At 49.8% G+C, this 82,055-nt stretch carries 80 protein-coding genes; 27 read left to right on the top strand and 53 right to left on the bottom strand.

Annotation, left to right across the window (positions count from 1 at the left end; translation table 11 throughout):
• Positions 1 to 114: 114 nt before the first annotated feature.
• The 30 genes from BLV87_RS11415 to BLV87_RS11265 form a co-directional block, all read right to left on the bottom strand.
• On the bottom strand, positions 115 to 324 hold the full coding sequence (locus BLV87_RS11415) for a BrnA antitoxin family protein (RefSeq protein ID WP_093068813.1): 210 nt from the start codon (positions 322 to 324) through the stop codon (positions 115 to 117).
• A 129-nt stretch (positions 325 to 453) separates the two neighbouring features.
• Positions 454 to 2,052 carry an AAA family ATPase gene (locus tag BLV87_RS11410; RefSeq protein ID WP_093068811.1) on the bottom strand — a complete coding sequence of 533 codons (1,599 nt, stop codon included), beginning with the start codon at positions 2,050 to 2,052 and terminating at the stop codon, positions 454 to 456.
• A 260-nt stretch (positions 2,053 to 2,312) separates the two neighbouring features.
• Entirely contained in the window at positions 2,313 to 3,455 is a 1,143-nt protein-coding gene (locus BLV87_RS11405; RefSeq protein ID WP_093068809.1) for a DUF1501 domain-containing protein, read from the bottom strand.
• 1 nt (position 3,456) lies between these two features.
• Positions 3,457 to 4,752 carry a DUF1800 domain-containing protein gene (locus BLV87_RS11400; RefSeq protein ID WP_093068808.1) on the bottom strand — a complete coding sequence of 432 codons (1,296 nt, stop codon included), beginning with the start codon at positions 4,750 to 4,752 and terminating at the stop codon, positions 3,457 to 3,459.
• Positions 4,753 to 4,860: 108 nt separating this feature from the next.
• Positions 4,861 to 5,439, bottom strand: coding sequence for a sugar transferase (locus BLV87_RS11395; protein ID WP_093068806.1), 579 nt, complete (start codon positions 5,437 to 5,439; stop codon positions 4,861 to 4,863).
• Between the two features lie 77 nt (positions 5,440 to 5,516).
• Positions 5,517 to 6,107 carry an acetyltransferase gene (locus tag BLV87_RS11390; protein ID WP_093068805.1) on the bottom strand — a complete coding sequence of 197 codons (591 nt, stop codon included), beginning with the start codon at positions 6,105 to 6,107 and terminating at the stop codon, positions 5,517 to 5,519.
• Between the two features lie 35 nt (positions 6,108 to 6,142).
• On the bottom strand, positions 6,143 to 6,379 hold the full coding sequence (locus BLV87_RS19085; RefSeq protein WP_139282170.1) for a hypothetical protein: 237 nt from the start codon (positions 6,377 to 6,379) through the stop codon (positions 6,143 to 6,145).
• Positions 6,380 to 6,402: 23 nt separating this feature from the next.
• A complete protein-coding gene (locus tag BLV87_RS11380; RefSeq protein ID WP_093068801.1) occupies positions 6,403 to 6,606 on the bottom strand; it encodes a hypothetical protein in 204 nt (67 codons plus the stop codon).
• Positions 6,590 to 7,045: a PIN domain-containing protein gene (locus BLV87_RS11375; RefSeq protein ID WP_093068800.1), complete on the bottom strand. Its 456-nt coding sequence runs from the start codon at positions 7,043 to 7,045 to the stop codon at positions 6,590 to 6,592. The genes BLV87_RS11380 and BLV87_RS11375 overlap by 17 nt, the downstream gene beginning before the upstream one ends.
• A 76-nt stretch (positions 7,046 to 7,121) precedes the next feature.
• Complete coding sequence (locus BLV87_RS11370) at positions 7,122 to 8,165, bottom strand: UDP-glucose 4-epimerase family protein (protein ID WP_093068798.1); 1,044 nt, start codon at positions 8,163 to 8,165, stop codon at positions 7,122 to 7,124.
• On the bottom strand, positions 8,162 to 9,394 hold the full coding sequence (locus BLV87_RS11365) for a glycosyltransferase family 4 protein (RefSeq protein ID WP_093068797.1): 1,233 nt from the start codon (positions 9,392 to 9,394) through the stop codon (positions 8,162 to 8,164). Before BLV87_RS11365 ends, BLV87_RS11370 begins: the two co-directional genes overlap by 4 nt.
• 1 nt (position 9,395) lies before the next feature.
• Positions 9,396 to 10,529, bottom strand: coding sequence for a non-hydrolyzing UDP-N-acetylglucosamine 2-epimerase (wecB, locus tag BLV87_RS11360; RefSeq protein WP_093068795.1), 1,134 nt, complete (start codon positions 10,527 to 10,529; stop codon positions 9,396 to 9,398).
• 1 nt (position 10,530) lies between these two features.
• Complete coding sequence (gene wbjC, locus BLV87_RS11355; RefSeq protein WP_093068794.1) at positions 10,531 to 11,643, bottom strand: UDP-2-acetamido-2,6-beta-L-arabino-hexul-4-ose reductase; 1,113 nt, start codon at positions 11,641 to 11,643, stop codon at positions 10,531 to 10,533.
• A 5-nt stretch (positions 11,644 to 11,648) separates the two neighbouring features.
• Positions 11,649 to 12,680 (bottom strand): polysaccharide biosynthesis protein, encoded by a 1,032-nt coding sequence (locus tag BLV87_RS11350; protein WP_093068792.1) that lies wholly within the window; start codon positions 12,678 to 12,680, stop codon positions 11,649 to 11,651.
• A gap of 16 nt (positions 12,681 to 12,696) precedes the next feature.
• Positions 12,697 to 13,590: a glycosyltransferase family 2 protein gene (locus BLV87_RS11345; protein ID WP_093068791.1), complete on the bottom strand. Its 894-nt coding sequence runs from the start codon at positions 13,588 to 13,590 to the stop codon at positions 12,697 to 12,699.
• A gap of 1,305 nt (positions 13,591 to 14,895) precedes the next feature.
• Entirely contained in the window at positions 14,896 to 15,975 is a 1,080-nt protein-coding gene (locus BLV87_RS11335) for a glycosyltransferase (protein ID WP_093068788.1), read from the bottom strand.
• Positions 15,976 to 15,982: 7 nt separating this feature from the next.
• The gene (locus BLV87_RS11330) at positions 15,983 to 16,792 is read right to left on the bottom strand and encodes an FkbM family methyltransferase (RefSeq protein ID WP_093068786.1); all 810 of its coding nucleotides are present in this window, start codon (positions 16,790 to 16,792) and stop codon (positions 15,983 to 15,985) included.
• A gap of 186 nt (positions 16,793 to 16,978) precedes the next feature.
• Complete coding sequence (locus BLV87_RS11325) at positions 16,979 to 17,161, bottom strand: hypothetical protein (RefSeq protein WP_093068785.1); 183 nt, start codon at positions 17,159 to 17,161, stop codon at positions 16,979 to 16,981.
• A gap of 29 nt (positions 17,162 to 17,190) precedes the next feature.
• Positions 17,191 to 17,883, bottom strand: coding sequence for a class I SAM-dependent methyltransferase (locus BLV87_RS11320; RefSeq protein WP_139282169.1), 693 nt, complete (start codon positions 17,881 to 17,883; stop codon positions 17,191 to 17,193).
• Positions 17,880 to 19,151, bottom strand: coding sequence for a lipopolysaccharide biosynthesis protein (locus tag BLV87_RS11315; RefSeq protein WP_139282168.1), 1,272 nt, complete (start codon positions 19,149 to 19,151; stop codon positions 17,880 to 17,882). Before BLV87_RS11315 ends, BLV87_RS11320 begins: the two co-directional genes overlap by 4 nt.
• Entirely contained in the window at positions 19,127 to 20,683 is a 1,557-nt protein-coding gene (locus tag BLV87_RS11310; protein WP_093068780.1) for an aminotransferase class I/II-fold pyridoxal phosphate-dependent enzyme, read from the bottom strand. The genes BLV87_RS11315 and BLV87_RS11310 overlap by 25 nt, the downstream gene beginning before the upstream one ends.
• On the bottom strand, positions 20,680 to 20,997 hold the full coding sequence (locus BLV87_RS11305) for a hypothetical protein (RefSeq protein WP_093068779.1): 318 nt from the start codon (positions 20,995 to 20,997) through the stop codon (positions 20,680 to 20,682). Before BLV87_RS11305 ends, BLV87_RS11310 begins: the two co-directional genes overlap by 4 nt.
• A 4-nt stretch (positions 20,998 to 21,001) precedes the next feature.
• The gene (locus tag BLV87_RS11300) at positions 21,002 to 21,583 is read right to left on the bottom strand and encodes an acyltransferase (RefSeq protein WP_093068777.1); all 582 of its coding nucleotides are present in this window, start codon (positions 21,581 to 21,583) and stop codon (positions 21,002 to 21,004) included.
• A gap of 20 nt (positions 21,584 to 21,603) precedes the next feature.
• Complete coding sequence (locus BLV87_RS11295; RefSeq protein WP_093068776.1) at positions 21,604 to 22,668, bottom strand: glycerol-3-phosphate dehydrogenase/oxidase; 1,065 nt, start codon at positions 22,666 to 22,668, stop codon at positions 21,604 to 21,606.
• A 7-nt stretch (positions 22,669 to 22,675) separates the two neighbouring features.
• Entirely contained in the window at positions 22,676 to 23,728 is a 1,053-nt protein-coding gene (locus BLV87_RS11290) for a Gfo/Idh/MocA family protein (RefSeq protein ID WP_093068774.1), read from the bottom strand.
• Between the two features lie 2 nt (positions 23,729 to 23,730).
• On the bottom strand, positions 23,731 to 25,032 hold the full coding sequence (locus BLV87_RS11285; RefSeq protein ID WP_093068773.1) for a nucleotide sugar dehydrogenase: 1,302 nt from the start codon (positions 25,030 to 25,032) through the stop codon (positions 23,731 to 23,733).
• Between the two features lie 496 nt (positions 25,033 to 25,528).
• The gene (locus tag BLV87_RS11280; RefSeq protein ID WP_093068771.1) at positions 25,529 to 25,798 is read right to left on the bottom strand and encodes a hypothetical protein; all 270 of its coding nucleotides are present in this window, start codon (positions 25,796 to 25,798) and stop codon (positions 25,529 to 25,531) included.
• Between the two features lie 19 nt (positions 25,799 to 25,817).
• Positions 25,818 to 26,063 carry a hypothetical protein gene (locus tag BLV87_RS11275; protein WP_139282167.1) on the bottom strand — a complete coding sequence of 82 codons (246 nt, stop codon included), beginning with the start codon at positions 26,061 to 26,063 and terminating at the stop codon, positions 25,818 to 25,820.
• A 134-nt stretch (positions 26,064 to 26,197) separates the two neighbouring features.
• Complete coding sequence (locus BLV87_RS11270) at positions 26,198 to 26,737, bottom strand: hypothetical protein (protein ID WP_139282166.1); 540 nt, start codon at positions 26,735 to 26,737, stop codon at positions 26,198 to 26,200.
• Between the two features lie 121 nt (positions 26,738 to 26,858).
• Complete coding sequence (locus tag BLV87_RS11265; RefSeq protein ID WP_093068766.1) at positions 26,859 to 28,025, bottom strand: nucleotide sugar dehydrogenase; 1,167 nt, start codon at positions 28,023 to 28,025, stop codon at positions 26,859 to 26,861.
• Between the two features lie 502 nt (positions 28,026 to 28,527).
• Between BLV87_RS11265 and pta the strand changes: the two genes are divergently transcribed.
• From pta to BLV87_RS11250, 3 genes are read left to right on the top strand one after another with little or no spacing between them, the layout of a single operon-like run.
• Positions 28,528 to 30,618, top strand: a complete 2,091-nt coding sequence (pta, locus tag BLV87_RS11260) for a phosphate acetyltransferase (RefSeq protein ID WP_093068764.1) — start codon at positions 28,528 to 28,530, stop codon at positions 30,616 to 30,618.
• Positions 30,615 to 31,754, top strand: coding sequence for an acetate/propionate family kinase (locus BLV87_RS11255; protein WP_093068762.1), 1,140 nt, complete (start codon positions 30,615 to 30,617; stop codon positions 31,752 to 31,754). Before pta ends, BLV87_RS11255 begins: the two co-directional genes overlap by 4 nt.
• Positions 31,711 to 33,054 (top strand): FGGY-family carbohydrate kinase, encoded by a 1,344-nt coding sequence (locus BLV87_RS11250; protein ID WP_245707007.1) that lies wholly within the window; start codon positions 31,711 to 31,713, stop codon positions 33,052 to 33,054. Before BLV87_RS11255 ends, BLV87_RS11250 begins: the two co-directional genes overlap by 44 nt.
• Here BLV87_RS11250 and BLV87_RS11245 read toward each other — a convergent pair.
• From BLV87_RS11245 to BLV87_RS11225, 5 genes are all read right to left on the bottom strand, one after another.
• Positions 33,049 to 33,696 carry an RloB family protein gene (locus BLV87_RS11245; protein ID WP_093068759.1) on the bottom strand — a complete coding sequence of 216 codons (648 nt, stop codon included), beginning with the start codon at positions 33,694 to 33,696 and terminating at the stop codon, positions 33,049 to 33,051. The two genes, BLV87_RS11250 and BLV87_RS11245, sit on opposite strands and share 6 nt — an antisense overlap.
• Before the next feature lie 14 nt (positions 33,697 to 33,710).
• Complete coding sequence (locus BLV87_RS11240) at positions 33,711 to 34,907, bottom strand: AAA family ATPase (RefSeq protein WP_093068758.1); 1,197 nt, start codon at positions 34,905 to 34,907, stop codon at positions 33,711 to 33,713.
• A gap of 131 nt (positions 34,908 to 35,038) precedes the next feature.
• Entirely contained in the window at positions 35,039 to 36,421 is a 1,383-nt protein-coding gene (locus BLV87_RS11235; RefSeq protein WP_175517914.1) for a DUF2201 family putative metallopeptidase, read from the bottom strand.
• Between the two features lie 117 nt (positions 36,422 to 36,538).
• Positions 36,539 to 39,325, bottom strand: a complete 2,787-nt coding sequence (ppdK, locus tag BLV87_RS11230; RefSeq protein WP_093068756.1) for a pyruvate, phosphate dikinase — start codon at positions 39,323 to 39,325, stop codon at positions 36,539 to 36,541.
• Positions 39,326 to 39,500: 175 nt separating this feature from the next.
• Positions 39,501 to 40,709: a S8 family peptidase gene (locus BLV87_RS11225; RefSeq protein WP_093068755.1), complete on the bottom strand. Its 1,209-nt coding sequence runs from the start codon at positions 40,707 to 40,709 to the stop codon at positions 39,501 to 39,503.
• Positions 40,710 to 40,849: 140 nt separating this feature from the next.
• Here BLV87_RS11225 and uvrC point away from each other — a divergent pair, with 140 nt between their 5' ends.
• A complete protein-coding gene (gene uvrC / locus BLV87_RS11220; RefSeq protein WP_093068753.1) occupies positions 40,850 to 42,682 on the top strand; it encodes an excinuclease ABC subunit UvrC in 1,833 nt (610 codons plus the stop codon).
• 1 nt (position 42,683) lies between these two features.
• Positions 42,684 to 43,232, top strand: coding sequence for a CDP-diacylglycerol--glycerol-3-phosphate 3-phosphatidyltransferase (pgsA, locus tag BLV87_RS11215; RefSeq protein ID WP_093068752.1), 549 nt, complete (start codon positions 42,684 to 42,686; stop codon positions 43,230 to 43,232).
• Here the strand turns inward: pgsA and BLV87_RS11210 are convergent.
• From BLV87_RS11210 to BLV87_RS11160, 12 genes are all read right to left on the bottom strand, one after another.
• Positions 43,227 to 44,678, bottom strand: coding sequence for a hypothetical protein (locus BLV87_RS11210; protein ID WP_093068750.1), 1,452 nt, complete (start codon positions 44,676 to 44,678; stop codon positions 43,227 to 43,229). The genes pgsA and BLV87_RS11210 overlap by 6 nt on opposite strands.
• Positions 44,679 to 44,778: 100 nt before the next feature.
• Positions 44,779 to 45,426, bottom strand: a complete 648-nt coding sequence (locus BLV87_RS19675) for a hypothetical protein (RefSeq protein ID WP_093068749.1) — start codon at positions 45,424 to 45,426, stop codon at positions 44,779 to 44,781.
• A gap of 3 nt (positions 45,427 to 45,429) precedes the next feature.
• A complete protein-coding gene (locus BLV87_RS19980) occupies positions 45,430 to 45,561 on the bottom strand; it encodes a hypothetical protein (protein WP_255697746.1) in 132 nt (43 codons plus the stop codon).
• A gap of 19 nt (positions 45,562 to 45,580) precedes the next feature.
• On the bottom strand, positions 45,581 to 46,675 hold the full coding sequence (locus tag BLV87_RS11200) for an OmpA family protein (protein ID WP_175517913.1): 1,095 nt from the start codon (positions 46,673 to 46,675) through the stop codon (positions 45,581 to 45,583).
• Positions 46,676 to 46,819: 144 nt separating this feature from the next.
• Positions 46,820 to 47,239, bottom strand: a complete 420-nt coding sequence (locus BLV87_RS11195) for a rhodanese-like domain-containing protein (RefSeq protein ID WP_093068746.1) — start codon at positions 47,237 to 47,239, stop codon at positions 46,820 to 46,822.
• Between the two features lie 3 nt (positions 47,240 to 47,242).
• Positions 47,243 to 47,515: an FAD assembly factor SdhE gene (locus tag BLV87_RS11190; RefSeq protein WP_093068744.1), complete on the bottom strand. Its 273-nt coding sequence runs from the start codon at positions 47,513 to 47,515 to the stop codon at positions 47,243 to 47,245.
• Positions 47,508 to 47,744: an FAD assembly factor SdhE gene (locus BLV87_RS11185; protein WP_093068743.1), complete on the bottom strand. Its 237-nt coding sequence runs from the start codon at positions 47,742 to 47,744 to the stop codon at positions 47,508 to 47,510. The genes BLV87_RS11190 and BLV87_RS11185 overlap by 8 nt, the downstream gene beginning before the upstream one ends.
• Positions 47,745 to 47,810: 66 nt before the next feature.
• Positions 47,811 to 48,590, bottom strand: coding sequence for a succinate dehydrogenase iron-sulfur subunit (locus BLV87_RS11180; protein ID WP_093068741.1), 780 nt, complete (start codon positions 48,588 to 48,590; stop codon positions 47,811 to 47,813).
• Between the two features lie 14 nt (positions 48,591 to 48,604).
• On the bottom strand, positions 48,605 to 50,392 hold the full coding sequence (gene sdhA / locus BLV87_RS11175) for a succinate dehydrogenase flavoprotein subunit (RefSeq protein ID WP_093068740.1): 1,788 nt from the start codon (positions 50,390 to 50,392) through the stop codon (positions 48,605 to 48,607).
• A 22-nt stretch (positions 50,393 to 50,414) separates the two neighbouring features.
• Positions 50,415 to 50,795 (bottom strand): succinate dehydrogenase, hydrophobic membrane anchor protein, encoded by a 381-nt coding sequence (gene sdhD / locus BLV87_RS11170; RefSeq protein ID WP_093068738.1) that lies wholly within the window; start codon positions 50,793 to 50,795, stop codon positions 50,415 to 50,417.
• A 23-nt stretch (positions 50,796 to 50,818) separates the two neighbouring features.
• Positions 50,819 to 51,196 carry a succinate dehydrogenase, cytochrome b556 subunit gene (gene sdhC, locus BLV87_RS11165; protein WP_093068737.1) on the bottom strand — a complete coding sequence of 126 codons (378 nt, stop codon included), beginning with the start codon at positions 51,194 to 51,196 and terminating at the stop codon, positions 50,819 to 50,821.
• A gap of 42 nt (positions 51,197 to 51,238) precedes the next feature.
• A complete protein-coding gene (locus BLV87_RS11160) occupies positions 51,239 to 51,928 on the bottom strand; it encodes a GntR family transcriptional regulator (RefSeq protein WP_093068735.1) in 690 nt (229 codons plus the stop codon).
• A 262-nt stretch (positions 51,929 to 52,190) separates the two neighbouring features.
• Here BLV87_RS11160 and BLV87_RS11155 point away from each other — a divergent pair, with 262 nt between their 5' ends.
• From BLV87_RS11155 to BLV87_RS11110, 10 genes are all read left to right on the top strand, one after another.
• Entirely contained in the window at positions 52,191 to 55,037 is a 2,847-nt protein-coding gene (locus BLV87_RS11155) for a 2-oxoglutarate dehydrogenase E1 component (RefSeq protein WP_093068733.1), read from the top strand.
• Entirely contained in the window at positions 55,034 to 56,176 is a 1,143-nt protein-coding gene (gene zapE / locus BLV87_RS11150; RefSeq protein WP_245707005.1) for a cell division protein ZapE, read from the top strand. The genes BLV87_RS11155 and zapE overlap by 4 nt, the downstream gene beginning before the upstream one ends.
• A gap of 74 nt (positions 56,177 to 56,250) precedes the next feature.
• Positions 56,251 to 56,613, top strand: a complete 363-nt coding sequence (locus tag BLV87_RS11145) for a hypothetical protein (protein ID WP_139282165.1) — start codon at positions 56,251 to 56,253, stop codon at positions 56,611 to 56,613.
• 129 nt (positions 56,614 to 56,742) lie between these two features.
• The gene (locus tag BLV87_RS11140) at positions 56,743 to 59,565 is read left to right on the top strand and encodes a monovalent cation/H+ antiporter subunit A (RefSeq protein WP_093068728.1); all 2,823 of its coding nucleotides are present in this window, start codon (positions 56,743 to 56,745) and stop codon (positions 59,563 to 59,565) included.
• Positions 59,565 to 59,993: a Na+/H+ antiporter subunit C gene (locus BLV87_RS11135; protein WP_245707004.1), complete on the top strand. Its 429-nt coding sequence runs from the start codon at positions 59,565 to 59,567 to the stop codon at positions 59,991 to 59,993. Before BLV87_RS11140 ends, BLV87_RS11135 begins: the two co-directional genes overlap by 1 nt.
• Positions 59,990 to 61,525: a monovalent cation/H+ antiporter subunit D gene (locus tag BLV87_RS11130; RefSeq protein ID WP_093068727.1), complete on the top strand. Its 1,536-nt coding sequence runs from the start codon at positions 59,990 to 59,992 to the stop codon at positions 61,523 to 61,525. Before BLV87_RS11135 ends, BLV87_RS11130 begins: the two co-directional genes overlap by 4 nt.
• 2 nt (positions 61,526 to 61,527) lie before the next feature.
• Positions 61,528 to 62,022, top strand: coding sequence for a Na+/H+ antiporter subunit E (locus tag BLV87_RS11125; RefSeq protein WP_093068725.1), 495 nt, complete (start codon positions 61,528 to 61,530; stop codon positions 62,020 to 62,022).
• Positions 62,016 to 62,285, top strand: coding sequence for a K+/H+ antiporter subunit F (locus BLV87_RS11120; protein ID WP_093068724.1), 270 nt, complete (start codon positions 62,016 to 62,018; stop codon positions 62,283 to 62,285). The genes BLV87_RS11125 and BLV87_RS11120 overlap by 7 nt, the downstream gene beginning before the upstream one ends.
• A 4-nt stretch (positions 62,286 to 62,289) precedes the next feature.
• Positions 62,290 to 62,658, top strand: coding sequence for a Na+/H+ antiporter subunit G (locus BLV87_RS11115; RefSeq protein ID WP_093068722.1), 369 nt, complete (start codon positions 62,290 to 62,292; stop codon positions 62,656 to 62,658).
• Between the two features lie 2 nt (positions 62,659 to 62,660).
• The gene (locus BLV87_RS11110) at positions 62,661 to 63,446 is read left to right on the top strand and encodes a DUF2189 domain-containing protein (RefSeq protein ID WP_093068721.1); all 786 of its coding nucleotides are present in this window, start codon (positions 62,661 to 62,663) and stop codon (positions 63,444 to 63,446) included.
• Positions 63,447 to 63,501: 55 nt separating this feature from the next.
• Here the strand turns inward: BLV87_RS11110 and BLV87_RS19375 are convergent, their stop codons facing one another.
• Complete coding sequence (locus BLV87_RS19375; protein WP_175517912.1) at positions 63,502 to 64,356, bottom strand: hypothetical protein; 855 nt, start codon at positions 64,354 to 64,356, stop codon at positions 63,502 to 63,504.
• 131 nt (positions 64,357 to 64,487) lie between these two features.
• Here BLV87_RS19375 and BLV87_RS11100 point away from each other — a divergent pair, with 131 nt between their 5' ends.
• The 3 genes from BLV87_RS11100 (at position 64,488) to BLV87_RS11090 (ending at position 69,235) form a co-directional block, all read left to right on the top strand.
• A complete protein-coding gene (locus tag BLV87_RS11100) occupies positions 64,488 to 67,172 on the top strand; it encodes a cation-transporting P-type ATPase (RefSeq protein ID WP_093068717.1) in 2,685 nt (894 codons plus the stop codon).
• Between the two features lie 259 nt (positions 67,173 to 67,431).
• On the top strand, positions 67,432 to 67,809 hold the full coding sequence (locus BLV87_RS11095; protein ID WP_139282164.1) for a hypothetical protein: 378 nt from the start codon (positions 67,432 to 67,434) through the stop codon (positions 67,807 to 67,809).
• A gap of 28 nt (positions 67,810 to 67,837) precedes the next feature.
• Positions 67,838 to 69,235 (top strand): MBL fold metallo-hydrolase RNA specificity domain-containing protein, encoded by a 1,398-nt coding sequence (locus tag BLV87_RS11090; protein WP_093068714.1) that lies wholly within the window; start codon positions 67,838 to 67,840, stop codon positions 69,233 to 69,235.
• 150 nt (positions 69,236 to 69,385) lie between these two features.
• On the opposite strand, the gene BLV87_RS11085 is transcribed toward BLV87_RS11090, so the two are convergent.
• On the bottom strand, positions 69,386 to 70,456 hold the full coding sequence (locus BLV87_RS11085; protein ID WP_093068712.1) for an AI-2E family transporter: 1,071 nt from the start codon (positions 70,454 to 70,456) through the stop codon (positions 69,386 to 69,388).
• 107 nt (positions 70,457 to 70,563) lie between these two features.
• Here BLV87_RS11085 and BLV87_RS11080 point away from each other — a divergent pair, with 107 nt between their 5' ends.
• The 5 genes from BLV87_RS11080 (at position 70,564) to BLV87_RS11060 (ending at position 74,865) form a co-directional block, all read left to right on the top strand.
• On the top strand, positions 70,564 to 71,535 hold the full coding sequence (locus BLV87_RS11080) for a calcium/sodium antiporter (RefSeq protein WP_093068710.1): 972 nt from the start codon (positions 70,564 to 70,566) through the stop codon (positions 71,533 to 71,535).
• 82 nt (positions 71,536 to 71,617) lie between these two features.
• Positions 71,618 to 72,409 (top strand): SDR family NAD(P)-dependent oxidoreductase, encoded by a 792-nt coding sequence (locus tag BLV87_RS11075; protein ID WP_093068708.1) that lies wholly within the window; start codon positions 71,618 to 71,620, stop codon positions 72,407 to 72,409.
• Positions 72,409 to 73,137, top strand: a complete 729-nt coding sequence (gene cmoA / locus BLV87_RS11070) for a carboxy-S-adenosyl-L-methionine synthase CmoA (protein WP_093068707.1) — start codon at positions 72,409 to 72,411, stop codon at positions 73,135 to 73,137. Before BLV87_RS11075 ends, cmoA begins: the two co-directional genes overlap by 1 nt.
• The gene (cmoB, locus tag BLV87_RS11065; protein WP_093068705.1) at positions 73,134 to 74,111 is read left to right on the top strand and encodes a tRNA 5-methoxyuridine(34)/uridine 5-oxyacetic acid(34) synthase CmoB; all 978 of its coding nucleotides are present in this window, start codon (positions 73,134 to 73,136) and stop codon (positions 74,109 to 74,111) included. Before cmoA ends, cmoB begins: the two co-directional genes overlap by 4 nt.
• 52 nt (positions 74,112 to 74,163) lie before the next feature.
• Positions 74,164 to 74,865, top strand: coding sequence for a 2OG-Fe dioxygenase family protein (locus tag BLV87_RS11060; RefSeq protein WP_245707002.1), 702 nt, complete (start codon positions 74,164 to 74,166; stop codon positions 74,863 to 74,865).
• On the opposite strand, the gene BLV87_RS11055 is transcribed toward BLV87_RS11060, so the two are convergent.
• The 3 genes from BLV87_RS11055 to BLV87_RS11045 are packed head-to-tail and all read right to left on the bottom strand — an operon-like array spanning position 74,862 to position 77,464.
• Entirely contained in the window at positions 74,862 to 75,437 is a 576-nt protein-coding gene (locus tag BLV87_RS11055; RefSeq protein WP_093068704.1) for a hypothetical protein, read from the bottom strand. The genes BLV87_RS11060 and BLV87_RS11055 overlap by 4 nt on opposite strands.
• Before the next feature lie 3 nt (positions 75,438 to 75,440).
• On the bottom strand, positions 75,441 to 76,151 hold the full coding sequence (ubiG, locus tag BLV87_RS11050; protein WP_093068702.1) for a bifunctional 2-polyprenyl-6-hydroxyphenol methylase/3-demethylubiquinol 3-O-methyltransferase UbiG: 711 nt from the start codon (positions 76,149 to 76,151) through the stop codon (positions 75,441 to 75,443).
• Positions 76,148 to 77,464, bottom strand: coding sequence for a TRZ/ATZ family hydrolase (locus BLV87_RS11045; RefSeq protein ID WP_093068701.1), 1,317 nt, complete (start codon positions 77,462 to 77,464; stop codon positions 76,148 to 76,150). Before BLV87_RS11045 ends, ubiG begins: the two co-directional genes overlap by 4 nt.
• Before the next feature lie 44 nt (positions 77,465 to 77,508).
• Between BLV87_RS11045 and mtnA the strand changes: the two genes are divergently transcribed.
• Positions 77,509 to 78,564: an S-methyl-5-thioribose-1-phosphate isomerase gene (mtnA, locus tag BLV87_RS11040; RefSeq protein ID WP_093068699.1), complete on the top strand. Its 1,056-nt coding sequence runs from the start codon at positions 77,509 to 77,511 to the stop codon at positions 78,562 to 78,564.
• A 16-nt stretch (positions 78,565 to 78,580) separates the two neighbouring features.
• Here mtnA and BLV87_RS11035 read toward each other — a convergent pair whose 3' ends face one another.
• The gene (locus BLV87_RS11035; protein WP_139282163.1) at positions 78,581 to 79,837 is read right to left on the bottom strand and encodes a hypothetical protein; all 1,257 of its coding nucleotides are present in this window, start codon (positions 79,835 to 79,837) and stop codon (positions 78,581 to 78,583) included.
• A gap of 61 nt (positions 79,838 to 79,898) precedes the next feature.
• Here BLV87_RS11035 and xerD point away from each other — a divergent pair, with 61 nt between their 5' ends.
• From xerD to BLV87_RS19370, 3 genes are all read left to right on the top strand, one after another.
• A complete protein-coding gene (xerD, locus tag BLV87_RS11030) occupies positions 79,899 to 80,837 on the top strand; it encodes a site-specific tyrosine recombinase XerD (RefSeq protein ID WP_093068696.1) in 939 nt (312 codons plus the stop codon).
• 120 nt (positions 80,838 to 80,957) lie between these two features.
• Positions 80,958 to 81,698 carry a DsbC family protein gene (locus tag BLV87_RS11025; protein ID WP_093068695.1) on the top strand — a complete coding sequence of 247 codons (741 nt, stop codon included), beginning with the start codon at positions 80,958 to 80,960 and terminating at the stop codon, positions 81,696 to 81,698.
• Between the two features lie 129 nt (positions 81,699 to 81,827).
• Positions 81,828 to 82,001, top strand: a complete 174-nt coding sequence (locus BLV87_RS19370; protein ID WP_175517799.1) for a hypothetical protein — start codon at positions 81,828 to 81,830, stop codon at positions 81,999 to 82,001.
• The last annotated feature ends 54 nt before the right edge of the window (positions 82,002 to 82,055 follow it).

Below are 82,055 nucleotides of genomic sequence, written 5' to 3'. Positions count from 1 at the left end.
TGGGTCACTCCTTCGCTGCGGATGACTTTGAGCGCGGTCAGCCAGATGATTTTCAGGTCAAACCAGAAGGATTGGCGTTGCAGGTATTCGGCATCTAAGGCGACAGGCGGTTTTCTATGATAAATCCAGTTTACGGTGTTGGGTGACACAATCCCGCAAGTAGAGGTTAATGAGTGTTTGGTAGGGAATGCCGGTTTCTTCAGTCATGGCTTTGAAGTATTCCACGGTATCGTTATCCAAGCGGATGGTGACAGGTTGCTTTAAGTGTTTGATGTAGGGGTTGCGTTTCCCCTGCATAGTGGCGAAGTCGTAATGTTCTCTCATGGTCGGTTGCTCCAATAAGCTGCTTGTTCAGAAGCGTCGGCATGTCGGGCTGAGATAATGCGGATGACTGTCAAGTTTAGGTTTGCTTAGATTTCAGGTTGCCGCAGAGGCGTTGGGCGATGGCACACATCACATTCCCCAGATACCCAAGGTACGGCCTTGCCAGTGTTGTTCCCGTTGCCAGATTTTATCATCCCATGTTATTTCGGGGCGGCGGTCGAAAATGATCAGGTGGGCTTCGGTTGCGCCACATTGATCAGCGTAGCCTACGGTTTGTTCCAGCCCTTCGGCAACGGTGGCTTCCAGTGATTTGTAGAGGATTTTGAGTTCCAGCACGATGCGTTGAATTTCGCCGTAATAGCCTTTTTCTTCATCGACAGGCCATTCGATAAACAGGTCGGTGCGTTTTCTGCCCAAACCGTATTCGCGGTGGATGCGCCCACCGCCGTTGATAATCCGTTGCAGGAAGGCTTGCAGCAGCAGTTGTGGCCCGGCTTCTTTGTAGTCGAAGCGTTCGATCCAGCTTTGTGAGTTTTCGCGGAAAAATTGTTGGAATGCAGCGAGCAGCTTGGGCGTGTCGATGCGCCGCTGGGAGGTGAGGTACCAGGCTTGCTGTTGCATAATGCTGGTTTGTTCGACCCAAACCAGTTCGCGGGGGATGATCTCTTGATAGATGCGGTTACTGATGCGCATTTGGGGGCGGGCTTCGATTAGCCCTAGGTCGACAACGTATTCTTGATCATCGGCAGGAATACCGCTCAGGTTTTCATCGCCTGCTAATATTGCTGCGATCAGGCGGTGTACCCGTGGCTCGCGCAATTTGTCGGTTAATTGGTGCAGGTGAGTCGCACGTGATCGGATCAGACTGTCACGGGCGGCGCGGTAGCGTTCCAACGTAATGGGGGTGGTGCGGTCACGGGCTGTTTTGTCTTCCCACGTTAGCTCATTCCCCAGTGCATTGACTAGCCAAGGTTGCCCACGGGTGTCTTCCCAGAGTTCGGGGAAGATGTCGGGATCGAAAATTTGTCCGGTTTCGGTGGTATGTTGTTGGTAAAGTGTTTGTATTTCGGTTGGGTTGAAACTGCCCATTACCAAGGATTTGGCTTTGATGTTGAAAGCACTGCCGCCGGTAATGATTTCGTGGTGTGCGGTGTGGATGCGGTAGTCGCGCACATCACGCACGCCGCAGAGAATAGCCGTTTGGATGAAAGGAATGCCGGGGCGACCAATGTAGCCTTCGCGTAATTGGCGCAGGAGGGAAATGAGGGTGTCGCCGACGAGGGCATCCACTTCGTCGATCATTAGCACGATGGGTTTGGCATTTTCTCTTGCCCAACGGCTTAGCAGTTCTTTGAAGGTGGCATGTTCGCCTAGCACTGGCCACAGTTCTTGTTGCCAATGGCGCAGGCGGGTTTCTTGCAAGCGGGCTTCAGCACCATACACCAGACTGCCAAGGATGGCTTTCATGCCTGCCGCTACGTCATGACGGGCAGATTGTGCGGATTCCACGCCCATGTAAAGGGCAGTGTATTCGCCGGATTGGTTCAGTACGTCCGCCATTGCCAGCAGGGTGGTGGTTTTGCCGGTTTGGCGTGGGGCGTGGAGGACAAAGAATTTTTTTGCCTCGATGAGTGCGTGGATTTCTTCCCAATCAAGTCGGCTCATCGGGTCGATGCAGTAGTGATCTTCCGGGTGGACGGGGCCGGTGGTGTTGAAGTGTTTGGGCATGGTGGACTTCCCTGTGGATGGCAGGGGTTAGTATAGCAAATTAACGTTGGGCTTGCAGGTTGCCGCAGAGGCGTTAGGCTACCGTATCCATTGTTGTCAGCAGTAAGCTCAACTTCCTTTGAACGTAGTCGGCGATGAATTTCTTCCGTTGCCTTAGTGCGTCGATTTCTGATTTTGTCAGCCGTCTTGAAACCAATGAGGTACAGGGCTTCGTTGGTGGAGAGGGCAGGGATGCGGAACAGTAAATGTGAGCACTTTGCCTAAATAAATTTTAGCGTTTTGCTGGTATCTGATGGTTGTTGCCACCATTGAGTTTCTATCGTATTGTAAATATCCCGAAAGTCGGTGGTAAAAATAGGATCACCGCGTTGATCTAACTGATCAAGAGCTGGGTATGTGCCGTAAATGCCTCCTTTGACCACACCACCTAATACTAATTGTGGAGCTGCTGTGCCATGATCAGTGCCACCACTGGCATTTTCCTGCAAGCGTCGCCCAAATTCGGAGTAAGTCATGATCAGGGTGTTATCCCACTGATTGCTGGCTTTCAGGTTATCAACCAAAATCGTGAGACTCTCAGCCAATGTTTTGAGCAGATTGGCATGACGGGGCAGTTGGTTGGCATGGGTGTCAAACCCAGTCAACGATACTTTATAGGTGGGTATATTGAGTCCGGCACTCATCAAGCCATAAACCGATTCCAGACTTTTGCCGAAGCGGTGGGTCGGGAAGGCTATTGTTGGTACAGGTGCGGTGTTAATTTTGCTGAGAAAGCGCTGGGCGAGTGTATCGACGCTGTTTTGCACTTCCAATACGTGCTGTAAAGCGGGGTTGATAGCGCTCTCTGCTTTGATTCCTTCCAGCTTTTTACCCAAACGGGCAAATTGTTTGGGGTTGACTAAACCGATGGTGGAAAGATCGCTACTGTATAAGGGGCCAAGAGAACAATCGACAGCTACCCCTTTTAAACCTTCAGTGGTGAGCGTTTTCGCTACCCAGCCTGTGCTGACTTCGGTGTCTTCGGTGCTGGCGCTATCCCAAATATCTATTGCACGGAAATGGGAGCGTATGGGGTTAGCATAACCCACGCCTTGAATCCATGCCATGTTTTTGGCTTCCCACAATGGTTGTAAGGGGGTGAGAGCAGGGTGCATTCCGACTTTTTGATCGAGGGTGATGATTTCTTTTTCTGGGATAGCCAGCTTAGGGCGATGTTGGTAATACAACTCATCGGCATACGGAATCAGGGTGTTCAAGCCGTCGTTACCGCCTTTCAACTCGACCAGTATCAGGGTTTTGGTGGCTTGGGTGGCTGACTTGGGTGTTTCTGCCCATAACCGTGGGGCAAACAACCCACAGCCGACAAGCCCGCTTAACTGGAGAAAGGTTCTGCGATCCATCATGCTACCTCAATTGGTAAACGGGGTCTTTAAGCAAGGCTAGGAATTGCTCATCGGTTGTTTGTTTGGCGATACCTTGTTTGCTCGGAAAATAGGGCAAGAGCCATTCGGCAAGTTCACGCGATTGATTCAGTTTGCTCACCAAGCTGGTGGGTTGGAGCAACTTTTCTTCATACTCCGTAGCGATATTGTCGATAAAGTCGTGACGCAAAACCAGTGTGGTGTTATCCAGCCAAGTGTTGCCGCCGCGCCAGCCTTTGACATCAGGGGGTGAGAATAATTCTTGCCCTAATTGTTTGTTGATGCGGGCGAGTTTGGGATACGCGGAAAACTCATCCAGTTGCAGCTCACGTAATAGCCCAATGGTGAATTCAACGGGGGATTTTATTAGCGTGGCACGGTTTTCTTGCGCCCAAAAAACATCGCTTTGGATAACACGGGCAAGGAGTGCGGAGATTTGGTAGCCGCTTTCCCTGAAGGTTTGTCCCCATTCTGCGATAATGCCTTTGTGGGGGATGCCGGGGTTGATGAACTCGTGCCAGAATTTTTCGGCGATAAAGTCGGCGGTTCTGGGGGTGTCTAACAGGATGTTGATGATGTCGGCAGCACCAAAATTGCCTGTTTTGCCTAAGAAGGTTTTTTTGCCGGTGTCATGCAGCTTTTTTTGGAAAACGACTTCGTTCTCTTTGGGTAAAAAACGCCAACCTGTGAACGCACGAGCAGCCTGGATAATGTCTTGTTCGGTGTAATGCCCTTCGCCGAGCGTGAATAACTCCAGCAGTTCACGGGCGAAATTTTCATTGGGTTGCGCTGCTTTGCTCTTGTTGCCATCCAGATAGAGCAACATGGCGGGGTCTTTATGGATGGCGTGTAGTAACTTGCTAAAGTCACCAAAAGCGTGTTTGCGGAATAACTGGTTCTGACGGTACAGGAGTTGGGGCTGGCGTAATTTGCGTAGCTCAGAAGTGAAGTGATTGTGCCAAAACAACACCATGCGTTCGCGTTGCGGATGAGGGGTGAGGTGAAGCTGTTTCAGCCACCAAGCCACGAGGGTATTGGCATCCTTTCCGAGTAAACGAGTGCGTACTTGTTTCTGTTCTTTGGTTTCGGTGGGAAGTGCCTGTATCTCTTCCCATACCGTAATGTCTGGCATTTCTTGTATCTTAACGGGAACGTTGGCTTGAGCGACAGCTAATGCGGCTATATCCTTGCTGATGAGTGTGCTTGTATACGTGTAGTCAACACCTAAACGTAAACGTGCGCTGAAGTGGCGGGCATCGTATAGGCTGTTAATTTTCATTTTATAAAATGCCTTATTGGTTCCTTTTTATCGAGTTTAGCAGCTACTGGAGGTGTGATAACAAATAGATTTTCATGATCTATCTGGAGTAGAAGACTTTATAGGACTTTAGTGGGTCACTCCTTCGCTGCGGATGACTTTGAGCGCGGTCAGCCAGATGATTTTCAGGTCAAACCAGAAGGATTGGCGTTGCAGGTATTCGGCATCCAAGGCGACTTTTTGTGGAATGGGCAATTCATCACGCCCATTGATTTGCGCCCAACCTGTCAAACCGGGGGGGATGCGGTGAACGGATCGCTCGGTACGTAATGCGATCAAGTCATCTTGATTGAACAGCGCAGGACGTGGGCCGACAAAGCTCATGTCACCTTTGAGGATGCTCCACAGTTGTGGGATTTCATCAAGGCTGGTTTTACGCAGGAAACCACCGATCGGGGTCAGGCAAGCTTTGGGGTCTTTTAGCAGATGTGTGGCGATGGCGGGAGTGTCGGTACGCATACTGCGGAATTTGGGCATTTTGAAGATACGGTTGTTTTCACCTACGCGGTCAGACCAGTACAGAACAGGACCGGGTGAGGTTAAGCGGACTAGCAATGCCACGATTAGCCCCGGTATTAGCAACACAGCGGTAGCCAGCAGTGCTAATGCCAGATCGGATTGGCGTTTGAAGCTTGGATGTAAGTTCATGATGATTCCCCTGTTAAGCCCAGCAATAAACTGACTGTCATTATATAAGTTAGGTTAATTAATGGTTGTGATGGGTATCACATGGGAAGTGGAAATGTGCTGTTATCGGGTAAATCATGGGTGACGGTTGCACCCGCTGCGATGGTAACGTGATTGCCGATGGTGAGATAAGGCAGAATCACTGCACCTGCACCCACGAAGCACTGTGTGCCGAGGCGTACTCCGCCGCTGATGACGGCGCATTGGGCGATGTGGCAAAAGTCACCGATGACGCTATCGTGTTCGACCACGCTGTTGTGGTTGAGGATGCAGCCTGCACCGATAACGGCATCTGGGCCGGTGATGCTGCCAGCGGTGAGCAAACTGCCTGTGCCAATGGTTGTGCTTGGGTAGCAGGTGGCGCGAGGGTGAATGGCGGTTGCGGCGCTGATGCCGCGCTGTTGCCATGCGGTTTGCAAGGCGTGGCGGATGCGGTTATTGCCGATGGCGAAGTGGATGGTGTAGGGGGCTGAACTCTGTATGTCAGCAGGAGTGAGGATGGGCAAGCCGTAACGCTGTTCGTGAGTAGACTTATCATCCAAGAACGCGGTGATGGTTTTGCCCATGCTGATAAAGGTATGAAACACGACTTTGCCGTGCCCGCCTGCACCGTAGATGTAGAGTGTCATAGCGCGATGCAGATGACGCGGGGAATTAGGCTACCTTATCCATTGTTGTCAGCAGTAAGCTCAATTCCCTTTGAACGTAGTCGGCGATGAATTTCTTCCGTTGCCTTAGTGCGTCGATTTCTGATTTCGTCAGCCGTCTTGAAACCAATGAGATACTGGGCTTCGTTGGCAGTGAGGGCGTGGGGGCAGATGTGGAACAGGTTGATGATTTCATTAGGGTATCTCCGCTCAAGTTTGCCAATGATTGTTTTATCTGGTGCAAGGCGTTTCAAACGTCCTGCATTGACCAGTACTATTAGTTTTGGCTTAATCGACGCAGTTCACGGGCTTGTTCTGCGAGTGAATGAACCGTTTCGCCTTGCCATTGTTGCTGCCGCCATAGGGTATAATCAAACTTTTCGCGGTTCATTAAGGCGATAAAGCGTTCGGCGTTGACTTCACCGAGACCTTTCATCAGTAAGCGCATTCCTTCTGCGCGAATTTCATGATCCGTTTTCATCATCTGTTCCCCTGTATTCACTCAAAAACGCAATGGGGTCTAGGACTCGTATGCGTTGATCTTGTGTCATCTTGCGAAGAATGCCTTTGTCTGTGGTCAGGAAGTAAGTTGCTCCGGCACTGATCGCACATGCTAGATGGAGTGCATCCATTGACTTGATGCCAATGGTTTGTAGTGTATCAGCTAATGCTTCTACTTGTTCTGTTACAGACACATCGTGAGTGGCGAACATACGCCATTCGGCAATGGCTTTGGTGCGTTCCCTGTCTGGGTTTGCGGTGTTTTCCAGATCCAGGATGGCAGACCAAATTAGCGTAAATTGACCTGTTTTGATGTTTTCCTGCACAAATAGTTTGGCTTGGGTTTGCAGGTGGACGAGTAGCTGGGATTGGTCGTCAAAAGGGCGGTTGAAGCAACACATGTCGAGGTAAATCAGCATGGGCTATTCACTGTTAGGGGCTTTGTGTGCATGGTTGCCGCTTCCTTGTTTGGGTATTGCGTGAGTATAGCACATTTTAACGCTGGCTTTGCAGGTAGGCTTGGGCGGTTTGGCGTAGGGCTTCATCGACGCTGATGGGGGGGGTCCAGTCGAGCAGGTCGCGGGTTTTGCTGATGTCGACTTGCAGGTTGCCGCAGAGGCGTTGAGCGATGGCGCGTTTGCCCAATAGGGTTAGCGCGGTTTCCAGCCAGCTTTGGGGGATGGGGAGTAAGCGGGCGGGTTTGCCTAAGGCGCGGCTGAGGCGTTGCAGGAGTTCGGTGGTGGAAAGGTCTTCGCCGTCAGCGACGAGGAAGGTTTGGTTGGCGGCGGCGGGGTGGTCGATGCAGGTGGTGATCAGGTCGATGAGGTTGGGCAGGGCTACGAGGCTGCGTTGGTTGTGGATGTTGCCTAGGGGGAGGGGGATGCCTTTGTGTAGCCAGTGCATCATATTGTGGAAGTTGGCTTTTACGCCTGCGCCGTAGACTAGAGGGGGGCGGATGATGACGATTTCTAAGCCGGTTTGTTCGGCGATTTCACGCAAGCCTTGTTCGGCTTCTTGTTTGGATTGTCCGTAGGGGTCTAAATCATTTGAAGAAACCCCTCCCAGCCTCCCCTTATCAGGGGAGGAGTTAAGAGGTGGAACTGTTTCTTGTTCCTCCCCTGATAAGGGGAGGTTAGGAGGGGTTTCTTCTGCCGTGAAGGGTTGCCCCGGTGCGGTGCTTTCGCCGTTGACTTTAATGGAGCTGAGGTAGATGAGGCGGCGTACTCCGGCGGTGGCGGCTTGTTGGGCTAGGTTGAGGGTGGCGGCGGTGTTGGTGCGGCGGAATTCGGTTAAGGGGTCTGTGGCGGTGTCGTGCATGACGTGGACACGGGCGGCGAGGTGGATGATGGTATCCACGTTATTGAGGGCGGGTGTCCAGTCGGTGTCGGGGTGTAGGTCGCCTATGGGTATTTGTTGGATGTTGGGGGGGAGGCTATCGGTGACGCGGCGTACTGCGGCGGTGAGGGTGTGGCCTTGTTGGTGTAGGTGTTGGATGAGTGCAGAGCCGACGAAGCCGGTAGCACCTGTGATAAGAATCATGCGTTTTTCTCATTCAAGGTTGTGTTGGTTAGCCATTCTTCCAGTTGACTAATAAGCCGCTCACGGTTAAATGTCGTCTCATTCAGTATCTTTCCATTGTTACCCATGCGTTGACGTTCATCGAGTGGCATGAGAGAAAGTTTTAGCACTATCTCAGCTAGTTGTTGGGAGTTACCCGCTGGACACGTCAAGCCAGACTGTGCTTTTTCAATGATGTTTGCACCTTCTCCATTCAGCATGGCGATGATTGGAATGCCCGTAGCTAAATAGGTTTGTACTTTCCCCGGTATGGTCATGCTAAAAATAGGGGTATCTTTCAGACTCACCAATAATGCATCGGCATGTTTGAAAAAAGATGGCATTCTCTCAAGTGGGTGACGACCTAGCATGACAACCTTGTTTTCTAGACCACGTTTAATGATTTCACTAGTTACCCATTCAGCTTGTCTACCATCGCCAACAATGAGCCAACGGATAGAGTCGTGATGTTTCAAGTGTTCTGCGGCTGCCAAAATAGCAGGGAAGTCTTGTGCCTCTCCGATATTGCCAGCGAAGACAATATTGAATTTATTGTTATCTGCGATGACTTCGGGAGCGGCTGGTGCATCTTCTAAATCAGGAAGTGTTTCTGACCAGCTTGGATAGTATTCAATATGACTCTTTGTGCCTGCATATTGTCTGATTTGTGTAATGAAACTTTGGGATTGTGCAAGGATAAGGTCAGTGCGGTTGTAAATGAATGTAACGAGTTTACCTATCCATTTGAGTAAAATCTTTGAGCGAACTACGCCAATTGCCTCCAATGTTTCTGGCCATAGGTCTAAAATCCAGAAAGTGAATGGTATTTTTTTTTGTTTACGTAAAGCGATAGCAGGTAATGCGACGGTAATAGGTGAGGGTTCAAAGGAAAAAATAGCATCAAAGTTTTTCTTGCGTAGCTTCCATGATCCAATAAGCGTGGCATTTAAGGCGAATGAAAAGTAATTGAGTATTAAACGCCATCCACCTTTTCCACGGGGAAATAGTGGAACTCTAATGACTTCAGCCCCATGATAAGTAGAGAATTTTTCCTGATTATCAAGGAATTCTTTGAAAATGATACCATCTGGATAATTGGGTTTGCCTGTTAATACGGTTATTTCATGACCGCGATGTATGAGTTCAGTCACCAAATCATTAATTCTGAAGTTTTCAGGCCAGAAATACTGGGCGACGATTAATAGTCGCATATTAATATTTTTTCCAAACAATACGATTTACATAATCCGTATAGCTATGAATAATCCGCACCACTTTCTCGGCAACGTTCGGCATACTGTAATCATCCACAGGGCGCAGTGTGCGTTCAGTATTGCCTCTTGCTTGTGATTCCAGCACGAACAAAGCTTGCATCACCCGTTCTGTCTCTAAGCCCACCATCATAACCGAGGCTTCTTCCATCCCTTCAGGGCGTTCGTGGGCTTCGCGGATATTGAGGGCAGGGAAGTTTAAAATGGAGGATTCTTCCGTAATCGTTCCACTGTCAGACAACACCGCTTTGGCAGTCATTTGCAGCTTGTTGTAATCCTTAAAGCCTAAAGGTTTCAGGAGGCGCACTAATGGGTGGAAGCTGATATTCATCGCATCAACACGCTTTTGGGTGCGTGGGTGAGTCGAGACAATCACCGGATAAGCGTAATGTTCTGCCACGGTATTGAGGACGTTGACCAACTTCAGGAAGTTTTTGTCAGAGTCGATGTTTTCTTCACGGTGCGCACTGACTACGAAAAATTGACCTTCGCTCAGTTCCAAGCGGCTGAGTACTTCAGAGGCATCAATGCCTGCTCGGTAGTGGTTTAGCACTTCAAACATTGGGCTGCCGGTTTTAATCACCATATCGGGTGGCAAGCCTTCGCGTAACAGGTATTCACGCGCAATGCTGCTGTAGGTGAGGTTGATGTCAGCGGTGTGGTCGACGATACGGCGGTTGATTTCTTCGGGGACGCGCTGATCAAAGCAGCGATTGCCTGCTTCCATGTGGAATACGGGGATTTTGCGGCGTTTGGCGGGAATCACTGCCATGCAGCTATTGGTGTCGCCCAGCACCAGCATCGCGTCCGGTTTGACTTCAGCGAGTGCTTGATCTACGCCGATAATGACTTTACCGATGGTTTCCGCACCGGATGCGCCAGCGGCTTGCAGGAAGTAATCGGGCTTGCGTACTTCCAGATCATCAAAGAATATCTGGTTGAGTTCGTAATCGTAGTTTTGCCCAGTATGCACCAAGACGTGATCACAGTATTGGTCGAGTTTTGCCATGACCCGTGACAGGCGGATGATTTCCGGGCGAGTGCCGACCACGGTCATTACTTTTAGCTTTTTCATATCAAACCTGATGTGCGTAAGTATCGGGGTGTTCGCGGTCAAAGATTTCGTTTGCCCACAGCATGACCACCATTTCGTCTGTACCGATATTGGTTATATCGTGCGCCCAGCCGGGGATGGTTTCGACAATTTGCGGGTTGTCACCGTCGGTTTCTAGCGAGAAGGTTTCATCGGTGAGGATGTGCCGAAAACCAAAGCGGGCTTTGCCTTTAATCACCAGAAACTTTTCGGTTTTGGTGTGGTGATAGTGTCCGCCACGGGTAATTCCGGGGTGGGCGGTGAAAAAGGAGAATTGCCCCGCATCTGGGGTTTTGAGCATTTCCACGAAAACACCGCGTTGATCACCGTATTTCGGGACGCTGTAAGCAAAGTCTGTTGTCGGTAAATAGCTGACATAGGTGGAATATAACGCCCGTAGTAACCCTGTGCCGACTTTGGGGGTGATCAGCGTGTTGCGGCTGTTGCGGAAGCCTTCGATTTGTTGAGCGAGTTCGCCTACCGTGGTTTGGTATTCGGGGGTAACGGCGCGGAAAGTGTGTTGTTCTATGGCTGGTTTATGTTGCAGCACTTGAATGAAATCATGGATCACATCATCGACATGCACCAGTGTCAGTGGCGCGTTGGGATTATTGATGGTAATTGCTAAGCCGTTGGCGATGTTATGGCAGAAGGTCGCTACCGCTGAGTTGTAGTTAGGTTTGCACCATTTGCCGAAGACATTAGGCAAGCGATAGATGTAAACGTTTGCACCCGTTTGTTCGGCATAATGCCGTAAAGCATCTTCGGCTGCGCGTTTGCTGCTGCCATAAGGGTTGTCTAGGGCAGCTTGGGTGGAGGATGCAAATAATACGGGAATCTTGCGCTGGGTGTCGGTGAGAATCCGGCTCAAAGTGGTGGTTAACCCGGTATTGCCTGTGACAAATTCTTCCGGTGATAGCGGACGGTTGATACCTGCCAAATGGATAATCGCATCGGCGGCGGCAATCAGTTCAGGGAGTACCTGTTCGGTGTTTTGCCGCGAAAAACGTAGGGCTTCTATATCTGCCATTTCCGCAAAGCGGGCTAACAGGTTTTTGCCGATAAACCCGTCTGCGCCAGTGACTAAGACTTTCACGGTGTTTATTCCTCTGGCTGGACGTATTCGCCGCGTTCTAAGGCTTTAACAAAGGTCAGTTTGCGTAGCAGGGTTTTCATGCCTTCTACATCCAGACGGGTGGTGTTGTGGGAGTTGTAGTCTTCGATGGTGGCAATGCGGGATTCGCCTTCTTCCACAAATTTGCTGTAGTTGAGGTCACGCAAATCGGGGGGGATGCGGTAGTAGTCGCCCATGTCTTCGGCGGCGAGCATCTCTTCACGGCTGAGCAGGGCTTCATACAGTTTTTCACCGTGACGTGTGCCGATCATGCGGACTTCATGGTTGGGCTTGTCCATGATGCCTAGGAGTGCTTGAGCGAGAACTTCAATGGTGGCGGCGGGGGCTTTTTGGACGAAAATGTCGCCGTTTTGCCCGTGTTCAAAGGCATATAGCACTAAGTCCACCGCATCTTCCAAGGTCATCATGAAGCGGGTCATGTTGGGGTCGGTGATGGTGATGGGTTTGCCAGCAAGGATTTGATCGACGAACAGTGGGATGACTGAGCCACGGGAAGCCATGACGTTGCCGTAGCGGGTGCTACAGATCGTGGTTTGTGTGCCTTTCAGGTTGCGTGATTTCGCCACGATGACTTTTTCCATCATCGCTTTAGAGATGCCCATGGCGTTGATGGGGTAAACCGCTTTATCAGTGCTGAGGCAGACTACCCGTTTTACCTGATTTTGAATGGCGGCTTCCAAGACATTTTCAGTGCCCATAACGTTGGTTTTGACGGCTTCTATGGGGTGAAATTCGCAAGAGGGGACTTGTTTTAGTGCAGCGGCGTGGAAGATGTAGTCGACTCCACGGCTGGCATTCAGAATGCTTTGATAGTCGCGTACATCACCGATGTAGAATTTCAGTTTGGAATTAGAATACTTCTTCCGCATGTCATCCTGTTTTTTCTCGTCACGGCTGAAAATGCGGATTTCGGCGATGTCGGTTTGCAGGAAGCGGCGGAGGACGGCGTTGCCGAAAGAGCCGGTACCGCCTGTGATTAGAAGTTTTTTGTTTTTCATTCAATTCCTACCATTTTTAAGGTGAGTATATTTTATTCTTTATCCATTCAGAAGCGCTAACTCCTTCAATGGACGATTTTTTTTCGGCTTCGAGTAATACGCAGTCTACAAAAACTCTATACCAATAAGCCTGTAAAAAGTTCCATACAAAACCCTCTCTACCATCTAAAAATCCAAGTCTAAAAATATATCTCCAAAGAAAATATATACTTGGTCTAATGAATAAAGGGAATTTAAGATATATGTTTTTTATAAATCTTTTTCTTTCCGCTTGAGAGCCAGTAATTTTTGAGGTTATGTTTTCTTTCTTCTCTAGCTCTTCTTTTAAGGAAATATCTAAAGCTTCACGTAATGCATATTTAATGTGTTTGTTAGACCACCAATCTAGCGTATTCAGGTTTTCGTCAACTAAATCATATTCAAAATCATGAAATTTTCCACCAGACAATACTAAGTGTTCATCCATATTTCTAGATTCAATTTTCCCATAGCCTGTTTTCCATATTCTGGGAAGATAGGTAGGATAGATTCCACCATGCTTCATCCATTTTCCTAAGAAATACACTCTCCTTTTAATATTTATTGCTGCGATATTAGGTTCTAGTAACGGAATTTTTATTTTTATTTCATCTTTGAGTTGCTCGGTGAGATATTCATCAGCATCTAACCTGAAAATCCAATCTGTATTTATTTGCGTATTTTCAAGTGCCCAGTTGAACTGATTTGCATAGTTAAACCATTTGTTTTGATATATGTCAACTCCATGGTTTTTAGCTATTTCTATGGTTTTATCACAAGAATAAGAATCAATTACAATAATTCTCTGGGCAATGCTCTTTACTGAAGCGATACAGCGACTAAGGTGCTGTTCTTCATTATATGTTAGTATAATTACAGAAATTGTACTCATGTTTTAAATCCTTATGCTTATTTGGATATTCTGTATCTTTTTTAACCGTTTGAAGTCGTTCATAAACTTTGATTTTTTTGGATCTTAGATCACACTTTGTACAACGATTAAACTGAGAAGACAATCGTCATAGAATAAACGTAAATTGTATTAATTAGTACTGTTTTTTAAAGAACCTAACTTAAGACAATGATTTATTATGAATCTTTCTTGTATTTTTAGGCATTGTGCTAATAACCAATGCAATACCGGACATTAAATATATGTTGTTAAAAGCAGATACGGATATGCCATTGATTAATATAATTAAAAATCCGACTAACTGAAATTTTTTTGGGGCGTATCTGATAAGATAAAAGTATATTAAAAGCTGTGAAATTAAACCAAACATGCCATGATCATAAACTACGCGAAGCCAATAAGAGTGAAATACTACTGAATAACAATTTCCAGTAGAGCTTCTGAGTGTTTCGGAGTAAAGTAGTAGTTTACAGTTATAGTCACTTAATGCTGTTATGGGGTATGAACCAAATATAAAATTATCAAAAGTCCACGTGTCAATTTCATCCATAAAGTATTTTAAAAACATAAATCTATCTAATTCTTCTATATTAAGTCCCCCGCTTCTTGAGAGAAACATTATGAAGGCAGCTACAGAAAATGCAGATATAAAAAATAGTTTTATTAATATTTTCCGATTTGGCTTAATGTATGTAATAACTAATAACACAAAAAGACTTAATATTGCGGAACGAGAACCGGAAATCAATATTATTAAAATAATGTACGTTAAATGTTGTGGACTTATCTGATTGTTTATTCTTATATAGTTCGCTAATAAAATTAGTAAAAAACCCAACTCTAAATTGTTTTCAGTAAAAATTGCAGGGCGTGGCAGGATTGCTAAGTCTTGAAAGTTGAATAAAAAATACGTAGTATATTTAATCAAGAAGGCGTAACATATTATATGAAATAGCTTATTGTAACTCTCTGAGGATATACTGTCGGTTCTTAAAAAAAGGAGTAAGATGAAATAAAAAAAAGATTTATAAATAACTATAAAATCGGATAAGTTTTTATTCTCTATTGGGTCAGCTAGTATCCAACCAATTAATAAGTACGTCAAAAATATAGATGCAAAAAAAATATTTTTATTTTTAAGTGATGCTTTCGATATGCAGTACAATATAAGCCATACTTCAAATAATAAGTTGGCATTGAAGACATTGTATTTGCTTATGGTAAAAAACGCACCAAGTATGGCTATAAAAATTAGGAAGAAAGTTTTTTCTTTAAAATTAATGATCATAGTGGCAATAAGTTTTTAACTTTATTCCTATAGTCTACGACTTTTTCAGCATAAGACCTTATATCAGTATTAAGAGCGTTGTTCGATATGGTTAAATAAAAATCGTAAATGTTTTTTATGTTTATCGGTTCATCATTGCTGGGAGCATGGTAAATAAATTTTTGATCAGGGAAATCGATATCCATTACTTCACTCATAACCATTGGTATACCTCTAGCGGCATACTCCCTATTCTTTAGCTCAGATGTTTGAATCAAGTTTTTTCTATGTAAACCAAGAGAGGAAAATGCTATGTGAGAATTATCAAAATAAATATCTAAATCACTATCGCTTATTGGATCGATGAAAAATATATAGTCTGTTAGTTGGTTATCTTGTACAAGTTTCTTCAGATGTGGAAGCTCTACGCCAGTTCCTATAATATATAATCTAACCGTAGGGTTGAACTTGTTACATACATGATTTCTAATGCCAAAAATTACTCGATCTAACCCATGCCACTTTTCAATTGAGGAGACACTTACCATTGTAAATATTTTCTGATCAATGTTGCTTTTTTTTATATTTATTGTTTTACAATTTATACCATTGCTTATTTTTTGCATCTTGTTTTTTACAAAAGTTATGTAATAGTTTTCTGTTTCGTCGGCATAATAAACTATTTTATTAGCAGGTAATAATGAAATGGGAAATGATATATTAATCAATGTTTTTTTTAAATTCTTCTTGATTTCTGAATCATTAGATATTTTTACTTCATTATATATGCTGGATATAGGGGTTGGTATCTCTAATGTAATGAAGTTTCCTTTTAATCTGTTAATAATCATAGGTAAGATGAGAATAAGCATAGAAAAAGCTGTCATTCTTATTATTAAAGTAGAGCTTTTGTTTTTTATTATATTTAAAGCTAAATTTAAGTGTCCTCTGATTCCAGGCTCACTAGCAACTTTCACGTCAACAATGTGACCATTCTCTTTTAAAGCAGATGCTATATCTCGGATTTTTTTACTAACACCATTATGTGGAATATTGCCAACTTTTGCATATATTGATATTGTCGAGTTTACAATCATATTTTTCTCATTTTAACAAAGTGTTTTTAATATAAATATCATCTGCTGTCCAGATTCTAGCGTAAAAACTGTATCCTTTCTTAGAAAGATAGTTTCTAAGGTTTTTTGAACCATAAAAAGGATTTGTGTTTTCTAATATTATGATATTTATATCAAAAAAATTAAAATCTATTCCATTCAATACATCCTGCTCAGAACCCTCTACATCTATAGACATAATATCAAAGGCTTTATCTTTAATATTGTGAGATTCCAAGCAATTACGTAAGTTTTGTTTTTTTACTTTTACTACTTTTGACTTCATTACTTTGTCATGATTACGCTCATATTTTTTGAACGTACTCAGTGCATTTTCCCAGCCTAAATCGCCTTCATAAATTGTAAAGTCCTCTTCTCCCTCTTCACATGAAATGGCGGCATTAATAAACTTGGTAAGAGGTCTGTTTTCATCCCAGCTTTCTTTAAATTTTTCTATTGGATCTATTGCAATTATCCTCCAACCTTGTTTTTCAAAATAATATGAGTTACTTAATTTTATAGGGTGATTGCAACCAATATCCAAGAATGTAGCTTGCTCTTTTTTTATGTTTAAATTACTAAATATTTTCTCTACAAAATAATCTTGACCAAATTGTGATTTGTAAAAAGTGAGGTCAGTATTCACTTCTTTTTTTTGAAGGCGATATATCTTTATTTTTTTATGGTTTATTTTTATTATTATGTTTTGCAGTAAAAACTTTAGTTCATGATAGAAATAAGAAGTGATTTTAAATGTATGGCTGTTTCTGGGAAATATTTTTAAAAAAGTTAATTTCATGATTTTGTTTCGCAGTTTGTTTTTGGATATTGAGATGGAATTCTTGAAGAAATTGTGTTATTGCAATAATTAAAATAGTAGTTTGACAATTTTAATAAATTACCTGTGCAATGTTTAGCTGTACTAAATTATTTATTGAGTGAACCTATATTGAGACAATCAATATCATTCTTTAAATGGATATTTTCAATATTTTTTATGGGGGATGTCGAGTCCATCAAAGAATACATCGGACATATTGGCATCGCAATGTTGTCCGGTGTGGATGATGGTTTCCTGCACGTCAGGGCGGTGTTCACGGAAAGCGCGTGAGACGACGGCGGCTTTGACGAATTGGGGACGTGCACCCATGATGGTGGTGATTTTCATTTGGCTAGTTCATGTTTGCAGTCTTTCATCTAAGATATTTCTGTATTGCAGAAAAATGCCATATGATATGGATTTAAAACATATCTGCTGGTTTTTATATTAGTATAATGACTTGATAGGATATTTATTAGGTTATTTTTAGAGGTGTTTTTATTTGAGCCAACTTCCCAGAAGTGTTCCTTATCCAATAGTTTGTTTCTTGGAATATCAATATAAAGAGGAATGTTCTTACGAATTCTTGGGAGCTTAACAGAAATACCGAAACCATATGATGATACATAAACTGGTAGGGTCAAGTATAGTCTGTTTCCTAGTAGCTTGAGTATTTTTATATTTCTCTCAAACTCTTCAAACTCCATGTGTTCTAAGACCTCACAGCAAACAACTAAATCAAAAGTCTTGTCATTTATTTTACTTGGTATTTCTTCTATTGAACAGCAAATATCAGGTTCTAAAGACTTATTAATATCAACCGTTGTAACTTCATACCCAGCACGTTTTAAGAATGAAGATGTAAATCCATTACCTAATCCAACTTCAATAATATTTAGCGGCCTTAAGTTATGGATGTCATGTATTTGCTGAGATTGCGAGTATAGCTGTGGCAAAGAAAAATATCCATCAGAGTAATATATGCTTTTTTCGAGAGTTTTCTCTCTTTCACGTCCTCTATTTGGTTCACTAATATCCATTTTACTACCTTCTAAAAATACAGCATTCAAAAAATTTTTGCTAATCTTGCAGAGTATATTATATAAAGAATATAAACTATAGAAAATGCAAATGATATAAAATATATGGTGGTGCTAATGCTATCCATGTATGTTATTGCATAAACTGAAGTGATTATAAACAGGGTTTGCATAATTATATTCGCTTCTTGTTTTTCTTTTAAATATAAGAAGTAACTCAATGGGCTGGCGATGAATTTAATAAAGAACATGGGGGCTAGCATGACGGCATATTCACCAGCCACCCTCCATTCACTTCCGAATACGAAGGAGAATAGCTCTTCGCCAATGAACATGAACAGTACTAATGGAGGTAGACCTATAGAAAACAAAAAGACAAACATTTTTTTGTAGTATCTTTTTAAATCATCGTCAGTAGTCTTTGGATCAGTTAGCTTTTGCTTATACACATCAGTTAATGACGTACTAATCAGTGATAGCGGTGCTTGTAGTACTCTCAATACCAAAAAATAGAAACCTGCACTTGATAAACCATAAAAGATGGGAAATAGTATATTCTGTATTTGGTATGAAGACACATTGGCTAATGCTGCCCCCGTATCAAATATTGGAAATTTTTTATAACGTTTTGCCAAAGAAATTTGTTTATCTTTTTTGATGTCTATAAAGCTTGATGAATCTTTTTTGAAAGTGTTTAATGCAAGAAAAAATGCTGATGTGAACTTCCCAATGAGATCGCCAAAAATCAGAAATATTCCACTGCCAGAAATAAAGCCACCACCAATGTGAGCAATCGACATAGTTGTGCTTTGATAAATTCGATTCTTTGCCAGAGTTTTATATTGTTTCTTTCTATTATTCCAGTAGTTCAGCGTTTGGTATATTCCTGTCAAGAAAATCGTTACCGGAAGTAAAAAAAGCCATGCCTCAATTTCTGGTTTTTCGAGTGCAGAAGCAATATTGCTACTGCTTAGGAAAATTAGTAATAAAACTAATAAGCTGATGATAACAGTGATAGCGACTGATAATACTACCAAGTTAGCGGCATCATCATCATCTGCTGGCAACATAATGGCTTGCTCATAACGTCCTGTCACAATAACAGAAAGAATAGCGGCTAAACCCATGTACAAAGCAAATAATCCAAATTCTTCGGGGCTATACAGTCTTGTCAAAATAGGAGATATAGCTATGGGTATAGCCTGTGCAATAACAGTGCCTGTCATAAGCGTAACTACATTACGCCCAAACTCACTTTGTGGGAGAAAACGCTTCACAGTTTTTGTAGCGTCTGGCAAACACTAAACTGCTGGGCTCGCGTCAAATCAGCCCCCATAGGCAAACTCATCACTTGCTGCGCTCTATCCTTCGCAATCGGTGTACAATCCGCACAACACAAATGCTGATAAGCAGGCTGCTCATTCAACGACACCGGATAATGCACCGCTGTCGGAATTCCAACCTCCTTAAACCGCGCTTCCACCTCGCTACGTTTTTCCACCAACACCGTATACTGCGCAAACACACTCGTCCGATCATCCCGCTGCTGCACCCGCTGAATTCCAGCCTCATCCATCAACTGATTATACCGCTGCCCCAGCGCAATCCGCTGTTCAACTTCCCAATCAAACCGCTCCAGCTTCGCCAGCACAATCGCACATTGCAGCGTATCCATCCGCCCGCCGACACCCACACGGGTATGGTAATAACGCCGACTCTGCCCATGAATCCGAATCTCCTTACAAGCCTGATAAATGTCGTCATCATCGGTAAAAATCGCCCCACCATCCCCATAACACCCCAACGGCTTGCTAGGGAAAAAGCTAGTACAGCCAATCGTGGAAAGATTACAACTTTTCTTACCCTTATACGTCGCCCCAAAACTCTGCGCAGCATCTTCAATTACGGGCAAGTTATATTTCGCTGCAATGGCATTAATCTCATCCATATCCGCTGGTTGCCCATACAAACTAACAGGCATAATGGCCCTGGTTTTGTCGGTAATAGCAGCTTCAATCAAACTCGCATTAATATTACAAGTATCCGGCTCAATATCCACAAATACTGGCTTCGCACCTAGTAACACAATTACCTCAGCCGTCGCTACAAAGGTAAATGGTGTGGTGATAATTTCATCTCCATCGCCAATCCCCAATGCCATCAAGCTGATCAACAACGCTTCCGTGCCACTGGCTACCGTAATGCAATGCTTCGCACCCGTATACGCAGCGAGCTTCACCTCCAGCAGTTCCACTTCCTTACCCATAATGTAAGTGCCATGATGCAACACCCGATGGATATTCTGCTCCAATTGTGAGCGAATCGCGTTCTGCTGGGTTTTCAGGTCGATAAATTCAAACTTGGGCTTACTAGGGTTTTGCAGGCTTTGCTCAATAAAGGCTTCCGGGGTAATGCCAGCATCACCACAACGTTCGAGCATTCTGCCATCACGAGTCAAGAGCCTTGCCGTACTCGCAGTAAAACGCTCCAGCGAACGGATTAACTGTGCATCCTCAGGGTCTTCATCGGCGAACACCGCGCCCTCTGTCGCTAACGCAGCCAGCCATTGGCAGTTTATAGTTATCTCACCCAATACTTGCCGTGCCAGTTGCCGGGCAGCATTCCCAGATAAGGCATCCCCCACTTTTTGCCGCGCATAACGCAACTCAGACGCAACCACATACTCCAGCGTTTGCACTGAACCTGCATAAACCCATAATTGAAAACCCTGTTCCCCTGCCAGTGCCACGGCTGCTAGGCTATTCGGAGAGCCAGCCCGTGCCACACACAAATCAACAACAATATTGACATCCAACAATAGGTGATTCATAGGTCGCGCCCCTGTTCGCGGCGTGTTTCATTGCGTAATTCAAAAGCAGCCCAGCGTAGATGCTGTTCTTCGGTTTCTTCTTCAACTTTAGGTACTGGTTGACTGATTGCCAGCCGCTGAATCGCCTCCAACCGTGCAATTTCAGCCCGGACTTCAGCAGAGAATAGCGACAAATCAAAAGCCGGAAAGCTGACTTCTTCGGTTTCAACCACCTGCTCAGGAATATCGACCTGCATGGTAAAATGTGCCTGACGGAAACGTAAGGGACGGTTAAACGTCAATGTGCCGTGATGATAAATGACTTCAACTTGCATGGTATTATCCTTCCGTTGTGACCTGACCAGCTTTCAGCATATAGGCTTTGCCGGTATGCGGGCAAGTTGCCATCCCGTCACCGGTCAGTGGCAAATCCAGCTTTTCACCGTATTCACTCATCCAGCCAATCTGTTTGGCAGGTACACCGACCATGAGCGCGTAGGCAGGCACATCTTTGTTGACCACAGTACCCGCGCCAATAAAGGCATATTCACCGACGCTGACACCACACACGATGGTACAGTTCGCACCCAAGGTAGCACCGCGCTTCACCACGGTATTGCGGTATTCATCCTTGCGTTCCACTAATGCCCGTGGGTTATAGACATTGGTAAACACCATGCTAGGGCCGCAAAACACCCCATCTTCCAGCGTTACGTTGTCATACACCGAGACATTGTTCTGCACTTTGCACTGGTTGCCGATCAATACCTTGTTGCCGACAAAGACATTTTGCCCAAGCGAAACGCCATTGCCAATACGTGCGCCAGCGCAAACGTGCGCCCAGTGCCACACACGGCTACCTGCGCCAATCTGTGCGCCATCATCAACAATGGCCGTGGGGTGAATGAAGATGTCAGTCATACTATCCTTTGATGTTATTGTCACAGCAGTTGTTGCTGCACTTTATGAGCGAGGGCTAGGGAAGTTGTCCACTTGCCCCCGAAGACATTGATCAATTGCCCTTGGCGATCCAGTGCATATTCGCGGGTGGCTTTGCGTGGGTCTGCGGCTGAATACAATAAGGGACGTATCCCCGCAAACGTACTGTTTATGTTTACGGCACTGAGTGGGGCAGTGGTGTAATGGTTATAAGCCGCCAGCAAATAATCCCGTTCAGCAACTGAGCATTCTATCGGTTCATGTGCCTGTTGGCGTACTTCTGTCGTACCGACCAACGTTTTGCCCTGCCAAGGCAAGACGAAAAAGATACGCCGTTCATCAGGGACTTCCAGCAAATAAGCTTGTGGGCATTCCCGCTCCAACACCAAGTGGCTACCGCGCACGGTATCAAGCCGATAAGGGGGGGGGATACCGCTTTGCTCCAGTAACGTCACTGCCCAAGGCCCGCCAACATTGATTACCCTGTCATGAGAATAACGGCTATCCGCAATATGAACATGACCTTGCGTATCAATAGCACTCACGTCCGAGTGTTCGTGCAAGTTTGCCCCTGCCAGCCGCGCCTGTTCCGCTACCCATAGCGCAAGGCGGTGATCATCCATTTGTCCGTCAGAAAACGCATAACCACCCAGCAAACCCTTAGCTTTTAATTGCGGGTCACGCTGTAACAAGGTTTCCACTGTTAACCACTGAGCAGGTGGAAGAATGCTTTTACCGGCGAGATGGTCATACAAAAACAAACCTGCACCGACTAACCACCGCTGACGTTGAGAACCTTGATAAATCGGTAACACTAAGCGCAATGGACTGGTCAATTCAGGCACACGTTGCAGCCATGCATCGCGTTCCTTGAGAGCTTCACGTACTAAGCGAAACTCGTATTGCTCAAGGTAGCGCAAACCACCGTGTAACAGTTTGGATGAGGCACGACTGGTCTGGCTGGCGAGGGTGTTGCGTTCGTACAAGTCAACTTCATGTCCCGCTTGTGCCAGCACCCACGCACAACACAAGCCATTGATGCCGCCGCCGACAATGCCGATACGCATGTGCCGATCAGTATTCCAAGGGCAGGGATACCGTCTTGCCGTCACGGGCAGACAGGTAGGCGGCAATCAGCATTTCCAGCGACTTCAAACCTTCCCGCCCGTCAGTTTCCGGTTCAGCCACGCCGCGCATCACATCGACCACATTCTTGTAGTACAGCGGATGCCCAAAGCCATACACCGATGTGGTTTCATAGTTCGCGCTCTGGGTTTGTGCATCATAATCACGCGGTTCGTCAAACTGCCACAGTTGAATGTCATTAACAGCAACCCCGCCGATACGCACCGTGCCTTTTTCACCCAATATGGTGATTGAGCCTTCCAGATTTTGCGGGTAAGTGAGCATGGTGACACTCATCGAGCCTAATGCGCCGTTGCGCCAGCGCACATTCAAGACACCCGTGTCTTCCACTTCAATGTCACGGGTGGTGCTCATCATCGCCTGCACTTTATCGACTGGCCCAATCAGCCAATCCAGCAAATCGACGTAATGGCTGGCTTGGTTCATGAATGCGCCACCGTCAAACTCCCATGTGCCGCGCCATTTGGCTTGGTCATAATAGGCTTGTGGACGTGTCCAGAATACGTTGAGGTGAACCATGTGGATTTTGCCGAAACGCTTCTCTTCAACTGCTCGTTTGAGTAATTGCAAAGTGGTGTTGCGGCGGTTTTGCTTGACGACAAACAGGCGTACCCCTGCTTCATCGCAGGCTTTGACCATGCGCACACCGTCAGACCAACGGGTTGCCATCGGCTTTTCAGTGATGACGTGGACACCGTGTTTAGCCGCTAGTGCTGCTTGGTCGGCGTGAATGCCACTGGGTGTGCAAAGACTGACAAGATCAGGCTTGTGTTGCGCCAGCATGGCTTCCAGCGAAGTGTAAGCAGGTACATCATATTGGTTGGCATAAGGCTTGGAATGTGCAGGGTTAGTGTCACACACTGCGACCAATTCAAAATTGTCAGCGTGCTTATCGAGTGAGCCGAAATGGTTTTTGGCGATGCGCCCACAGCCAACAATGGCAATACGCAGTTTACGGTCGGTGATAGTAGGGAAATTCATGATTACAGCCGCCATACAGTAATGTGGAGAGCCTGCAACGCCGCAGGATCGTATAAAGATTTGATGTCTGCTAATACCGGTTTACTGCCACGGAGTAGGGCGTGTAGTTCTTGTGGTTTTAAGCTGGCAAATTCATTGTGTGAGACCGCAACCACCAACGCATCTACCGGAGCTTGTGGTGTTAACTGAGTCAGCTTAACGCCGGGGTATTCTGCTGCGACCTCTTCAGCATTCGCCCAAGGGTCAGTAACTACCGTCACCACACCGAAATCTTCCAGCTCACGAATAATGTCGATTACCTTGGAATTGCGGATGTCGGGGCAATTTTCCTTGAAAGTGACACCCATTACGCCAACTCGCGCACCATTCGGGTTTACGCCATTCTGGATCATTTTCTTGACAGTAGTACGCGCTACGTAACGCCCCATATTGTCATTGATGCGCCGCCCGGCAAGGATAACTTGCGGGATATACCCTAACTTTTCGGCTTTGTCTGTGAGGTAATAGGGGTCAACACCAATACAGTGTCCACCTACCAAGCCGGGGCGGAAGGGGAGGAAATTCCATTTTGTTCCGGCGGCTTCTAAGACGCTAACCGTATCAATGCCCATCCGTGAGAAAATGACACTTAACTCATTCATCAATGAGATGTTTAGGTCGCGTTGGGTGTTTTCAATGACTTTAGAGGCTTCTGCGACTTTGATGCTGGATGCTTTGTGTGTGCCAGCTTTGATAACGCGGCGGTAAAGTGTATCCACGTAATCTGCCGCTTCAGGTGTAGAGCCGGAGGTTACTTTCTTGATAGTGGTTAGTGTGTTTACTTTGTCGCCGGGGTTAATCCGTTCGGGTGAGTAACCTGCAAAGAAATCCACGTTAAATTGTAGCCCAGAAACCCGTTCAATGACTGGAATGCAATCTTCTTCAGTAGCACCGGGGTAAACCGTCGATTCGTAGATCACCACATCACCACGCTTGATGATTTTACCAATGCTTTCACTGGCTTTGATCAACGGGGTCAGGTCAGGGCGTTTGTGCTCATCAATGGGGGTCGGCACAGTCACGATGAAGACATTGGCATCACGCAAATCGTCCAACTGCGTGGTGTAGCTTAAGTGTTTAGCCGCTTGTAACTCTTCTGGTGTGGTTTCCAGTGTATGGTCATTACCGCTTTTGAGTTCCTCAATCCGCGCTTTATTAATGTCAAAGCCGATAGTGGGGAGGATTCTGCCAAATTCGACTGCCAACGGTAGCCCGACGTAGCCCAAGCCGATAATAGCGAGAGTGGATTCTTCAATAGTTTTCATAGTGATGTGAATCTAGGGTTGAAATATTTAGAAATGAGGTGTTAATGCCAGCGTCAGACACGCTACCGCCCTACCTCGTCATTATCAGTATCAAATCAAAAAACAGAAGATGTAAGCCCGCATCAAGCACGCTACCGCCCTACCTTGTCATAGTCGGCATCAGTAAACGTTGTTGTTAGATGTACCATAGCTTAATGCAATGTGGGGATTATGCCTGTGATAGCGGTCACATTCTATTCAATTGTGGGGAGTAAAACTCACGGGGAACAGGGCTTCGATTTCGCTCAGCCCACGGATGCCTCGTGGTAGTTCGCCAGTCCACCACTTACCTTCGCCCTGAGCGCAAAAGAAACCCCTCCCCAGCCCTCCCCTTATCAGGGGAGGAACAAGAAGACACCTTCTCTTTCTTGCTCCCTTCCCTGATAAGGGGAGGGCTGGGGAGGGGTTTCTCTAAGTCTTAACTTAATGGCAGTGAGTGATCAGGATGGGTTTCTTTTCAATCGTTCTTAAACAACGCCACGACCTCAGCCAGCGGCATCTCCAACAAATCCGCAATCGTTGCCGCATCCATACCCGACAAGTGCATTTTCCTAATTAGCCTGACCGTTTGTTGTTCCTTTTCCTGCAAGGTCTGCTTGAGCAAACTATCTTTCTCTTGCAGTGCGGTATCCTTCTCTTGCAATGCGAGGTCTTTTTCTGTTAATTCAGCCTGAAATTCTTTCAGGGTGTCTTCCCGTCCCCATTGGTAAGACGGCAAGCGGGACACTTGACATCCTCCCCTTCCTTTAGGGAGGGAAAGCTTGTCGAACCACTGTCTCCACTTCATCCAGCACACTATCGGGCAAATGTGCATACTGCTTGCGCCGATGTTTCGAGAGATGTCCGCCATTGCCCCAAGCCATACGCACCAATGCCGCTATGTCTTTCTTCGGCAAATCAAAACGCTGCTCCAGCGCAGTGGTGGCTTGATCATAGCCATCCAGCCAAGCCATTTCCTGAGGCATTTCCACTTCAATTGCTTGCTGCAACATCTGATGCAGAAAGGCCACTTCACGGTCGGCATTAAAAAAACGGTAGCTGCGACTATCCGCTGCTTTAAGGATGTAAGGCTCAATCTCTGCCCGTCGATAATCCCAAAGTCTGGTGATTGGCTGCGAAAATCTTGTCAGTACTTCATGGTAAGCTGGGATGTGACCTCCTGACTGTATACATCCCGTACCACGGCATTTTGCAAAATGACCAAATCATCTTCTGTCAGTTGCGGGTATTCATGCACCCGCTGCAACAACTGCACAAACCATTCTTCTTTCTGGGCGCTGGGCGTCTCTTTCTCAATGGCAAAACTGCTACGGGTTTCCGACAGATACAGATAATGGATAGCCCGTTGATAAACCGCTGCCGAATGCCCTTGGTAAAACAGTTGGTGTGCTTGCGCTAACAAACTTTCCAATGTTGCCTTGCCAGCCAGCACATCCCGCCTAACAGTGGGGCAAAACTGAGCATTTCCTAAGGCATTATTGGTGATCCGATAGGTTTTGTGTCGCTCCCCGTGTTGGGCAGTAAAATAAATGTCGTTGGGAAACAGGTCGATGTATTTACCCGTCGGTGTCGTGGGCGCATCCAGCGAATCCCCGCGTAACCATTCCCACAAAAAACACAAACGTCGGATGCTTTCCCCATTGGGTGTTTGGGCGAGGCGAGTCAATAGCTCAGCGGGTTGGATATGCTCAAACCCGAAAAATCTTCAGTGAATCTGAAACTTTATCAGAAAAAGCTATTTTTGGCGTTTTTATTTGAATTTAGCTCAGAGGAGCTGACCGATGCGATTAGTCACTCCCAAACAAATCGCGTGTATAGACTTTCGCGGCGACATCCCCCAACTCATCCACCATCCGGTTCGCCACAATCACATCACTCATCTGCTTAAACGCTTCCACATTGTGAATCACCGCCGAGCGGAAAAATGTCTCTTCCTGCAACACCGGCTCATACACCACCACATCAATCCCCTTGGCCTTGATGCGTTTCATAATCCCCTGAATGCTGGATGCGCGGAAATTATCCGACCCTGCCTTCATAATCAGCCGATAAATCCCCACCACCCGTGGGTTACGGCGAATAATGTCATCAGCAATGAAATCCTTGCGGGTACGGTTCGCATCCACAATCGCATTGATCAGGTTTTGTGGCACTTGGTTGTAATTCGCCAATAACTGCTTGGTATCTTTCGGTAGGCAATACCCGCCATAGCCAAATGAGGGGTTGTTGTAATGGTTGCCAATACGCGGGTCAAGACATACCCCGTCAATAATCTGGCGCGTATCCAGCCCGTGGGTCGCCGCGTAAGTATCCAGCTCATTGAAATACGCCACCCGCATCGCCAGATAGGTATTCGCAAACAGCTTGATCGCCTCCGCCTCGGTCGAATCGGTGAACAGGGTAGGGATGTCACCCTTAAGCGCCCCTTGTTGCAACAATTCGGCAAACGTCGCCGCTCGCTGCGAACGCTCACCCACCACAATCCGTGACGGGTAGAGGTTGTCATACAACGCCCGCCCTTCACGCAAAAATTCCGGCGAGAAAATAATATTATCACTACCCATTTCCGCCCGGATACGTGCTGTATACCCCACCGGCACGGTCGACTTGATCACCATCACCGCATCCGGGTTGAGTGCCATCACATCGCGGATGACCGCTTCTACCGAGCGCGTATTAAAGGTATTGGTCTGGGTGTCGTAATCGGTCGGGGTCGCAATCACCACAAAGACGGCATCGCGATAAGCCTCCGCTTTATCCAAGGTGGCGCGGAACTGCAAATCGTCACGTGCAAGAAACTGTTCGATCTCCGCATCGGCAATGGGTGACTGTGCTGCATTCAGTTGCGCCACTTTCTCCGGCACAATATCCAAGGCAACAACGTCATGGTGTTGCGCTAACAACAACGCATTGGATAGCCCAACATAGCCCGTTCCGGCAATAGCAATTTTCATAGTGGTTATTTCTTCAAATCAAGGAGGAATATGCCAGCGTCAGACACGCTGACGCCCTACCTTATCAGTATCAAATCAAAAAACAGAAGATGTAAGCCCGAGTCAAGAACGCTACCGCCCTGCCTTGTCATGGTCGGCATCAGTAAGTAGTGTCAGTCAAAGTTTACCATAGCTTAATGCAGTATTAATTTTTTGCCTGTGATGGCGGTCACATTCTAGCCAATTGATCAGAAATTAACTACTCCACCCAGAAGGATTAGCAGAATAATTTTCTGGATACGCTACCGCCCTACCTTGTCACAGCCCGGCATCAGTTTTGGTGTCCCTATTTATGAACGATAGCCTAACGTAAAAGCCCGATAAATGGTGTGATGAGGATCACATTTGTCTTTATGAGTTTACGTTCATCGGATTGACACAAAACCCCATTGGCAGCCACCCCTTGATCCGGTATGATAATTGCTGCAATGCACAAAATTAGCGAAATTCCAAGGGGTACAGCGTGTTTCACAGCATCTACATAGCCGGGGCAGAACCCCACAGCGGTAAATCCATCATCGTGCTGGGCATGATGGAAATGCTCCGTGCCATGACACCCAAAGTGGGTTTTTTCCGCCCCGTCATCCGTGAAAATAACGGGCGTGACCCGCTCATTCACCTGATTTCCAAACGTTATGACTTGGATATGGCAGGCAGCGAACGCTACGGCGTGACGCAAGAGGTTGCCCGCAAAATGGTGGCAGCAGGTAACCATGACGAATTGCTCAAACTGATTCTCGCCAAATACCGCGCTGTACAAGAAAAAATGGACATCGTGGTATGTGCAGGCACCGATTTTACGGGGGCAAGTTCTGCGCTAGAACTTGATTTCAATGCCAGCCTCGCCAATCACTTCGGTTGCTTGTTCATGCCCGTGATCAAAGGGCATGGGCGCACAGCCGGTGAAATTGCCGATGCGGTGCGCATGTTGGAAGAGCATTTGGAAGCAGGGCAACACTGCGAGTTGCTGGCAGCCTTCGCTAACCGCGTTCCCCCCAATGAAGTGGATGAGCTGTCCAGCTTATTAAAAGGGTCGCGATTCCCCTTTTATGTCTTGCCCGAAAAAAGTTCGTTGGAACGCCCCACTGTGGGTGAAATTGCCCGCGCTTTGCACTTCGATTGCCTCTACGGTACGCCACAGTCGCTGAACCATGAAGTTTCGCGCTACAAAGTGGCGGCGATGCAGGTGCAAGATTTCCTTGGACATTTGGAAAATTGCACGCTGATTATCACTCCCGGCGACCGTTCTGACATTATTCTCGGCAGCTTGGCGGCGGATGCGTCCAGCAATTACCCGCTGATTGCGGGGTTAGTATTGACGGGTGGGCAACAACCCGCGCCACAAGTCAGCAAACTGCTGGAAGGCATGAATCCGTTGCGGTTGCCGATTTTGTCTTCACCGCTGGATACTTTCGAGACAGCACTCAAAGTGAACGAAGTGGAGGGCAGCATTCTACCCTCTGACGAGCGCAAGATTGCGGTGGCCTTGGGCTTGATGGAATCGTGTGTGGATATGCACCAGTTGCGCCAATTGATTATCCAGAACGTGGGGCAGCGTATGACCCCGCTAATGTTTGAATACGAACTGATCCAGCGTGCTAAAGCACAGCGCAAGCACATTGTGTTGCCAGAAAGTAATGATGAGCGGGTGTTGCGAGCAGCAGAAATCCTGTCCTTGCGTGATGTGGTGCAAGTGAGTTTGCTGGGTGTTGAAGCTGAAGTGCGTGCCAAAGCCTCGCATTTGGGGCTGAAATTGCGTGATGTGGCGATTATTGATCCGCGTCAATCGCCGTTGCGCCGCGAGTTTGCCGATGCGTATTTTGAGCTGCGCAAGCACAAGTGCCTTGCCCCAGAATTTGCGTGGGACACGATGGCGGATGTGAGTTATTTCGGCACGATGATGGTGCAGTTGGGCTATGCCGATGGGATGGTTTCCGGTGCGGCGCACACCACTCAGCACACGATTCGCCCCGCGTTTGAAATCATTAAGACCAAACCGGGGTGTTCACTGGTTTCCAGCGTGTTTTTCATGTGTTTGGAAGATCGGGTGTTGGTGTATGGCGATTGCGCGGTTAACCCCAACCCGAACGCGGCGCAATTGGCGGACATCGCGGTAACGTCTTCCGACACGGCGCGAATGTTTGGGATTGAGCCACGCACGGCGTTGCTGTCGTATTCGTCGGGCGAATCCGGCAAAGGTGATGATGTGGAAATGGTGCGCACGGCGGTGCAGCTTGCTCATGCGCGTCGCCCTGATCTGAAACTCGATGGCCCGATCCAATACGATGCGGCAGTGGATGCCGAAGTGGGCAGTTCCAAAATGCCCAATAGCGACGTGGCAGGCAAGGCAACCGTGTTTATTTTCCCCGATCTCAATACCGGCAATAACACCTACAAAGCGGTGCAACGTTCCGCCAATGCTGTCGCCATCGGCCCTGTCTTGCAAGGTTTGAACAAGCCGGTGAACGATCTTAGCCGTGGCTGTACGGTAGCGGATATTGTGAATACCGTGGTGATTACCGCGATTCAGGCGCAACAGGAGACCGCAGCATGAAAATATTGGTGCTGAATGCGGGCAGTTCGTCGATCAAATACCAAGTGTTTGGCATGGAAGACCAGCAGGTGTTGGTCGGTGGGCTGCTTGACCGTATCGGTGAGGCGGGCAGTGAAATGGCTTCTCACGATGAGGCGTTGGCACGCATTATTCTGCATTTGCAGGCGGCAGGCATTACCGACATTGACGCGATTGGGCATCGGGTGGTGCATGGTGGCGAACAGTTTAAGCAGCCTGCGCTGATTGATGCGGCGGTGGTAGATGCTATCCGCGCCATGATTCCGTTAGCGCCGTTGCACAATCCGGCGAATTTGGCGGGGATTGAAGTGGCGCAACGGCTGTTTCCGGGGATTCCGCAAGTAGCTGTATTTGATACCGCATTCCACCAGACCATGCCGCCGGTGGCGTTCCGTTATGCGGTGCCAGTTGAGTTGTATCGGGAACACAAAGTGCGGCGTTACGGTTTTCACGGCACGTCGCATCATTACGTGGCGCAACAGGCGGCAGCGTATTTGCAACGTGAGTTAGCCGACCTCAATTTGATTACCCTGCATCTAGGGAATGGGTGTAGTGCAACAGCGATTGCGCGTGGCAAAAGCGTCGATACGTCAATGGGCATGACTCCGATGGAAGGCTTGGTGATGGGAACCCGTTGCGGTGATATTGACCCTGCGCTGCATTTTTACTTGCAACGCGAAACGGGCTTGTCGCCGGATGCTGTGGAAAGCCTGTTCAACAAACAAAGCGGGCTGAAAGGCTTGTGTGGTGTGGGTGATATGCGTGAAGTGCAGGCATTGGCGGATACGGGCGATACCGATGCGCAATTGGCTGAGGCGATGTTTGCTTACCGTGTGAAAAAATACATCGGCGCATACAGTGCCGTGTTGGGACAGGTCGATGCGGTGATTTTCACCGGCGGCATTGGCGAACACTCGGCACGTATTCGGGCGCAAGTGTGTGCAAATTTGCAGGTATTCGGCGTATACCCCGATCTTGCTAAAAATGCAGTGCATACCGCAGGCATTATGGCGTTTCAACAGGAAACTGCTACCCTCAAGCTTTTGGTTATCCCGACCAATGAGGAGCTTGAAATTGCCCGCAGTACCGCCCAACAATTGTTTTTACGCCGGTCTTGATTTAGGCACATCCGGTTGCCGGTTGATCGTTATTGATGGCAATCAGGCGGTGCGGGCAGAAGCGCGGGTGGTTTATCCAGAAGAACCCTCACCCCCGTCCCCTCTCCCAGAGGTAGAGGGGGGAAAGACGGCGTTGTGGTGGGATGCTGTGCAGCAAGTCATGGCTGAAATCCCTGAGACTATTCGCACTACGCTGCAAGGAATTGCGGTGGATGGTACCTCTGGGACTATTTTGCTGGCGGATGCGAATGGCAATCCGACTACGCCTGCGTTGATGTATAACGATGCACGCGCACTGGAACAATCGCGCCGGATTGCCGCCATTGCACCGCGAGACAGTGGGGCGCATGGCGCAACCAGCAGCCTCGCCAAACTGCTGTGGTTGCTGGAACACTACCCGGATCAGCCGCACGCTTACGTCCTGCACCAAGCCGATTGGATCGCCGGAAAACTCGCAGGGCAATTCGGTTTCAGCGACGAAAACAATTGCCTGAAGTTGGGCTATGACCCGGTAAAGCGCGAATGGCCTGCATGGGTGAAAGCGCTGGTTCCTGAGCACTTACTGCCTAGGGTTTTAGTGCCTGGGGAGAAAATCCCCCCCGCCCCCCCTTTTGCAAAGGGGGGAGTAAGAGAACCTGCCGCCGTTCCTATTCCCCCCTTTGCAAAAGGGGGGCTAGGGGGGATTTTTCTTCACGCAGGAACCACCGATAGCATCGCCGCTTTTATCGCGACGGGGGCGAGTGAGTTAGGGGATGCGGTGACTTCTCTCGGCAGTTCCATTGCTCTTAAAATCATCAGTGACAAGCCTGTCTTTGCGCCTGAGTTTGGTATTTACAGCCATCGTTTGGGGGATAAGTGGTTGGCGGGCGGGGCATCTAATAGCGGCGGGGCGGTATTGTTGCAGCACTTTTCCCGCGATGATTTACAGCGTTTGACGCCGCAACTTCAGCCAGATAAGCCGACGGGATTGGATTACTACCCGTTGAGCAAACCGGGCGAACGTTTTCCCCATGCCGATCCGCAATGGCTACCGCGTTTAAGCCCGCGTCCGGCGGATGATGTGCAGTTTCTGCAAGCGATGCTTGAAGGCATGAGCCGGATTGAGCGGGAAGGCTGGCAACGTTTGCATGAGCTGGGTGCGCCTTATCCGCGTACTTTGCGGACGGTTGGGGGCGGCAGTCGCAATCCGGCATGGATGCAAATGCGGGAAAGGCTAATCGGTGTGCCGTTTGTACCGTCCTTGCATGATGAAGCGGCGTTTGGGGCGGCATTATTGGCGTGTGGTGCGATTAAATCATGACTTTAAGGTACGCAATTCGCGCAAGAAGTGAATCAATTCGTGAACTTTGGTGGATGGATTGTGTTCGCCACACTCGATGGCTTCCTGTTCACAGCGAGCGGCATTTTGCAACGCGGCATCAAGATTTTCTTGCAACGTTTGAAATAGCCCTTGCTGATTTTTTTGGTACGTTGGATATTCTTTTTGTAAACAAGTCAGTACTTGTTTTGGATTTGCAAAACACTGGCGTGTATAGGAGAAATGTAATAGCAACCAAAACTCGAACGATGGAATGGAATAAATAGCTTGGAAGTCTTTCAGTTTACTAATTTCATGAATGGTTGGCTGGAAACTGATATTTGCACCTTTATCATCATCACGATCAAATACGCAAAAAACGTGATCAAATGCATTGCCGTTATCTTTTGATCGGGCATAGCGTTTTTTAGCGTCATGTAGAATATTAGCCGCATTGCTTCCTGAACCACCAGCGGTGACTTTTATCGTATGAACAGCTTGTAAATGGTACGTGTGGCATAATTCGTTGAAATAATTAAATTCGGTTTTAGTGCCTTCGCAGACGATCAAGACGGTTTTTCCAGCGGGTTTTTGCGCTTGTCCTTTCCGGCGTGTGTCAGAACGTGATTTAGGTTTTCTTGCCATGTGTTGTTACAACCTTACTGTGCGTTGATCATGGGGATTGCACCATAGCGCCCTGATAAATAAGCTGCTTCGAGATTTTCATGACCTTTGCGCGGTTTGAAATCCAACAGCGAATACAGCCGTGTTGCCTGATTTTTGTCTTTTTCACAGAACCACACTTGATCACGCCTTAATATATCTTGATCTAAAATTGAAGTTTCATGCGTGGTAAATATCAACTGTGCATTTTTTGGGTTATGCTCAATCGAGTTGAATAAGTTGACTAAATAACTCACTAATGCCGGATGTAATTTGGCATTTATTTCATCAATAATTATGACGGCTCCGTTTGCTATTGCTGTGGTTAGATAGAAAGATAAGTTAAATAATTCTTTTGTGCCATCAGATTCATTTTCTAATTTAGAAGAGTAGGCAACTCCATTTATTTTTCTAAATACATTGACATCGAACGCAGGATTTTGATTCTTGATGATTTCGTCAATGTTGTTTTCAGTTGAGATGTCTGAAATACCAACGTCAGCATTTGTTAGAATTGATGTGACCATAGATTCTAGTCCTTCAGTTGCTAAATAAATAGCACTAAGCAGACCAGATTTCATGCTATTAAGTATTTCCCATATTCCTTTGATATAAGTGTAAATAGGAGAGAGCGATTCGCTGTTGAGTTGGGCAGCGGTTGATAAGAATAGGGTGTTTTCGCGGGTGCTGTCACGCCAGACTTTCTTTTCGCCTTTGAGGTTGGTGTCTAAGTGCCATGTGTATTCACCCGTTTGCGGGTCGTATTCGCGTTCAAACCAGCGTTGTGAACGACCTTTGGGGAAGGCGAATAGCCATTCTGACCAAATGCGTTCAGCCGTCGCAGAAAAGCCGTATTGGTAACGCACGTTATTAGCGATGAAAATAAGCTCAAATTCGGTTGGCTGTTGCGGGGTCGCAGGGTCGAACATAAACGGCACGACAGGTAATTTCTCGCCGACGTTCGGGGGCGTTACTACTATTTGTTTCATCGTCGACAGGGCTTTGATGATGTTGGATTTGCCAGCAGCGTTTGCACCATAGATAGCAGCCGATTTCAGTAAGGCTTCGCTGCCCGGTGCAGTTGGTTTGAAGGTGTGCGTTGCTTCCAGTTCGCTGCCTTTACCTTTGACCATGCTCAGGGTTTGCTTGTCCCGGATGGAGCGGAAATTGGTGATTGAAAACTCGACTAACATGAGCTAAATCCTATCTATAACTGGATGAGTTGCGCATTTTTATCATTTTTTGACAAAAAAAGCACTTATCCTAATAGTATAGTAAGGATTTACAGAAATGACCTGATTTCTTGATGAGTGCAATCTTAGCGTTAATTCAACTGCACCCGCGTCCCCCACGGCACGGGTGATTTACCTTTCACCAGCCATATCACCGGATAATTCGGTTGCACTTTGGGGAAATACCCCTGTGCATCCGTGAAATACACCAAAATATCCGGTTGCTGATCTTGGGTTTGCACCCATTCAAACACAGGGCGGAAATCGGTCGAGCCGCCACCGGGCATGGCTTGCGGTAACGTTGCTTCTTCCCACGGCTCAAAGCGGCGCGGAAAACCTTCTACCACTTCCGAATCACAGGCAAGCAAGGTAACAGCAGCGCGAACCTGCCCTTTGATCGCATTAATTTCTGATAAACAGTCCTGCAATTCCTTGTCATTCACCGAGCCACTCACATCCAGCGCGACGACGGCGTTGATTTGATAGCTTTTCAGCGTCGGGAAAATCGCGGGGTCGCCCCGGCGCGAGGAGGGGCGGGCGTAGCTGTAATCGTCACGCGCCACTGCGGTCATGTAGTGCGCCAGCAAGGTGCGCCACGGTAGGCGCGGTTGTAACAATTCTTCCACCAAGCGTTTCATGACACCGCTGAGTTTTCCGGCTTGTTGCGCTTGTTGGGCTGCTCCGGCAAGGCGTTGTTGCCATTGTACGCTGAGGTCTTCGGCTTCTTGCTGGTTCAGTGGGGGCGGTGGGGGTTCGCCATCTTCGCTGGGTTCATCGGGGGATTGTTGTTGGGTGTTGCCGTCGCCTTCGTTGGCATCTTGCGGTTGGGATTCGGCTTCGCCGGATTCGCCCGCGTCTTGTGCGTCAGGTTGCTGCGGTGGGGTGTCGTTATCGGGTTCGGTATCCGTATCGGATTCTTCGGGGGTGTCATCCGCGTTGGTCGGGTTGTCTTGCTTGTCGCGGTTGTCCAGCGGGTTTTCGCTTTTGTCGCTGCTGCCTTCGTTGGGGTTGGTTTCCTTGTCGTACAGGTGCTGATCCATCGTTTCGGTCATGTCGTTATCGTCGAGGAGCGGGTAAATCTCCTCGGCGCTCATGCCGACGTATTCCTTCATCATAATCATGCCGGGTGGCGGTTTGAGGCCGTCGGCAATCAGGATGGGGTTGATGGCGTAATCACAGGCCAGATCCCAGCGGTGTTTGACGCGGTGGGCGCGGCGGGCGAAATGCGACAAGGCGCAATGCAGGGCTTCGTGGGCGAGGACGAATTGCGCTTCGTCGGTGCGTAATTCCTGCACGTATTCGGGGTTGTAGTAGAACTTGCGGGCATCCGTGCCGGTCGTCGGACACCATGCCGGATTCGCAATTTGTAACGGCAGACGCAGCACGAGTGCACCCAGAAACGGTTTATCCAGAATCAGTTTGGTGCGGGCGGCAACCAGCTTGTCTTCAATGGCTTTGATGTCGATGTCAGGCATGTTGGGTGGCAGTTGTTGGGGAAAAATGTCATGGTAGGGGGAGCGGGGGTAATGTGCAAATGGGCATACACAAAGCCAATAAAAAGCCTCTTCCGAGTGGAAGAGGCTCGTGGGGCGCTATGCTGCTTTGTCAGTGACCGCTTTTTCCTTGCCCAGCAGTATTTGGGCATGAGCCGCAGCCAAGCGTGCAATCGGCACACGCGGCCCAGAACAAGACACGTAGTTCAACCCGATTTCATCACAGAAACGGATGGAAGCCGGATGCCCCCCATGTTCGCCGCAAATACCAACCTTGAGGGTAGGGTGCGTGCTGCGTCCCCAGCCAACTGCCAGTCCCATCAAGCGCCCGACGCCTTTCACGTCCAGCACCTCGAAGGGGTTGTCCTGCAAGATTTCGCGTTCGTTGTACATCGGCAGGAACTTGTTCTCGGCATCTTCACGCGAGAATGAGAAGGTGGCTTGGGTCAGGTCGTTGGTGCCGAAGGAGAAGAATTCAGCTTCTTCTGCCAGACTTTCTGCCCGCATACAGGCACGCACCACTTCCATCATACTGCCAAACTGGTAGCTGACCTTGACGCCGAAGGTGGCTTCGACCTGCTGATGCACCGATTGCACCAGCTTTTTGACGTGCTTAAGCTCTTCGGCGGTACAGACTTGCGGAACCATGATTTCGGGGGAAACCGGGATGCCCGCCTTAGTGCAGTCAGCCGCCGCTTCCAGCACCGCGCGGATTTGCATGGTGTAGATTTCCGGGAAGGTGATGCCCAGACGCACGCCGCGATGCCCCAGCATTGGGTTGACTTCACGCAGCGCCCGCACTTTTTTCAGGATTTGTTCCTTGCGGGTGATTACGCTATCGACTAGGCGGGTGTCGCCCAGTTCATGCATGCTGGAAGGCAGTGGTTCGCCATTGCTGCCTGCCAGCAGTTTGGCGGTTTCCACCAGCACTTCCATGCCTTGCACCGATAAACGCAGGTGGCGCAATTGCTCCAGCTCGTCGACCAGTTGCTGTTCGGAGGGCAGAAATTCGTGGATCGGCGGGTCGAGCAGGCGCACCGTGACCGGGCGCGGCGACATGGTTTTGAACACTTCCTTGAAATCGGCACGCTGGATCGGCAACAGCTTGTCGAGTGCCGCTTGGCGTTGTTCAGCAGTGTCCGCCACGATCATGTCGATGACGATGGGCAGGCGTTCGGCGGCGTTGAACATGCGTTCGGTGCGGCACAGGCCGATGCCCATTGCGCCGTATTTGAGGGCGCGGGCGGCATCATTGGGGGTGTCGGCGTTTGCCATCACTTTGAGGCGGGCGGCTTTGTCTGCCCAGCCAAGCAGGGTGACGAGTTCGTCGGAGAAATCAGCTTCGACTTTGGGCACTGCACCGAGGTAAATATTGCCCTGGGTGCCATCTAGGGTGATGACATCGCCTTCCTTGATGACCGTGCCGCCGACGAATGCCTTGCGCAATTGCACTTCAACGTGGATGCCTTCTGCCCCGGCGACACAGGGCTTGCCCATGCCGCGAGCCACTACGGCAGCGTGTGAGGTTTTGCCACCCCGGCTGGTGAGGATGCCTTGTGCAGCGAAAAAGCCGTGGATGTCTTCGGGCTTGGTTTCTTCGCGCACCAGAATGACTTTGAGACCCTGTTTACCCAAGGCTTCGGCACGGTCAGCGTCGAACACCACTTGCCCACTGGCAGCACCGGGGGAAGCAGGCAGCCCAGTGGCAAGCGGCGTACCCTTGAATTTCGGGTCTAGCCGGGGGTAGAGCATTTGCTCCAGATGTTGTGGGTTGACGCGCAGCAAGGCTTGTTCTTCGCTGATCAGCCCTTCGTGCGCCATTTCCACCGAAGTGCGCACCATGGCGCTGGCGTTCATTTTGCCGTTGCGGGTTTGCAGGCAGTACAGCACGCCTTTTTCGATGGTGAACTCGAAGTCTTGGATTTCGCAGTAATGGCGTTCCAGCTTGTTGCGCAGATCCAGCAATTGGGTGAACAGGCTGGGCATTTCCCGCGCCATTTCTTGCAGCGGCTTGGGGGTGCGGATACCGGCTACCACGTCTTCGCCTTGGGCGTTGGTGAGGTATTCGCCGTACAGCATGTTTTCGCCGGTTGCCGGGTTGCGGGTGAAGCCGACGCCGGTTGCGCAGTCATTGCCCATATTGCCGAATACCATCGTGACCACGTTGACCGCAGTGCCGTTTGCCATGTCTGGGGTGATGTGGAATTCGCGCCGGTAGTCTACCGCCCGCTTGCCAGACCAACTGTTGAACACTGCCTTGATGGCGATTTCAAGCTGTTCGTAGGGGTCTTCCGGGAACGGTTTGCCGGTATGATGGCGTACTACCGCGAGGAAGCGTTCGCTGATGTCCTTCAGGTCATTGGCTTGCAGGCCAACGTCTGATTCTGCCCCAACATTTTTCTTCACGGCTTCAAACTGCTCGTCGAACAGTTCGTCAGGAATGCCCAGTGCAACTTTGCCGAACAATTGGATGAAACGGCGGTAGGAATCGTAGCCGAAGCGTTCGTTGCGGGTATGGGCAATCAGCCCAACCAGTGTTTGCGAATTCAGCCCGAGGTTGAGGATAGTATCCATCATGCCGGGCATCGACATGGCAGAGCCGGAACGCACCGAAACCAGCAAGGGGTCGGTGGCGCTGCCGAAACGTTTGCCAGTGGCGGCTTCCAGCATTCCCATCTGGTCACGGGTTTGTGCCATGACCCCATCGGGCAATTGGTGTTCAGGTTGAGCGAGGTAACTCAGGCAGGCGTCGGTGCTGATGACAAAGCCGGGTGGAACATTAAGGCCAATTTGCGTGATTTCGCACAGGTTCGCACCCTTGCCCCCCAGTAGTTGTTTGTTTTTGCCATCGCCTTCCTGATAAGAATATACCCATTTGTTGTTCATGTGATGTCACCCTGTAAAAATTAATATTAGGGGTTGATAGATAAACACTACCCTCAGCCCCTTCGCGGAAAATGCAATTTTCAATTTTTGTTAATTTTATCAGTTTGGGCAGATTGTTTATTGCCATATGGCAAGAAGAGTGTAGGTAAGGGGTGATTCATCACGCCCTTACAGTTTAGTTGAGCGGTGCTTGCACAATACCTGTACCTACGTCATCTTCTTCACTGTCTGGGTCAAGGGCGGCGTAAGTACCACTGGCGATGAGTTGTGCCATCAAGCTTTGGCTTTCGACACGCCCGGTCATTTCCAATTGGCGTTGCGCCCACAGTGCGGCAACCCCGGCTGCATGGGGTGTTGCCATGCTCGTGCCATCCATGCTGGTCAATTTATCGCTTCCCGCTTCAGCAGAGAGAATGTCAACTCCTGGAGCGCTAATATCGGCCTGATTATTGGAGAATTCAGCAATCTTCAAGCCTTTGTCGGATTCGCCAAGCGCCCCAACCGCGATAATGCCAGTGCCTGCGGCAGGTGGTGCCACTGAAATTTCGTATTTGGGGCGATTGCTTTCATTACCGGAGGCCGCAACAATGATTGCGCCCTGTCCGAACGTGCTGTATGCCTGTACGAAACGTGCCAGTTCGGTGAATAAGTTAACGTTGGCCCGGTATTCTTCCAGTGCCATGGAGGTGGCAGGGTTAACGTTCATGTTTTCCTGTTGAACCAGCCAGTCCACATAACCGGGGAAGTCGATTCCGACCGACATTGAAATGACGTGTGCCCCTTCGTGCAGTGCCCATTGGATCGCTTTTGCAAGAGTAGCTGAGGTGCCACCGCCTTCACCCAGCACTTTGCCGATCAATGCACGTTCGATATTGCGGGCAATGCCAATGCGCGTACCGTTAACGTCCTGTCCAAAAATGGTTCCGGCGCAGTGTGTGCCATGGCCATTGAGGTCGTTGGGTTCTTCGGTGGTGAAGTTTTGCTGTACCAGTGCCATGCCTGCAAAAGCAGGGTGATGTGGGTCGATACCCGTATCCAGCACCGCCACGCTGATGCCCGTGCCGTCAAAACGTGATTCGGGAGCACGCACCGCTTTGACTCCCCACGTTGCGGTGGTGTCAAGGGGAGGGGAGGGAGGTGTGTCCGTAGCCTGCCGTCTGACCGGGGCAATGAGTTTGAGCGGCATTGGCATCGCAATCGCACGGGTACGCGGGTCACGGCGTAGATCGTTGCGTTCCCGTTTGGTCAGATCGGCTTCTTCCAGTTTGATGGTGGCAGGTGGGCGGGAAAAGGTATTCACCCCTGCGCCCCGCGTTCCCATATCGCCACGGGTGGGTGAAGAGATTTCCCGGCTACGTAAAATAATGTATTTTTCTGTACTCATTGTAATTTCCCCGCTTGTTCTGAGTGTGATGCAGAATACCTACTAACTATAGTCGGCTTTGGGATTGCCAGCCTGTAATTTTTATGCAGTCTGAGTAACTTCAACAGCAACTTACTGTGTGCTGTGGCAAAATAGCAACTATGCAAACCGAATTGCCCAATTTTGATCCCAAAGACTTCCTCAAGACCGCCCCCCACAAACCGGGCGTATACCGGATGCTGGGTAAAGATGGCGCAGTGCTTTACGTTGGTAAGGCCAAAGACCTGAAAAACCGCCTGTCGAGCTACTTTCGCGGTACGCTGACCAATTCGCGCATTTTTGCAATGGTGAAGCAAATTTGTCAGGTGGAAATTGCTATTACCAACACCGAAGCCGAAGCGTTGTTGTTGGAAAGCAACCTGATCAAACAACATTCGCCGCGCTACAATATTTTGCTAAAAGACGGTAAGGGCTATCCCTACATTCACATTACCGCAGGCGAATACCCCCGCATTGAATTTTATCGTGGGTCACGTAAACAACCGGGGCAATATTTTGGCCCTTACCCTAGCGTGGGGGCGGTACGCCAGACCATGCATTTGATGAAAAAACTGTTCAAAGCACGCCAGTGTGAAGACAGTTATTTCGCCAATCGTTCACGTCCGTGCCTGGAATACCAAATCAAGCGTTGTAGTGCGCCATGTGTGGGTTTGATTGATAAGTCGGACTATGCACAAAGCATTCGTCATGCGGTGCAATTTCTGCAAGGGCGTACCCAAGAGGTGATTGACGAGCTGGTGCAAAAAATGGAAAGCGCCGCCATGACCCTGAATTTTGAGAAAGCAGCGGAATACCGTGATTTGATTGAAAGTTTGCGGCACATTTCCCAACAGCAATACGTCAGCGGTAGCAATGGTAATGTCGATGTGGTGTCGATTTGTTTAGGCTCAGGTGTTGCCAGTGTGCAGGTATTTACGGTGCGTAATGGTAATAATCTCGGCAACCGCAACTTTTTCCCCAAACTGCCCGATGATGAGGCGCATAGTGCTGAAATTCTAAGCTCATTTTTAGCGCAGTATTACCTGAACCATGATGTACCGGGTGAAGTTTTAGTGTCGGAAATGCCCGATGATGCGGATGTGTTAGCGGATATGCTGACCCTCAAGCAAGGGCGTAAAGTGGTCATTCGCCAACCGCAACGGGGTGAACGGAGTAAGTGGGTGGAGTTGGCGCAGCGTAATGCTGAACAGGCGTTGCAAATGCAAGTGCTTTCCCGTGCCGGGATGCAGCAACGATTGTTTGCGGTGCAAGAAGCGCTGGGCATGACAGCCTTACCCGCCCGCATGGAATGTTTCGACATCAGTCACACGATGGGGGAGGCGACTGTCGCCTCTTGTGTCGTGTTCGACCTGAATGGTCCACTAAAGTCAGAATATCGGCGTTATAATATCGAAGGTATTCAACCTGGAGATGATTATGCAGCGATGCGTCAGGCATTGACCCGTCGGTTTCGTCGAGCGGTTGAGCAGGAAGGTAAACTCCCTGATATTCTGTTCATTGACGGTGGCAAAGGTCAGGTCACGCAAGCTTTGGATGTATTGCGTGAATTACACGTGCAGGGTGTTGAAGTTGTTGGTGTGGCAAAAGGCGAGGGGCGCAAACCGGGGTTAGAAACCTTGATTATCGAACAGGGCAAGGAACGCTTGGTATTGCCAGAACATTCGGCAGCTTTGCACCTGATCCAGCAAATTCGTGATGAAGCCCACCGTTTTGCGATTACGGGGCATCGTGCCCGGCGGCAAAAAGCACGCACACAGTCACCTTTAGAGCAAATTGAAGGTCTGGGTGCGAAACGACGGCAAGTGTTGCTGCAACAGTTTGGTGGTCTGAAAGCGATTGAACGTGCCAGTGTGGAAGAATTAGCAAAAGTGTCGGGAATTAGCCCCGTATTGGCACGTAAAATTTATGATTTCTTTAACGGAGAAGAGAGTTGATATGGTGTTCAACCTGCCGGTGTTGCTGACGTGGTTGCGGATTGCATTTATTCCGCTGCTAGTGTTCCTGTTTTATTTGGATCAGCCTTGGGCGCCATTGGCGGCAGCTACCTTGTTCGGGGTGGCGGGTTTGACTGACTGGGCGGATGGCTATTTGGCACGGTTGTGGCAACAGGAGTCACGTTTCGGGGCTTTTCTGGATCCCGTTGCGGATAAATTGATCGTGGCTGTTGCCTTAATCTTGTTGGTGGAACGCGAAGTCAATGTTTGGATCACTTTGGCAACCGTCGTTATTATTGGGCGGGAAATTGTGATTTCAGCCTTGCGCGAATGGATGGCGGAGTCCGGCAACCGTTCCAAAGTGGCGGTGGCTTTCATTGGTAAGCTGAAAACCACCGCGCAAATGATTGCCTTGATTTGTTTGCTGTATAACCAAGACTTGTTCGGGGTGTTGCCACTACGGGACATTGGCTTAGTGGCATTGGCTATTGCGACGGTACTGACCGTTTGGTCAATGGTGCAGTACCTGCGCAGTGCGTTTAGCTCATAAACTTTCTTGGTAGGCTTTGAGTTGTTCCCATTCACCTTGTGCGGCAAGCGCTGCTTGTTTAGGCCAGCTTGAGGTATCGTGCTGGCTGAATTGCTCATCTTCCACGATCAGTAGTGCTTGCAGTTTTTGCGGAGAGGTTTCTGCTAATTGCTGATAAGTGTGGATGCCCGCACGGTGCAAGATGGAGGTAAACGTTGGGCCAATCCCGGTAAGTTTCTGTAGGTCGTCTTGCTTGATTGACAAGTTGTTGGTGAGCTTTTCAGTAAGCTCTTTGGCACTGGCTGCGAGTGCCGCGAGCGTGGAACCGCCTTTTGCCAAGGTTTCAGAACCGATGGTATTCCCTTTAGAACTGAAGTCGTTGCCGAGTTCTTTGGCTTTGTGCAGCCAGTCGTTGCTAACAGGTGCTGCTTTTTCTTTGAGATGTTCCACGCTGTCTTTGGCCTTGTGCAGCCACTCATTGGCAGCAGGTGTGGCCTTTTCTTTGAGATGTTCCACACTTTCTTTGGCTTTGTGTAGCCAGTCGTTAAATATGCCTAGTGTGTTGTCTGTGGTTGTTTGATTGTTGGTTACTTCAGGGCTATCGGGTAAGTCAACAATCGGTTTGTGCGGGTCAATCGCATCGAGTAATGAGTCGGTTTTCATTGTTTCTAATTCATCGGGTGGATCAATAATCGGTTTATGTGGGTCAATAGCGAGTAGCAGCGGGTCGATGCTACTGGTTTCCTGCATATCAGGCGGGTCAATAATGGGTTTGTGCGGGTCGATGGCAAGTAATAGTGCGTCAAGGTTGCTTGTTTCAAGTATATCGATTTCGGGTGGGTCGATAATGGGTTTGTGTGGGTCGATTGCGGCTAACAGGGGGGCGGGTTCCCATGTCTCTGCTGCTGGTCGAGGGATGTTGTGCATGGTGGTTTCCTCCGGTACAACCTTTAGTTCTGTATCTGGTATGTCGATAATCGGTTTATGCGGGTCGATAGCGGCAAGCAACGGGTCAATTTCTGGTAACGGTGGCAACGCGTTCTCTATGTCTATAGTTGGTAATTCGAGCGTGACTTCTGGCGTTGCGTTAGCGATTACTGCTAATTCCGCATTAGTTTCTGGTATTACTTCCGGCAGTGTAAGCATGGGTTTGTCTTGAATTTTGGGAACATAAACATCAGTGACAGCTTGCTTGTTAGGCAATTGTGGTAGTTCGAGCTCAGGATTGGGTGCGATAGGGTTGACGCGAAGATTTGGGGTGTGAATGTTGAAGTCGCGGGTGTGATATTTTCCTGCTGGTACTGGCGTGATACCGAATGGGGTAGTTTTTTTCTTAGGGAGGCAACAAATACCCATTTGGCGTAATAGGCGGCAGAGCAATATCCCCACGACAAAGCTCAGTAGTAGTAATGAGATAATTTCCCCTGTTGCCATGCCAAATGTATAAGGGGGAGGGGCGGTATTCATGATTGGCATTCCTTATTCAATGCATGAGAAATATGGGTTAAACTAGCGTCGTCCTGCTAGTAAAAACCGGCAAAATGCCGGTTTTTGTGGGGCTTGTTATTTAGACTCGTCCGCTGATGAGTAGGTTTTGGTATTCCTTGAGACGTTCCCACTCTCCTTTATCAGCCAATTCTGCTTGGTAAGGCCAGCTTTTAGGGTCGTGCATTCTGAACTGATTACCAGCAGCTTCCAGTATTGGTTTGATTTCTTCCGGTGTCATGGACGCGAGTTGGGCAAAGTTGCGTACTCCCGCAGCATTGAGTACTTGCTCCAGTTTGGGGCCGATACCTTCCAGTTTTTTCAGGTCGTCTTTGTGACCTAGCGTGACGCTGGTAAGGTCAGGTGGGATGCTGCTGACGCGAGCTATTCCTAAATCGCTGACATCATGGGGGGATGGTGTGTTTGGTGAGGAAGGCTCTGGGTTACGCAATAAACTGTTAATGTCAGCCGTATAACCGCCACTTTTTAGATCCTTACCAGGAAATTCGCGGGGGGTACGCTGACCTTCGAGCGTGGTGCTGGCATGACCGGTGTGACTGGTATGACCCAAGGAATGCTTGCTGGTGTTAACCGCATGGCTGGCACAGCAAATACCCAATTTACGCAATAACCAGCACAGCAGCATCCCCAGTAAAAATGCGCCCAGCAGCAATAAGACGATTTCCAGACTGGCAAGACCAAAGGTGTAGTCAGCATTTGTTTGCTTCATGAATTACTCCTCATGGCCTGAGCGGTTGCGGAAATAGCAGAACAGGAACCCCAAGAGGAATGCACCTGCGAGCATGAGAATGACATCCAGACTGGCGCTGGTCATGTCGTAACGGCTTGTAATGTCTTTAAACATGGTAACAACTCCAAATCGTTTATTTTACAGGGGTGATTTCAACACGGCGGTTTTTCTTGCGGCCTTCTTCCGTATTGTTATCAGCAATCGGTTTGTCAGCACCTTCAGAAGACGCAGATACACGGTCTTTAGGAGCACCTAGACCAACCAAGGTTTTTTGGAGCATTTCAGCACGTTTCAAACCGAGGGCTTTGTTTTTTGCGGGATCACCTTTGCTATCAGTATGACCGACAATGGTTACTTTCGCATTGCTATTGTCTTTCAGGAATTGCGCTACTTTCTCAAAATATTCCTTGGTGCTGTCAGCTAATTGTGGGTTAGCAGAACCGGTCGGGAAAGTGAGGATAGCCGGGCCAATATCGCCGTTTTGAGTGGGACTAGTGGTTTCCATGGTGACTTTATCGGCGTCAGCTTTGGCTTGTGTTGCATCCGCAGCGGCTTTATCAGCGTCGATTTTAGCTTGTGCTTCAGCAGCGGCTTTATCTGCATCGGCTTTGGCTTGTGCATCCGCAGCGGCTTTGTCAGCGTCAGCTTTGGCCTGTGCATCCGCAGCGGTTTTGTCGGCATCGGCTTTATCAGCGTCAGTTTTTCCGGCATCGACCGTTTGGGTGGCATCACCACCATTGGCAGCAGGATCAAGATAGTCCGCGAGTTGGTTGCTGTTGGTATCCGCAGCATCATCAACGTTGCCATCGCCATTGGGGTCAGCATTTTCAGTAGCAGTTAATACGCCATCACCGTCATCGTCATCGTCCAGCGCGTCAATTTTGCTGTCCCCGTCGGTGTCTTGTGGGTCGCGTGCCAACTCGATGAAGTCAGAAATACCGTCGCCGTCGCTGTCTTCTTTGTTGGGGTCAAGTCCCAAAGTTTTTTCTTTCGCATCGGGGATGCCGTCACCATCGGTGTCGGTGGTATCATCGCTTGTTTTATCGTCAGCATCTGAAGCTGAACCAGACAGTGCCGCCGCAGCGCCTGTTGCCGCTGTACCCACCGCAACTTGTGCTGGAGTTGCATCAGCGCCACAGAAACCTTTCACTTTGCAGGTATACCACCACCAGCTACCTACCCCCCAGATACCGGCTAACAGTAGCACGATTAATGATTTTGTTTTCATGCAGGTGAAACTCCTTTTCTTGGAACATTCTTGAATGACGTTATGAGACATACTTTTTATAGTATGCAATACCGTGAATTACAACAGGGTTATTGTTCGCATGAAAATAGCATGAACGGCAGCAACTTGCCGATTATTGATGAACTAGCATTGTTCCCAAGGTAAGCCATAAAAACGCCAGCCCCCCAATGTCCCCCGGTGATGCTGGTCATCACGTTCACCTTCAAAACCTTCGTCAATGTGCATGACGTGTTGGAAACCGGCTTCGAGTAACGCGCTGGCAGCTTCGCGTGAACGTTTACCACTGCGGCAAATTAACACCACTTGCGCGGCTTTGGGCGGCAACTCTTGGAAACGGCTGGTTAGCAATTGTTCGACTTCGCTGGCGAAATGCGGATTAATGTCCCAATCGGGTTCGTCGATCCACGCAATGTGCACTGACCCAACCGGATGACCAACAAACAAATATTCCATAGCGGAACGGATGTCGACCAAAATGCTATGCGGGGTGGTTTGCAATAAGTCGTAGGCGGCAGTAGGGGAAAGGTCGTGTAATTCAGGCATGGACTATTCTCCGGCGGTGTTGTCATGGTGTTGGCGTACTTTTTCAATAATAGCGCACATACCCGTATCGCGGGGTTGGCGATTACCAATTAACCAATCCAGAATTTCCTGATCTTTGGATTTTAATAAACGCTCGAACGCAAATTGTTCGCCCATATCGAGACTTTGGAAGCAATCGCGCAAGAAATTTCCCAATGGGCGATCCAATGCTTGCAAGGTGCGTCGACATGCCCAGCGCAAGCGCACCAGCCGTTCGGCTTGTTGTTGTTCAGTCATTGACAACACGCAACTTAGCAATCAGGTCGGCGTACTGGTCGGGGAAGGGAGTTGCATCTAATAACATGTCCCAGATAAGCGGGTCTTGCATTGCCAGTAATTCGTCTAAGCGTTGCAATTCAGTGGGGCTGGCACTGGGGTAATGGCGCTCCAAATAGTGCTGGAAAATCACATCCAGCTCTTTCAAACCACGCCGACAGCGCATTTTTACGCGGGAAAGTTCACTCATGGTGCTGGTGTCCTCTTGCTCCCTTCACCCCTTGCGGGGGAAGGGTCGGGGATGGGGGGAAACGACTTATCGCCGTTCGATCATTTTTTTCTTCAGTTCTGCAATGGATTTCGCCGGGTTCAAACCTTTCGGGCAAGTGTTGGTACAGTTCATAATGGTGTGGCAACGGTACAAACGGAACGGGTCTTCCAGATTGTCCAGACGTTCGCCCGTGGCTTCATCGCGGCTATCCACCACCCAACGGTTCGCTTGCAAGAGAATCGCAGGCCCCAAATAACGGTCACTGTTCCACCAGTAGCTAGGGCAAGAGGTGGAGCAGCACGCGCACAGAATGCACTCGTAGTGATTGTCGAGCTTCTTGCGGTCTTCCGGTGATTGCAGGCGTTCGCGATCCGGTGGCGCAGGCGTTTGGGTTTGCATCCAGGGTTTAATCGAGGCGTATTGCGCGTAGAAGTGCGTCAAATCCGGGATCAAATCTTTCACCACTTCCATGTGCGGCAAGGGGCTGATTTGCACATCGCCCTCGCAAGCGTCAATCGCTTTGATACACGCCAGCGTATTGGTGCCGTCGATGTTCATCGAACAAGAACCGCAAATCCCTTCACGGCAGGAACGGCGGAAGGTCAGGGTCGGGTCAATCTCGTTTTTGATCTTCAGCAAGGCATCCAACACCATCGGCCCGCATTGGTCGAGGTCGATTTGGTAGGTATCCCAACGCGGATTTTCACCACTATCCGGATCGTAACGGTAAACCCTGAAATTTTTCACGCGGGTTGCACCGGCAGGGGCAGCCCAAGTTTTACCACTCTTGATAACCGAGTTGGCAGGTAAAGTAAATTCAGCCATAGCAAAGCTCCCTGTTAGTAAACCCGTTTCTTCGGTGCGATGTACTCGATTTCATCCGTCAAGGTGTAAGTGTGGACGGGGCGGTAGTCGATGGATACCTTGCCAGCCTCATCGACCCACGCGATGGAGTGTTTCATCCACTGCTCATCGTTACGATCGGGGAAGTCTTCACGGGCATGTGCGCCCCGGCTTTCTTCACGGTTCAGAGCGCATTGAATCGAGGTTTGGGCACAATCCAACAGGTTGGCTAACTCAAAGGTTTCCATCAAGTCAGAGTTCCACACCAAGCTGCGGTCTGTTACCGCGACATCGTTGAAGCTGGCGTAAATCTCATTCATTTTGTCGACACCTTCCTGCAAGGTTTCCGCAGTGCGGAAAACCGCCGCGTGTTTTTGCATGGTGTGTTGCATGGCTTCACGGATTTGCGCAGTGCTGGTGTTGCCATTGCCGTGATGGATGCGCTTGAAACGCTCCAACACTTTTGCCACGCCCGCTTCAGGAAGCGCCGGTTGGGTAGCGCTAGGGGTAACGGTTTCAGCACAACGGTTGGCGGCGGCGCGTCCGAACACCACGATGTCCAGCAAGGAGTTGGAGCCGAGGCGGTTCGCACCATGCACAGAAACACAAGCGCACTCACCAATCGCCATCAAACCGGGAACCACGCTATCGGGTTCGCCGTCTTTGAGCGTGACCACTTCGCCGTGGTAGTTGGTGGGAATGCCGCCCATGTTGTAATGCACGGTTGGCAGTACTGGAATCGGCTGTTTGGTGACATCCACACCAGCAAAGATACGCGCACTTTCGGCGATCCCCGGCAGACGTTCGTGAATCACTTCCGGACCTAAGTGTTCCAGATGCAGATGAATATGGTCTTGTTTGGGACCAACGCCACGCCCTTCATTGATTTCAATGGTCATGGAACGGCTCACCACGTCACGCGACGCCAAGTCTTTGGCATTCGGGGCGTAACGCTCCATAAAACGTTCACCCTTGGCATTGGTCAGGTAACCGCCTTCGCCACGCACGCCTTCGGTAATCAAACAGCCCGCGCCGTAAATACCGGTGGGGTGGAACTGGGTAAATTCCATGTCCTGCAATGGCAAGCCTGCCCGTGTCACCATGCCGTTACCGTCGCCAGTACAGGTATGTGCCGAGGTGGCAGAGAAATACGCCCGCCCGTAACCGCCGGTTGCCAATACCACTTTTTGCGCCCGGAAAATGCGCAGAATACCATTGGCTAAATCCCATGCCAGTACCCCACGGCACACGCCTTCCTCGTCCATAATCAGGTCGGTAGCGAAATGCTCAATGAAAAATACCGCATCGTGACGCAGCGATTGCTGATACAGCGTGTGCAAAATTGCGTGACCGGTGCGGTCAGCCGCTGCACAAGTGCGGTGCGCAATGCCTTTGCCGAATTCGGTGGTCATCCCGCCGAAGGGACGTTGATAAATACGACCTTCTTCCGTGCGTGAAAACGGTACACCTTGGTGTTCGAGTTCGATCACTGCCGGAATCGCTTCACGGCACATGTATTCAATGGCGTCTTGGTCGCCCAACCAGTCCGAGCCTTTTACGGTGTCGTACATATGCCATTGCCATTTATCCGGCTCCATGTTACCGAGTGCGGCGGACATCCCGCCTTGTGCAGCCACGGTATGGCTACGGGTCGGGAATACTTTGGTAATACATGCCGTGGACAAGCCTTTTACTGCCATCCCGAAAGTAGCCCGCAAACCTGCGCCACCTGCGCCCACGACCACGACATCGTAGGTATGATGTTCAATTTTGTATTCAGTCATTGTGTAATCAACCTCTGTGTCATTAGCCCGCGAATGCGACCCGTAAAATACTCAAAATGCTGCTGGTTCCCAGCAACACCAGTACCAGTTTCATGCCAATCAGGGCAGCAATCTTGACGCCTTCATGATGGATGTAATCTTCGATAATCACGGTCAACCCTTGCACGGCATGAAGGAAGGCGGTGAAGACGAATAACGTCAGCATGGTCGTGGTAAACGGCTGTGCGAACCATGCCGTTACCGTGGCATAGTCTTCGCCGCTGTGTGCCGCGACCGCAAATACCAGCCACAATGTCAGGGGAATCAAGGCAACCGCTGTGACGCGCTGCATCCACCAGTGCTTTACCCCATCGCTGGTAGTCCCCAGACCGCTGGCACGTTTGAAAGGTGTCAATAAACTCATGTGTAGCAATTCCTCAACAGGGTTCAGGCAACAAGCCAAAGCAGGATAGTGAGAGCCAACGACGCGCCCACTGCGATTTTGCCGCTCAGGTAAACGCTAGGAAGGTCGAAACCGTGTCCGCTATCCCATACCAAATGGCGGATACCGTTAGAGAGGTGATAAAACAGCGCCCAAGACCAACCAAACAACACCAGTTTGCCGAACCATGAGCCAAGAATAGCGTTGGCATTCGCAAAAGATTCCGCACCCCCAGCAATGGCTGCCAGCCAATACGTCACCAGCAATGTGCCGATAGCCAACACCACGCCGGTGCCTCGGTGCATGATCGACAGCACCGACGTGAGTTGCGGCTTATACACCTGCAAGTGGGGTGAAAGCGGTCGTTTGTTCGCGGTCTTCATAGAGTATCCCCGTTGATAAAAAGCTAGAAAGCGTGTAGGTGGTTAGGTGTCTGAGGTCGGCATCTGTTCCAACAGCTTGCAGGCATAATCCCGCGAAGCCCGGATATGATGGCGCATCAGCGTTTCCGCCATTTCCCCATCGCGTCGCTCAATCGCTGACACGATCAGGTTGTGTTCCTGAAATGCCTGTTCGCTGCGACTAAACCCGGACTTGAGGCGGAAACGGTAGAACCGTACCAAGTCATACAAGTCCTGACATAACATGCGAATCAGGCGTTTATTTTTGCTGCCCTGAATTATCGAAAAGTGAAAATCCAAGTCAACGTCGTGTTGTGAATAGCTTTGGTGTTGCGCAATTTCGGCATGATGACGTTCCAAAATTTTGCGTAAATGTACCAATTCTTCCGCAGTCATGTGTTCGGCAGCGAGCCGTGCTGCCATCCCTTCGGTGGCTTCGCGTATTTGGTAAATTTCCAGCAATTGCTCGGTGGAAAAGTCAATGATTCGCGCACCAATATTGGGCTTGCGCGTCACTAAGTTGCAGTTTTCCAATTTGCCAATGGCTTCGCGTAGCGAACCCCTGCTCACGCCATAAGCTGCTGCCAGCTCTGGCTCACTAATTTTTTTCCCAGCGGGGATTTCACCCACCAAAATGGCACGTCGCAAATCAAGAAATAACTTGTCTGCAATTGTTACCGGATCCTGCAATTTGCAAGCAGTCAGAAAGGCCATGGTGCTACCTCGTTTTGTCGACATCTTGTCTGTTGTGTTGACAATAATACCGCGAAACAGCGTTTTTTCAAGAAAAACATCCTGACATTGTTGACACTTTGAAGTTATAATGTCGACACTATAACCAAGAAATGACAGTGTTTACCCCGAATACGTGGGTAGCAGCGCACCTTAAGACACTAAGATGTCGACAATGCACTAGTTTGCTGCACTGCGTCAAGTCGGAAATGTTTGATATTTACCATCAATGTGAGTTGGAAACATGAACAAAGGAGAAGCGCAGGCTACGGCCTGGAATGCGGATACACAATTAGACGGTAACAGCCTGCTGTACCTAGAAGAGATGTATGAGCGTTATTTGCAAGAACCAGCATCCATCCCCGCGAGTTGGCAGCACTATTTTGATGCATTGCCAGCCGTTAACGGGCATGAGCGTGACACGCGCCATTCACTGGTAAAAGACTATTTCCGCGCTTATGCCGCCAAGCCGCAAGCGGTTGCTGCACCAGTTGCCGGTAGTGTTGATATGGAACACGAGCGCAAGCAGGTTAAGGTGTTACAGCTTATCAATGCTTACCGCTTCCTCGGTCACTTCCATGCTAAAACTAATCCGCTGGATGAAAATACCCCGGCGTTTGTGAAAGAATTAACGCTGGCGTATCACTCGCTGAGTGAAGCGGATCTGGATACCACCTTTAACACCGGTTCATTGGTTGCCCCTGATCAACTGACCTTGCGTGAAATTATTGCGCAATTAGAAGCTACGTATTGTGGTTCAATTGGGGTGCAATACATGCACACCACCAGCACCGAGCAAAAGCGCTGGGTGCAACAACGTTTAGAAAGTGTGCGTTCTACCCCGACGTTTAGCCCGGCTGAGAAGTTGGAGATCCTCGACCGTCTTACCGCAGCAGAAGGTTTGGAGCGTTACCTGCACACCAACTACGTCGGGCAAAAGCGTTTCTCACTGGAAGGCGGCGAAAGCTTGATTCCGATGCTCAATACCCTGATTCAGCACGGCGGCAGCTTGGGTGCGCAGGAAATGGTCATAGGCATGGCACACCGAGGGCGGCTCAATGTGTTGGTCAATGTATTGGGTAAAGCGCCCGCGCTACTGTTCGGCGAGTTTGAGGGCAAATACGCCAATAACGGCGACCGTACCGGCGATGTCAAATACCACATGGGCTTTGCCTCCGACATGATGACCCCCGGCGGGCCGTTGCACGTCGCAATGGCATTCAACCCTTCGCATTTGGAAATCGTTGGTCCGGTGGTGCAAGGTGCGGTTCGCGCCCGCCAAGACCGTTGGGATGATGCCGGTGGTGATAAGATCATTCCGGTGGTATTGCACGGGGATGCGGCATTCGCGGGGCAGGGCGTGAACATGGAAATGCTGCAAATGGCCGATACCCGTGGCTACCGCACTTACGGCACGATTCACATTGTGATTAACAATCAGGTAGGCTTTACCACCAGTACCGCCGCCGATGCGCGTTCCACCTATTACTGCACCGACATTGCCAAGATGGTCGATTCGCCGGTATTCCACGTCAACGGTGATGACCCGGAAGCGGTGGTGCTGATAACTCAAATTGCCTTCGATTTTCGTGCAAAATTCGATAAGGATGTGGTGATTGACTTGGTGTGCTACCGCCGCCATGGTCACAATGAAGCTGATGAGCCTTCCGCCACGCAACCGGTGATGTACCGCAAAATTCGCGCGTTACCGACTACCCGTGAACTGTATGCACGACGTTTGACGGGCGAAGGTCTAATTACGGCAGAAGACGCGCAAGAACGGGTGCAACGTTGCCGCCAGCAATTGACCAGTGGTGCGCCGACCGTGCCACATTTGCTGGAAAAGGGTGAAGTGCAAAATCCACACCCCGTTAAGTGGAAACGCTTTGTGGATAATGCGTGGGATATGCCGGTGGATACCACCATCAGCGCGGATGCCGTTAAACGCCTCGGTACCAAACTGACCGAGTACCCAGCCGATTTTAAGCTCAATTCCCGTGTGGCGCGTATTGTGGCTGACCGTAAGAAAATGGCGGCGGGCGAACAATTGATGGACTGGGGTTTCTGTGAAAATCTGGCTTACGCCTCGCTGATTGACGAAGGGTATCCGATTCGCTTGTCGGGTGAGGACTGTGGGCGCGGTACGTTTTTCCATCGCCACGCGGTATTCCACGAACAGGAAAGCGGCGCAACCTTCGTGCCGTTGCAGCACCTTTCCGAAGCGCAAATGCCGTTTGTGGTCATCGACTCCTTGCTTTCGGAAGAAGCAGTACTGGCGTTTGAATACGGTTATGCCACCACCGAAGCCAATACCCTCGTCATTTGGGAGGCGCAATTCGGTGACTTCGCCAACTGTGCGCAAGTGGTCATTGACCAGTTCATCAGCTCCGGTGAACAGAAATGGGGGCGCTTGTGCGGGCTGGTGATGTTATTGCCACACGGCTTTGAAGGGCAGGGGCCGGAACACTCTTCGGCGCGGTTGGAACGATACTTGCAGTTGTGCGCCCAACACAATATGCAGGTGTGTGTGCCGAGTACGCCCGCGCAAGCGTTCCACATGTTGCGCCGCCAGATGGTGCGTGATTACCGCACCCCGCTGATTGTGATGACGCCGAAAAGCTTGTTGCGCCACCCATTGGCGGTGAACAGCATGGAAGACCTCACCGAACGTGGTTTCCAGAATGTCATCGACGAAATCGACGTGCTGGATCCGCTGAAGGTGACGCGCCTAGTCATGTGCAGCGGTAAGGTGTATTACGACTTGCTGGAACAACGCCGCAAAGCAGGGCTGGATGACGTGGCTTTGGTGCGTATTGAACAGATCTACCCGTTCCCAGAAGCGGATATGAATGTGATATTGGATCGTTACCCGAACATCGCCGTGAACGTGTGGTGTCAGGAAGAGCCGTTGAATCAAGGCGCATGGTTAAGCATTCAGCCCGCATTGCGTCTCGTATTGGGTGGTATGGCGCGTTTGGATGTGGTGAGCCGCCCCGCTTCAGCGTCGCCTGCGGTGGGTAGCGCTAAAGTTCATGCTGCACAGCAGCAAGAATTGGTGAATAATGCCTTAGGAATTAGGGTTGAGTCATGAAAGAAGGAAACGTTATGCCGCTATTGAAGCATTACCACGACGCCATCAAGGAGGGTGCGATCCAACACGATCCCGCCCAACTCGAAGGTCTCAAGGTCTTGCAAGAGGTGTGGAATGGCTTGCTCAAACCGCGTGAAACTGCCCGCGTGGCACGTTCGCGGGGTTTGTTGGCGGTGTTTTCCAAGCGGCATAATGTGGTGATCGAGCCAGTGCGCGGCGCTTACCTGTGGGGTGGCGTCGGGCGTGGCAAGACGTGGTTGATGGATATGTTTTATTCACGTCTGCCGCTGACGGAAAAACGGCGGATGCATTACCACCATTTCATGTTCTTCATTCATGAGGAACTGAAACGGCTGGCGCACCATCGTAGCCCATTGGAGGCATTGGCGGCGCAATTGGCACAAGAAGTGCGCCTGTTGTGCATCGACGAATTTCACGTCATGGATATTGTGGATGCGATGTTGCTGCACGGTTTGCTGGATGCGATGTGCAAACACGGTATTACCTTGGTGACGACTTCTAACCGCCCGCCGGATGATTTGTATTTAAACGGTTTGCAGCGCGAACGTTTTTTGCCTGCGATTGCGTTACTGAAAAAGCATACGCACGTGGTGGAGTTGGATAACCAGATTGACTACCGCATGTTGAAACACGTCAGCCAAGATAGCTTTTTGGAAGACGACGATGCGGTGTTGGTGGAACACGAGCTGGAAAAATGTTTCGCAGAACTCGCCAGCGGTGCCATTGAGGTCGGGCAGGATATTGAGGTGCAAGGGCGTTGTTTGCCGACACATCGCTTGTCTGAAAACATTGTGTGGTTTGATTTCAAGACCTTGTGTGAAACGGCGCGTTCTACCCGCGATTATATTGAGTTGGCAGAACGCTTTGATTACATTGTGTTATCGGGTTTGCATGTGTTGACCGAAGAACACGAATCGGCAGCGAGGCGTTTCCTGAATCTGATTGACGAGTTGTATGACCGGCAGGTGCAGTTCATTTTTTCCACGACGATTGCGCTGGATAATCTGTATCAAGGGGAGAAATTGCGCTTTGAGTTTCAGCGGGCGTTGAGTCGTTTGAATGAGATGCAAGGTGACGACTATCAGTCAGTGCGTTTAAACGGGCAAGTGATGCATTAACTAATAATATCTATGAATAAAAAATAGCCATTTTGGAGTGTCATGGGTAAAATACCTCAAAATGCGAGGTATTTATGATGAAGACTACAACGAGAGCGACAGCAGTAAAAGGCTTACTGATGACGGGGATGCTGTTGAATCTCACTGCTTGTGGCACGGCATCTGCGCCGCTGTCTTATGAATCTATCCATTCGATTACCAAACCGTTTGCGTTGCGTACCAATGATATGCAGTTGCAGCAACGCCAGTGCACGAATAGCTATTTGCTGATGCAGGATTGTGATGCGGTGGTGCGGCGTGATTTCCGCCTCAGTGAAAATGTGCGCGAGAATGTGTTTGATAACTTGTCTGATAAAGTGTTTGCGAATGGTCGTTCCAATGCCAAAGCACGCTGGCGGCTGAAGCGCGATCGGGTGGAATGGCAATACCGCTTTTAAGCACATTAGGTGAGCGGGATCAGTATCACATTAACCCCGCCAGCGTGACGTAATCAGCACTTCATGGTTTTGTTAGGGTAGAATCAAGGCACCGCCGGAAGCGACCCGGCTTTGTTGCAATGGTGCTGAATGGATGTTTCAACAATTAATCTGCCCTTAGCGGTATTGCTGCCTTTTGTGGGGGCGGCAGTGGTGGCATGGGCTGCGCATTTTCATCGGGTGGCAGCGGCATGGCTGGCGGGAATCACGACTTTGCTGGCGTTGGGGGTATTGTACCCTGCATTGATCGCTGTGTTTGCGGGCGAAACCCTTATCCAGTCTTGGGTGTGGATGCCTGCCATTGGGCTGGATTTCGCCTTCCGCCTGGATGGTTTGGGCGCATTGTTTGCCCTGATGATCCTTGTCATTGGCTTATTGGTCATCCTCTACGCCCGTTATTACCTCTCAGCCAAAGATTCAATGGGGCGGTTTTTTGCCTACATGCTGACCTTTATGGGGTCGATGCTGGGCGTGGTATTGTCGGAAAACCTGCTGCAATTGATGGTGTTCTGGGAGTTGACCTCGCTGAGTTCCTTTATGCTGATTAGTTACTGGCAACACCGGGAGGATGCTCGGCAAGGGGCGCGGATGGCGTTGGCCATCACCGGCGGTGGCGGATTGGCATTGTTGGCGGGAATTTTGCTGCTGGGGCAGATGGTAGGCAGTTATAACTTGTCGGATGTGTTGCTGGCGGGTGAACAAATCCGTGCCCATGCGCTGTATTTGCCGACTTTGGTGTTAATTGCGATTGGGGTGTTTACCAAATCGGCGCAATTTCCGTTCCATTTCTGGCTGCCGAATGCGATGTCAGCACCGACCCCCGTTTCCGCTTACTTACACTCCGCCACGATGGTGAAGGCGGGGATTTTCCTGTTGGCGCGGTTTTTTCCGGTGCTGGCGGGTACGCCGGAATGGTCGTGGCTGATCGGCACGGTAGGGATGATTACCTTGCTGGTGGGGGCATTCGTGGCTTTGTTCCAGCACGATCTGAAAGGCTTGCTGGCGTATTCGACCATTAGCCATCTGGGGCTGATCACGCTGCTGTTTGGGCTGGGTACAGAACTGGCGGCGGTGGCGGCACTGTTCCACATTATCAATCACGCCACCTTCAAGGCTTCGCTGTTCATGGTGGCGGGGATTATTGACCATGAAACCGGCACGCGGGATATGCGCCGCATTAATGGCTTGCTGAAATACATGCCGCATACGGCGGTGTTGGCGATGATTGCGGCGGCGGCAATGGCGGGTGTGCCGTTGCTGAACGGTTTTTTGAGTAAGGAAATGTTCTTCGATCAGGCGGTGGTGGCTTCCGGAGAATCGTTGTGGGGGCAGGCGATTCCGGTGATGGCAACGCTGGCCGGGGTGTTTTCGGTGGCGTATTCGCTGCGCTTTATCCATGACGTGTTTTTCAACGGTGAGCCGGTGAATTTGCCGAAAATGCCGCATGAGCCGCCGCCGTTTATGCGGATTCCGGTGGATGTGCTGGTGGTGTTATGTATTGCGGTGGGAATGTTGCCGATGTTTACGGTCGCGCCATTGCTGGCAGTGGCGGTGCAGGGAACATTGCAAGGCGTTCCGCCCGAATACAGTCTGGCGATTTGGCATGGGTTTAACGAGCCGTTGCTGATGAGTTTTATCGCGCTGGTGGGCGGGATTGCGGTGTATGCGGTGCGTAAGCCGCTGTTTGCGTGGTATGAATCACGGGTGCGTGGTCAGCAATTGCGGCATTTGTATGACTGGAAAATCGACAAGCTGTTGCAGGTGGCGCGTGGCGTGACCCGTGGGTTTGACCGGGGGTCGTTGCAGGATATGTTGTTCTGGGTGTTAGGTTTTACCTTGCTGATGGGAACTGCGGGTTTCTTGTCGAGTGCTGCGCCCTTGTTGGGCGAACGGGTATTGTTGCCACTGGATGCGGTAAGCCTCGCGGTGGGGGCAACCTTGATTCTTGCCAGTTTATTGAGTGTGGTATTGCATCGGGAGCGCTTGATTGCGCTGGTGGTATTGGGGGCAGTCGGATTGGTGGTGTCGCTGGCATTTGTGAAATTTTCCGCGCCGGATTTGGCCTTGACGCAATTGTCGGTGGAAATTGTCACGATTGTGTTGTTGATGCTGGCCTTGTATTTCCTGCCGCAATATACCCCGCGCACCAGTGCGGTGTGGCGCAAATGGCGTGATGGTATTTTGGCTGGCTTGCTGGGTTTGGGGGCGGCGGTATTGGCGTTGGCTGTGATGACTCGTGAGACAGCAACACTGGCGGATTATTTTGTGACGCAAAGTGTGCCGGGCGGTGGTGGTGCGAATGTGGTGAATGTGATTCTGGTGGATTTTCGGGGTTTTGACACCATGGGTGAAATCGCGGTGCTGGCACTGGCGGGCTTGGGGATTTTTGCTTTGTTGCAGCAAATTAAATTGTATGCGCCTGCGGAAGATAGCAGTGGACGCGCTTGGGCGTTGGAGGCGAATCCGTTTATTTTGCAAACGTTTAGTCGGGTGTTGTTCCCGCTGATGTTGATGGTGGCGGTGTTTGTATTCCTGCGCGGACACAACTTGCCGGGTGGCGGGTTTATTGCCGGGTTGATCGCGGCCTTGGCAATTGTGTTGCAGAACTTGGCGAATGGGATTGGCTGGACGGCGCAACGGATTCGTTCTGACATGCATTCGTGGCTGGCGGCGGGTTTGCTGGTGGCAGCAGGCACGGGGATGGTGGCGATGGCGTTGGGGTATCCGTTCCTCACCTCGGCACATACGCATGTGCATTGGCCGGTGGTGGGCGATTTTGAGCTGGCGAGTGCGATGTTCTTTGACATGGGCGTGTTTTTGGTGGTCGTGGGGGCAACGGTAATGATTCTGGTGGAACTGGGCAAGCTGAACCGGCTGGATGCGCCCACACCTGTGCTGCAAGGAGAGGTGTAATGGAATTGCTGATTGCCTTGAGTATCGGGGTGCTGGTGGCTTGCGGGGTATATCTGGTGTTGCGTGCCAGTACTTTTCCGGTGGTGATGGGGCTGACCTTGTTGTCGTATGCCACCAATTTGTTCCTGTTTGCGATGGGGCGGCTGGCCATTGGTGTGCCTGCGATTGTGCGCCCGGATGCAGCGGGATATGCCGACCCATTGCCGCAAGCACTGGTGCTGACGGCGATTGTGATTGCTTTCGGCATGACGGCGTTTGCCATCGTGCTGGCGTTGAAAGCGCGGGGGGAAACGGGCAGTGATCATGTGGATGGAAGAACCCCTCACCCCAACCCCTCTCCCTCAAGGGGAGAGGGGCTAAGAGGATCTCTTGCTCCCCCTCGCCCCTTGAGGGAGAGGGGGCTGGGGGGTGAGGGGGAATCACCATGATGCACTTGCCAATCCTCCCAATCCTGTTGCCGCTACTGGCGGGAATCCTCTTGTTGTTACTGCGTCCGTTGGGTTTGCAGGTGCAACGCATGGTGGGTTTTGTCGCCGCGTTTGCCTTGCTAATGCTGGCGGTGTGGTTGTTTGATGCCTCGCTGGCGGGGCAGCGGCAGGTGTATGCGCTGGGTAATTGGCCTGCGCCATTCGGCATTACCTTGGTGTTTGATCAGCTTGCGGCGTTGATGCTGTTGGTGACGGCAATACTGGCAGTCGGGGCGTTGTGGTATGCGATTGTCACCGAGATTGATGCGCAAGGTAGCCATTTCCATGTGTTGTTCCAGATGCAGTTGTTTGGCTTGAATGGGGCATTCCTGACCGGAGATGCGTTTAACCTGTTCGTGTTCTTTGAGGTGTTGTTGCTGGCTTCTTACAGCTTGTTGCTGCATGGCGGCGGCAAGCAGCGCACCGTGGCGGGGCTGCATTATGTGGTGGTGAATCTGGTCGGTTCGACGGTGTTCCTGTTTGCGCTGGGGGCGTTGTACGGCGCATTGGGCACGCTGAATATTGCGGATATGGCGGCGAAAGTGGCGGCATTACCGGCGGAGCGTGAAGGGCTGGTGATGGCGGCGGGTTTGTTGCTGTTGCTGGTGTTTGGGCTGAAGGCGGCAATGTTTCCGCTGTATTTGTGGTTGCCTGCGGCGTATGCAAGGACTTCTGCCCCGGTGGCGGCCTTGTTTGCGATTATGACCAAGGTGGGGGTATACGCGATTATTCGGGTGCATGGCACGGTGTTTGGGGTGGATGCCGGAAATCTGGCGTATTTCTATGCGCCGTGGTTGCTGGGTTTGGGGCTGATCACCTTGGTATTGGCGGCGTTGGGCGTGCTGGCGGCGTTTCGCTTGCGCTTTCAGGTGGCATATTTGGTGCTGGCTTCGGTGGCAATGTTGCTGATTGCCGTGGGCTTGCATTCCGAAGCGGGGCTGGCGGCGGCTTTGTATTATCTGGTGCATTCGACTTTGCTGGCGGGCGGTTTGTTTTTGCTGGCAGATGTAATTGTGCGCGGGCGCGGGACGTATGCCGACCGTTTTGACCCCGGTATGCGCTTGCCGCACCATGCCTTGCTGGGTGGTTTGTTTATGTTGGCGGCGGTGGCGGCCTTGGGTTTGCCGCCGTTGTCGGGGTTTTTTGGCAAGTTGTGGATTTTGCAGGCGGCATTGGAACACCCGTGGCGTTGGGCGGTGTTGGCAACGGTCTTGATTAGCAGTGCTTTATTGTTAATTGCGTTGGCGCGTAGTGGTTCGGTGCTGTTTTACAAGGTGAAAGATCGGCCTGATGCGGCTGACCCGGTATTGCCGACACAGATTCCGGCATTTGGGCTGAGTCTGACGGCGGTGTTGTGGTTGTTGGCTGCGGTGCCCTTGCTGGTGGTGTTGGCGCATCCGGTGGCTGAAATCATGCAGCAAGTGGCGGCACAAACCCTGGATGTGGTGGGGTATCGTGCGGCGGTATTCGACCCTGCGGTGGGAGGTAAATGAGCATGTTGAAACGATTGTTGCCGCATCCGTTGTTGAGCGTTCTCCTGTTGTTGATCTGGTTGTTGTTGAACAATACCGTGGCAATGGGGCATGTGGTGCTGGGCGCGGGTCTGGCGTTGCTGATTCCGTTTTTGACGGTGGGATTTTGGCCGGAACGGGTGTGTGTGCAGCGTCCGTGGGTATTGCTGAAATTTCTGGCGGTGGTGTTGTGGGATATTGTGGTCGCGAACCTGAATGTGGCAGCGTTGATTCTGGGTTCTACCCGCAAGCTCCAGCCTGCGTTTATGCTGCTGGAACTGGACATCCGTTCGCCGTTGGGTGTGAGTTTGCTGGCGAATACGATTTCGCTGACACCGGGGACGGTTTCGTGTGAGGTGTCGGCTGACCGGCGGCAATTGCTGATCCATGCGTTGCATGTGACGGATGTGGAGGCGAGCATTCGGGAAATGAAGCAGCGTTACGAACAACCATTGATAGAGGTGTTATGCGAATGTTGAATATGGTGTTGCCTTGGGCATTCGGTATGGTGTCGTTGGCGTTGTTATTGAGCCTGTACCGCTTGCTGGTGGGGCCGGATGTGCCTGACCGGATTTTGGCACTGGATACGCTGTACCTGAACACGATTGCCTTGCTGGTGTTGTTCGGCTTGCTGCAAGGCAGTGCGCTGTATTTCGAGGCAGCCTTGCTGATTGCGGTGATGGGGTTTGTGGGCACGATTGCGCTGAGCAAGTATTTGCTGCGCGGCGATATTATGGAGTAGGGTGATGTTGGATGCAGTGTTAGCGATTCTGGTGTTGGTGGGGGCGTTTTTTACGTTGGTGGGTTCGTGGGGGCTGGCGAAAATGCCGGACTTTTTCATGCGCCTGCACGGGCCGACCAAGGCGACGACCATTGGCGTGGGGTCAGTGTTGGTGGCTTCGGCGTTGTACTTTTCGTTCAATACCGATGGGGTGAGCTTGCATGAAGTGCTGGTGACGTTGTTTTTGTTCATGACTGCCCCGGTGAGTGCACACATGATGGCGAAGGCGGCGTTGCATTTGCGGGTGAAGCAGGTGGAGCGGACACGTTCAGCCGTGGTTGAATCAGGGGTGGTGAATTCGTATGATGGAACTCCATTCAGGAGGAAAGAATAATTATGCAATCCATCAGTACCGAACAGCCGTTCACTGAGTACCCTGTGCGTCAGGTCGAACTTGCCAATATTCCCAAGTGGTTACGCCAAGGCGCGGAAGATATTAAAGCCAATCCGTGGTCTAGCCTGCTGTATGGCATTATTTTTGCCTTGGTGGGGATGGGGATGAGTGTGCTTTCTGCCAATAACCCCGGTTTTTTTATGGCGGAAGCGGCGGGATTTATGTTGTGGGGGCCGTTCCTTGCGCTGGGGTTGTATGATTTAAGTTTGCGGCGTGAACACGGTGATCCGGTGAACTTTTTGAAATCGACGTTGGCGTTAAAACGTAACCCGGTTAATTTGCTGTTGTATTCGGCGATGTTGGGCGTGTTGGTGTTGTTGTGGCTGCGGATGTCCTCCATTGTGCTGGATATTTTTCTGCAAGATACGGCAGTGGCGGAGCAACACAGTTATATTGGCTTTATGGCGGCATTGCTGGGGTCAAAAATGGGTTGGCTGTTTACGCTGTCGTTTATGTCAGTGGGGCTGTTGTTTGCGGTGGTGTCATTTATGACGGGTGTGGCGACAGTGCCAATGTTGTTGGAGCGCAAGGTGAGTTTGGTGACGGCATTGAATACCAGCATTCGCGCCATCCTCGCTAATTGGAAAGTGATGTTGGCATGGGCGGCGACCATTGCGGTGATTATTGGCGCGGGTTTGTTGCCGTTTAGCCTTGGACTGATTATTGCGATGCCGCTGATTTCGTATGCCAGTTGGCACGCTTACCGCGATATGGTCGATACACGGTAAATGCGTGCATTGAGCGTTATGCACACGGTGCGCATAACGCTTTAATTAGGTTGGTTTATTCTTTTGTGCCAATAAATAAGAAACCATCAGTACGGGTACTGTTTAGTGCGGCGCTGTAAAGCTGTTGAGTTGATGAGTCAAAGTAAGCAACCCCTGATACTTGAGTGCCACTATTCGTACAAATTTCATTGCTGAACGTGACGGTTACGTTATAGACATTGCCGCGACTGTGGGGAGTGGCAGTACCGGTGAATTTACATCCGGAGGCGTCAGTACCAATGATTTGACCGGTTGAGGAAATATTGGTGATAGCACTTGCTGTGCCTTCTGAGCTTGCGGCATCCCCAGCGTAAGTGCCGGTCAGTGCAGACAGCGAGGGTGTTTTTTCGTAGTCAGCGTTATAAGTGCTAGCAAACGTGACCATTGAACTCGGCATATCGGTATAAGTAATTTCCCCACTGAGTTTGCTCTTGGTTGTGTATGTGCCTTGTAGAGAGGAAATATCGTATAGTTTGAGTTCAGTGATATTAAAATCTCTGCCATTGCTGGAGGCGATGTTGCCAGCATTGCTAGTGGCATTACCTTGAATCACACCACCGATTGCGTTGCTATTACCCGGAATGGAGTATAAAAACCAATATTCACCGTTTTCGAATACAATCCCGGTGACGTTTTGGCTCATACTGGTAGTACCTTGCCAAAGCCCTTCCGCTGAACTGGTGGAGGTCGTACCATTTGAAGTGCTTCCTCCTGATGTGCTACCGCCTGATGTGCTTCCCCCTGAAGTACTCCCGTTGGTGGTACTGCTCCCTAAACTTGCGCCTGTTCCACCACCGCAACCGGAGAATCCAGCAATCAACAGAAAGGCGAGGGTAAGATTACTAACGTTTACAAATGATATTTTTTTCATAATAGTTATTGGCTTAATTGGAAAGTTAAACGGGTTCTGTTTTTTGTTTTGTGTAAATTATAGTTAGTAGTGCGACGCGATAAGGAAAATGTCCGATAAGTGGTTTTAGGCAATCGTAAATAGGTTAACCCATGTCAGCCCCAACACTTTGGCACAACCAACTGCCCGACGTGGCACTCGCCAAATTGGAAAGCAGCAGCAACGGTCTTGATGAAGCGACTGCTCAACAACGTCATCATACTTATGGTGCTAACCGTTTGCCTGCACCACCTTCACGCAGTGTCGTGCTGCGGTTTCTGCTGCAATTTCACAATATCCTGATTTATGTATTGCTGGGTGCGGCTGTTGTGACCGCATTGTTGGGGCATTGGGTAGATACTGGTGTGATCCTTGCGGTGGTATTTGCCAATGCCATTATCGGTTTTCTGCAAGAGGGTAAGGCAGAAAAGGCGATGGATGCGATTCGTGAGATGCTCGCTCCCCATGCGTCGGTCTTGCGGGCAGGCAAACGCCAGACCGTAGCGGGTGATAGGTTAGTTCCCGGTGACATTGTACTACTGGAAGCGGGTGATAAAGTGCCAGCCGATTTGCGTTTATTGCAGGTACACGGTTTGCAAGTGCAAGAAGCACTGCTGACCGGCGAATCGCTGCCCGTTGAAAAGCAGGTAGCGGTAGTCGCAGCCGCAGCAGCCCTCGGTGACCGTACTAATATGGCATTCAGCGGTACGTCAGTGACCAGTGGGCAAGCACGTGGTGTGGTGGTGGCGATTGGTGCTAATACCGAAATTGGGCGCATCAGCGGGTTACTGTCCGGTGTTGAAACCTTGACGACCCCGTTGGTCGAACAGATGGGGGTGTTTGCGAAATGGCTGACGCTCTTCATCCTCACGGTGGCGGCCTTGATTTTTGCCTTTGGCTATTTTGTGCAGCATCAAGATTTCAGTGAGCTGTTCATGGCTGTCGTGGGTTTATCAGTGGCGGCGATTCCTGAAGGGTTGCCCGCCGTATTGACCATTACCTTGGCGGTGGGGGTGCAAGCCATGGCGTCGCGCCATGCGATTGTACGCCGCTTGCCTGCGATTGAGACTATCGGTGCGGTGTCGGTGATTTGTTCTGATAAAACCGGTACATTGACCCGCAATGAAATGATGGTCACTAGGGTGATGACGGCGGATGCTGCCTTGCAAGTGGTAGGAGAGGGGTATGCGCCACAAGGAACCTTCAGTCATCGTGGTCAGCCGTTTGATCCCGCCGAGCTACCCGTTTTATCCGAATTAGGCTTGGTCGCCTCGCTGTGTAACGATGCGGAACTCAAGCATCAGGATGCCCTTTGGCTGGTAGAGGGTGACCCGATGGAAGGGGCATTACTGGCTTTTGCTGCCAAGACTGGGCTGGATGTCACGCAAATACGGCGTGAATGGACGCGCACCGATATGATTCCCTTTAATTCCCGCCACAAGTTCATGGCAACGTTGCACCATGACCATGCGCAACACGCTTGCATTCTGGTGAAAGGCGCACCGGAAAGCGTGATCGGTATGTGTCAATACCAAGTCGTTGGGGGCAAGTTACAAGCGCTGGAGGCCGCTGTTTGGCAACAGCAGGCGGAAACGATTGCCGCACAAGGGCAGCGGGTGCTGGCACTGGCAAGCCGTCGTGTGCCACCACACCATACAGTGCTGGAATACGCCGATGTACAAGGCACGCTCACCTTGCTGGGGCTGGTGGGTTTGATTGACCCGCCGCGTGCGGAAGCAGCCAGTGCTGTGGCTGAATGCCACCGGGCGGGTATTCAGGTGAAAATGATTACCGGCGACCACGCAGCCACTGCTGCTGCCATCGGCAAACAGATTGGTTTGCAGCATACCGACAAGGTACTGACAGGTGTAGAGCTTGATTTACTGGATGATGCCGATTTAGCCGCCGTCGTGTTGAATACCGACATTTTTGCCCGCACCTCACCTGAACATAAATTGCGCTTGGTCATGGCTTTGCAAGCACACGGCATGACGGTTGCCATGACTGGTGATGGGGTAAACGATGCGCCCGCACTGAAACGTGCCGATGCCGGGATCGCGATGGGGCAAAAAGGCAGTGAGGCTGCCAAGGAAGCGGCTGAATTGGTGTTGGCAGATGATAATTTTGCCTCAATTGTGGCAGCCGTGCGTGAAGGCCGCACGGTGTATGACAATATCAAAAAGGTCATCAGTTGGACGTTGCCAACCAGTACAGGTGAAGCCGCTGTTATTGTGTTGGCATTATTGTTGGGGATGTTATTGCCGATTACGCCGCTGCAAATTCTCTGGGTCAATATGATTACGGCGGCTACCCTAGGGTTGGCATTGGCGTTTGAACCGACCGAGGCGCATACCATGCAGTACCCGCCCCGCCCGCGTGCTCAGCCATTACTGAGTGGTGGGTTGTTATGGCATATCGTGTTGGTGACGACGCTGTTTTTGTGTGGCGTGTTTGGTATTTATGCTTACGCGCTTGATCAAGGTTATTCGCTGGCGTTGGCGCGTACTTTGGTGATGAATACCTTGGTGGTCATGGAAATCTTTCACCTGTTTTTTATTCGCAATATGTACGGCACGTCTCTGACATGGCAGGCGGTAAGGGGTACGAAAATGGTGTGGCTGGCAGTGATCGTGGTGACGGTGGCACAATTTGCCATTACCTATTTGCCGCCCTTACAAGCCGTATTTGCTACCGAAGCGATAGCATTAGGTGATGGTTTATTGATTGTTGGCATCGGCGTGGCGTTGTTTGTTTTGGTGGAGTTGGAGAAGCAGATGCGTCTACGTCTGAGGCGATAAAACCGTAAGCCTGCTACTGTGCTGTAGATTCAATTGCCGCCTTGCTACGCCCAGAAAATGACGATGTAGAAGCGCTGCCTGATCATCTTGAAGCGGAATGGGTAGCGTTCGATGGTGAGGATCAAGGGATTGCCTTTTTCTATTTGCACTATACTCAAAGTAGCACAAGCGGTGGAGAGGGTAGATGTTAAAACAACTGTGTATTGCAATTATCCTATTATCGTTATTGCCTATAGAGGGAGTTTTAGCTGATTGGTCTGTGACTAAGGTCATCAGCCTGAACCATATTTTCTCGCCTTCCGACAATGACGGCTGGCGGCTAGAAAGCGTGGTGTTGGAAAAAGCCATCAATGACCGCAGCTATTATTCCATCGGTATTTTGGAAAATTCCGAAGAACGTTTAGGGCTGGTTCTCGGCTATTCCAATATTTTTTACCAACGCAAAAAGTTTACCCTGCACCGCAGCTTTTACCTATCCAGCAATTACAAACGCTTGCCTGCGGTGATGCCTGTACCAATGGCGGGTATCCGTTACCACCTGACCCCCAAGGTTGATCTGGTGGCGCAAGCTACGCCGGTTCCCGATCCTAAGGATGCTTATGTAATTTTTATGACCGGGGTCAATATTGATTTCTAGTCAAGTCATTGACTCAAAAGGATAAGACATGACAATAACACTGCAAATTCTTGGCGCGGCTGATGAAGTCACTGGCTCGTGCCACCTAGTGACGGTCGGTGACTACAAACTCTTGTTGGATTGCGGTTTGATTCAGGGTTCCTGGCGGGATGAGGCACGCAACAGTGACCCGTTTCCGTTTGACCCTGCCAGCATTGATGCCGTTATCCTCAGTCATGCCCATATCGACCATTCCGGGCGCTTGCCATTGCTGGTGAAACACGGTTTTCGTGGGGCTATTTACACCCACAAAGCCACGGCTGATTTGTGCCGCATTATGTTGCGGGATGCTGCTTACCTGAATGAAAAAGATGCCAAGCTGGAAAACCGCAAGCGTGAACGCAAAGGCTTGCGCCCTATTGAGCCACTGTACACCATCCAAGATGCTGAAGCGGTGTTCCCTCATTTCCAGACATTGGACTATGCCGAACGCTTGGAGATTCTGCCACTGGCGGCGCTCAGGTTGATGGATGCCGGGCATATTCTCGGTTCAGCGCTTGTGGAATTGTGGTTACACAGCGGTAAACACGACCGCAAGCTGGTGTACAGCGGTGACTTGGGGCGTTCCGGGATGCCAGTGCTGCAAGACCCCGCCATTATCAAACAAGCCGACATGGTATTGCTGGAAAGCACCTACGGCGACCGCCTGCACCGCGATTGGGACGCTACCCGCCAAGAGTTGGCTAACCTGTTCCGGGAAGTGACTGCCAAACAAGGCAATATCCTGATTCCGGCATTTGCAGTGGGGCGCACCCAAGAAATCTTTTACTTGTTTGCCAAATACTTTGACGAGTGGGGATTGGGGCGTTGGCAAATTTTCCTCGACAGCCCACTGGCTATCGAAGCCACGCACGCCTACGCCCAGAACTGCGACCTGTTTGATGATGAGTCCTCACAATTGTGGCGGCAACACCGCGATAGCCCGTTGCTGCCGAACCTGACATTTACCCGCACGCCCGAAGAGTCCATGCGTATCAACCAGATACACAGTGGCGTGATCATTATCGCCGGAAGTGGTATGTGTAACGGTGGGCGCATTCGCCATCACCTCAAGCATAATGTATGGCGGCGTGATTGCCACGTCCTCATTTCCGGCTTTCAGGCACGTGGCACACTGGGGCGGGCATTGGTCGATGGTGCAAAACATATCCGCCTGTGGGGGGAAACCATCCGCGTTGCTGCACAAATCCACACCATTGGCGGGCTATCGGCGCACGCTGACCAAGCTGCCCTGACCCACTGGTATGCGCAATTTGACCCGCGCCCGCCAGTGGTTTTGGTGCATGGCGAACCGGTTGCCAAAGCGGTCTTCGCGGAACACTTGCGCAATACCTTGGCTGCTCCGGTATGCTTGCCACGCTACGGTGAAACCTTTGATCTGAAGTAACAGCGTGACTTCAGGGCATAACCCTAAGCCGTTTAGAGACTCAAGCTACGGGTCTTGACAGATTGGCAATGCCGCCGAGAACATCACAGCAGAACTCGGCTGTTCGTTGTTAGCACTGAAACCGGCTGGCTTCGTATCGCCTATTTCGGCTTACTGATTTGGCAAGATGCTGGTGTGTTGTCGAGGCCAAGCATTAATGACGGCATTAATCAGTGTTGCCAGTGGAATGGCAAAAAACACACCCCAAATCCCCCAGACTGAGCCAAAAAATAGCACCGCAGTGATAATTGCGGCAGGGTGTAAATTGACCATTTCGGCAAACAATAAGGGAACGAGCAGATTACCATCAAGAAACTGGATAATACCGTAAGCGATCATGACATAGGCAAAATCGGTATTAAGACCCCATTGAAAATAGGCTACCACCGCAATTGGTAAAGTGGCGACCGCAGCCCCTACATAGGGGATCAGCACTGAGATACCGACTAAAAACGACAACAGCATCGAATAGCGCAGGTCAAATGCAAGGAAGGTCACAAATGACACTGCCCAAACAATCAGGATTTCCAGAAATTTACCACGCACGTAACCGGCAATTTTACCGTTGACCTCGCGCCAGACCTGAATCACCAATTCGCGATCCTGCGGTAAAAACGTGGAAAACCAACTCAGTACCAGATCTTTATCCTTGAGAAAGAAAAATACGAGTAGCGGCACAACAACCAGATACACAACAAAGGCTATCAGGTTGAATACCGATGATAAGGAGAAACTCAACACATGCCGGGATAACTGGGTCAACTCATTGCGTAGACTATTGAGTAATTCCAGAATGGCTTGTTCTGAAACAAGGGTGGGGTATTTTTCAGGTAATGTCAGTAAAACACTTTGCCCACTGGCAATCATGCCCGGAATTTCCAGAGCAAATTGCGTCGCTTGTTTGAACATAAGCGGTGCTAGTATCACCAAAATCAATAATAGCATGACTATAAATAGGCTGAATACCAGCAGAATTGCGGCAAAACGGGGCAGCTTATAACGTCGTAACAAATGCACCGCGCCATCCAATAGGTAGGCAATAATGACGGCAGCTAACAGCGGCGCGAGTATTTTTCCGGCAAAAACAATGAAACTAAAGCCCAATAATAATAACATCGCCAAAATGGCGACTTGGGGGTTGGAAAAGTGTCGGGTATACCAATTATTAAGCAGTTTAAGCATGGGGTTATTATCGTGACATTTGCTGGTTAGAGGTAGGGGATACTAGCAGACCATCGCTAAAAATGGCATAAACCGTCACATCTTGTCAGAATGTAAAGGAAACCAATATGTTGTTGTCGCTAGCTGCTATTGTTGTCGGTCTTGCTGTATTGGTATGGAGTGCCGACAAGTTTGTCGAAGGTGCTGCTGCCACAGCAAAACATTTAGGAATGCCATCCCTTCTGATCGGGATGGTTATTATTGGGTTTGGTACATCCGCCCCTGAAATGACCGTATCTGCCTTTGCCGCGTGGGAGGGCAATCCAGCCTTGGCATTGGGCAATGCCTATGGTTCCAATATATTGAATATCGCGTTGATTTTGGGGATAACGGCAGTGATTGCCGTCATTGCAGTGCATTCCGATATTGTCCGCAAAGAAATGCCGATTTTGTTGGCGGTGACGCTGCTGTCGGGTTTGCTGCTATGGGATGGGGAAATCAGCCATTGGGATGCGGTGATCCTGCTGGTGGTTTTTTTTGGGATTATGGGTTGGTCTATTTACTCGGCGATGCGTGGGCGGCAGGATGCGTTATCCGCAGAAGTGGAAGAGGAATTGGCAAGCCACCCCATGACGTTGAAAACTGCACTGATGTGGTTGGCTGTCGGTTTGGTGCTGTTGATCATCAGTTCGCGGATTCTCGTGTGGGGTGCTGTGGATATTGCGAATGCATTGGGGGTGAGTGATTTGATTATTGGGTTGACAATTGTGGCGCTGGGTACTTCGTTGCCGGAGTTAGCTTCCTCGATTGCGGCGGCTCGTAAAGGTGAATCCGATTTGGCATTGGGCAATATTGTTGGCTCGAACTTGTTTAACACCTTGGCGGTGGTTGGGATCGCTGGGGCAATTTCCCCCATTGCTGTTGCCGATGAGGTGTTGACCCGTGATTTCCCGCTTATGTTAGCAGTCACTGTGGGTCTATTCATTATGGCTTACGGTTTCAGAAAGCCGGGGCATCTAACACATTGGGAAGGTATTCTATTACTCAGTATGTACGTGGGGTATACCGGTTGGTTGGTGTACGCGGTGTTGTCGCCTTAAAACTTGACCTGTGCCCTACACCCCCGCTTCGATAAGCGTTAAACTCGCTTTCTTTTGAGGTTGACCCCAAGCGGAGACAGGAATGCAGCAAGATTTATTGGCTTATGTGCCATCTGAGAGTGCTTTGCAAGAGCGCGTGATTTTGGTCACGGGTGCTGCCGCAGGCATGGGCAAAGCGATTGCTAAAGCTTGTGCACAATATGGCGCAACCGTCGTCATGCTCGACAAAGAAGTGCGTCGCGCGGAGGAAACCTACGACGAAATCGTCAACGCAGGCTACCCCGAACCGGCGCTGTATCCGCTGGATATGCAAGGTGCTACCGCCAAAGATTACTACGATCTTGCTGAAAATATCCGTGAACAATTAGGGCGTTTGGATGGGGTGATGCTGAATGCGGCATGGCTGGGGGCATTTACGCCGATCAGTCACTACGATACAGAACTGTGGTCGAAAATGATCATGGTAAATTTGCACGCTAATTTTCTGCTGACACAGGCTTGTTTGCCGTTACTCAATGCAGCGGCTGACCCAGCGATTGTGTTTGCGGGGCATACGTCGAATAAAGCGTTTTACGGCGCATTTGGGGTGGCAAAAGCCGGAATGACTGCGTTTTGCGATATTTTAGCGGCGGAATATGATGACCCTGCGCATTTTATCCGAGTGAATACGGTGGATACGGGGCCTGCACGTACCAGTATGCGTACCCTGAATTTCCCCGGTGAAAATCCCCAGAGTGTGGCGCGTCCTGAAGCGTTGGTTGCGCCTTACCTGTACTTTCTTGGCGCTGATGCGGGCAAACGCACGGGTGAGCATGTGGTGTTTGCGCGTCAGCCGGGTGAGGCACGTTGGGCGGGGGAGGCAGTGGCAGCGTAATGCAACGTGATTCCATCTACGCACTCCCGCAAGGACAAGTGGTTGATTTTGCTTTCAATGAAGCGGTCGCGGATGTTTTTCCTGATATGATTCGCCGTTCTGTACCGGGGTACGAGACGATCATTGGCTTGTTGGGGGTAATTGCTCGTCGTTACGCTCAACCCAATACTCAGATTTACGATCTCGGTTGTTCATTGGGTGCGGCAACTTTGTCGATGGCATCGCAAGTGCGGGCAGATGGGGTGCGCTTTGTATGCGTGGATAATTCGGTGGCGATGACACGGCGCTGTGAGCAAATCTTACAACGGCATTTGCCAATGGGGCAGTTTCAGGTGGAATGTGCGGATATTCAGGCAATTTCTTTGGAAAAAGCGTCGGTGGTGGTGCTGAATTTTACGCTGCAATTCCTTAAGCCTGCCGAGCGTTTGCTGATGTTGTGTAAAATTTATGAGGGTTTATTGCCGGGCGGTGTTTTGATTTTGTCGGAGAAGCTTCAGTTTGCGGATGCGTCAGAACAGGCGTTATTGACGGATATTCACTTGGAATTCAAGCGTGCCAATGGGTATAGCGAGCTAGAAATTAGCCAGAAACGTTCCGCGTTGGAAAATGTGCTGATTCCCGATACGTTTGAGCAGCAGGTGGAGCGCTTGCAAGCAGCGGGATTTTCCCAAACCGTCAAGTGGTTCCAGGGTTTTAATTTTGCTTCCTTATTAGCGGTGAAAGTGTGAACGGGTTGGATTCACTCTACGCTTTCTTGCAAACATCGCGTCTCGCGCCTTGGCTGAATACGTTGCCTGAGCAACTGGATAGTGCGCTGCACCATTCGCACGGTAAGTGGGAGGAGTGGCAGGCAGCGTTGGCAAATGCGCCGGTATTGCCGACTCAGCATATTGATTTCAATAGCCGTGCCGTGACGTTGGGGTCAGCCGCTGAAGTTGATGCACCGATTCAGGCGCAATTGCATACCGTGTTACAAGCCTTGATTCCTTGGCGCAAAGGGCCTTATGAGCTGTTTGGCATTAAAGTGGATACCGAGTGGCGGTCGGATTGGAAATGGGAGCGGGTATTGCCGCATCTGAGTCCTTTACCCGGTCGGCTGGTGTTGGATGTGGGGTGCGGCAGCGGTTATCACCTCTGGCGTATGCGAGGTGCTGGGGCAGAAGCGGTGATTGGCATTGACCCCACTTTATTGTTCCTGACCCAGTTCCAATTCATGCAACGTTATGCCGGTGAGCATCCTGTGTGGATGTTGCCGTTGAAAAGTGAAGATTTGCCGGATTTGCAGCAAAAAGGTTTCGACACGGTGTTTTCGATGGGGGTGTTGTACCACCGCCGTGATCCGTTGGGGCATTTGCAGGAATTACGCCGTGCCTTGCGTGCAGGCGGTGAATTGGTCTTAGAAACCTTGGTGGTGGAAGGTGATGAACACACGGCGCTAATGCCACATGACCGTTACGCCAAAATGCGCAATGTTTGGTTTATTCCTTCTGTACCAATGTTGTGTTTGTGGTTGAAACGGCTGGGATTCACCCATATTCGTGTGGTAGATGTTACCCCAACCAGTACACAAGAGCAGCGTTGTACGGCGTGGAGTAAAGGCGAATCATTAGTGGACTTCCTTGATTCCACAGACATTACGCGGACGGTAGAGGGGTATCCCGCTCCCATAAGGGCTACGCTTATCGCTAATACACCCGCGTGATCTGGTCAAGGCAATATCACTAAATTACAATATGATTAAGCATTGAAATAAAGTGAGCCAAGTGGATACGCTATTGCAAAAACCAGGGTTTATGTTCGCGATGGGAAAAAACAATCGCCTACAACAACAACTAGCTCGTCGTATGGGGCAGGCATACCAGCGCTTTCGCCACAGTTGGGGAGGCTTGTTGCTGGATCCGTATTTGCGGGATGGGGGTAATTATCGTTATCGGCGCTATTCGGTATTTCATTGGAAAAACAATGCATTAGATGTCTTGCCTCATGAGCCGCATTATCAAAGCAGTCACTACAACCGTGTGCATGGCGGTTTTAATCGCCACTTCCGCGCATGGTTACCCACCACCTTGAAAAACCCGGCGTTAAAAGAAATTGTGCGTTGGGCAACACAGCAATTTTCGCGTAGTCCAGCAGAATTGTGGCGTATCCAGGCACATCAATTCCGTATTATTGCCCGCCCTGATCAACAGGGTAAGCCGACACCTGAAGGTATCCATAAAGACGGTGCAGAGTATATTCTGATTATGATGATGGATCGGCACAATGTTAATGGCGGTGTGAGTCGTATTTACGACAATGCCATGCAGCCTTTAGCGGAAGGAACCTTGGCACAAGCAGGGGATTTGGTATTGGTGAATGATCATGCCGTTTACCACGGGGTAACGGAGATTAGTCCCGCAGACCCAACACAACCCGCATGGCGAGATGTGTTGGTGTTGACGTTCCACAAGGCTTAGCCGGGGCCTTCAAAGTATTTCCAGGGGTATTGGAGGTCATTCTTGATGGTACTCCAATACAAGTCGCCAGAATTGCGCCATGGGTCAAGCAAAATACCGGTTTCAAAAGGTTTGCCTTTGGCGGTGACAATCAGGGTACTGTGTTCGCGCCATGGGTTGCCTTTGTAGGCGACTCCCCAATACAGGTCGAAAGTCTTTAGGTTTTTGGTACGCATCCGCGCTCGCATGGCACGCGCCCAATCCACGCACAACCCCGCTTTGCGCTGTTTGGAGTTACGCAAGGTATTATGGAACACCGGCGGCCATGTTAACCCCCAGTCGTTTGCTAAATACATGGGGTATACAAAAGCATCATGGGCAACCGATTGTGCTTCTCGCGGGTCGACAATAGCAGGGTCAAGCGCAATCAGTGCGTGGTTTAATTCGTCGATACGCTGCTTCATCTTGGGTGTCAGGTTTTGTAAGCGTGGGTTACCCTCAGGGGTAAGCGTTACATTATCGTACTGGACGGCACAACCACTGACGGCGAACATGATTAGCAATAAGCTAATCAGTCGTTTACTATCAAACATTAATCACATTTCCTTCTTAAAATACATGAGATAATTAACATCTACGTCTTTTCCTAAACGATAACTTTGGAATAGCGGATTGTATGTCATCCCCGTGATATTCCGCAGTTCTAAGCCGACAGAACGCGCCCAGCGTTCGAGTTCAGAGGGCTTGATGAATTTGGCGTATTCGTGTGTGCCCTTGGGCAGCATCTTCATCACGTATTCTGCGCCTAAAATCGCAAATGCAAACGCTTTGGGGTTGCGGTTGATGGTGGAGAAGAATACATCGCCACCGGGTTTGACCAGTGTGGCACACGCGGCAATCACTGAGGCAGGGTCGGGAACGTGTTCTAGCATTTCCATGCAAGTGACGACATCAAATGACGCTGGTGCGGTTGCTGCCATGTTTTCGGCGCTAATTTGCCGGTAAGTGACTTCCACTTGCGATTCTAGCGCGTGGAGTTCAGCAACTTCGAGCGGGGTTGCGCCCATGTCAATGCCGGTCACGTTTGCCCCGCGTTGCGCCATGCTTTCCGCCAGAATGCCGCCACCACAGCCAATGTCGATGACGGTTTTGCCGCTGATGTGCGCGTGGTCGTCGATGTAGTTTAGGCGTAAGGGGTTGATGTCGTGGAGCGGTTTGAATTCGCTGTCTCGATCCCACCAACGCCAAGCGAGGTCTTCAAATTTGCGGATTTCATTGGGGTCGACATTGGGTGTGGTCTGGGTCATGAGGTTTCTCCAATTTTTTGTTGCCAGCAATGCGCTTTGGCAATCAGGGTGGCGCTGTCCAGCGTAGTCAGTTGGCGATTGATCATCAGTGCTTTGCCTGCTACCCAGGTGTGTGTGACTTGTTCGCGGCTGGTGCAATATACCAAGTGTGAAACAGGGTCGTATAGGGGGCTGGATTCGAGTGTGCCAAGGTCAACGGCAATCATGTCGGCGGATTTGCCAACCTCCAGCGAGCCAATCTTTGCATCCAAGCCTAGGGCTTTTGCACCATTGATGGTTGCCATGCGTAAGGCTTGGGTGGCGGGTATGGCACTGGCATCTTGGGCGACAGCTTTGGCAATCAGGGCAGCGGTGCGCATTTCACCTAGCATGTCTAGGTCGTTGTTACTGGCATTGCCGTCGGTACCGAGTGCGACATTGATGCCTGCTGCGGTGAGTTTTGCGACCGGGCAAAAGCCACTGGCAAGTTTTAGGTTGGATTCTGGGCAGTGAATGACGTGTACGCCCTTGGTCGCGAGTAAGGCAATGTCTTCATCATTTAATTGCGTCATGTGGACAGCGAGGAAATGTTTGTCAAGTAGGCCCAGTTGCTCCAAGCGCGTGAGGGGGCGTAACCCCGTTTGTGCTTGTGCTTGCTGGACTTCAAACGCCGTTTCGTGCACATGCATGTGTATAGGCACATCGAGTTCGCAAGCGAGATGCAGCACTTTATGCAATGGCTCATCGGAGACGGTATACGGAGCATGTGGGGCAAAAGCGGTGGTTAGCAACGGTTTTTCTTGCAACTGGTCATGCAAGGCTAAGCCTTTTTGCAGGTATTCCTCAACACCGCTGCCCCAACGCGTGGGGAAGTCGATGATGATCATGCCAATGCAGGCACGGATTCCGCTTTCATCTGCCGCTTGTGCCGCAGCTTCGGGGAAGAAATACATGTCGTTGAAACAGGTTGTACCGGAACGGATCATTTCCGCTATGGCAAGTTGAGCACCGTTGTAGACAAATTCAGCATCTGCCCAACGGGCTTCCGCAGGCCAGATATGATGTTGTAACCAGTCCATCAGGGGTAAGTCATCTGCTAAACCTTTGAGTAGCGACATAGCGACATGGGTGTGTGCGTTCACCAGCCCTGGTAGTAACGCTTGTTGCGGTAATGCGACAATTTGTCGGGGTATATAACGTTTTTCTGCCTCAGAAGTGGGCATAATGCCCACAATCCTGCTATCATCCACTGCTATAGTGTGGTGTCGCAAAACCTGATTGCCTGAATCAACGGTGATAATCCATTCAGGTGTAATGAGTAAATCAATTTCCATTGTCATTGGGTGTTGTAAGATTGCCACGGTAAAGCAACCTATTTATGCCGAAAATCATCATGAGTCAACACGATTCGATCCGTGCCGTAGAGTGGAAAGACAATCATCTGGTGTTACTTGACCAGCGCAAACTGCCGCATAACGAGCAGTATGTACAGTTATACAGTGCTGAAGATACCGCCGAGGCCATTCGGAATATGGTGGTACGCGGTGCGCCAGCGATTGGGATTGCCGCCGCTTATGCTGCTGCGATGGCTGCGAGAAAATGTTACAAACAATATCCGCAAGATTGGCGTAAGCGTTTGAGTGCGGAAATCGACATTCTGCAAAATTCCCGTCCGACGGCTGTCAATCTCATGTGGGCATTAAAGCGCATGTGTGATTTAGCAGACACGGTAGAAGGCGATCCAGAAGAACCATTGCTGGCGCTGGCACAACAAATTCATCAAGATGACATTAATGCTAATTACCGTATGGGTGAATTGGGTAGTGCATTGATTCAGCCTTCTCATGCTGTATTGACCCATTGCAATACAGGTTCATTGGCAACCGGTGGCTATGGTACAGCACTGGGCGTTATTCGCAGTGCTTATAGCAATGGGCAAATTGAACATGTGTATGCTGATGAAACCCGCCCTTGGTGGCAAGGCTCGCGTCTGACAGCCTGGGAATTGGTGAAGGATAAAATTCCTGCACATTTACTCTGCGATGGTGCAGCGGCACACTTGATGAAACAGGGTAAAGTGTCGTGGGTCATCGTTGGCTCTGACCGTATCGCGGCGAACGGCGATGTCGCCAATAAAATTGGTACGTACAGCCTTGCGGTGAATGCGCGTTACCACGGTGTAAAATTCATGGTAGTTGCCCCGACCAGCACCATTGATTTGGCAACCCTGAGTGGTGATGCTATTCCTATTGAAGAGCGCTCTCAGGAAGAAGTCTTGAACGTTGCAAATCAGCGCATTGCTGCTTACCACACGCAGGCTTGGAATCCTGCTTTTGATGTAACGCCTGCTGCGCTGGTTGATGCACTGGTTACGGAAAAAGGGGTTATTTTAAACCCTGATGCTGCAAAAATCGCGGCGTTGATGGCTGCTTAAATCCATTCATACATCCCTAAGCCGTTTTAGCCAAACCATACATACGTTGGTGTAAACAACGATTTAGGTGTTGTATATCGGTATCTAGCCTGTAATGTTCTTGCCATTCGGTTTGGCGGAAAGGGCGTTCGTTGACAGGTAATGCTGCACACTCATAGCTTTTACCGGTTACTGTTTTAATGCTCATCACACTTACTGCTTGCTGGAAATAACGCTGATAAAGGTTTTCTGGCAAACGTTGTTTTAATAGCGGCTCCTCGGGTAAGTACTGTTCGATGAGTTCGAGGTGTGATAGTTGCGCATAAGGGTAAAATTCTTGTTGTTCATACAGGAATTGCTTGGCAACCCGGTCAAAATACCCACGCCCCATGAGTAGGCCGCGCTGGGTTAAGATCCACAAATGAATGTATTGCACGCGGTATACGTTGTGTCCCTTGCGCCCATACGGGTCATCCTGCATCGCAACAAGGGGAATATGCTTATCGTCTAATAGAGTGTGCCTGATTTCTGTGTGTTGTTGTGCAGCTAAGGGTAGTTGTAGATAGCCCCAGCTTTCCATTATAAAACCTTCCCAGCGTTGTTGGCGTAACGTTTGTGACAAGTTGCTGCATTCTGCTGGCGGCAGTAGATACAGCAAGGTATTGTAGAACAGTTTTGCTACGGCTTGCTGATATTCAGTATTGAGTTGTGTCAGCATTGCGGGTGGCGGTAAACTTTCAAGCTGGTGGGCGATGCTTTCCTTTTGTACATCCAACGCCTGCATTTTATCGAGATGTTTACCTAACAGTTGTTGAGTGGCGCGAATCTTACGCTCCGATGCATACCAGTATCCTGCCAGTGCTAGGATAGGCACACTCGGCAATAGAAAATGACCGCGCATTACTAACAAAATAATAACGATAAATGTCGCCATAAATAGAATCAGGCGCGGTGAATTCAAATGAAATAAGCGTTGTTTTAAAACTTCTAATTGTTCATCTAGTTGTTTTTGATAGTTTATTTGCGGTAGTTTCCATGGGTTAGGCTCATAAAAAACACGCCAGCGTTCGCAATAGGCTTCTTCTGAGTTTGTTTTGAGTAACTCTTTGGCATCGTGATTACCGCACGCATGGTTAGAGAAAATCGGGTAAGTTAGCACTTCATGATCGAACTGCTGATAGTCAAGTTTAGTGTTTTCCTGTGTTTTGGCATCTTGTTGTTGCTTGCATTGTTCCCGAAATTCTCGCAGCATGTATTGGCTCATCGCCATGCTCTGGTATTCATTATTAGTCATTATTTTAGCCCTTTGGATATTCGTAGAGTTTGTTCACATTTCACTCTCTTGTCATAAGACCATGAAACCTGAAAAAAAATCCCTACCCGCTATCATGCGTATAAATTGCCTGAATCAAGGATTAATTGATCGTTTTTTGGACGCTTTTTGGTCAGAACGCGGGGTGAGCCGAAATACACTGGCCAGTTACGAACGTGACTTGCGCTTGTTATGCCATTGGCTAGATGAACGCAGTGTGGCGTTAGATCAGGCAGAACGTGGTGACTTATTGGAATATTTAGCCATTCGGGTACGTGATGGTGCAAAAGCGGCTACCACCGCCCGCTTATTGTCTAGCTTGCGGCGTTTTTACCGTTGGCAGGTACGCGAAAACTTGCGTAAAGATGATCCCACCGCGCAGATCGAAGCGCCCAAACAAGGTCGGCATTTACCGCATACGTTGTCAGAAGAAGAAGTCGATGCCTTGTTACAAGCACCTGATATTGGTAATCCGCGTGGTTTGCGTGATCGGGCGATGCTGGAATTGTTGTATGCCACCGGCTTGCGGGTGTCTGAATTGGTGGGAATTCGTTTAAATGAATTATCCCTGCAAAATGGTGTTATTCGCATTACGGGCAAAGGCAATAAGGAACGTCTTGTGCCGATGGGGGAAGAAGCTCATGACTGGATACAAACGTATTTGCGGGATGCGCGGGGCTTGTTGATGCAAGGCAAGGATATTGCCGAACAAGTTTTTGTCACTACTCGCGGCAGTGGCATGACTCGGCAGATGTTTTGGGTGCTGATTCAGCGCTATGCTTTGGAAGCAGGGATTGTTAGAAATATTTCCCCACATACCTTGCGCCATGCGTTTGCGACGCATTTGTTGAACCATGGGGCGGATTTACGGGTCGTACAAATGTTGTTGGGGCATAGCGACCTTTCCACCACACAAATTTACACGCATGTGGCGCAGGCACGGTTACAAGATTTGCATCGCCAGCATCACCCGCGTGGTTAAGGGACTGTAATGTGGGGAATCATATACACGCTACAGTCAGCCATGATAAGGTATCATCCACTATCTGATTAAAGAATAAGCATTTTTACTGTAAGATTTTCATTCAGGAATAGAGAAACCATGTACAAAAAAATGATTCTGGGCGCACTGATCGGTATGGCGCTCGCAACGACTGGGGCAATGGCTGACGATGTGCCTGCGGATCTGGGCGAAAAGCTGAAGCCGATGTTTGGTGGTCAAGCACCAGACTCGCTGAAACCTACCCCACTTGCCAATCTGTTTGAAGCTAAATTTGGCGGCGAAATCATCTACGTGAGTGGTGATGCGCGTTATGTGTTTGCGGGAGAGTTGATTGACGCGCAAACCAAGTCCAGCCTGACAGAAGCGTCACGTTCTGCTGATCGTGTAGCGATTGTCAAAACGATTGATGCAGGCAAAAGCATTGAATTCAAAGCGAAGGGTGAAGAAAAGCATGTGTTGTATGCTTTCACTGACGTGGATTGCCCATTCTGCGTGAAGTTACACAAAGAAGTACCCGCATTGAATGAAAAGGGTGTTACGGTGCGTTACTTAGCGTATCCGCGTGCGGGTGTCGGTTCACCTGCCTACAAAAAGATGGCGAATATCTGGTGTGCCGATGATAAGCAAGCCGCGATGAACCAAGTGAAAAATGACGGCAAAGAAGTAGCAGCGAAGGAATGTACCAATCCAGTGGCTGAACAGTTTGAGCTGGGTCAAAAATTGGGTGTGAATGGTACACCAGCATTGCTGACGATGGATGGTATGATGATTCCGGGCTACCGTCCGGCTGATCAATTAGCCAAAATGTTGGATGACGCGAAAGCAGCAGCGGCAAAATAAATATTCTGGAAGGGCGTATGCAATACGCCCCTATACGCATCAACTTTAACCCGCGAAAGCGGTCTCCCTCTCTGGTAGGCTATTAGTTTTGCACACCGAATAGATCGACTTCGACAAGGAGACCGCGCATTGATACTGACAAAAGTAGCCACCGCATTGCAAGCCATCTTGTATGAAAAAGCGGACGCGTTAGCAAAAAAAGCGGCTTCATTCAACGCCAGCGCAAACTCAGCGGCTCGAACTTCATCCGCAGCTTGGTGTTTGGCTGGATGGGCAATCCTGCCAGCACATTGGATGGATTAAGTCGGACAGCCGCCTTCCAACAGCTCCCCATTAGTCCACAGGGACTGGACAAAC

Origin of the sequence: Thiothrix caldifontis, assembly GCF_900107695.1 — a bacterium.
Classification (GTDB): Bacteria; Pseudomonadota; Gammaproteobacteria; order Thiotrichales; family Thiotrichaceae; genus Thiothrix; species Thiothrix caldifontis.
Note: the sequence above shows the minus strand (reverse complement) of the source record. Positions and strands in the feature narration are given on the sequence as shown.

Coding starts and splice junctions, on each gene's coding strand:
- BLV87_RS11415 (WP_093068813.1), bottom strand. CDS start 324: ATGAGAGAACATTACGACTTCGCCACTATGCAGGGGAAACGCAACCCC.
- BLV87_RS11410 (WP_093068811.1), bottom strand. CDS start 2,052: ATGCCCAAACACTTCAACACCACCGGCCCCGTCCACCCGGAAGATCAC.
- BLV87_RS11405 (WP_093068809.1), bottom strand. CDS start 3,455: ATGATGGATCGCAGAACCTTTCTCCAGTTAAGCGGGCTTGTCGGCTGT.
- BLV87_RS11400 (WP_093068808.1), bottom strand. CDS start 4,752: ATGAAAATTAACAGCCTATACGATGCCCGCCACTTCAGCGCACGTTTA.
- BLV87_RS11395 (WP_093068806.1), bottom strand. CDS start 5,439: ATGAACTTACATCCAAGCTTCAAACGCCAATCCGATCTGGCATTAGCA.
- BLV87_RS11390 (WP_093068805.1), bottom strand. CDS start 6,107: ATGACACTCTACATCTACGGTGCAGGCGGGCACGGCAAAGTCGTGTTT.
- BLV87_RS11380 (WP_093068801.1), bottom strand. CDS start 6,606: ATGAAAACGGATCATGAAATTCGCGCAGAAGGAATGCGCTTACTGATG.
- BLV87_RS11375 (WP_093068800.1), bottom strand. CDS start 7,045: ATGCTGATTTACCTCGACATGTGTTGCTTCAACCGCCCTTTTGACGAC.
- BLV87_RS11370 (WP_093068798.1), bottom strand. CDS start 8,165: ATGATTCTTATCACAGGTGCTACCGGCTTCGTCGGCTCTGCACTCATC.
- BLV87_RS11365 (WP_093068797.1), bottom strand. CDS start 9,394: ATGCGACTATTAATCGTCGCCCAGTATTTCTGGCCTGAAAACTTCAGA.
- wecB (WP_093068795.1), bottom strand. CDS start 10,529: ATGAAAAAGCTAAAAGTAATGACCGTGGTCGGCACTCGCCCGGAAATC.
- BLV87_RS11350 (WP_093068792.1), bottom strand. CDS start 12,680: ATGAAAAACAAAAAACTTCTAATCACAGGCGGTACCGGCTCTTTCGGC.
- BLV87_RS11345 (WP_093068791.1), bottom strand. CDS start 13,590: ATGAGTACAATTTCTGTAATTATACTAACATATAATGAAGAACAGCAC.
- BLV87_RS11335 (WP_093068788.1), bottom strand. CDS start 15,975: ATGATTGTAAACTCGACAATATCAATATATGCAAAAGTTGGCAATATT.
- BLV87_RS11330 (WP_093068786.1), bottom strand. CDS start 16,792: ATGAAATTAACTTTTTTAAAAATATTTCCCAGAAACAGCCATACATTT.
- BLV87_RS11325 (WP_093068785.1), bottom strand. CDS start 17,161: ATGAAAATCACCACCATCATGGGTGCACGTCCCCAATTCGTCAAAGCC.
- BLV87_RS11310 (WP_093068780.1), bottom strand. CDS start 20,683: ATGAATCACCTATTGTTGGATGTCAATATTGTTGTTGATTTGTGTGTG.
- BLV87_RS11305 (WP_093068779.1), bottom strand. CDS start 20,997: ATGCAAGTTGAAGTCATTTATCATCACGGCACATTGACGTTTAACCGT.
- BLV87_RS11300 (WP_093068777.1), bottom strand. CDS start 21,583: ATGACTGACATCTTCATTCACCCCACGGCCATTGTTGATGATGGCGCA.
- BLV87_RS11295 (WP_093068776.1), bottom strand. CDS start 22,668: ATGCGTATCGGCATTGTCGGCGGCGGCATCAATGGCTTGTGTTGTGCG.
- BLV87_RS11290 (WP_093068774.1), bottom strand. CDS start 23,728: ATGAATTTCCCTACTATCACCGACCGTAAACTGCGTATTGCCATTGTT.
- BLV87_RS11285 (WP_093068773.1), bottom strand. CDS start 25,032: ATGAAAACTATTGAAGAATCCACTCTCGCTATTATCGGCTTGGGCTAC.
- BLV87_RS11275 (WP_139282167.1), bottom strand. CDS start 26,063: ATGTTGCAGCAAGCAATTGAAGTGGAAATGCCTCAGGAAATGGCTTGG.
- BLV87_RS11265 (WP_093068766.1), bottom strand. CDS start 28,025: ATGAAAATTGCTATTGCCGGAACGGGCTATGTTGGGCTATCCAATGCG.
- BLV87_RS11255 (WP_093068762.1), top strand. CDS start 30,615: ATGAAAATATTGGTGCTGAATGCGGGCAGTTCGTCGATCAAATACCAA.
- BLV87_RS11245 (WP_093068759.1), bottom strand. CDS start 33,696: ATGGCAAGAAAACCTAAATCACGTTCTGACACACGCCGGAAAGGACAA.
- BLV87_RS11240 (WP_093068758.1), bottom strand. CDS start 34,907: ATGTTAGTCGAGTTTTCAATCACCAATTTCCGCTCCATCCGGGACAAG.
- BLV87_RS11235 (WP_175517914.1), bottom strand. CDS start 36,421: ATGCCTGACATCGACATCAAAGCCATTGAAGACAAGCTGGTTGCCGCC.
- ppdK (WP_093068756.1), bottom strand. CDS start 39,325: ATGAACAACAAATGGGTATATTCTTATCAGGAAGGCGATGGCAAAAAC.
- BLV87_RS11225 (WP_093068755.1), bottom strand. CDS start 40,709: ATGAGTACAGAAAAATACATTATTTTACGTAGCCGGGAAATCTCTTCA.
- uvrC (WP_093068753.1), top strand. CDS start 40,850: ATGCAAACCGAATTGCCCAATTTTGATCCCAAAGACTTCCTCAAGACC.
- pgsA (WP_093068752.1), top strand. CDS start 42,684: ATGGTGTTCAACCTGCCGGTGTTGCTGACGTGGTTGCGGATTGCATTT.
- BLV87_RS11210 (WP_093068750.1), bottom strand. CDS start 44,678: ATGAATACCGCCCCTCCCCCTTATACATTTGGCATGGCAACAGGGGAA.
- BLV87_RS19675 (WP_093068749.1), bottom strand. CDS start 45,426: ATGAAGCAAACAAATGCTGACTACACCTTTGGTCTTGCCAGTCTGGAA.
- BLV87_RS19980 (WP_255697746.1), bottom strand. CDS start 45,561: ATGTTTAAAGACATTACAAGCCGTTACGACATGACCAGCGCCAGTCTG.
- BLV87_RS11200 (WP_175517913.1), bottom strand. CDS start 46,675: ATGAAAACAAAATCATTAATCGTGCTACTGTTAGCCGGTATCTGGGGG.
- BLV87_RS11195 (WP_093068746.1), bottom strand. CDS start 47,239: ATGCCTGAATTACACGACCTTTCCCCTACTGCCGCCTACGACTTATTG.
- BLV87_RS11190 (WP_093068744.1), bottom strand. CDS start 47,515: ATGACTGAACAACAACAAGCCGAACGGCTGGTGCGCTTGCGCTGGGCA.
- BLV87_RS11185 (WP_093068743.1), bottom strand. CDS start 47,744: ATGAGTGAACTTTCCCGCGTAAAAATGCGCTGTCGGCGTGGTTTGAAA.
- BLV87_RS11180 (WP_093068741.1), bottom strand. CDS start 48,590: ATGGCTGAATTTACTTTACCTGCCAACTCGGTTATCAAGAGTGGTAAA.
- sdhA (WP_093068740.1), bottom strand. CDS start 50,392: ATGACTGAATACAAAATTGAACATCATACCTACGATGTCGTGGTCGTG.
- sdhD (WP_093068738.1), bottom strand. CDS start 50,795: ATGAGTTTATTGACACCTTTCAAACGTGCCAGCGGTCTGGGGACTACC.
- sdhC (WP_093068737.1), bottom strand. CDS start 51,196: ATGAAGACCGCGAACAAACGACCGCTTTCACCCCACTTGCAGGTGTAT.
- BLV87_RS11160 (WP_093068735.1), bottom strand. CDS start 51,928: ATGGCCTTTCTGACTGCTTGCAAATTGCAGGATCCGGTAACAATTGCA.
- BLV87_RS11155 (WP_093068733.1), top strand. CDS start 52,191: ATGAACAAAGGAGAAGCGCAGGCTACGGCCTGGAATGCGGATACACAA.
- zapE (WP_245707005.1), top strand. CDS start 55,034: ATGAAAGAAGGAAACGTTATGCCGCTATTGAAGCATTACCACGACGCC.
- BLV87_RS11145 (WP_139282165.1), top strand. CDS start 56,251: ATGATGAAGACTACAACGAGAGCGACAGCAGTAAAAGGCTTACTGATG.
- BLV87_RS11140 (WP_093068728.1), top strand. CDS start 56,743: ATGGATGTTTCAACAATTAATCTGCCCTTAGCGGTATTGCTGCCTTTT.
- BLV87_RS11135 (WP_245707004.1), top strand. CDS start 59,565: ATGGAATTGCTGATTGCCTTGAGTATCGGGGTGCTGGTGGCTTGCGGG.
- BLV87_RS11130 (WP_093068727.1), top strand. CDS start 59,990: ATGATGCACTTGCCAATCCTCCCAATCCTGTTGCCGCTACTGGCGGGA.
- BLV87_RS11125 (WP_093068725.1), top strand. CDS start 61,528: ATGTTGAAACGATTGTTGCCGCATCCGTTGTTGAGCGTTCTCCTGTTG.
- BLV87_RS11120 (WP_093068724.1), top strand. CDS start 62,016: ATGTTGAATATGGTGTTGCCTTGGGCATTCGGTATGGTGTCGTTGGCG.
- BLV87_RS11115 (WP_093068722.1), top strand. CDS start 62,290: ATGTTGGATGCAGTGTTAGCGATTCTGGTGTTGGTGGGGGCGTTTTTT.
- BLV87_RS11110 (WP_093068721.1), top strand. CDS start 62,661: ATGCAATCCATCAGTACCGAACAGCCGTTCACTGAGTACCCTGTGCGT.
- BLV87_RS19375 (WP_175517912.1), bottom strand. CDS start 64,356: ATGAAAAAAATATCATTTGTAAACGTTAGTAATCTTACCCTCGCCTTT.
- BLV87_RS11100 (WP_093068717.1), top strand. CDS start 64,488: ATGTCAGCCCCAACACTTTGGCACAACCAACTGCCCGACGTGGCACTC.
- BLV87_RS11090 (WP_093068714.1), top strand. CDS start 67,838: ATGACAATAACACTGCAAATTCTTGGCGCGGCTGATGAAGTCACTGGC.
- BLV87_RS11085 (WP_093068712.1), bottom strand. CDS start 70,456: ATGCTTAAACTGCTTAATAATTGGTATACCCGACACTTTTCCAACCCC.
- BLV87_RS11080 (WP_093068710.1), top strand. CDS start 70,564: ATGTTGTTGTCGCTAGCTGCTATTGTTGTCGGTCTTGCTGTATTGGTA.
- BLV87_RS11075 (WP_093068708.1), top strand. CDS start 71,618: ATGCAGCAAGATTTATTGGCTTATGTGCCATCTGAGAGTGCTTTGCAA.
- cmoA (WP_093068707.1), top strand. CDS start 72,409: ATGCAACGTGATTCCATCTACGCACTCCCGCAAGGACAAGTGGTTGAT.
- BLV87_RS11055 (WP_093068704.1), bottom strand. CDS start 75,437: ATGTTTGATAGTAAACGACTGATTAGCTTATTGCTAATCATGTTCGCC.
- ubiG (WP_093068702.1), bottom strand. CDS start 76,151: ATGACCCAGACCACACCCAATGTCGACCCCAATGAAATCCGCAAATTT.
- BLV87_RS11045 (WP_093068701.1), bottom strand. CDS start 77,464: ATGGAAATTGATTTACTCATTACACCTGAATGGATTATCACCGTTGAT.
- mtnA (WP_093068699.1), top strand. CDS start 77,509: ATGCCGAAAATCATCATGAGTCAACACGATTCGATCCGTGCCGTAGAG.
- BLV87_RS11035 (WP_139282163.1), bottom strand. CDS start 79,837: ATGACTAATAATGAATACCAGAGCATGGCGATGAGCCAATACATGCTG.
- xerD (WP_093068696.1), top strand. CDS start 79,899: ATGAAACCTGAAAAAAAATCCCTACCCGCTATCATGCGTATAAATTGC.
- BLV87_RS11025 (WP_093068695.1), top strand. CDS start 80,958: ATGTACAAAAAAATGATTCTGGGCGCACTGATCGGTATGGCGCTCGCA.